Here is a 97,989-nt window from a genome sequence, read left to right as displayed (position 1 = left end):
TTTTCTTTATTACGTTTGGTTGTCATCGGATTGACAAGAGCCACATCAATTCTTTGATCCACCAACCAGTTGGCAATATTGAACCAGTAGTGACCTGTGCTCTCCAAACCTACAACGATGTTATTCATGCCGTGCATCTTCTGTAGTTTACGAATGCTATATTCTAAATGCTCATAGCCGGCAAGGTCATTCGAAAATAGAATAGGGCGCTTGGTGAGGACAATACCTCGAAAATTAATAGCTTGTGCAGCATGCTTCTCCTTGGCAATGTCGATGCCTATGACCAGAGTGGTAGTAGAGATTCGTTCTACACGTTGATTTTGAGAATTAATTGGATTAGACTTCATAATAACGCCTCCTAAGGTGAGTTCTGAGGGCTGCAACCCAGTACATACTCATCCTAGCGAGGCGTTCTTTTTTCTGCAAGTTCCATCTACTAACACCTACAGGAATGTTAACGGGTAACGTTCGTTGAATTCAAAAGATTTGAGGATAATACTAACGGGGGAAAATCAATTGAGCGATAATAAAGAGTTTTTTATTACTAGGCAGGCAATTGAAAGTCTGACTCATAAATTGAGTCTACCTGAGTTAGGAAAGTATTCACAAGATTGGGAATATGAAAGTGCAGATTCATCGAGAGTGAACGAATTTGTCTCATTTTATGAAAGTGCTGAACTAAACCCAAGTGAAAAATTCGCGTTAATGAGCTTGATCATATCTTCATTTGATGACGCAGTGACAGAAGGAAAGATCGAAGATGGAATTTGGGGAAAGATAAAGGGCCATTTAATTAGTGATATTGATTTGAATAGGAAAACTATCTTGTATTGGTCATTAGTTGATGAAGAGATTAATAACTGTTTTTCCTGTACACCATTTATGAGAGAGATTATCTTGGATTGATAAAATTCTGTCCCAAACTTTTTGATTAAAGTAACGGATAACGTTAGAACAAATAAACCTGGAGCAGATTGCCACGGCAGCTGCTCCCTTTGCTATTAAGCTATTAGGCAGGATAGTTCCAATATGTGGTAAAATAAAATTGTCAGTGCTGTAACGGGTAGAGGACGAACTAAAGAGGTAGGTGAACGCAGTGTTACTTCTGAACGGCATTACTGGATTTCATGTCGATACTTTGCCAGAGGTCGATCCTTTACAATTCAAAAGACTCTCTTACTCGTTGGCAAACTACTCTAACGGAAAGATTCTGTCCTTTGAAGAACCACATGCATCTCAAAATTTCTATAAAACAGAGCTTGGTTTACATAACGAAAACATTTTCATTTTGTTAAACAGTTCATATCCCTTCGTAGCGTTCGCTTCTTCAGTGCAATACTTAGAGATTGAATTTATTGATCATTCACTTTCTAATATTGTTTGTGTTTTTAATGACGAATTTAGGGTACTGTCTGCTATTGAAACAAATCAAAAATTAGAACTTGATGAACGAACGCTTACCTTATTTATCAAAAATAGACTAAACGAAGCGGAATTATGCCAGATTTTTCATTGGAAACCTAAAACCGTCGGAGATGTCATTTTTAATTTTTGGGACTAAAAGATAAGTAGGTATTCCGCTAACAGGAGCTATAGTTCAATTAAGACAAAACATCTGTCGGCGAATGTTCGGCTGCCGTTGCCTGTAAAGTGATGGAAGATTTGTTTAAAAGCTACGGTAATAAATATCAGGTGGTGGTTAAGTTGATAACGTATACTAAGAAGCATGAGGACATTGTAAATAAAGGTGCAGATGCAATCGGAGAAGTCTTAAATAGTGTAGATGTTGATGAGAAAAGAAGTATATTATTTTGCTTAGATAAATACCTGGATCCATATTTCGGATATAATTTACCTTTTTTCGATGAGATATTAATTCTCTTAGAAAAACATTTGTTTGAAGATCATGATATGGAAGTTAAAGAAGATATTTTGCAACTACTTTCTGGTTATTCGAAGGATTCATTGGATTATTTGGCAGAAAGAATTGAATTAATTGAATTCGAACTGCTCGGAAGTGCAATTTATGCTTTAGGTAATACCTTTAATGTAAAGTATGCACCCATTTTTATTAGTTACGAAAACCACGACTATCTTAATATACGAAATACAGCAAAAGAAGCATTATTAGATTTATCAAAAGCTAATCGTGACACAAAAAAATAAAAAGTCTCTTATGTTGGTTTAACGCCGAAGATGGCGATTGATTGAACTAACTGCGAACGATACTTAAGAGGCTGCCGAGAAGCAGCCTCTTAAGTATCGTTCACGGGCAGGATGGTTGAATTACTTCGTGAATAAATTAAGTCAAGACGAATTTATGAAGTTTACAAAAAAGACGTAGGTAAAATCAGTAAATAATGTAAAGGAACAAGAATAATATGAAAACCTTAAATTACTTAGAGGCTAGACCTGCAAGTCGATATGATGAGTTTGACCCGAATCAAGATGGGAATAAGAACACTAAATTTGCTGATTTAATTATCGATGGTAGATCGCTATACCAAATGCTTAGAAAGCATGATATGGTTCCATCTCTAGGGTGGGGGAGTGAAGAACATCAAAGAAACATGATAGATTATTTTCTATTAAATAAACAACATGACTATTTATACTTTCGATATCCCATACTTGTTTGTCCATGGTGCGGGGACGAGGAGTGTGGATTCATTTCTGTTTATATCCAGAGAGAAGACGATATTATCATATGGCAAGATTTTAAAGTGGAGCCCAGTGCTAAAAATATAAATATTGGCCCCTTTTATTTCAAGTGGGATAACTATAAGAGAGTGATAAATTATACTTTCGGAACAGCAGGAATTCAATGATTTCTTGATTACAGGGAGCATTCGCTCGCCGCAAGTAGCGATTTCGGGGTTAAGCTCTAACGGATACCAATAGCTGACCGACTACAGACTGCCGATATTAAACAATTAAACTCCGTGGGGCTGGCGAGAAATTATTAAAAAAATAATGTAAGGGAGATTTAAGAAATGTATTGCCCTTATTGCAAAGAAGAACTGAAATTTAATAATGAAGAGTTATATTGCAAAGCCGGAGATAGTTATTTCTCAAAGCATATGGAAAAAATTCTTAATGAAGCAATAGACAATTCTAAAGAAGTTAAAGTACGGATACCAAAAGTTGAAAGTAGTGAAGAAGGAAGATTTTTTTGTGTGAATTGTGGAAGCAAAATGATGAAAATAGAAGCTATGCATGAAGTTTGTAAATGTTGTGGATTCGAAATGAACAAACGTATGTTCTATGAGATTGTTGAAATTAACCCCCATTGTTCATTCAGGTCAAAGAATCATTGGGGAAAACGAAATAGTACTTATTGAAGTAACGGGAGACTATAGTTCAGGGACTGCATTGAAGCTGTTCTTTTTTTAGGGCAGCATTAGTGGAATATCGAACCATTGGGAGTGATGATTTTTGAAAAAGTTTGTTTTAGGTCTAATTTGCGGAATTGGTTTAAGCGCGACAACTGCTGTTTATGCCTCAGACACAATTCAAGCGTATTTGTTTCCTGCGAAATTCGAGGTGAATGGACAAAATAAAGAAATCGGCAGTGAATAAACGGTATTGAACTATAACGGTCATGCATACGTACCTGTACGTTTTGTAGCAGAAAGTTTGGGTCTTGGAATAAGATATGCAGACAAAGACAATGTGATTTCGATTATGAATGAGCCAACTAACGTTGATGAAGTAACAAAAAAGGTTTGGCTGGTTCAATACTGGATCACTAACGGAGTGGACAGAAATTATGTAAAAGGTCTTTTAGGCGAACCAAGCGTAGAACGAACGAATGATGATTCACAACAAGGGGTTTGGAGATATGATATATCGCCGATCCAAGGATATAAATACGAGGATTTAAACAAAATTGACGTTAAGGGTCTTGAACAAGGAGAAATTAAAGCTCAGATTTTCATTCATTGGTCTAATGAAGGCAAAGTTGAAAGAATTGCATTGTGGTACACAAAAGATAAATGGATTCACGTGAGCTATTTATACGAAGACGGCTCAACCACAGATGCTATCTACGAATAAAGCTGAAAAGCATCATTATAAAGATGGTGTTTTATCACTATGCTAACGATGAACAGTAGTGAAGGAGCTTACCTCGCGGTAGCTCCTCTTTTTGTTCAATCAAGTAACGGGCGGATTACAATAGCGAATCATGCGATAATGTGTAGGTGTGTGGATGGGGGTGATAACAGAACTAGTTGTTGTTCATCACCGATAAAGTAGTCAAGGGAGTGTAATCAAGTGGATCTTATTCAATGGTTAGAAGAGTGGTATTTATCCCAATGTGATGGCGATTGGGAACATTGTTATGGTTTAAAAATCAGTACGCTTGATAATCCTGGTTGGAGTGTCAAAATTAATTTGCGAGAAACTATGTTAGAAAACAAACCTTTTGAAAGTTTGGTCAAAGAAAGAACCGAGCATGATTGGATACATTGTAGGTTGAAAGAAGGTTATTTTGAAGGGTTTGGTGGTCCTAAAAACTTAGGGGAAATTCTTTTATTCTTCAAAGGTTGGGTAGAATTGAACTAAAGAGGAACGATAGCAAAAATTGACGAGGTTAACGAGATGGTCCGATAGCCGTTCTATGAATTTTTTGAGGGGGTGCTTAATGGAGGAACAGGAATTCCAGTATTATTTAGGACATCTCAAATGGAGTATGTCAGAAAACATTCAGGAAGAAGCAGTGAATTATTTGTCTAAAAAAATTGAAGATAAATATATATCACGCCTTATTCAAGATACCGATAAGGATACGTGGGGCAATTCAATGAAAATCATAAGTAGCTTGGGTAAAGATAGGGCTATTATAGCTATTCAATGGCTATTATTTTTGCTAAAAGATCTAAATTGGCCAGGGGCAAATGAATCGATAGAAGTCTTAAAGCAATTTGACATGGATGAACTAATACCTTTTATTGATATAGTATTAGATCAAGCAGACCTAGAAGAAGATAGTATGTGGATTTATGGTATAAAAGAACTTATCGGCAAACTAGGTATTGAGGAATCTGTATTATCAAATAAAGAAGTAGTAAATAAAGCAAAAGCTTAAAATATAATAAAAAGAAGCGATCTAGAAATATGAAGCCTTTGACCACTGAGCTAACGCAGAACGATAGCTCAACACAAGATGACGGCAGCCGGCCACACGATCGGCTGCCGTTATCATTTGAAGTAATGGGCAGGATAGTTCCAATATGTGGTATGATTAGAACAAAAAAGGGTGATTTCATGGAACTAATCAGGATTTCATTCGAAAAGAAAATGATACTACGTAATCTTATGGAATTATATCAGTACGATATGAGCGACTTTGAAGATGACGGAGAAGACGATGTAAATGAGTATGGCCTTTTTGACTACATGTTTTTAGATCACTATTGGACAGAAGAAGGACGTTTTCCCTTCTTTATTAAGCAGTTTGGTAAGTTGGCGGGATTTGTTTTAGTTCGAGAAATTGCAGATGGTACGAAGACGAAATTTTCAATTGCGGAATTTTTCATATTAAGAAAGTACCGACGGCATGGGATCGGTAAAGAAGTAGTCTATACCGTATTTGAGATGTTTAAGGGCAATTGGAGCGTGTCATGGCTGGAAAAGAACTTGCCAGCGAAGACCTTTTGGACGAAGGTAATTCAAGAATATTCGAATGGAAATTGTTCGGAATCTACACAGGCAGGAAAGCCGTCGTTAGAGTTTTCCTCGTGATTCATTCAACTATCAGATACCGTATATTCAATACACGCAATGGGAGGCTGCTGGCACGATCGGCAGGCTTCCGCTCACCTAACGGGCAGCATAGTTAAATAACTATGGATAATTATTATATTATGGTAAACGTCAAATAGCCCTCACATTATCATCAAGTTGAGTATTTGTTCCTGGCGGGAGCAAGTTTCCTTTCCACATCTGACATTTATCTAATAAATAGCTTCATCGTCTTAACATAAAACGGATTCACCATGTAGCCGGTCGGTTTTACTGAATACCTTTTGCCCGTGTTTAATTGATTGATTTTTTCCATTTCTTCCACGATTAATTCAAAGTCGAATATCTCGCTGTTTTCTTTTATCCTTTTGGGGTTTGAAGATTTAGGGATCACAATAATCCCCCGCTGCAGATGCCAGCGCAAAATGACTTGCGCCGTCGACTTTTTGTGATGATGGGCGATTTCGACTAACTCCGGACGCTCCAGTAGTGCTTTATTGCCTTGCCCCAACGGTCCCCAGGCCTCATGCGAAATTCGATGCTGGATAAGATAATCGTGCAAATCGTTTTGTGGAAATTCCGGATGGGTTTCGATTTGGTTAATCATTGGCGAAATGCTGGATTGCTTCATGAGAAATTCAAGATGATTGATCTCAAAATTCGCAACGCCAATAACTTTGATTTTCCCTTCGGAGTATAATTCCTCCATCGCCTTCCATGCTTCCACATAATGAGGACCGGCAAAATGAATCAGGTACATATCAAGATACACCACATTCAGTTTTTTGCAGGTTTGTTCAAATGCTATTTTCGTCGCTTTATAACCGAGATCCGTCGTCCACACTTTTGAGGTGATAAAAAATTGTTCCCTGGGGATCCCGCTTTTTTGAATCTCTAGGCCGAGTGCTTCTTCGTTCCCATAAATTTTAGCCGTATCAAAATGACGATAGCCGGCACGGATCGCCTCACGAATAGCCCTTTCAAATTGTTCCCCTTTTTTTATTTTATACACTCCAAAACCCAATTGGGGAATTTTGATACCGTTCACTGCTTCGATTACCATGTTCATTCTGGAGTTCGCCCTCCTCGCTTTATAAAAAGTAATCCTCATGTGTCATTCGCATTGTGAAAGCAGCATCTCGATTTCATCCACAAGATTTTTCAGCAGCTTGAGCTTGCTTGTGACGTTCAGACGATAATAATTCATTGTTCCTTCTTTACGAACACTAATAATTTGCGCATCCTTCAATATTCTTAAATGATGGGACACCGCCGGACGGGAAAGATGGGTTTTCTCCTTAATCTCTCCCACACGCATGCCAGGATCTTGTTGTCCTTGAATCAGGGTCATAAGAATGGCTTGTCTGGTTTCATCTCCGATTGCGGTCAGTACCTTTTGATTATTTTTAAATTCGTTTGCGAGATTAGCTGTGATTTCTTGGTTCACATCACCCCCACCTTTCGAGATTCAAATGTTTAATTCTTTGGACAGATAAAGGGTATCACACCTTACTTTTCCGACGCTATATCGGGAAAGAAAATCGAGACGCTTGATTCAACAAATTCAGTCTAATACTACAGTTCCTGTTTCAATGTCCAATTTGAATATGCAATACTCTTTAGAAAATAGAAATACAATTAATAGGGGAAAGCATAAAATGGCTGATAAAAAATTAGGTTTTGCTGAAGTAACGACAAATGCACGTAATGCTTAGGAGCAGTCCTTTTTTCATCCTCTTAACAGTTGGGCAATTGTGGAAATTGCCCATATCCTTTATGCTAGAAGCATGACGTATATTCAAATAGAGGAGAACATCTATGTTATTGTCAAAAGGACAAAAAGTTGACGTTACCAAAGGTAGGAATTTGTCTGTGCTCAGTCTTCGCTTTGGCTGGACATCCACTGTCCCGGCCATGCAGATCGATGCTGCTTGTTTTGTTTTATCAGACAGAAACAGGTGCGAGCAGGATGAGGACTTTGTATTCTACGGCAATCCCTCCATTCATCAGGGCGCCATCGCTCATCAGCAAGAAGCAAATGGTTCATTTCAAGAGTCGATTCACATTCATTTATCCAAACTGCCGCCGACAGCCGCCAAATTAGCCTTTACTGTTACGATCCATGAAGCTGAAAAACACGGTTTTATGATGAAAAATGTTGCTCAACTGTATGTTGCATTAATCGATCCTGCAAGCAACGAAGAACTATTCCGCTTTAACTATGGTTCAGATTTGGACAAGGAGACCGCTATCGTCGCCGCAGAATTGTACAGGCATAATGGCGAGTGGAAATTTAACGCGATTGGTAGCGGATTTTTTGGCGGACTTGCTGCTCTGTGCACGAGCTTCGGATTGGAAGTCGAAGAGGAATCTGCCGCTCCGCAACAACTTCCTCCTCCGGAGAATAAGAAAGTGCTCTCCCCTATCGATCTGCGCAAAAATCTGGTGCAGATCACCTTGGAGAAAAAACAGCTTAGCCATCTGTCAGCCAGAGTCGGACTCGTTCTTGATATTTCCGGCTCGATGAGACATCTATATGACGATGGCACCGTACAGGAAGTGGTCGAACGTATTTTGGCCGTTGCCTGCAAGTTTGACGATAACGGCAGCTTGGATGTGTGGGTGTATGATAATGAATTCAGCAGGCTAGCACCAGCGACGGAAGCTGATTTTGACAACTATGTCCAAAAAGAGATCCTCCGCAATCGCCACATTCATAAGTTCGGATACAACGATGAACCGCCTGTCATGAAGGATGTGATACGCAAATACACCAAAGAGGAAGTATCCTCTTTGCCTGTCTTCTTAGTGTTCATTAATGACGGAGGCGTCTCGAAAACAATTAAGAAGGTCATTTCGGAATCGGCCGTCCATCCGATCTTCTGGCAATTCGTCGGTATCGGCTATTCCGATTTCAGTGTGCTGAAGAAGTTGGATACGATGGAAGGCCGCATTGTCGACAATGCCAACTTTATTCATATTGAAGATATCGCATCCATCACGGATGAAACGTTGTATAATCTGCTTCTGAATGAATTCCCGCAATGGATTAAAGCGGCGACTGAACAACGGATACTTAGAGCATAATCAATATGCAGTAGCTTTTGCTATCTCAGTCAAATAATGAAATTTCTCCATTTGGTGTTGCCTTATTTGTGGGGCATCGATTAACTGCTGCATGTCCAATTACTACCTTAGTCGTGCTAAGGTATTATAGAACAATACTTTATTGTGATTTATAAGTGGCTGATTTAATAGAGTAAGAAAGTCAGATCAACACTTTATTGTAATCTATCAGTAAGTATTACTCATTTCAACAAAGTATTGTTTTATAAAAATAACTACTTGTCTAAACTAGCAGCTTTCATTGAAGTGACCCGATCAATTAGGTGTTCGGGTCACTTATTATTTTAATTGGATGTGAAACAATCCAAATGCAGTATTGATCAGCTATATAAAGTTGTGATCTCTTTGCTAGTCCCGGTGAGCTACTACAGTCATCGGGACTATTTTTTTAAAGAGTATTCTAGCCAAGTGTCATTAAGTTAACGGGCAGATTAACGCAACTTCCAAGTAATGGAATCGTATAAAGTATGACAACAGAGGAGGGAAATTCGTGAAATTAAAAACAAAACTAATTGCCATCACAGCTATATGTTTAGTTACGGCAAGTATATTTTCTATTTCCGCACTAGCTGCAAAAGATATTGCCTCTCTGAAAGCTCTAGCTAAGGTAGCTAAGGATAAGGAAACTATTGAGCACAATTTATTGGATGCGATGCCTGACCAAACAAGAGAGGATAAAGATGCAAAAAACCAACAAGGTATTAAAGTTAAGAGTCTCGGTTATGAAACAAGAAAGCTCGAACTTGAAGCTGATCCTGACGATACTGAAAATTTCGCCAAGCAGTTAGATTTAGCCATTGAAACCTGGTCAATGGGTGTCAATGAATTGAAAGAAGCTGCTGTAAGATATAACGACGATAAGTATCTCAAACGGGCAGAAGAATCACTGAAAATAATCGAAGAGTTTAAAAAAGGAAGAGATGAATACCAAAAAAATGAAAAGACCGTAAATCAACTTCGTAAAGAACTCGATATTCCTGTCAACTAAGCTAACGTTAGGAACGTTTGTTCAACACATATCGAATTAGTTATAGTAAGCATTCCACGTAAGAATTCTCATAATTAATCCAATTAAGCTTTATTTTAAAATTACTTAGAAATACAATTTAAACCACTGGAGAGTATAATGAAAAATGTGAATTTCCCTGCAATATTCTCCGTAATTTTACCGGGAACTGGTCAATTATATAATGGTCAAATTTTGAAATGGCTTAGGATTACAGGCCTTCAAATACTTCTCACTGTTCTTTTTCCTTTACTATTCAAATTAGTAGGAATGATATCAGGCTTTCTATTTGCGTTGGGCTTACTTACCATTATTTTTTTGCCATTTGCATTCATACCTTTATTAATATTAATATTCGGATTTGTTATTGCTCCTAGATATTCAGCATATAAAGATGCTATTGATGTAGCTAATCAAACAACAATATGGAGAAAATATTTTAATACTCAACAACAACTGATTATTGTTATCTTAGTGACAATAAACGAAATAATAATATCAATGTTCCTATATAAATATTTCTGGGGGATTTCAGAACATTTGATACAGTAAGATAGGACTAAGTAATGTTTCGCGAAGCCTTAGCAGCGTTGAACTAACTGGGAACTTTAGTTTAAAGAAATAAGAATACCTGGGTAACAGCTGGGCAAACGTGAGGAGAAGTATGGATTCAAGATTTCAGCAATTAGCCGATTATGTTTATGATGTACAACATCAAATAGGAGCAACAGCGGCAGCGTTATATATTCTGCAGAATAACGAAATTGTGCTCGAATCCTATTCGGGCAAGCATGATGTAAACGAGCGTTCACGCAGTGTTGACGCATTTACGCAATTTAATGTGGGCTCTGTACGCAAAACCTATCTTGCATTAGCCATCAGCCTGCTTATAGAACAGAGGAGGATCGGGAGCGTAGATGATCTGGTATCTCGGTATCTTGGCAAATTACCTGAGCACACGCATGATGTGACGCTCCGCCACCTTTTGACACATACACATGGACTTATGGAAGTGCAAGGAAAACTTATTCAAGAGTTTACTGCTGGCAGAGGTTGGGCTTATCGTAATGTCGGTATTGCAATGTTATTCGAAATCGTATTCCGACTTACCAGGATGACGTTGAGTGAATTCTTGACTGAAGCCGTTTTCGAGCCATATGGCTTGCGTGAAACAGGTTGGCGTAACACCCAGCACGAACAAATGATATACAATTATTACTCGCATAAGGATAACTGGGTCGGTCCAAACGACAGTACAGCTGGAGACCAAAGCAACCTTTTCGTCAGCGCACGTGACCTAGCAAAGTGGGGACAACTTCATCTTCGCCGGGGATCTGTCTGGGACGGCAGGCAAGTACTGCCACATAGCGTGATTGAGCGTGTAACCGCTCTTCAAACACCTGAGGGAGTTCCTTCTCAGCAGCCACGTAACGGTTATGTTTGGTGGTTGCAGCACAGCACGCCGCTAAACCAAATTGGTGATCTGGTGCCAGCTGGCTCGTATCAAGCGCTCGGCATTACCGGATGCGCCGTGTTGGTCATTCCCGCCTATGATGTGGTAGCAGTACGTATGTATAACCAGCTTATTAATCCTGTGGACTATGATTATCTTGATGACATCCGGACATTCGGCAACTTGGTATCAGATGCTACCAATCGATATTGAACTAACGGTGAACGATAGTTCAACACAACATGACGGCAGCCGGCACACGATCGGCGCCGTTGTCCGTTAAAGTAACGGGAGGATTGTGGGGTTAACTGTTGAATATTCAGTTGATGGTTTCATTCTTTTGAAAAGCAAGCTTGTTCAGCAAATATGTATGAGAACCAATCGTGGGAGTGATATTTATATTTCAAAAAATATTTGATGCTGTGAGAGCTAAATTGTTAAGTAATAAATTAGGTACTGAAGTTAGAATTGTTAAATACAACTACCGTGGTGAACCGATTGAAGGACAAGAATTGAAAGAGTTATTGGACAAGATAATTTCACCTAGAGTATCTAAGCTTGGTCTTAAGTGGCGTGGTGATTATCTGTGGATTAGTGAGAATATTAATGGAATTAGACATATTGTTGAATATGGAAGATTTACGAAAAGCGGCAATCGTGGATATATTTCATGGGGGATAGCCTTTGATTTTGTAATGGTACCAAAAGGGAAAAATCTAGTGTTCAATAGAACTGAAAAGACTGCAAATATTCATATTGGAGAATGGTCAAAAGGTTACGCAGATTCATTCCTCGGGGTAGAAATGGTAGATGGGAAAGGTGTAGCTTCTCATTATGAACAGATTGCAGAAAGGACAATTACGGAAGCAATTGATGGTGAAATAGGTAATATATCTTCGTTTTTTGAAAAAGCAAAGAACATTCAAGAAATTATACAGATTATAAATGAGCAGATTAATAATCCTAAATCCCCTATCTACAAAATGAAGTTTCCTTCACCTACATGCTCACCTAACGGGCAGATGAGCACAATGATTCCCAGTTGATAAGGGGTATGGTAAGGTTATCCTTGACGGAATAAAAGGACTTGGCAAGGAGAGGAATTTAAAATGCAAACGGTTTACATATTGTCGGGGCCAGCTGGAGTTGGAAAGTCAACAACTTCTAGAGCATTGGTTCATACCTTGAAAAATAGTGCTTACATTTCAGGGGACTACGTGAGTCATATGCATGTTAACGGTAGTCAGAAGCCTTGGGAAAGTAAGTTTGAGCTATCCCTTATTTGGAATAATATATTGAGTTTAACCCAAAATTTCGTTTCCAATGGAATTGATGTAGTAGTTGATTACGTCACTTTCCCAGATGAAGCTTATTGGCTGAGAGATAGACTGATGGAGTTATCCGTAAATGTTGTTTATACGGTATTGTGGGTTGAACCTAAGACCCTTTTAAGCAGAGACCAACTCAGAAAACCAGAGCATCAAATGGGGGAGCGGTGTCTTATTTTAATCGAGGAATTCAAGGAATCAGGATTAGATACCAAACATCTGCTTGATACAAGTCACAACAGCGTAGATGCCATCGACCTAGTTATTGAGGATATTATGAACAACAAACAGTACAGGTTAGTGGACTAAGCTAACGGAAACGAGAGTTTAATGAACTGTTGGCAAAAAAATAAGGACCTTAATAGGAGAGAAAAGACCTATGACTACTACACCCGGTAGATTAAAAGGTAGAATCGCAATAGTAACAGGTGCAAGTCGTAGCGCAGGAATTGGTGCTGCAGTATGCAAAGAGTTGGCCTATCTAGGTGCAGATGTATTTTTTACACATTGGGTTAATTATGATCAACAGATGCCCTGGGGGAGCAATAACGAGGAGCAAAAGCAACTATGTGACGAAATTCGATCCATGGGCGTTCGTTGCGAACACCTAAGGATTGATCTTTCTGTACCTGAAAGCTTTGTGGAGTTATTAAATAACGTTGAGCAGAAGCTAGGAGAACCATCGGTTCTTGTCAATAATGCTTGTTATTCAGTTAACGATGACTTAAACACGATTACCCCAGAGTCTCTGGATGCACATTACGCAATTAATGTTAGGGCGGTAACTATACTTAGTGTGGAATTCGCAAGACGGTTTACGCAATCGGCAGGTGGCCGAGTTATCAATATGACATCTGGCCAATCACTAGGCCCCATGGCTGGTGAAATCTCTTATGCCACGACGAAAGGGGCAATTGATGCTTTCACACGCACTTTTGCAGCAGAGGTGGGTTCAAAAGGAATCACAGTAAATGCGGTAAATCCTGGCCCCACAGATACCGGCTGGATGACTCCTGACCTACGACAGCAACTATCTAAGCAATTTGTAACAGGTAGAGTAGGATTACCTAAGGATGCAGCTCGTCTGGTTGGATTCTTAGCCACTGATGATGCGGAGTGGGTTACCGGTCAAGTATTACATTCCACGGGTGGGTTCAACTAACGGGACACGTTTGTTAAATACACTACACACGAGGCTGCCGCTAAAATGAAACGGCGGCCTCGATGTGTTCAAGGGCAGGATTCTTCAATAAAGAATGTTAGAATATGGATGAACTTTTATCAACTTTAGGAGGCTTGTCATGCTATATCGTAAACTAGGCAATACGGGCGTAAGCATTCCTGCTATTGGCCAAGGAACTTGGAAATTTGGCGAAGATAAGTACAAGGAAAAAGACGAAATAGAAGCATTGCGTTTCGGAATTACTAACGGGCTTACTCTGATTGATACTGCCGAAGAATATGGAAATGGAGGAGCAGAAAAAATTGTTGGTCAAGCAGTCCAAGATGTTAGAAACAATGTATTCCTTGTAACCAAAGTTTCTGCAAAAAATTGTTCGTACGAAGGTGTCCTAAGATCAGCAGAGGCAAGTTTAGAACGTTTAAAGACAAGTCACATTGATTTATATTTACAGCATTGGCCAAGTCAGCAATACGATGTTTCGGAAACTATGGAGGCCATGGTTGAATTAGTGAACAAGGGCTTAGTTAAATATGTAGGGGTAAGTAACTTTTCCACTGATTTAATGCAAGAAGCTCAATACCATTTAGGCAGTGTCCCATTGATTTGTAATCAAGTAGCATACCATTTGAACGATAGACACATAGAGACTGAGTTTTTGTCCTTTGCTAAGAAAAATGGGGTAACTATTATGGGGTACTCACCATTTGGATATGCTCCTCATGTATTTGGCATGAAAGGTTTTCCTGAGGTCGAATCACAAGAACGGCATGTATTGGAATCAATAGGGGCCAAATACGGTAAGACAGCGTATCAAGTGGCTTTAAACTGGGTGTTAAGGCAGGAAGGATTAGTTACTATCCCTAAAGCCGCGAACAAGGAACACATCGTTGATAATCTAAATGCCTTAGGCTGGGATTTACAAAAAGATGATCTTGACCAGATCGAGATTAATTTCCCAATCGACAAAAAGGATTAAGACAACGGCGAACGTTACTCAAATAGGGATCGTCAGCTGCCGGGCAGTTTGACGCTCTCTATTTTGCTGAAGCAACGGGCAGACTTGCGCAACATGGTTGTCTTCGAAGAAAATTCAGATTTTTACTTGCCCCTTACGTAACGTAATGATTTATAGTGAACAGTAAGAGCAGGACGAAACACAGGCCTACTGCCAAAAAATCGAACAACTAAATTTGAAATTGGAGGAGAAGCAAACATGAGAAAACTCGTATTGTTCATGCATGTGTCGCTGGACGGGTATGCGTCGGATTCGAACGGAGGACTAGATTGGATTCCGTACAACGAGGAATTAGAGAAATACGCCGAGGAGGTCGTAGCCGAAGTTGGCTCTCCCGTATACGGACGCACGACGTATCGGATGATGGAGAGCTACTGGCCCACGGTGCTGGACAATCCGAATGCGTCGAGGCACGGTATGGAGCATGCCAAATGGCTGCAGGATGTTAAGAAGATCGTCATTTCCGGCTCGATGGACACTGTGGAATGGAACAATACGATACTGATCAAGGACAATATCGGGGAGGAAATCAAGGCGCTCAAGGAGCAGCCTGGCAAAAATCTCGTTATCTTCGGCAGTCCGGGGGCGGCGAAGACGTTGCTTGAGCTCGGCCTAATCGACGAATTCCTGCTGACGATTTGTCCGGTCATCTTGGGCGGCGGGAAATCGGCATTCCACGGCGACGGTGAGAAAATCAGGCTCAAGCTGCTGTCCAGCCGGACGCTCAAGTCGGGCATTATCGCGGCCCGCTATGAGTTGGAGAAATAGGCGTGCCATACAAGGTCTCCACTAACGAGAAGACTTTCCAAGTATTTACATGGAAATTCATCCTATGTTAGCAATAGGAACACCGCGGCAGCCGATCAGAATGATCGGCTGCTTTTTCGTTGAACTAAAGAAGCAGTTATACGTGGTGGATGAATCATAGATTATACCCGCTTTTTATACACCCTCATTGCAAAGAAATAGGCTACGATCAAAATCCCGATGCACCACGCAAGAGCGATCCATATATCATTGCCCACTGGCTGACCAGACAGCAGCGCACGAATGGCTTCCACGATTGAGGTCACCGGCTGGTTTTCGGCAAAGGCTCTAACGACCGACGGCATCGACTCGGTCGGCACAAACGCCGAGCTAATAAAGGGTAGGAAGATAATCGGGTAGGAAAAGGCGCTCGCGCCATCCACCGATTTGGCGGACAGTCCGGCAATCGCCGCGACCCAAGTTAATGCCAACGTAAACAGAGCGAGGATGCCGGCTACTGCAAGCCATGACAGTATCCCTGCCGACGAACGAAAGCCCATAATCAACGCTATGAGAATGATGACGACAACCGATATGGCGTTGGATACCAGCGAGGTCAGCACATGCCCCCAGAGTAAGGTGGAACGTGAAATCGGCATGGAGTGAAACCGCTCGAATATGCCCCGCTGCACATCGGTAAACAGGCGGAAAGCCGTGTAGGATATACCGCTAGCAATAGCAATTAGCAGTATACCAGGCAACAAGTAATTCACATAGTTATCTGTTCCTGTTTGAATTGCACCGCCAAACACATAGACGAACAGCAGCATCATCGCGATAGGCATGATCGTAACCGTGATGATGGTGTCCATACTGCGGGAAATATGGCGCATGGAACGCCCAAGCATAACGCCTAGATCGCTGAAGAAATGTTTCTTTACCGTCTCCATTTACTTTCCCTCCTTTTTGCCGACGATTGCGAGGAATATTTCCTCTAATGTCGGCTGTTTTTCAACATACTCCACCTTGGCGGATGGGAACAGCTTTTTCAAATCTGAGAGTGTGCCGTTGGCGATAATTTTACCTTCATGCAGAATCGCAATTCGGTCGGCAAGCTGCTCAGCCTCCTCCAAATACTGCGTGGTTAGGAGTACCGTCGTGCCACCGCCCGCCAGCTCCTTGACAATCTTCCAAACCTCGATACGTGCCTCGGGGTCAAGCCCAGTGGTCGGCTCGTCGAGGAAAATGATCTGCGGTTTTCCCACAAGGCTCAAGGCGATGTCGAGCCTGCGGCGCATACCACCCGAATAAGTAGAAGCCCTGCGGTTGGCGGCGTCTGTCAAGCCGAAGCGTTTAAGCAAGTCGTCCGCAACCTGACTCGGATTTTTGAGGTATCGCAGTTTGGCAATCATAATCAGGTTTTCCCGTCCGGTCAAAATTTCGTCCACGGCGGCAAATTGCCCAGTCAGACTGATCGCCTGCCGCACATTCTCGGGGTTTGCCGCAACATCGAATCCGTTTACGGTAGCGGTTCCGCTGTCTTGTTTGAGCAGCGTGGTGAGGATTTTGACAACTGTGGTCTTGCCCGCCCCGTTGGAGCCGAGCAGGGCGAAAATACTGCCCTTTTCCACCTCGAAATCCACACCCTTTAAGACTTGATGCTGTTTGTAGGATTTTACCAGTCCTTTTACTTGAATGGGCTTGGTTTGCACGCTTTGCATCGGAATCCCTCCCTTAAATTAAATGACAGTAACCTTGGACAAATCGGCGCCCATGCCTTTAAGCGAAGCATAGGTCAACTTATCCATGACTGCGCCGTCAAAGCAGATAGTTTTGATGCCACGGTAGTACTTATTGGTCAACGAAAAGAACGCCTGAAAAGACACATTCTTCAGTGTAGCGCCTCTAAACGAAACTTCATTTAATGCCGACTTGTCAAACTTGACGCCGATAAAGGTTTGCCCGTCAAGACACAGCCCGCTCAGGTCAGAATATTCGAAGTTCACGCCGTGGAAGATACAACCTTCAAATATTACTTTTCTAAGGTCAATCTTAGTTAGTGTGACGTCAGTCAGTTTTACGCCTGTGAATTTGGCTCCATCCATCCCCGAAACACTGAAGTTGGTGCGTACAAGGATCGACTCATTGAAGCTTACATTCGTAAGGTCAGTTGCAGTTAGGGTACAGTCCGTCAGATTTGCGCCGTCAAAATTGGCTTCACGTAAATCACTGGTCTTAAACGAACTTCCGGTCAAGTCGGCACCTGCAAAGTCGGCACCGCGTAACGCGCTAGCATTAAATTGACCTTTATGGGCCTTAACGCCTGCAAAATCGCTTTTCGCCAAGTTGCTTGCGCTAAAGTTTGTCACTACTTGCCGTTCTAGGGAGCGGGAGAGGTTGGCGACTTCCAGAATCGTTTGCTCAATGTCGCCGATGCTCTCAATAGTCATCTTGAACGCCGTTTCATCATCTTTGCCCTCGGCTTTGAGTTCACGATATCGCTCCTGTAAATCGGAGTTCAGGTCGGCCTTTAATTCGGTGACGCTTTTTACCCCATCGTAGGGCGTAAACACGCCGTTCAAATAGTTCGTCAATTTCTGATTCATCCTATCAAATCTCCTTTATAATAAATTTTCTAGCACGCGCTTCGAATACTCCCAATTGCTTTTGTTGCGGGCGTAAACACTTTTGCCTTTATCGGTAATTCTAAAATACTTGCGCCGTCCGCCCTGTGATTCGTCACCCCAATACCACTCGATATCGCCATCTGTCTCAAGCCGACGGACGCTGGAGTACATCGTGGCTTCCTTTAATTCATACTCACCGCCCGAGCGCTCGGCAATCAGTTTGACAATCTCGTACCCGTAGCGATCAGCTTCGGATAAAAGCCGTAAAATCATCGTATCGGTATGTCCGCGAAGCAGGTCGGATGTAATTTTGTTCTCGCTCATGTCATCACCTCCGTGTTTTTATAATACGACATACTACTATGACTGTCAAGGTAGTATTTGTAATGAAATACCTTGTTTGATAAGTAATAATTATTTTCATGACGATATCTCACGGATTCATTCTCATTTTTGTGTTTTATCAGCCAGACCTTTTGTCATTCAACGATCTCATCGATGAATTTCGATACGTTTGCTCGCTTAAGTAAGGTATACTAATAGATATGGGAACATAAGTGTGCATAGGTCAAAATGAGAAATGGAGGCATCCATATCATGTCTGATTTTATGTGTTTTTCTGCCTTGGAGAACCAGACGACGATTCCCGGGAAGCTCGTATCAGGTCGCTATCGTCAACCCTTTGATTATCGGGTAAAACGTTCCAAAGGAACGAAAGATTTTTACCTGACCCTCACGTTAAAAGGAAGCGGTCTTTTCAACAACGGCAAAGAAACCTGCGAATGCTTGGAAAATGAGGTTACGCTGGTCACGCCGGGTACCCCCCATTTTTATGGGACGCCAGAGAACACCGTATGGGAATTTTATTGGTGTCATTTTGTTCCAAAGGAAGAATGGCTGCCGCTTTTACAGCTTCCGGAAGCGATAAAGGGCATACGAAAGGCACGTTTTGATAATGAAAAGGAATGGCTCCGATTGACCAGCGCGTTCAGCCGTTTGGTCGAATATAACGAAGAAACGAATTTGTTTTCGGAAAAATTAGCAGTCCATGCCCTGGAAGAAATCTTGCTTTTAATAGCCAAAAGCGTATTAGAGACTCAATTTCCAATGGATCCTCGCGTTGAGAAGACAATACAGCTGATATCAGAGCATTTCAGTCACCCGTATAGCGTTGCTGAATTGGCTGCGATGGTCAACCTTTCAGCCTCCAGGTTAGCCCATTTGTTCAAGATACAGACTGGCGAATCCGTTATGGAGATGCTGAACAAGATTCGACTTCGCCAAGCCAGAAAGCTGATCGAAACGACATCATTACCCGTTGCAGAAATTGCCGAGGAAGTCGGTTTTAATCATCCCTTCTATTTCTCACGACAGTTCGCTGCCTTCTATGGCACGTCCCCCGCTGTTTTCAGAAAACACATTCTACATACCAGTAATGAGTAAATAAATGTTGGAAGACAAAAAGGAAACGGCGCATAATATGCTCACCGTTTCCTTTTTTAGTTGTGCTAGGGTGTAACGTAAATATTCGGCTGTGTTGGTGCAGCCATACCTGTTCCGAGGAAGTAGCTTGTGTGAGGCGGCTGGTTGTAAGCCACATTTTGCCAAGCGACGTCCAAACGGTACAAGGGATCGTGCATTAATGTCCATAGACGCGTTGTCGTTTCGTAAGGTGTTGCATAGATGCGTAACGCCGTGCTGTCCGACTTCCGCCAAATAACTTCTTCACGCCAATCACCTAAGATATCCGCTTGCAAGCTTGGATTTCCTTTGGTGGAGTTGTTGGAGTACGTGCCTGTTGCCGTCAATAACGTTGTGGTATTCAGGCTCGTGTAATTCCACTTATCAATTCTGCCGACGCCATTCGTTCCATCCCAGTTATGATCAAGCAGCTCGCGAGACAGATCCCCGTCCCACCAAATACCAAAGTTAATCGAAGACGGGACTGTGGAGCTGATTTTGGTACCATTGATCTGGTATAAGCCAACGCCATTGCTGGCCCACACTTCTTCACCGGCATACCTCGGATCAATATCAGCGGACATGCCTCTTCCTGTATCAGCGCCTGTATTGACTCCCCAACGCACGGAGCCTGTTCCGGCATTCCAAACGGCAGCACCATATGTAGCGCCTGTGTTCTCCATGACCTTGAATACTTCCAGCCCTGCGTTGTTTGGATCCAAATCTCCTACGTGCATAGCGTCACCATGACCTAATGCAGTGTTATAGAGCTTGGCGCCGTTATCGTTAATAGTCATAGCACCATACACAATCTCATCTTTGCCATCTCCATCAACGTCAGCGGCCGTAATGTTGTGATTCCCTTGCCCGGCATAGGCTGAATTCCCAGAAGTGTTGCTGTCAAATGTCCACAGTTTGGAAAGAGTTCCTCCGCGCCAATTGTACGCGACTAGTACGCTACGTGTATAATATCCACGGGCCATGACGATACTCGGTTTTTCTCCATCCAAATAGGCAACTGTCGCCAAAAAGCGGTCTACACGGTTGCCGTACGTATCTCCCCAATCACCGACCGTACCGCGAGGCGGATCATAGCTTGTTGTAGCCAATGCTTTACCCGTCGATCCTTGGAAAATCGTCAAGAATTCCGGTCCAGTTAACACTCTGCCTACCGAGTTGCGGTAATCCGCAGTCGAGCTGCCGATCACGACACCAGTGCCGTCCTTCGTACCGTCTGCAGTTTTCATCACAATTTCGGCTTTCCCATCGCCATCCAAATCATAGACCAGGAATTGCGTATAATGGGCGCCGGCACGAATATTTTTCCCCATACTAATTCGCCACAGCCGTGTTCCGTCCAGCTTATAGGCATCGACAAACACTTCACCGGTGTAGCCGTCCTGCGAGTTGTCCTTGGAGTTGGAGGGGTCCCATTTCAAAATGATCTCATACTGACCATCGCCATCCACGTCGCCAACACTAGCGTCATTCGCGTTATACGTATAAGCCACGTTGTCAGGCGTAGTGCCGCCAGCCGGTTTTTGAATTGGTACGTCCAAATAATTGTTGGCCCATGGCGTAACTGCAGCTGATGCGGTCTGCTCTACGCCGCCTACGACGGCTCTAACTGTATAACTTGAGCTTGTTGTGCCTGAGTTATCTTGATAGTTGGTGCTGGTCGTAATCGGAGTAGCGTTGAGCTTCGTACCATTGCGATATAAATTGAAGGAAGTGCTCGAAGCTTCTGTGCCCAGAAGTCTCCAACTAACGAGGACACCAGTAGTAACCTTGACGGCAACCAGTCCGCGGTCCAATTTCTCCATTTGCCTGGGAACTGCTGCGTGTGCGGTAGGTGTCGGCAGACCGATGGAAGTAATAAGTAGCGCGCCGAGCGTAATGCAGCTTGCTGCTTTCATCAAATTCTTGACGGATTTTAACATTTCTACAACCTCCTTAGATTCTTAAAAGCGTCTTCAAACTCTTCGATCACTTTAAGTGTTTGCTCGCCTACCGGATGACCTCCTTAATAAAAATGAATTCGCTTACATTATTTTTACTACCTAATTATACCTTGTAAAATAGAGAGATTTAATGCAGACAATCGCTAACTTCCTACACAATTCTGCTACACTTTGGGCGACCTGGTCGCTTGTTGTTTCCAAGTACTGCTGAGCTAGAGAAAAATGATAGCACAATAATAAGTACAGGCTGCCGGCAATTCGGCAGCCCGTTCAAGAGTAGTTTAGCTGAATAACTTACACAAGTAGCACATTTTTCCTAAGCATAGTTATTCAATGGTGTTTTTCGTTGCCTTATACATATTTTCTGTGTATTCGTCAATTTCATCTCGCGACATGCGCAAGCGATTCACAGAAGTACCGTAGCCAATTTCCTGTTTCCCCTCTTCTAATTGTTTGAAAATTCCATCCGCGAAGGCATCTAATGGTTCTCCAAGCGTATGAATCCCCATTCCGCCTAAATCTGTATTCACTGCTGGGGGAGCAACTTCAATTACTTCTACAGACGTATCGGAAAGTTGGAGTCTTAGACTCATTGTAAAGGAATGAAGCGCCGCTTTCGTTGCTGAATATATCGGAGCAATCGCAAATGGTGTAAAAGCTAACCCAGATGTGACGTTAATAATAGCCGCCTCTTCTTTCGTTGCAAAAAGTGAAGCGAACAACATAGATAGATGGATAGGTGCTTCAAGGTTAGTTGTGATTTCTTTACTGAGATAGTTCCAATTGTTTTTCGCATCCGTTTTGAGCACATTAAAGCGTTGCTGGATCCCGGCATTGTTAACTAACACATTCACTTCTGGATAATTCGCTGTTACCCAATCAAACAAGGCTGCACGTTCGGATTCAATATCCAAATCACTGACATGAGTAATAAGGCTAGGGAATGCTTCTTTGGCATTTTGAAGTACATGTTCACGTCGTCCAGTTATAATGACCTTATTTCCGGCTTTTATAAAGCGTTCTGCAAAAGCCAATCCTATGCCAGAACCTCCGCCTGTAATCAATACTGTATTTCCTGAAAGTTTCATTTTAGTTCCTCTTCTCCATATTTTCTTTACTGAGAACGGTTGTATATCGCGTAATTTTTACATCAATTCCAATTAAAGCTTCTTTCATCAATGAGATTTCATCTAGCACAGCTTGTTTATGATTCCTCATCATGTCAAGTCGAAGTGCAATGGTGTTTTCTCCTTCTAAAATCCAATCCAAATATTGCTTAATGCTATTTATCGGCATATGCGTGTTTTTTAAACGAATAACGGTTTCTAGGAGCGCAATTTGATCTTCTGAAAATAACCGCCTCCCAGCTTCATCACGTTCGATTAGTGGAAGTAGTCCTTTTTTCTCATAATAACGTAACGTTGATTCTGGCACATTGAATTTGGCTGCAGCTTCACTAATGGAACAATATTTCATCTGGAGTCCTCCAAATTGTATCTTATCCTGTCGACAGGATTATAATACGACTTAAACCATGGTTTAAGTCAACAGAAATATCTCACGAGTTAAGGAAGAGGGGATTTGATCTTTGTTTTTATAAATCACGTCTGCCTACTCAGATACTTTTCTGGTATGGATGAACAAATGGAAAATAATAGGGATGCTCCTATAAAAAATGAATAGAGTAGGATCGCAAATTCTGAAAAGAAAAATTCCGGTCTTCCTAAATACCCAAAACCACCAAACATAAAAGGAACCATAGCAGCTGTAAACAGGCTAAACACTAATAACACAACTATCTTTATCAAAGTATTTACTATGATTGAACGAACCTTAAAAAGGCGAAGAAGTAGGATGATTACAAAATAAATCGGAAGAGAAAAAAAAAAAAAAAGATGGTTACCCAAGGATATAGGAGATCGATCTCGCTTTTTTCAGGTATTGCAAGTAGATACTTTGTTATTTTGTAAAATAGAACCCCGGAAAAGTAGCTTATGATGACAATTAATGCATAAATCAAAAATCGTTTCATTGCTAGTTAAACTCCTTCCGTGATACTAATTTTTAATTGTGTGATCTTATTTATTTCATGTTATAAATTCCATTTTATTGTATTAGAGTGAATTTTAACAAATAATTAACCATCAAAGAACCGAACCTTTTTCTGATACAGAGACAATATAGTGTGTAAGCTGCTTACTCAGGAGGGCCCTCTGAATGCAAAATGAATATATGTATCAATTACTTATAAAAATGAAAGATGGTGATCAACAGGCGTTTCATGCGATGTATGATGCCACCTATCAGGACATCTACCGGACTGTCTCCTTTGATCAAATGCTGTACTAAAAAAGTATATGAGATCTAAATAATAGTGCATGGACAGAAGATGAAGGTTTAAAGTATTGTTTAAGAATGATAATCATTATTAATTGCATGATTAACCAGACACAAGGGGGACGATTGACAATGCGTTTAGAAAGACAAGGGTTAGGCAGCAAATTATGGTTGTATGTGGTGATTGCTGTTATGTTGTTGGTACTCGCAGGTTGCGGCAGCACGCGGACAGAAACAACTTCCAATAGCAACGAACAGGCAAAAAAGACTGCTGCTACAACGGAGAAACGTACGATAAAGGACGCTTATGGAGAAGTTCAGATTCCAGCGCAGGCTAGCCGTGTTGTTGTTCTGGACATAGGTGCTCTGGATAATCTGCTGGAGCTGGGTATCAAGCCAATTGGCGCGCCTTCTATTCTGGCCGCGGGTGATCCCTTCCCGACCTATCTGAAGGGGACGGAGGGAATCAAGAACATCGGCTCCGTCAATGAGCCTAATCTGGAAGCGATTGATGCATTGAAACCCGATCTGATTATTGGGAACAAAGATACGCATGATGCCATATACAAACAGTTAAAACAAATTGCTCCGACCATCTTCGTAAATACGCTGGGTATAACGTGGAAAGAAAATCTGCTCCTTCATGCCGAGGCTGTAAACAAGCAAGAGGTTGGGAAGAAGTTGTTGGAAACCTATCAAAAGCGCATCGATGAACTGAAATCCAAGTATGCTGGCACGGCTCCCAAAGAAGTATCCTTATTCCGCCCACGGAAAGATAAACTTCAACTTTATTTGAAAAAGAACTTTTCCGGTATCATTATGGAGGATGCGGGAATCGTTCGCCCGGCAGCACAACGCGACGCAAACTTCTCCAAAGATATAACCGAGGAGCAAATCGCTGAGTTGGACGGTGACATCATCCTTTGGTTTAATCGCGAGCCGGATGCTTTCGCCAAGCTGGAGAAAGGTTCATTATGGGCAACGTTGAAAGGCGTGCAGAAGAAAGCTGTTCATCCTGTAGATTGGGAATACTGGCTTAGCGGTCTCGGCATTCAAGCTGCTAACAAAGTCGTTGAGGATCTGAACACATTTGCAGCCAAATAAGTAGTTGGAGTATAGGATCAACTGAGAAATCGGGTCGTCACTTGTGACGATCCCATTTTTCTGTATAAAAGCAATGGAGGTAAAACTTTTGAGCATAAGCAGTAATTTAAAATTTGCTGGACTTATTCTAATAGGCTTATTCGGCTTTGCTGCATTTGTAGGCAGCATTATGTTCGGCGTCGTACATATTTCATTTCAATCTGTCCTGGAAGCTTTCTATTTTTTTGACGGGTCCCGCGAACATATGATTATACGCAACATTCGGCTGCCCAGAGCGGTTATTGCAGCCGTGGTGGGGAGCTCGCTTGCTGTTGCAGGCTGCCTTATGCAGGCGCTGAGCCGCAATGCACTCGCAGGGCCTGAACTGTTCGGAATTAATTATGGCGCTGCACTTACGGCTGTGCTCGCTTCCTTTTGGCTTGGAACGACGTCACTGCAATTGTATGCATGGTCTTCTCTCATCGGAGCAGCGGTTGCGGGGATTTTCGTGTTTCTACTTAGTTCCACAGGTGGCCAACCTTTATCTTCAGTCAAGTTTGTGCTTGCCGGTTCTACTCTGAATCTGCTTTTTGCCTCCATGACTCAGGGAATTCTTATTGTCAACGAGCAATCGCTAGATACGATGCGTTTTTGGCTGGCCGGTTCCCTGACGGGCAGAGATCTGAATCTTTTCCTTCAAGTATTGCCTTATGTATTGATTGGATTGGTCGGTTCGCTAGCGCTCAGCGGTTATCTGAACATCTTTAGCTTGGGGGAAGATGTCGCACAAGGCTTGGGGCAGCGGATTCGAATGATTAAAATCCTATGCGTGATCGTCACAGTCCTGCTAGCGGGCAGCGCCGTGGCGCTTGCTGGTCCCATCGGTTTTGTAGGAATGGCTGTTCCCCACATTGCACGGCTGCTGATAGGCAGCAATTATCGCTGGATCGTTCCGTATTCCGCTTTGCTGGGGGCGTTATTGTTGCTGGCAGCAGATATCGGGGCACGATTTATACTTGTCCGTCAGGAAATTCCAGTGGGTGTTGTTACTGCTTTTTTTGGCGCACCGTTTCTTATTTATCTGGCCCAGAGAAAGGAGAGATAAACATCGCTTCTTTTATTAAATATAGACGATCGATCGGGATTATCGTGATCCTGATTATTCTGAATGCAGGTGTGCTTATCCTGAATGTCATGCTGGGAGAGCGGACGATTCCCTCAGCGGAGGTTTTTCGGAGCTTGGCGGGAATAGGCAGCGAGGAATATCGGTTTACGATTCATCAACTACGGCTGCCACGCGTATTAACAGGGTTCCTGGTGGGATGTAGTCTGGCGCTATCAGGAACGATTTTGCAAGTCATAACACGGAACCCGCTTGCTTCCCCTGGCGTAATTGGCCTGAATTCGGGGGCCGCCGCTGCTGTAGTTGCTGTTATGGTACTTGTTCCATCTTTTCCAATGAGTCAGTTCCCCTGGATTGCTTTCGCCGGAGCCTTCATCGCCACAGCTGTAATTTATACCTTGTCTTGGCGCAAAGGAGGGGGGAGTTCTACGGTGCGCATGCTGCTTATCGGAGCAGGTATATCAGCTATGGCGGGTGCGCTCATTACCTATTTCTTAACGGTTGGTGAAATATTCCGTGTATCGCAAGCAACTGTATGGATGGCGGGAAGTTTATATGGACGGACGTGGGAACATTTTTGGCCTTTGCTGCCCTGGCTGCTGATTCTGTTTACTTTTTTGATCGGGATGAGCCGATACTTGGATATGTTCCTGCTGGATATGGAATCGGCCGCGGGTCTTGGCCTTCGTGTGGAGACGATGCGAGTAATGTTTATTCTAATGAGTGTGGGGCTGGCCGGATCTGCTGTTTCTATGGCGGGAACGATTGCTTTTGTCGGTTTGATGGCACCGCACATCGCAAAGCATCTGGTTGGCAGCCGAAGTCTTGTCCGTTTGCCTGTGGCTGCATTGCTTGGTGGACTGATCGTGATGGGAGCAGATCTTGCAGGGAGGAATTTGTTCTCTCCTTTTGAGATTCCTGCCGGATTAATTACGGCTTTTATCGGTGCGCCTTATATGGTTCATTTGTTGTTGCGCCGCAGAGCTGTATAATGAAGGAAGACGTTCGTGTTTCGGGAAAGGCTGGTGTATCTTCTTATGCCGTCTAATGAAAACTTAACCTATCTTCTATCATCAGTCCGTAAGCGGACGTTTTCTAAACGCGGAGCCAGGCATATCTGTATCCCTGTTTATTTCCTCTGTTTTATTACAGAGGGGGAAGGGGGTATCGTGCTTGATGGCACATTGCATAGAGTGCGCCCCTTCCAGCTCTATCTGTTCGCGCCTGGAATGCACGTAGAGGTTCCAGAGCAATATGGCGAATTCAACTATTATGCCATTTTTTTCGAGCCAATCCGACTGAAAAAGGCAAGAGGGAAATATGAGGCAAATCCTTCCCCATCTGATTCGCTTTCAACAGGGCATATTCCACTTCATCATCCCCAGCAGTTGCTACAGCGAATCATCAGGTTGTACGATCACAGCAAACAACAGAATAGCAAGGGCTCCTTGGCGCTGCGAATTCAGTTCGAGGAGCTCATTCATGATATTTCTAGCAATGAATCACAACTGCCTTTTGTACTGGATGAACGTGTTGAGCGAAGCATCACCTACATTGAACAATACTATACCGAAAAAGTAAGCATTGAGAAACTGGCGGAAGTAGCCGGGGGAATGCCCTCGGTCGCTTTTTCACGTTTGTTCCGAAATGAAACGGGCATGCCGCCTTTGGAATATGTGGCTAATGTACGCATGAATCAGGCGAAATTGCAGCTGGATAGGAAGAACAGCCGGGTGAAGGAAGTTGCCGCTGCGGTTGGTTTTCGGAGCGAGTTTTATTTTAGCCGCATGTTTCAGCGATGGGTAGGCGTCTCTCCGACATTATACATGAAGCGGGGCACGTTAAAGGTGGCAGTGGCTTCTTCTCTTGGTTTTGAGGATCATCTAAAATCAGTAGGATTAGAGCCCGTCTGTGTGGTGGATTTATTCCATTATCCTGGACACAGCAAGGAACATTACAGAGAGCGTCTGCATAGTCAGCTTCTTGAACTGAAACGATCCAGCCCTGATCTGATTATAGCGGATGATTATCATTTGGAGTTTAGAGATCAATTCAAGGAGATCGCAGCGTCTGTATTTTTAGATTTCTCAGTATGGGACTGGAAACGCAATTATGAGAAGATTGCCGAATTGGTTAACCGGGAGCATGAGGCATCCGAAATGCTGACACGTCTTGAACTTCAGACCGAAACAACGGGACAGACGCTGCGCCGAGTACTGGGTCAGGAGCGGGTTGCCGTTATGCAGGTCAGCCACCGGGCGATTGGCATACAGGGGCTAGCCAACCATCCGCTGAATGAACTGCTTTACGGAGAGCTTGCCCTGAGGCCGTGCAAGCAGGCTCCGGAAGATCTGTGGCGAGTGGAGATGCAGCCGGAGTCGCTACCTGTGCTGGAGACAGAGCATCTGTTCATCCATCAGCACCATATTCAAGCAGGCAGTGAGCAGCTTTATCGCGAAATGACCAGTCAGGCCGTATGGCGGCAAATTCCTGCTGTAAGAGATGGAAGACACAGGTTTATTAACAACTGGTTTGTCATGAGCTGGACGCCATTGGGCCGACTGCTTATTATGAACGAATTGCTTGCTGCGGTTAGTGACTCCCATTCTGTTATACGTAGGCAGAAATAATGTTATGGAATAGGGAGGTTAACTAGATGGAGGGTAAGTTCATTGTATCAATCATTTCCGGAATGGGAGCGATGGGGTTATGAGGACATTAACAAGTAGATGATTCAACACTAAAGCTGGAAGATATCCCTACGCTAATGAGGAACGTTTGCTATATAAGAACATTAATGAGCAGGTGCCCGCGCGGCAGCCTGCTCATTTTAATTAAAGGCCAGAATGTATACAATCATTGACAAACGAATGCTAAGATTTTATATTAAACTAGTATGATATCGATTATCATTCTCAAATAGAAGATATTTAAACCCTACATAAGGAGAATTGAAGATATGACGAAGAAACTGTACCTCCCTTTTATGTTAATTCTGCTTGTCGTCTTGTCCGCTTGCAGCAATAACTCGGCGAACAATAGTACAGCAACGCCGGGGCAAGCCGCCAGCACACCATCCGCAAGCCAGGAGGTATCCAGTACGATTACCTATCAATCCGAGACCGGACCTGTTCAAGTTCCAGCAGCTCCTAAACGCATTATTGCACTGACGAATGCTCCTAATGTGATATCGTTAGGCGGAACGCTGGTCGGAGTAGACGAATGGACGAATAAGAATCCGCTTTTCACAGGGAAACTTGCAGGCGTTACCGTAGTTTCGGAAAGTGAAATGGAGAAAATCATTGAGCAAAAGCCAGATCTGATTGTCGCTGGATCAGAGATGAAAAATATCGATAAATTAAAGCAAATTGCACCTACAGTGGTCTTTACGTGGGGCAAGCTCGATTATCTGGAGCAGCAGCATGAAATTGGCAAACTCCTAAACAAGGAGAAAGATGCACAGAAATGGATTGACGATTTCAAACAGCGTGCGGCAGCAGCAGGCAAGGAGATAAAAGCCAAAATTGGTGAGAATGCAACCGTGTCGGTACTCGAAGCAGATTCCAAAAACTTCTATGTATTCGGCAACAAGTGGGCGCGCGGGACAGAGATCCTCTACCAAGCTATGGGCTTGAACATGCCGGACAAAGTCAAGAAGGATGCTCTTGGACCAGGCTATTACACGCTCTCGCAAGAGGTGATAGCCAACTATGCCGGAGATTACCTCGTGCTGAGCCGGAGCTCAGCTGGAGATAATTCTTTCATGAAAACCGAAGCATGGAGCAACATTCCGGCTGTGAAGAACAAACATGTCATCGAGATTGATACGGAAGCCTCCACTTACAGTGATCCGACAACGCTCGAATATTTGCTGAACATCTTCAAAGAAGGTTTCCTTGGAAAAAAATAATCAAAATCTGATATGCCTCTGAGTCGTAACCGTCATGTGAAAATCACGTGGCGGTTTTTTGAAATTTTGTAAAGTAATAGGTGTCCGATTCTTACTGGGCTTTGGCCTAGGAAAAAACTGGACTTGAGTTTGTTCTGATCAGGGTGGAGCAATTGCTATACTTCTAAATGGATATACATACTTTGGAAAAAGGGGTTACAATCATGAAAATAAACTTTGGCAGCACGCCTGCCACAGGTTCAGAAGTGGATAAAGAGCGTATTCAATTTGCTAGGAGAGGACTTCTCGTTTTCTTTGCAATGCTCATTCCTCTCTCTATTATTGGCTATGTGCTGGCATTGGAATATCCGATCTTTGTCCTGTTCCTGATGTGGACACCTGGCTTGTCCTCCATCTTCGCTCGCTTGCTGCTGCATGAAGGCACAGTGGATATTTCCCTGCGGGTCGGAGGACGGCGTACGTTAAAGGCTTTGCCTTTTATACTGCTGTTTCCAGTAGTCATTGGTCTGGTTGCCTATGGGATTGCCTGGATTACGGGACTAGTACAATACGTCACACCGGATACGTTCTTGAAGGCTCCAGCTATAGTTATATTCGTGGGACTTCTGCTTATGCAAATGGTTGTTGGTACAATAATTGGCCTCATCGGCAGTGTCGGAGAAGAACTTGGCTGGCGGGGCTATATGCTCACTCGGCTGATTGACGCCCGCGTTCCCTATCCGATGCTGATCAGCGGAATCATCTGGGGATTATGGCATCTTCCCTTAATGATTGTTGGGAATTATTATTCTGGTCCCTACCTTGCGCTCTCCATTTTTTTATTTATGATTTCGGTCACCTCCTTCGGTTACATTATTGGGCGTCTGCGGCTAACAACCGGCAGCATATGGCCTGCGTTCCTCCTTCATGCGTCATGGAATGCCGTGATTCAGGAAGTTTTCGATTCAGCTTCCAAAGGTGAGAATGTGCTGCTCTGGACGGGAGAGTCGGGGATATTAGTAGCTCTTGCCTTACTGGCAGCGGCATGGTTCATTTCGAGGAGACCGATGAACATGAGGCAGTTGTAATGCATCGCACGGGTTATACATTTATGGAGGTGAGAGGAATTGCTTAGAATTTTCTTGCAATTTCTCTTTTTGCATGATAATGTGTTTTTATCATAGGTTAATCGATTAACAAAACGTTCTACACACGAATTTAGAAGGGAGGCCGCGAATGACTACTTTAAAAGATATTGCAAAACATGCTAATGTAAGCGCATGTACTATTTCTAGATATTTAAATTCCAACATTGTGGTAAAAAAAGAAACAGAAGCCAAAATTCAACTTGCTATTAAAGAACTTGGATATGTACCAAATGTGGTTGCTAAATCACTAAAACATATGGAAACGTTCAATGTAGCTGTCATCGTACCAAAGATTAATAACCTGTATTATTCTGAGATGACTTCTGGCATTAGCCAAACGTTGGGCAAACATCATTATAATCTTTATATTTATGAAGTCGACAATCTCAATTTAAGTGAAGATGAAATTCTTCAACTGATGCGTGAAAATATGATAGCTGGAATTATTTTTATTGGATTATTTTCTGATGTATCTTTCAAAGAGAGTATCCACAGCGTTGTAGAATGGAATATTCCAGTTGTATATGCAAATAGATGTATTCAGTACGATGGTTTTCCATTGTTGTATCCAGATTTAACGAAAGCAAGTAAATTAGGTGTAGAGCATCTATTGTTAAAAGGTAAAAATAGAATTGCTTTTGTTCATAAGCATTTGCCTGACCATCTGCTAGCTTATTTTTTAGATGGTTTTAGTCAAGCTAGCAATGGTGAGGACCAGCCTTTGATTATGGAAATCAAAGAGGGGATGGACTTATCAGCAGATTGTATTCCAATTCTTCTTGAGAACAATATTGATGCTGTATTTGTGCTGAATGAAATGCTTGCAGTCAATTTGGCCAAGGCACTGGTTCAAGCTAATATTCGTATATTTGAGGATATTGCCGTGTTGAGTTTGGGGAATTCTCTGATATCAGAAATTTCTACACCTGAGCTTACCTCTATAGATTTGCAGAACCGAGAATTAGGAATCAGAAGTGCAGAGATTATTTTAAGTCAAATTCAAAAACAAGAGTTTGAGCCGATAACGGTTCTAGAGCCGTTCATTGTCGAACGTAAATCCGCCTGAGTGTAAGGGATGAATTATTAATTCTAGTTAATCGATTAACAAGCGCATATTAAACGGTTAATCGATTAACTAACTAACGAATGTCAAAAGGTTAATCGATTAACCGAAACAGAATAATTAGTTAATCGATTAACAAAAGATTTAATCTTAGCCTTGCAGAAGGAAGTACGCGAATTCCGTTAAGTTAAGAGCTTTAAGCTCTTCTTATAAAAAAACAAAAAAAGGGAGAAATGACGATGAAACAGACAGAAACAAATCACCTTGAGAAAGTCCATGCTATTTTTGATGTTTTAAATGGCAATAAAAAAGCAGATCTTCTTATGAAAAACTTGAACATTGTGGATGTACATGGGGAAACGGTCTATCAGGGGTCTTTATTAATCTACGATAAGCGTATTGTAGCACTCAATCCAGATGAATCTATACTCAAAGTGAAGGAAGTATTTGATGGGAAAGGGCTTTATGCCATTCCAGGCTTGATTGATGCTCACTTGCATTTTGAGTCACAATTGGCTCATCCGACAGCGCTAGCCGAGGCGATGGTTCCTTGCGGAACAACGACCATTTTTGCTGAGTGCTTAGACCTTCTAAGTGCGGCAGGTGAGGATGGTGTACAGGCTGCTAAAGACTTATTCAAAGATTATGATCAACTGCCTTATCGATTGTATGCGTTTGCACCTGGCAAAAAAACAGCGGCATCGGTCACAAAAGCTGTTTTGGACATGGAACCCGTAATAGGGCTAGGTGAGTTTGAACATTTTACATACAGCTCTGGGGATGAAGATGATTTCCATAAAGCAGCTTGGGTAAGAGAGAAAGGGGGATTTATCAATGGACATTGGGGAGTGACAGCTCTCTCCGATATGGTATTGAACTATTTGCCAGCTATCGGTGTATCCAACAATCACGATGTTTGGAATGTGAACGATATCGAAAAAAGTATTCGCTATGGTTTTGCCACACAAATTAAGTTTGGTGTAGGCAGTAGTGAAGTTATCAAAACATTGCTCCGCGCCATTGTGGACCGCAAGTTCCCGACAGATAACTTTATGCTTTGTACGGATAACATATCGATTGAGCGCTTGCTTAAGATGGGGCATATGGATTGGATTATCTCGCTATGTGCGGAGATGGGGATCAGTCCAATTAAAGCAATTAAAATGGCTTCCTACAATACAGCTAAATCTTTTCATATGGAAGATCAAATTGGCTCTTTGACACCGGGACGTTTTGCAGACATCGTATTAACCGACAGTTTATCTAATATCAATCCGCTTTATGTTTTTAAAGATGGTGAATTGATTGCCAAAGATAAAAAGTTGTTAAAGAATGCTAATATTGACTACTCCAATATGTGTACGAAGGCTGTAACCGGATTAGATGACTTAACACCAGATCAGTTGGATATTGTGCCTTTGGAAGTTTCAGAAGATGGGACACAAGCTAAAGTGTATGTCTTTGATGTTTATGGGCGTGGTCATGCTAAGTTTTACCAAGAAGTTTGGCTGCCTATGAAAGATGGCAAGGTTATGCCAGAATATGAGGGTGAGCAATTAAACCGTCTGTCTGTTGTTCAGCGCTATGCCAATGGCAAACGCCATGTCATTAATGGTTTATTTAAAGGAGTATACATTGAACGCGGTGCTGTCGCGACTTTCTGGCCTGCTCCAACCCCTTATTTTGTCGTAGTCGGCCAAGAGAGTGAAGAAATGTGCTATTGCCTAAAAGAAGTTGATAAGTATTCAGGCGCATGTATCGTCACCGAAAATAAAACGAATAAAAGCGTTATGCTGCTCGAAATTTACGGCGTGATGGCGAATATGACTGTGGATGAATTAACATCCAGTGTAGCTGCAATTGACGCTGCCCTTGAGGAAATGGGCAACCACAACGAAGGTGAACCGGTTGTTAATAAGCTGTTAAGTTTATTTATTTCTTTGCATCGTTTCCGCTTCATGGAATAATAGTATGATGTCTTATAAGTGAAGTCCAGCACATCCATCTATTTACTTTACGTTGATTGTGTAAACGCTTTCCCAAACGTTGGGATGAATTTTTGAAATGTAGGATAATTAAATTTTTCTTTAGAAAGAGGGATGGCATATGCCAAATAAACCTGCTTTATCCGAAATTCAAAGTAACGGTACTTTAACCAAGCGATGGATCATTTATTTGATTGGTATTTATGTATTGACGGTTGGCATTAGTTTGGCAATCAGGGCAGGCGTCGGCATATCACCTCAGAGTAGTCTGACCAGAACGATGACGGTGGTTTATTCTCCAATAACGCAAGGAACTTACTCTTTCATTTTCGAAATTGTCATGTTGTTTTTAGCCTATTTAGTACTGCCAAAAGACTTTAAATTCAAGAACTTTACTTCACTAATTCCAGCCTTTGTATCTGGTTTATTTTTGGACCTTAATTTATTGCTGACTAGTTTCATTAAACTGGATGTCTATGTTGAGAAAATTATGCTTCTTGCTTTAGGAGATGCCGTTTTGGCGTTTGGTCTATATCTCATGATTGCAGCTGATCTTGTGCTTATCCCTGTGGATTTGTTTGTTAATAATGTTGTGAAAAGAACGAATAGAAAATGGGGTAATATTAAAACGATCTTCGATTGTACCTTGCTTATTACAGCAGCAGGCATCGGTTTGATTTTCTTGCATAAAATCACGTTTATCCGCGAAGGTACCGTATTAAATGCCATATTTGTTGGGCAATATTTGATCTTGTATTCCTATCTATTTAGGAAAGCAAAGGCTAGAAAAGGGATAGCAAACAATGTGACGATAGACAAGCATTAGTGGACCTCAACATAGAAGCAAGCTGACTTATTGGTCGGCTTGCTTTTTATTTTTGAACTTATCGGATTTATATATGACATACTATATTAGGTTTATTTCGTTAATAATACATTTGTATGAGTAATAATTGAATTTAATATTATATATTGTGTTATATATATCTAGATGTTATATTTATGACATACTTAATGAAAGAATGGGGATGCAGATGAGAGTTGGAATAAGTGGGACGGGAAGAATCGGAAGGCTTTGTTTGAGAAAAGCATTGAACGATAGGCAGCAGGACTACGAGATCAAGGTGATCAATTCAACAAGCCCCATTCAAGTGTTGGCTCATCTATTGAAATATGATTCTGTGCATGGCAGATGGGATGCCAAAATTGAAGTATTGAATGACCATGTAATGATAATTAACGGCCAGCGGATTGCTGTCATCAGCGAGAGAGAACCTGATTTACTGCCATGGGAAGACAGCGGTGTTGAGTTGGTTGTAGATGCAACCGGTAAATTCAATCATCGGCATGGCGCGGAAAGACATTTATTTGCTGGAGCCAAGAAGGTTCTGATTACAGCACCGGGTACGAACATGGACCTTACTGTTGTTATGGGAGTGAATGAGCATCAGTACGATCCCAAGCGTCATCGTTTGCTGTCTGCAGCCTCGTGTACAACTAACTGTCTCGCGCCAATTCTACATATCTTGGATGAAGCTTTCCATGTCAAGCAAGGGTGGATGACGACGGTCCATGCATTCACGAATGATCAAAATCATATGGATAACCCGCATAAGGATCTACGCCGTGCGAGGGCATGCACGCATTCCATCATTCCAACTTCGACTGGAGTGGGGAAGGCACTCCTCGATGTACTCCCTCATCTCGCCTCTCGTATCCAAGGCGTTTCGGTTCGTGTGCCGACACAGGACGTTTCGTTGATGGATCTTCAAGTGGTAGTTGGCCGGAAAGTAAAAGTCGATGATGTGAAGCTCGCTATCCAACAGGCGATTGCCGGGCAGATAGGAGCATTTGTCGACTACAACGAGCTGCCGCTTGTCTCTGTAGATTATATCGGAAATAAGAAATCCGCTATCATTGACGGTCTTAGCATTATGACGCAGGAAGATCAAATTAAGCTGCTTGCCTGGTATGACAATGAGTGGGGGTACGCAAACCGGGTCATTGATTTAGTTGCCTATATGTCTCATATGGAAAGCACACAATCGAAGGGGGAAGCGACATGTCTCAAACAAACCATGTAAAATTGGCGGCCATTCATCGGTATGATCTTGGGGTTGTCATTTGTAAATTGTGCAATGAAGTGATTGCGACGTTGCCGACGGACGGTTACAAAAAATTTTATGGCTTGTGCAATGCCATGTCGTGTATTGAAAAGAATAAGGAGGAGAACAAAAAATGATGCAGAAACAAGTTGTGTCTTTTCAAGATGGAAATGCTTCAATGAAAGCTTTGCTTGGAGGAAAAGGAGCTAATCTAGCTGAGATGACACGTGCTGGCCTTCCTGTACCCCCAGGCTTTACGATTACGACCGAAGCTTGCTTAACTTTTTTTGAAATGGGCAATCGAATGTCAGATGAACTATTTGGACAAGTTGCAGCAGCGCTTAAGCAGCTAGAGAAGATGAAGGGCCAAGCGTTCGGGGATGCCGCTAATCCGCTTCTCGTTTCTGTACGTTCCGGTTCTGTGAGTTCTATGCCAGGGATGATGGATACGATTCTTAATCTAGGTCTCAATGATAGTACGGTACTTGGATTAGCATCGCTGACGAACAATGAGAAATTCGCTTACGATTGCTACCGTCGATTGATGCAGATGTTTGGAAGTGTGGTGATGGGGATTGATGCGCACCATTTTGAGCAGCTATTGCATCATAGGAAAGAGAAGGAAGGCGCCAAGCAAGACCAGGATGTTACTGCTGAAGGTTGGAAGAGTCTGATTGAAGATTACAAAAAATGCATATTGGAGCAAACAGGCAAATCTTTCCCGCAGCATGTAGATGAGCAGTTGCGAATGTCCGTGGAGGCGGTATTCAAATCTTGGAACAATCAAAGAGCCCAAATTTACCGCAAATTAAACCGGATTCCCGATGAACAAGGCACAGCCGTCAATATTCAGAGCATGGTATTTGGTAATAGGGGAGACAATTGCGGCACGGGGGTAGTCTTCACGAGAAATCCATCTACGGGTGAAAAGGCCTTTTTTGGAGAATATCTGATTAATGCGCAGGGAGAAGATGTCGTAGCGGGTATACGAACACCACTTCCGATTGCTGCTCTAAAGAACGAAATGCCTGAGATTTATGAGCAGTTGTTTGAAGCATCCAGGCAGCTTGAGAAGCATTACAAAGATATGCAGGACATTGAATTTACGGTAGAAAATAATAAGCTATACCTGCTGCAAACACGAAATGGCAAACGAAATGCCCAAGCGGCTTTGAAGATCGCCGTCGATATGGTTCATGAAGGTTTATTAACCAAGATGGAGGCTGTTGGGAGTATTGAAGTGTCACATCTTGATCAGCTTCTGCACAGAGGTATAGAGGAAGAGGCCGTTAAGGATGTCTTGGCTAAAGGGCTTCCTGCATCGCCGGGAGCAGCAGTTGGACAGCTTGTATTTGACGCAGACACAGCGGTGCAGTGGAACCGCGCGGGCAAGACCGTGATTCTAGCCAGAAATGAAACAACGCCTGAAGATATTCATGGGGTGATCGCTTCGGAAGGCGTACTTACGAGCCGCGGAGGGATGACGAGTCATGCAGCTGTTGTTGCCAGAGGGATGGGAAAACCATGTGTATGCGGCTGCGAGGAAGTTCGAATAGTACTTAATGAGAAGCGGATGTATGCTCCAAACAAGGTGATCGAAGAAGGCGATTGGATTACGCTCGACGGGGCAACCGGACGGATCATTAGCGGTATGATGCCATTAAAAGAAGCGAGCATGACGGATGAGCTCCTCCTTATGCTGGAATGGGCGGATGAAATTCGTACACTGAACGTCTACGCGAATGCTGACAATCCTGAAGATGCCCAGATCGCCAGACAATTGGGCGCCCAGGGGATCGGGTTATGCCGGACGGAGCATATGTTTTTCTCGCCAACCCGTCTGCCTGTCGTGCAGCGCATGATCTTGGCGGAAGACAAAGAGGATCGTTTGCGGGCACTTGCCCAGCTGCTCCCTATACAGCAGTCGGACTTTGAGGGCATGTTCGAAGCAATGGACGGTCTTCCGGTAACCATCCGACTGCTGGACCCGCCGCTTCATGAATTTTTGCCTAACCTTGAGGAGCTGCAAAGAAGGCATGCGGAGCTGACTTATGATAGAAGCGGGTCAGATTTGGAAAGAGATGAGGTCGCTCAGCTTCTCAGCAAAGTGCAGGCTCTTCACGAGGCTAACCCGATGTTAGGACAACGGGGGTGCAGACTGGGTATTGTATTTCCAGAGATTTATGATATGCAAATTGAGGCTGTCTTCCGTGCTGCTTCGGATTGTATCAACAGAGGCATTCGAGTCCTTCCAGAAATTATGATTCCGCTCGTTGGTCATGCCAATGAATTGAAAATTGTAAGAGAGCTTGTTGACTTGGTTGCCGAGCAGGTGCTAGGGAAAGATAGCCTTCGAGATTGTCCGTACAAGGTAGGGACTATGATCGAGGTACCACGCGCTGCGCTTACTGCACGTCAAATTGTGGCGTATGCTGACTTTTTCTCTTTTGGGACAAATGACTTGACGCAAATGACATTCGGCTACAGCCGAGACGATGCGGAAGGGAAATTTCTAACCCATTATGTGGATCAGAAGCTGCTTCAGCATAATCCGTTTCAGGTTCTTGACACGGAGGGCGTCGGCCAATTGATTGATTTAGCCGTGAATGCAGGGCGACTCGTTAAGCCATCGCTCAAAACGGGTATTTGCGGAGAGCATGGTGGAGATAAAGAGTCTATTTTCTTTTGCCATTTGACCGGATTGGATTATGTGAGTTGTTCCCCTTACCGGATTCCTTTAGCACGAATCGCAGCAGCTCAAGCGTTCATCCAGCATGGAGATCCCCGTGAAATAAAGGTTGCCCAAGCGATTTGATACAAGTAGAGAATCAGTTTTATAGGATAATGAGGCTGTCTCAAAAGTCGAAAATGACTTCGAGGCAGCCTCTTCTGTTTATGAGGCTCCAACTGGTACGCCTAACCTAACTGTAATACCAACTGCAACTGCAACTGCAACTGCCTATTCAACTACAACCCCAGCCTGTTGCCGAATTCCACCGGAATTACTCCAGTGTTATCCGAGTAAAACTGCAAAAGTGCAGGCTTTTTCAATAAAATCGCTTGAAAAATGAAAAAACCTGCAATAATACAGGAATTTACTGATTATTGTTCCTAAAACTTGAAAAAGTCCATCAAAAGATGCAGATTTGCAGGAATTCAGGTTCTAGAGGTAGATTCTGAGCAAAAAAGATGCAGATTTGCAGGAATTTGATCCTGCAGTTGCTTCGAAGTCATCAAAAGATGAGCAATCGCAGGAATTCAGGTTCTGTAGACTCCGACAAGGCTTGCTACTCCAAGCAGCACCAAAGGACAAGCCTCTGAAAAAGGCTGTATAGTTAAATTCATTCTCGGATACAGCGTGCATCAGCGGCCTACCGACACGCGTTGTCTCATCCCTCAGCTAGAAAAAGTAAAGTTTGCTCTGTGCCATCGTCAAAGATAACACTTGAAGTTAATATTCAGTTTATAAAGTGCGGTTATATTGTATTTGTTGAGGCAAATTATGCCTTGAGCGAACAGTGTTCTTTACGTACATAGTTCGTTATACTATTTTAGAAGGAAGAAGGAAGAAGGAAGAAGGAAGAAGGAAGAAGGAAGAAGGAAGAAGGAAGAAGGAAGAAGGAAGAAGGAAGAAGGAAGGAAGAAAGAGAGATGGTCGATATGACGGCAGAAACAAAAGGTTCACCACAGGCGTTCTCTTTAAAAGCAATTTTGCCAACCCTTTTGGCAATTGCAACAGGTATGTTTCTCGTTATTTTGGATGGTACGATTATGAATGTCGCTATTCCCAAGCTGGTGCATCAATTCAATACTGATTTAAAGCATATTCAGTGGGTTATTACAGGCTATACGTTGGCTTTATCTGCTGTCATTCCACTGGCTGGTTGGTTTTCGGATCGTTTTTCGGCAAAACGAGCGTTTCTATGGAGCATCGTCATGTTTGTATGCGGCTCGGTTTTATGTTCTTTTGCTCAAACATCGGATCAATTGATTCTATTTCGGATTATTCAAGGCTTAGGCGGAGGCATGGTTGCGCCAATTGGCATCGCCATGACCTTTCAACTGGCTCCTCCTGACAAACGCGGCTCTGTTATGGGGATTATGGGTCTTCCCATGCTTCTGGCTCCCATACTGGGCCCCGTGTTATCGGGCTGGATCATTGAATACGTCAATTGGCAGTGGATATTTCTAATTAATCTTCCCGTTGGTGTGCTTGCATTTTTCCTTAATAAAAAATTTCTTCCATCTGCTAGTCCGAGTAAAAAAATGAAGTTGGATATCAAAGGAGCCATATTAGCACCTATTGCATTCGGTTCGCTAGTATTTGCTGTTCATGAGGGCGGAACGAATGGCTGGTCCAGCTCTTTGACGGTAACTTTTCTTGCCATCGGCGTTGCTGCCTTGTTTGCATTCATTTTGGTCGAGCTTGGGCACAAGCAGCCTCTTTTGGAGCTTCGAGCCTTCCGCTCAAAGGATTTCACTTTAGGTATTATTCTAGCTTGGGTAAATATGATGGCTCTTTTCGGATCTATTCTTCTTTTCCCGCTCTTTTTGCAGCAAGTTAAAGGCTTATCTCCTCTGGATGCCGGCTTGTTGGTCATTCCTCAAGCTATCCTGTCATCGATTGGCATTAATGTTGGCGGCAGATTGTTTGATAAATTTGGGATTCGTCCGATTGCCTTCGTCGGGATTATTTCCACAGCATGCTCGCTCTTTGCAATGACTCACATATCGGTGGATACAAGCACGACTTTCATTGTAAGTTGTCTGGCCTTCCTTGGATTGGGTCAAGGTCTCACGATGATGCAGATCAACGCGCATGTATTGAAATCTGCTCCGAAGGAGCTAGTCAGCCGCGTCACGCCAATCACAACATCGGCTCAACAAATCGTGGTTTCTTTTGCAATTACCATCATTACAGCGTATTTATCGAGTCAACTGAGCATCCTTCCTCATACCCTAGATGGCATGGCCGATGCATTCAGTCAAACATTTTATATTCCGTTTGGATTGGCGCTTCTTGGACTAGTGCTTAGCTTCTTCATCCGTAAACCGCAAAATAGGTAGGTTCAACTGAATAGTTCACAAAAGCCCGGGAGCTAGTTCCTGGGCTCATTTTTAGTTGACCTTTGCTAATTTCAGGGTGTTGATTGACTAAAAGGAGGATGTCCTTTATAGTGATTTTATACCCATAGGGGTATGGGTAATTAGCCATTCAACTCTTAAATCGACATCGGCAATAATATACCTATACAGGTATTTAGGAGAGGTAGGCATAGGATGATGATCTACGATGATGATGTGAAAAAACGGCTAAAGCGTATGGAAGGGCAAATTCGCGGTGTCTTGAAAATGATGGAGGAAGAGCAGAATTGCAAGGATGTTGTCAGCCAAATCTCTGCTGTCCGAAGCGCCGCGGATAAAGCGATCGCCTATATTGTTGCGGTCAATCTGGAGCAATGTATTCTTGAGGAAAAGGAAGCGGGTAGAGATACGGGGAAAATGGTCAAGCAAGCCGTTGAATTGCTAGTCAAAAGCCGCTAAAGAAATAGAAAAGAGGTTGGTTTATGGATTATAAATCCCTTTTTAATATCGTCGCATTTGCTTTCCTGGTATGGTTTATTTATTCGCGATTCGCCCCTGTGAAAGGTCTTAAGCACCTATCCTCAGATCAATTCCAGGAGGAATTGAAGACAAACCGTCAGGCTGTTTTGATTGATGTAAGAGAACCTGGCGAAGTTAAGCAAGGATACATCCCGGGCGCGATCAATATTCCTGTGACTCAAATGAAAAAAAGAGCTGGAGAAATAAAGAGCAAGGATCAAGTTTATCTCTATTGCCGAAGCGGGATGAGGAGCAAGCAAGCTGCTAAGATCCTTCGCAGACAGGGATTTAATGAAATATCCCATTTGCAGGGGGGCATGATGTCCTGGAAAGGGAAGCTGACCCAATAGATCCCAAAAATCATTAGCCCCATGTGGTTAATGATTTTTGGGCTTTTGGCTGTCGCTAAATTAAATATCGCACATAAATGTAAATGCTGGCTAACAACACGGAGAGCAGCATGAGTGGAAAGCCGTATTTCATATACGTTACAAATTTAATCGGGTGCCCTGCTTTGCCGGACATGCCAGCTACGATTAAGTTCGCGCTTGCTCCGATTAGGGTGCCGTTGCCGCCAAGACAAGCGCCAAGTGCAAGACTCCACCATAACGGTTCGAGGTTTCCAACTCCCATCACACCCATTTCCTGAATCATAGGAATCATCGTTGCGACAAAAGGGATGTTGTCCAGGAAGGCAGACGCGATCGCGCTAAGCCATAGAATCAACATGGATGTCGCCAAGGGATCTCCGCCAGTCAGCTCAATGGCTTGTGCGGCGAGCTTGGAGATAATGCCGGTTTCCACCAAACCGGAGACTAAGACGAACAGCCCAACAAAGAAGAAGATAGTCGTCCATTCCACCTTTGTGAAGGCTTCTTCCATGGCATGCTCGCCAGTCAGGAGCAGCAGCAGAAACGCCCCTGCTAAAGCTACGGTCGCGGATTCCAGATGCAGCATTTGGTGGAGAAAGAAGCCGACGATCGTAAGTCCTAAGACAGAAAGACTTTTCACCAATAATTTGCGATCCGTGAGAACTTCTTTTTCATTGATTAGCATGATCTTCTGTTTGAGCTCAGGTGTCGTCTGAATTTGCTTGCGGAATAACAGCACGAAGATGGGAATCGTGACAGCCATAATGACAACGACAACGGGGGCAAGATTGTTGATGAAGGCTAGGAAGGTTAACTCCTTGACTGCGCTGCCGATCATGATGTTCGGGGGATCCCCGATTAACGTCGCGGTACCTCCGATATTAGAGGCAATGATTTGTGTGATCAAAAAGGGGACGGGATTCACACGCAATTGCCGTGTAATGCTGAATGTAACGGGCACCATCAGCAGCACAGTGGTCACATTATCAAGAAAGGCTGAGCCAATCGCTGTGATAAGCACGAGGGATACGAGGATGCGAACGGGATCCCCCTTGGCCTTCTTGGCAGCAATCAGTGCGATATAAGTAAATAAGCCGGTTTCGGCCGTAATATTCACGATGATCATCATGCCGATTAATAGTCCTAACGTATTGAAGTCGATATGATGCAGCGCTGAGTCCTGGTCGACAACACCAAGAACTACCATAAGCACACCGCCGATCATAGCCACGATGGTACGATGAACTTTCTCTGCGATAATCATGCCGTACGTAAGAAGAAAAATACCAATTGCCAAAATTGCTTGTTGTTCCATAGGCCCACCTCGATTCACATGATTTATTTGTACTATTCCCCAAAACAGCAAGTTAAACGGCATAAAAAAAGAGCCCAACCAAGGACTCCTTCTGTGAAAAAAGAACAAAAGGAGCCCTTGGTGACAGGCTCCTCCGCAAAACATCAATATTAAATTAGTCCTTGAACGATAATGCTGCCAATACCAACCGCCGTTTAAACTTGTAGCTTAAATTTACATGGCAATTCCCTTATTGTCAATACGTCATTCGGCCGTCTAAATGGCTTTACATTGTTTTTGAAAGAAAGTATAGTATAACTAATTGCATAGCGGAAATTTCGGAGGAGCCTGTCACCAAGGGCTCTTTTTGTTTTTTTTTCGAGCAGATGGTTAGTAAAAGAAGAAAACGGGAGGCATTATGGAGCAGCAAGCAATTTGGGCAATCGGCATCTTTTTAATTATTTATGGGCTCATCATTTCAGAGAAGATCCATCGTACGATCTTGGCGATGCTTGGTGCCGTACTTATGGTTGTATGCGGGATCGTTGATCAAGAAACGGCCTTACACCACATTGATTTCAATACGCTGGGGCTGCTCATTGGCATGATGATCATCGTGGGTGTAACGGCGGAAACCGGGCTATTCAAATATGTGGCTTTGAAAGCAGCCAAAATAGCCAAAGGGAAGCCCACTAGGATTATGATCGCATTAGTTGTTATTACGGCTGCAGCTTCAGCTTTACTGGATAATGTCACAACGGTTCTGCTCATGGCTCCAGTCACTTTCAGTCTTACAAGACAGCTTCGCGTAAACCCGATTCCCTTTCTCATCACGCAGATTATTGCGTCGAATGTTGGGGGAACGGCGACCTTAATTGGAGACCCTCCGAATATCATGATTGGCAGTGCCGTCAAAGAATTAACGTTTATGGCGTTTATCACGAATTTGACACCCATCGTTATTATTATTCTTTTGGTCTATTTGCCTTTGTTTGTTCTGATGTTTAGAAAGCAAATTCAGTCAACCCCAGAGCTGCAGAGGAGCATCATGGAGATGGACGAGAAGGTTATGATTACGAACTCTAAGCTTCTGAAGAAGTGTTTAGTTGTTCTCGGATTGACGATCGTGGGCTTCTTTCTCCATCAAACCTTGCACTTGGAATCTGCGACGGTTGCCCTCAGCGGCGCGTTCTTACTGCTTCTGCTAACCGGAGAGTCTATGATGGAGAAAGCCTTTCATAGCGTGGAATGGATCACCCTGTTCTTCTTTGTCGGGTTGTTCATTCTTGTTTCGGGATTGGTGGAAACGGGGGTAATCGCCGAGCTTGCCGCCAAAGCTATTGAGCTAACAGGCGGGAATATCCTTGCCACTTCCATGTTGATTCTATGGCTGAGTGCTATTGCATCGGCTTTTCTGGATAATATCCCGTTTGTGGCAACGATGATTCCTATGATTCAAGAGATGAGCATTAGAGGAGTCAGCAATCCCGAGCCTCTGTGGTGGAGTCTTGCTCTAGGAGCCTGCTTGGGGGGTAACGGGACACTGATCGGCGCTAGTGCCAATCTCATCGTTGCTGGCTTAGCGGGAAAAGAGGGTTATCCCATCTCCTTCGTTAAATACCTGAAGGTGGGCTTCCCCTTGATGATTCTTTCCATCGTGCTTTCGAGTGTTTATATTTATTGGCGATATCTGTTGTAAGCAAGAGGGGGAATTTAAATGGTGTTAATGGATAGAATATAAAATAAAACAAGGGAGTATAACAATGAATTCGGACCATATTCCATTGACATCAACAGAAATAGGAAACCTATGGATGACGTATCAAGAAAAAACTATGCTTGCGAGATTCTTGGAATATTTCCTTGAACACGTTGATAATCAAGATATCGAGAAGATCCTAAAGAAAACATATGATTTAACTGAACGGACGATAGAAACGCTAAAAAACATTTTTGAGCAAGAAGGGGCTGTCATTCCGCTTGGCTTTACGGAGAATGACGTCAATAAAGGGGTTCCTAAATTATTTGATTATTTGTATGAACCGATGTTCTTACAAATGATGGGCAAGATCGAAACCAGCCTGTTTGCCTTGTACTCCACAATGTCTTATCGTCAAGATATTAGGAAGCTGTATAAGAGCTTAACGGCCAATGCGCAAGACATGTTTGACCATTGTACCCAGTTTCTTTTGGATAAAGGGGTGCTGGTCCGCCCGCCTTTTATGACGATGCCCAAAGAGGTTACCTTTATTAAGGACAACGATTATTTATCCGGCTTTAACTTGCTAAAGGCAACAAGATCACTAAATGCAATTGAAGTTTCTCTGATTCATCATGCCATCGAGAATAACCTTGTTGGCTTGCAATTAATGATCGGATTCGCCCAAGTAGCCAATGACAAACATGTAAAGGAATATTTCGTGAAAGGGATGAAGCTGTCTATTGATGTCGAAACAACCTTAGGCGAATATTTGCGCAAGGATTACATCGAGCCACCGGCTACCTCTGCGGGGAAAGCGACCAATTCGACGATTGCTCCCTTTTCCGATAAGTTAATGATGTATATTACTAATTTACTGGGATCTTTCGGTCTGGGGAGCAATGCGCTTGGCGGGGCTTTTAGCTTGCGGAGTGATCTGCCGCTCACGATGGCTCGACTAGCCCAGAAAATATTGCCCTTTCTCAAAGAAGGGGGAGAACTTATGATCAAGCATGGCTGGATGGAAGAACCTCCGCAAATAGAAGACAGGAAACAACTCACAAAGGCATAAAATTAGCACCTCTCACCATGGAATGGCGGGAGGTGCTTTTATTTGTTGTTTATTTAGGGTAATAGGAGAAACCGGGGTATTTCACGACAGGCCACTTTGTTTTGCGGAGTACATCCAGTAATTCAGGCCCTACATGTAAGTTGCTTTCCAGCAAACTGGCAGGTGTCAGAGCCATCCATTGATTCAAAGATACGTCTTCGAAACGATTGCTTTTGAACATCTCTAAGAACCAAAGCGACTGGGTGCCGGTATTCTGGATATAGTGTCCAAAGGCAAAAGGCACATAGCCCACATCACCGGCTCTGTAATCGAAAGTGCGTGCTGCTCCGTTTCCGCCAAACACCGTCATGCGTCCTTGCCCTGTCAAGTAATATTGCCATTCATCTTTGTTCGGATGCCAGTGCAATTCCCGCATAGCGCCAGGCTCAATTTCGACCAGAGCGGCAGCGACAGTTTGAGAAATGGGGAAATTGGTGGAATCAACGATTCGCACACTTCCACCAGGTGTTTTGACAGGCGGCTGTGCTAATAAGGAATGGGTAAAGCTTTGTGGAACGGTGCCATTAGGGGAACTGACCGCTTGACTTTCGATGGATCCAGGGACCTCATCCTGATAAATATAAACCTGGTCGGATGGGATATGATCAAACGCGTTCATCGGTGTGCCGAAGTTAGCGGACAGCACGTCTTTGGGCGTGTGCGCAAACCAATCGGAGATGGATAAGGTATTCAAGTCTGAAAATTTGCCGTCGTCGAAGACAAGAAGAAATTCACAGCCTTCGGCCAGCCCTTGAATAGAGTGAGGAAGTCCTGGAGGGAAGTACCATAAATCGCCAGGGCCCACATCAGCTATGAAGTTTCGGCCACTGGCGTCAACCGAAGTAATCCGAGCGCTGCCAAGTATCATGTAAGCCCACTCGGCTTGCTGATGCCAATGCAATTCACGCACGCCGCCGGGAGTCAAACTCATGTTGACGCCAGCAAGTGTTGTGGCAATAGGAAGTTCACGAACCGTAACTTCACGTGACCATCCACCTTGATTGAGCTGCATATGCGCATCGGAGAAAGAGAATTTCAGGTTGGGAATGAGCCCGGCATCTGTGGAAGGCGGGACGAGCATATCAGGATTCTCTCGGTCTCTCAGGATATCGCGTGGGCCCTTGTCAACCCAACCGGCGCCATCATTTCTAATCGGTTGGGGGATGTTCGCGTTAGATTCATGTGTACGCTTGTTATTGTTCAATCCGTTCACCCTTTTCGGCCATAAAGGCTTTACTAGTACTCTTCAAAATATGAAGAACATTCATAAAGTATGCAAGGAGATGGGCGTATTCAGGCTGTGTAGAGCTTCTGACTAATGCTGGGAATCTCGGGAAAGCTAAAGAAAACAGAGTGAAGTATTCTGACTACGGCTTATTGGAACGAAAGTGAGGGATATTAACTACCTTGTTGCGTGATCCTTCCAAACGTAAATTGCTGCTAAGTGCGGGAATCAGCTGGTTGTTCGATTCGATGGATGTTGGAATTATTTCGTTTATCGTGGCTGCGCTGGCAGTGGAGTGGAACCTCGGAGCCCAGCAGGTCGGACTGCTGGTAGCTATTAACTCCATCGGCATGGCTGTTGGTGCCGTCGTAGCAGGAGCGCTTGCTGATCGTCATGGACGTAAGGCAGTATTAGTAGGGACGCTCCTTGTTTTCTCCGCAGCTAGCGGATTATCTGCTTTGGCTACAAGCTTTGTCATGCTGTGCGTGCTGCGTTTCATCACTGGATTCGGTCTTGGCGGGGAACTGCCCGTCGCCTCAACGCTCGTTTCGGAGTCATTTCCGGCGCATGAACGGGGGCGTGCTGTCGTTCTCTTGGAGAGCTTTTGGGCCTGCGGGTGGATATTGGCCGCGCTGATTGCTTACTTCGTGATTCCTGCTTACGGCTGGCGAGCGGCTTTCCTTCTAGGTGCCCTACCCGCTGTGTACGCGTTATATCTCAGAAGAGCCATTCAAGATTCACCACGGTATAGGGAACAAAAGAGTCCAAAGCTGTTATTCCGAGAACGCGCAGCCTCAGTCTGGTCCTCCGAGCATCGACGTGCAACCTTAACGCTATGGGTGTTATGGTTCACTGTCGTGTTTTCCTACTACGGCATGTTTCTATGGCTTCCAACGGTCATGGTCCTGAAGGGCTTTAGCCTTGTGAAAAGCTTTCAATATGTACTCATTATGACCTTGGCCCAGATACCAGGGTACTTTACGGCAGCATTCTTCATTGAGAAATTCGGCCGCAAATTTGTACTTGTGAGCTATTTGTTGTTTACGGCGGCAAGTGCCGTATGGTTCAGCCAAGCCGCAACGGAGGGGATGCTGATTGCCGCGGGGATCTGCTTATCTTTCTTTAATTTAGGCGCTTGGGGAGCTATGTACGCTTATACACCAGAGCTGTATCCGACGCCAATACGCTCCACAGGTGTGGGATTTGCAGCCTCAGTTGGCCGCGTGGGAGGCATTCTGGGGCCATATCTGGTAGGGGTGCTAGTGGCTCAAAAGCAATCGATCGGCGCTATTTTTTTAATATTTTTCGTCGCTATCGTGATTGGCGCCTGTGCGCTGTTATTTTTTGGAAAAGAAACGAAAGGGACAGATGCAGATCTGAGCCCAAAACAAGAGCTGCCCTCAAGTAGATGAATCTACATGGGGGACAGCTCTTTGATTTTGTGCTTGTTGAGTTACAAAGCTCAACGACACAAAGCGAGTAATCGACGCGGGCCTCTTTGTTATCCTTTTTTCTCTGGGCCAATGCACCCATTTTCTAATTTCGAGTAGAATATGTAGTGTTCACATGGATAATGAACAGGGGCTCGACTATACATGCTTTTGGTACATTACGAGTTCTCAAAGGTACCTTATCGACAAGAAAGTGACGCTCTCAGAAAAAGTACGACAATATTCGAGGAAAATGATAGAAATATAGAGAAATTTACTTTCTTCCACTTTGCATAAAAGCCAGAATCTGATAGTATATAAGAAAATACCGATGGATTTAGTAAGAATTAAAAGGAGGCACCTTTCCATGCAAAAACTGATGCTTGATTCCATACAAGAAATGACGCATCTGGATCAACTCGAGGCTGAAGCGATTTATATTATTCGAGAAGTAGCGGCAGAGTGTGAAAATCCCGTGATGCTGTATTCGATCGGGAAGGATAGTTCCGTGATGCTGCATTTGGCGCTGAAAGCTTTTTATCCTGAGAAGCCGCCGTTTCCTTTCATGCATATTGATACGACGTGGAAGTTCAAAGAGATGATTGAATTCCGCGATCGCAAAGCGAAAGAATTCGGCATCAACATGATCGTTCACTCCAATCAGGAGGGGATTGAGCAAGGGATTAACCCTTTTGATCATGGTTCCGCGTACACCGATATTATGAAAACGCAAGCCCTGAAACAGGGATTGGATCAATACGGCTTTACGGCTGCGTTCGGCGGCGGAAGACGTGACGAGGAGAAGTCGCGCGCGAAAGAGCGGATTTTCTCGTTCCGGAATAAGAATCATGCCTGGGATCCGAAAAACCAACGGCCGGAAATGTGGAAGCTTTTCAACACAAGAATTAATAAAGGTGAAAGCATCCGCGTCTTCCCTATCTCCAATTGGACGGAAAAAGATATCTGGCAATACATTCGCCGAGAAAATATTGATATTGTGCCTCTCTATTTTGCCCAAGAGAGACCTGTGATCGAACGTGACGGACATCTCATCTTGGTGGACGATGATCGCATGAAGCTGGAGCCTCATGAGACAATTGAAATGAAGAAGATGCGGTTTCGCACATTAGGCTGCTATCCGCTTACTGGCGGAGCCGAGTCGGAAGCGGACACGATAGATGCCATTATTGAAGAAACACTTGGTGCAGTTTCATCCGAACGGACCACTCGTGTAATTGACCAAGAAGCGGCAGGAAGTATGGAAAGACGTAAACGGGAGGGTTATTTCTAAGATGAAAAGTCTGCTTAAATTTATTACTTGCGGAAGTGTAGACGACGGAAAATCCACCTTAATCGGACATATGCTTTATGAGGCCAAGCTATTATTCGCCGACCAGGAGAAAGCATTAGAACTGGACAGCAGACTTGGCAGCCGCGGCGGCAAAATTGACTATTCCTTACTGCTTGACGGGCTGCTAGCCGAGCGTGAGCAAGGGATTACGATTGACGTAGCGTATCGGTATTTTACGACGGATCACCGTTCCTTCATTGTAGCGGACACGCCGGGGCATGAAGAATATACACGCAACATGGCAGTAGGCGCATCTTTTGCGGATCTGGCGATCATTCTTGTGGACGCAACGAAAGGGATAATTACCCAAACCAAACGCCATACCCGGATTTGCGCGCTCATGGGAATTAAACATCTAGTATTAGCTGTGAACAAAATGGATTTAGTTCATTTTGAACAAAAGATATTTGATGACATCAAAGCGGAATTCTCCCAAACGAGCGCTGAATTTCATTTTCAAAGCATAGAGGTGATCCCTGTTTCTGCAACTGAAGGGGATAACATTACCAAAAAATCACAAAATACCCCTTGGTATGAGGGTCTTGCTTTATTGTCCTATTTAGAAAATGTGGATGTTCTTGAGACCAACGACACGAAACATTTCATGATGCCAATTCAGCGTGTATGTCGACCGGACCATACGTTTCGCGGTTTCCAAGGCCAGATTGAGGCTGGAAGCATTGCGGTCGGCGATGAGTTGACGACGCTGCCGAGTCGTGAGAAAGCGAAAGTCAAACGCATCTTAGTGACAGACCAAGATAGGAATTCAGCCTATGCTGGGCAACCTGTAACCATTCAATTGGATCGTGAAGTCGACGTTTCGCGCGGCTGTGTATTCACGAAGGATAATCAGATCCAAGAGGCTGATCGTTTTACCGCCACGATTCTTTGGATGGATGATTCCGTACTGACTCCCGGTAAAAATTATTTGGTCAAAGTAGGAACGAAAGTCCTGCCCGGCACCGTGACGGCAATTACGCATAAAATCGATATTAATACGGGAAATACAGTTCCAGCCGATCATATTGTCAAAAATGAAGTGGCGAAATGTGAATTCTCTTTATCGGATGATATCGTTTATGATTCTTTTGAACAGTATAAAAGCATTGGCGGATTTATTCTGATCGATCGTGTCACCAATATGACCTCCGCTTGCGGAGTGATTGACCAAGCCCTTCAAAGCTCCGACAGCTTTGTACGGTTAGATACGGAAGTCACCAGAAGTGTTCGCGCTGAGCAAAAAGGACAGAATCCATTAACCCTCTGGTTCACCGGTTCGGTTGCGAATAACTTAACCCTTGCGAAAGAAGTCGAAAAACGGTTGGTATCGACAGGCTACCACACCATGTTACTCGAGAATGGCCAGGGCGAATCGACGCGGCGAACGGCGGAAGTTGCCAAATTGATGAACGATGCGGGACTTATTGCTTTGGTATCGAATGATTCTCCGGCCGATAGCGACCGTGAAACTGCACGCGAGATCATTGGCAAAGAATTTATGGAGATTGAAGTCGACACAAGCAAGAATTCGATCGAAGAAGCTGCGAGTGTAGTAGTGAAACGCGTTATGAAATATTTGATTAATTCGTAGAAACTTCGACGCAACGAAATAGTTTTGAATAAAATATCCCTACATCATTGATGTAGGGGTATTTTCTTGTTTCCGCGGCCTAGGGCTTTGTTTTATGGGGAACGCATTGTTAAATTTTGATAAAGGTAGAGGGTATTTGGTTCATGTAACGAAGTCATTAGAAGCTTGGTATAGCAGTCAAGCCTGCTTATCTGGGAAGGCATAGTACAGAATTTGATTTTGAGTTAAAGGGGAGATGCATTCTCGCAATTTCCAATATATAGGTTTGATAATTTGTAGTATATTATTGACAAAAATAATTTTAGATCAAAGTTGGGGGATCATTTTCCATGCATACCGGAACGTACAGGAATTTATTAAATAAAAGAATATCTATAGTCCTATTGGCTATCTTTATGATTCTCTCATCTGCCATATTGCCTGGGATAAATGCTAATAAAGCATTCGCAGGAACTGAAACATCTCCTTCGCTTACGCTTACTAATTCTATCAGGGAGTGGGTACTGGATGAAGCGAGAGGATATATTTATGCTGTCTCTAAGGAGGCTAATAGTCTACTATTTATTCGAAAGAGTGACCTTCAGATAGAGAAGCAAGTAACGCTTGGTACTGCACCTTCAGATTTAGTACAATCCGGTGGCAAGCTTTATGTCGCTTTGTCAGGAACAACGGCCATTGCCATTGTAGATATTGCGCAAAAGGAAGTAGTGGGCTCGATTACAACGTCCATAAAGCCGTACGAACTGGCTATCGACGGTAATAAGCTGTTCTATGCAGAAGAAGATCAGTGGAGTCGTGTAGCGGCATACAATTTAACAACGCAAACAGAGACATTGCTGAATGGGGGGACTCACAATACCTTTTTTAATCCTGATTTAGCTATTGATACAGCAAACCATATTTTGTTTGTTGGCGAGTCGGGATCGACCGGCTCTAATCTTTTCTCATTCAGCACTTCTACACTGCAGTCACTTTCAAGAACTACTTATGATAATAACTACGGATTCTTTGGTCCTGCCAGAAAAGTAATTGTTGATGGCAATCAGGTTTTCTATGCAGGCTACCGATTTAAGAATACAGATTTAACCTCTATTCAAGGTACCTATCAAGATGATGTGATGTACGTTCAAGGCAACACGGTGTTTACCAGCCATTCGAATAATTCGGGAAATGCCGCACCAGACCGCAGCTATGTGTATGATCGAGAAGGATTTACTCGAATTGCTCAACTTCCTGTGGCATCAAGAAAAATTTTAATGGATAGTCAGAATCATGTTTATTCCTATACAGGATCGGATAGTGGGAACCCTAATATTCCAAACGTTATACAGATCATTAATGTGAATCTAGCACCCTCCACTACTCCGATATCTTGGCGGAACGACGATCTAAAGCTGGTATTTGATAAGTCGGTGACCGATCTCGTATATAGCAGTGATGGTGCGAGCCTGTTCGCCATCTCCTCGGAAAGCAATCAGTTGATGAGGATTCGCACAAGCGATATGACCGTTCAAGAAACCCGAACCATAGGATCCAACCCTAATTCGATATTTATAGATCATGACAACCTATATATCAGCAATGCTTCAGCAACACAAATTATGAAAGTGAATACACTTTCTGGAACAAGTGTCAACGGAGCTGTCTATTCATGGGATGTCGGCAATTTTGTCAGCCAAGTCGTTTATGGTAAACAAAAGCTGATCTATACCGCATTAGATAAGAGTGTTTCAAGTGTTTCTGGTTATCCGGGGATATATGTCATTGATACTGCTACTGGAACTAAGGTGAATTACGCTACAAGCATTTATCCTGGTCGTATGGTCCTTAGTCTAGGAGATAATGCCTTATACTTCGGAGAAAAATCACCTTATTCCACAGGTACAAATACGGCTATTAAGTTCAACTTAACTAACTTCTCTCAGCAAGCAGTATCTCAAGCGTACAGCAACGTATTAGGTACGATCACGATGAACGGCAGCGATCTATACTACGCGAGCAATCTTTTGGATAAGAATACGCTTGTTCAGATTCCAGCATGGAAGGGCTATTTTGGAGCTGCAGTTATTGCGGCTAAAGGAGCTAATGTTTTTGCAAAAGACTCGGTCTGGGATCGGGACTCGTATACCATGCAATACCCTCTGCCATTCATCGCGAAAAATGTGCTGACACTGCCAGACGGTCAAATTGTTGTGGTTTCTGAAGATGGGAAAACCATACAGAAATTCACTTCTATGCAGGCTCTTCATGATCATGCACCAGAACTTAGCGCGCCGTCGTTGCAAGTTTCTAATGTTAATTTTAACGATAACGACGCTAATGCGGGAGAAATAAGTGGGAATCTCTATTGGTACACCACACCAGGTACTTCTTATATAAGTAGTTACACGGTTTATTTCTTAAATCAAAATATGATTAAAATTGGAAGTAAAATAGCCGAAGTTCCTTATGCAGGAAATAGCTCGTCCTATAACTACAGTATTCCAAAAACTAGCATACCTGCGGGAGCGATGTATTTAGGCGTTTATTCCAAGAATGCAATTGGAGAAAGCTCTTCCGCCGCTACTGTTATGATATCGGATTATGGCGGTGGCTGGTCATCCTCCTTTTTTGTGTACACATTAGAAGATCAGAACCCAATTCGTGGGAAGGTCCATCCATTAGTGAATTGGTATACTCCAATTGAAACTATTTATTCGGGCTACCAACTGATTTTTACCGATGCATCTGGAACAGCGCTTGGAAGTGCGTATAGCGTTCCAAAGAATCAATCATCTTTGATAAATTATCATATTGATATTGCTGAAAACTTGGTACCTGCAGGAGCAGTTTATCTCGATTTGCGACCAATGGACTTGTCCGGGAATATAAGTACAGAAATGTACCGCATGCAAATTTTTGACAATACTATGAGCAGTCCAGTTATTACAGGGACGAATCCGGCGATTCCAGTTCCCAACCTTTTGTTCCCTTATATCTACGATGAAGATACATCCCGTGGTAACATTGGCGGCTCGATCAGTTGGTATGACCTTACTTCAGGTGGAGCTGCAACAAGCTATGATCTCTATTTTGTAGATAAAAATAACGTAAAACTACAATCCATTGCTGAATTAACACAAAGTAGGCTCATTCGTCCAAGCCATGGGTTGAACTATCCAAGTTATGAAATTACTTTGCCTAATGGTACTGCGATTCCAGCGGGCGCCGAAAGAATCGGGATTTTTGGTAAAAATAATTTAGGTGAAAGTACTAACGGATATTATTTCGGATTATGGGATAACATTGAATTCGATCCCTTTAGTAATTATGTCGAAGATATTGATACTAGCGCGAAGAATTACAAGGGTGAATTGCACTGGGTTCCTTTCATTGATGAAACAAGTGTGAAAAATTATGTTGTCAAATTTATTGATTCTATAGGGGCGCAAATGGGGGGCACTTTTGCACAAGTCAGCAAGGGGCAGCAGCAGTATAATGTATCCATCTTAGATACGCAGATCCCAGCAGGTGCCTCGAAAGTGAGGCTATCGGCTATCAATTCGGCAAATGATGAGAAAGTATTGGGAGATTATTATTTGTTGGCAAACAACATAGCAAGTGAGCCTGTTTCTAACTTGCCGATAACTTATCAAAATCCAGTTGGGTACCTACAACAGAGGGATGATGATGGAAATAAAGGGGAAGTGGGTGGCTACTTATCCTTTTATACAAATAATAATTTCTATGGTACTATGCGTTACGAGATTTACTTTGTCGACGATCTACTGCAGAAGCTCAAACCTATTATTAGTTTGCCAGTAAATCAAACTGGAAGCTATGAGACCACTATTCCTATGAATACCCAGATTCCATTAGGGGCAACCAAGATTGCCGTTTATGCGGTTTCCTCGACTGGGATGAGCACTCCTACTACGACTGACTTATTTGATCGGACTTACGGATCATCGTTGACACCGGATCAAATTCAAATTACCAATAACAAATCAGGGACCCCCGACACGATTACCATCTCGGGATTAAATCCTAGAGACATTGTTCGAGTGTACAGTGATCCAAACTCAGCTAATTCATTGTTATTTCAAGTAGTTGGGGATGAATCGACTTCAGCGAAATTTACCATTCCGCAGCTGGGAACTGGGGCTGGAAGTCTTTATTTCTCGGTGCAACGTGGTGGGGGCATTCCAAGTTTGAAGATTGAAAAGGCGTATAATGCTGAGCCTTCCGCTCCGGCTCCACCTGGAGGCGGTGGTGGAGGTGGAGGTGGCGGAGGCGGCGGTGGTGGTGGCGTAAGCTTGCCGACGCGTGACGCTAACGGCAAAATGACTTATGCCTTCCAACCGGCTCGTATAGATATGCTGATCGATCTTGCCAAGGAAGCAAAGAATGAGCTTATCCTTGATGCTACGGTTAAACAGCATCTCGATATTACTACGGTTAGCATCGATGGAGATATCGCTCAAATTGCAGCGAATAAGGGCAAGCCTATTGTTATTAAAGCTAACGACGTGCAGTTCAAGTTCCCTGTTAACTCCTTAAGCGGGACATACAAATTTGAAACTGTGAAGCTTACAATTGCATCTGAAGATCATCAGACATTGGGCGATTTCGCTACGGCGTCTCCAATACTGGATTTTTCTTTAGCCGAAAAAGATAAGGTTATAACAACTTTTGATACGCCGATTGAGGCTACTTTCCGCTACGATCAGTCAAAAGTAATGGACGCTAAGAATCTGGGTGTGTATTGGTTGGATGAAACAACGAACACTTGGACTTACATAGGGGGCAAGATGAATGGTGACGGTACAATTACCGCGACATTGTCACATTTTTCGAAGTATGCTGTGTTGGAAAAGATAGCAGCTGCCGGAAAAACATTCACGGATACCCAAGGACACTGGGCGCAAAAAGACATCGAGCAACTTGTCGGCAAGAAGATTATCGACGGTATGGACGATCAATCCTTTCAACCGGACAGCAATATGACTAGAGGGCAGTTTGTTACAATTCTTAAGAAAGCACTAAACCTGTCCGCTCAAGCACCAACCAAAGCTTTTGAAGATGTAGCTGCAGATTCATGGTATGTGGATGCTGTGAACGCTGCCTATGCAGCGAATATCGTAGGAGGAACAAGCGATAGCACCTTCTCTCCTGAAGCTAATGTTACACGAGAGCAGTTGGCGGTCATGATGGTCAACGCGTATTTGAATGTTACTGGTAAAAAACTGGGTGATATTGTCTCAGATCAACCGAACGACTATGTAGACGCAAGCAGCATAAGCGAGTGGGCTAAACAATACGTTGCAGCGGCTATAAGGCTCGGATTGCTGAACGGCGTAGACGATACTCATTTTGCTCCGTCTCAAAATAGTACAAGGGCTCAAGTGGTCACAGTTGTCGTACGTATGCTGAAACAAATTAGCGATGTGAAATAAAAATAAGTTCTATACCAAATAACTCTACGTCAATGATGTAGAGTTATTTGGTGTTCCACTTTTTATTCGTGCTCCCTTTTCAATTAGGGAATGGATTTGGGTGGAATGGAAAACTTTATGCGTCGTCGTAATACTTCCGCCATGTTCGCTATTTCGAAAATAAGCGAAGATAGAACCTGTAAGGCAATCCTACATTGTTTCTTGTTCGGACGGTCGTAACGAGGCGGGGATATCGAGATATCCCGCAGTGCCGTGCATGGTCTGTTACGGTATCCTGTACGGTCGGATCGGCAAGAAACCACATTTGGGGTTCGATTCCCCAATCGCATAGTGAGCGATTCTGGTAGAATACTCGACTTCCCATCGAGCGATGAGCAAATTATTAGACCTGTTAGCGGGAATCTTCAGCCTGACTTCGAGTAGGCACTGAGAAAGCAGCTATGCAGCCTGTGGATACCGGTTCAGAGATAAAGTGCTTGGCCACATAATGGCAAGATGAGTGAGAGCGGGCTGAAATATTAGATCGCATCGTCATCAGAAAGTTAAGTGTGCAGGTACCGATTTTCCAACCTTAAGCTTGGCTCCGCTTCTTGATCAGGAGGGTTCCCTAATAAAGGTCACAACACACTACAAAGGTTCCATGAAATGAGGAGATAAATGATGTTGAAGAAAATTATCGTTAAAGCTGACGAGCGAGGATTGCTGTTTAAGAAAGGCAGTTATGTGAAGCACCTGCAGCCAGGTGTTTATCGACTCGCTCCATTTTCAGACGATGAAATCGTGTTGTTGAATGTTACGAAGCCATTTGCCATACAAGGAAAGGATCTGAACTTATTTCTTCAGGATGATCGGCTGCTTGAGGAGCTGACTGTTGTCAATATTCAAGATCACGAGTATGTGCTTCATTATGAGGATGGCAAGTTCGTATCGCTTATGACAGCTGGTAAATACGCTTTCTGGAATGTGCTGAAAAAGCACGACTTTACGCGAGTTGATATTCGCCAACCAGAAGTTGCTGCAGATATAGATAGAGCCATATTTGCGAAAGTTGCAGGTTATCTTTATGTTTCCGAAGTGACCAGCTACGAGACAGGGGTGCTATTTTATAACAATGTCATGCAGAGGGAGCTTGCCCCAGGAAAATATTATTTCTGGAAGGGACCTGTGGTGGCATCGATAAAAACTGTGGATTTACGGCAGCAACAACTGGATATGACCGGTCAGGAAATGATGACGGAGGACAAGGTAACGCTTCGCTTAAACTTCGTCTGCCAGTACAAGATTATCAATCCGCTGCGTGCACTGGAAATCAAAGGCTTCGAAGATCAGGTTTATATTCTATTGCAGCTTATTCTGCGTGAATACGTCGGGACATTGAAGCTAGATGACCTGTTGCGGATGAAGCAGGAGATTGCGGCATTTGTACTGTCCCGTCTGAACGAAAAGAGTGAGGATTACGGGGTCAAATTCTTTTCTGCTGGTGTAAAGGATATTATTTTGCCTGGGGATATAAAAGAGATACTTAATACAGTGTTGCTAGCAGAGAAGAAAGCCCAAGCAAACTTGATTACCCGCCGTGAGGAAACAGCTTCTACTCGCAGTCTGCTTAACACTGCTAAGTTGATGGACGAGAACCAGACTCTATTCCGCTTGAAGGAGCTTGAATTCCTCGAGAAAATTTGTGAGAAAATCGGGACGATTTCGCTCACCGGCAGAGACAATCTGTTGGAACAGTTGAATTCGCTTCTTGGGGGAGCTAAATGAAAACAATGCTTATTTTCTTCAATAAAGCGGTACGGCCTCTCTGGGAAGGCAGGCCCTCCATTTATTCATTTATGCTGGAGCAAGGCGAATCCGTAGGAGGATCCTTGCCAGATGACGAAGAATTCTGGTCCGGCAGCAAGTTGAGGTGGGTAGCAGGCGGCTTGGATGGTGCTTTCGGGCACCATGCGGGGCCAGGTCAAATGACAGACGAGACACGTGAGTTGGTCCACCTGCTGGCGAAGCAATCGAGAAAGCCGAAGATTTCAATTAGAAAGACACTGTATGCTAAGCTTGTGAAGACGGATATTGGCAGCAAGATGGACGCTATTTTAGACGAGGTGCGCAAACAGTCTGGCATACAGCCAGATGGCTTATTCCAAGAGGCAAAATGGTTAGCCGAAAATGGGGCACATCGCAATGCCGTTAAATTTGGAATTGCGCTGCTGGGCCTTTTTCAGAACGAGCAAGTGAAGGAACTGCTTCTGACACTGGGGAGGCACGATGAATTTACGCTATATGCCGCGGTTGCGATTCGGAATGGAATGGAAGACAGCAACCAGGTTCTGTTTGAACTAGTTAAGTACGTTCATGGGTGGGGGAAAATCCATCTCGTCGAGAGACTCGAGCCGGCCACCGAGGAGATCAAAGACTGGCTGCTGCGCCAAGGTTGCCAAAACAGCGTCATGAACGAATACTTAGCTTGCATTTGTGCAAGGAATGGTGGTTTGCGCGAGGCGCTCTCGGACGATCTTGTTGATAGCGCATTGTTTGATGGGGCGACGGATATTATGCAAGCGTTATTGAACGGCGGGCCGGCAGAGGACATCGACGATTACGAGTATAGTCCGCAGGTTGTGTCTGATTACGTGAGGCTAGCCTGGGTGATGGGCTCATCAGTTAAACATTTGTCGGTCCTATTCAGTATTCGCGACTTCTTGGCTCAGGATGAGGAGAATTGGTCCCGGCGGATGTTGGAGGGATGGAGCGAGCAGTTAAGAACCGATAATAGGGATGCATGTGAATCGTTGATTGCTGAAGCCAAGTGGGTAAGCATTGTCATTGATGCAATTAGCACCGGTGATTCCTCGGATCGCCACTATGGAGCAGTGTGTGCGGATAAGCTTGGCATGGATATTTGGGATGCGCTGTATGGTCAGCTTGCCGCAGATCCGCTGCAGGATTTTCATTACTTTCAGCTGATGAAATCGAACGACCCAAACCGTATCCGGCAATTGGTTCAATTCGCCACGGAACATCTTCCTCTTCAGCACATCGCGGCTGGTCCCGGTGATGAGATGGGGGTTGGCCAAGAATATGCGGCACATCATATTTTGGATACCATTTTGCAGAGTTTGGATCGGTATGAGGGGATTGGTGTAGAATTGATCCTGACTGGTCTGAACAGTCCTGTAATCCGAAATCGGAATCTCGCGATCAAGGCGTAAGGAAAACCTAACCTCCCGTTAGTTTGACCGGCTTTAGTAGGTTCTCACGAAATCGGTGCAAATAGAGGGAGTTTTTCCTGCTAAAAGGAACTGACAAGCTTCTGCAGTCAAATTAGAGGGAAATTTCCCTTTATTTTGACAACAGAAGCATAACGGCACAAAAGGCTGTCCCACAAGTCATAGAAATGACTGGGGATAGCCTCTCATTTTTTGTGAAAAACTCAACAGCGATATGCGAAACCACTTAGGCGTCTTTCATGTCTACGCTCTACTCCTTTTGTGGTATAATGGTAATAGAAAAATCACTGGCAATCCAAAGCTGTTTGGAGTTGAAACGATGACTGAACTGTTAAAGCCGTCTGTCGATTTTGTGTTCAAAAAAATATTTGGCAGCGAAGAAAACAAAGATGAAGTCCTACTCAATTTCCTAAATGAAGCGTTGCGGGAAACGGAGCCGAAGCCGTTTGTCAGTCTGATGATACTCAATCCGAATATCGATAAAAATGCCGTGACTGATAAACAGTCCATTCTGGATGTCCGAGCCAAAACCGAGGATGGCAAACAGGTGAATTTGGAGATCCAGGTGAGCAATAAGTACGATATGGCAAAGCGGAGTTTGTATTACTCGGCCAAAATGTACGAGGAGCAATTAGAGGAAGGTAAGCTGTACACGACCTTACAAAAAGTCATTTCGATCAATATCTTGACCTTCTGCTACATTCCAAATGATCGTTTTCATAACATATTTCACATGAGGGAAGACCATACAGGCGAACTGTTAATCGACGATATTGAAATTCACTTTATGGAGCTGTCGAAGCTGGGGATTAAAGTCCACGAAATGGACAGCCGACTCGTAAATTGGCTGATGTTCATTAACGGTGCGAATCAGGATCGATGGGAGGAATTAGCGATGGATACACCAGGCTTGAAAAAAGCGATGACGACATTGGAGTTTTTGAGCCAAGACAAAGAAGCGCGGATGCTGTATGAGATGCGGAAAAAAGCGCTGCTGGATGAGCAGTCTGCTTTGGACTATGTGGAGTCCAGGGGCAGAGAGGAAGGAAAGGTCGCTAGAGATAAAGAGATTGTAGCTAACATGCTGCAAAAAGGTTTAGCGGTCTCACTCATTGCCGAAGTAACGGGCTTGTCCGAAGCGGAAATTGAGTTGTTAGGCAAACAGATGCACTAAAAGCGTAGCACAGTGGTTTCAACGACGGGTTATTAGAGAAAACACCACACACCATACTGATACTCTCTGAAGAGGATCAGAGCCGCCGCTCTGGTCTTCTTTTTTTGCACTTATTTTTCGGATAGGGAGTGTGAGAGAAGATGGAGATGATGAGCCGTAAGTAGCAGTATTGTATTGCAGAAACGATGGTTTCCATTATGACTAGGATATGTTGTGCTTTTTAGTAAGTTCAGATATTTTAACGATTACCTTTTTTGTCATGGTCAGATCACCTTTCGAGTAATCAAGTTTAGTTGTTGACTATACGCAATAACGTACCAGATAATATTTTTTTATAATGGTACGCATATACGTAACGATGTGAGGTGGCAACCATGCAAGAAGTCCAAACTAAATACGAAGAAGCGCTAAAAGAAGAAACCATCCTAACCCAAAGAATCAGCCTCTGCAAAGAATTCATCGACATCATTTTAGAGTATATCTGCCATAACGCTGATTCTATTCACATTCTTACTGCAGAGAACATACTTACCGCGGTGCATACTATCGGGCAGGATCTGGATACGGAGCTGCTCCATTTAAAATTGGAGAAGGGGATACTTGAAAATAAGATGAGAAATTTAGATAAAGCTCAAAAAACCTCCATCGCCATCTAAGTGGCTTCGGAGGTTTAGTCCATTTATTCAGAACGAATCGCTAAACGGCGACCGCTTATGAGTACAATCGCAACAGAGGTCAGCAATAAGCCAGCGCATATGCCATACATATAAGAGTAGGACAAATGATCGGCAATCGTGCCCATCACGATGTTGCCAAGTACGGAACCCAGATCGGATACGGCAATGAACACGCCGATTAACGTATTGCGGGAGGACAGTGGCAGTACAATGGTCAAATACGTCACCAAATGGGGGTAGAGCAGTGCCATGCCTAACCCAATCAACATGGAACCCGCATACATGAATGATGCTCTGCCATATACGGCTAGTGCCAATAGCTGCAAGCCAACAGCCATACTTAGCAGTAAACCAACGAGAAAACGGGGATGCCATTGACCGTCTGAAGGAACTTTTTTGCGTAAGGCGAATCTGCAAAAAACCATCACGCCAGCTTGGAGCATTAAGTAAATGCCAGCATGACCGACACCGCTTTGTTTCGTATAGAGCGCAATAAAGGTTGTAACAGCGCCAAAGGAGACAGAAGCAATCAGCATGGCTGTACTGCATACGAGAAATGCACGATGAGTCCACAGCTGGCGCAGCTGAGAAGTCATGGAGCTTGCTTGCTGTTGCTCATTCTGAGTGACTTGCGATCCGGAGGGCAGAGCAGCCTTGAAGCCTAAGATGCCTGTGACAAGGGCAATAACGATCATAGATGTGGTGAATGCGTTCATTCCGCCCCAGTCCCACAAGGTTAATGCCAGAATAGGACCGATTACGGTAGGCAGCATGCCTGCTAACAAATAAAGTGATATGCCCTGAGAACGATCATGGTGAGCCAGCTTATCAACAATGCCTAGCTGCAGCGATAAGGAGAAAAACGCCGTCGTTACGCCCTGCATAGCACGAAGAGCGAAGTACCATTCCAGCCCAGATATCGTATACAGGATTAGGACAAGTCCATTTGCAAGTAATAAAGCGCGTAATACAGACAGCGGTCCGAAGCGATGAACGATACTTCCCGCCCATGGACGGAAGAGCATGCTCGTTATCATATAAGCACCCATCATGACGCCGATTTCTGCATTGCTTGCGCCTTGAGCTTCACTGCGCAGAGGCACAATGATATTCAAGATCGGATTCGCGCTGAAAAATAGAAAAGTAATGGCGTATAGCTTTATAAAAGGTAGAGATAAGGGGCCGTTTTTGTTCATAGCGACCGACATTCCGCTTTAACGGATTTGATTTTCCGGTCTCGGGGATGCTCAGCAAGGACGGATTGCAACAAAAGCTTCACAGCAGGATGTGACGATGTGAAAATCGATTCCTTATTTTCGAACTGCCCCACGAGTTCTCCCTGATCCATGACCGCTAGTCGATCCGAAAGGGCGTATGCAGCCTTGATGTCATGGGTGATGAACAGATAAGAAAGCCCAAATGATAGTTTCAAGTCATGCAATAACGCTAAAATTTGGCTTTGATTGACCATATCAAGGCTGCTAATTGGCTCATCTAGCACGATGAGCTTCGGGTTCAGCGCAATCGCCCTGGCAATGTTAATTCTTTGCAGTTGACCGCCACTGAATTGATGGGGGTATTTCACCATGTCCGCTGCTTGTAGACCGACCCTTTCCAGCAGCTCGCCGATCGATCGCTTTTGTTCAAGCGAGGACATGGACTTGTAGTTGCTGAGCGGCTCTCCAATGATCTGTTCGGCACACATGCGTGGATTAACGGCCGAATAACAATCTTGAAAAACCACTTGCAGATCTCGACGAATCTTTCTGCGGGCTGTTGCATTCATGCTGTACATATCGTGCCCCATAAAGATGATCTTACCTTGCTGTGGCTTCTCAAAGCCAAGAATGACTTTGCCAAGTGTGCTTTTTCCGGCTCCGCTGCTTCCCAATAAACCTAGACAAACGCCTTCATCAATGGAGAAGGAAATGTTGGAAAGGATTGGCGGTTGTTGGCGTGTTGAGCCAAATAATCTATTTTTCCTGTAAGTATGACTGACTTCCTGTACTTGCAACAAACTCATTGTTGTTACCCCATTTTTAAAAGTTTACAGCATATTCGACCGTCTGCTTGTTAGAAAGATCGGGCAGCTGCAACCTCGCGTTTAGCAACTTTTTGGTATAGGCATTTGCAGGGTGATCGAACAGCTCAAAGACATTGGCTTGTTCGACAATTTTCCCATGCTGCATAACCATAACTTCATCTGCCATCTCTGCAATGACGCTTAGGTCATGAGAAATCAGCAAAATGGTTGTGCCACATTCCGATCGCAGCCGTTCCAGCTGTGATAACACTTGCAATTGATTGACCATATCGAGTGCAGTCGTTGGTTCATCAGCGATAACGACGGCGGGTTTCAGGCACATGCACATAGCAATCATCACCCGCTGCAGCATACCTCCGCTCAGTTGAAAAGGGTACATCTTGAGAATCTCGTAAGGCTTGGGCAAATTCACATTTTCTAGAGAAATGGCTGCCAGCTCATAGGCTTCTTTTTTGCTCAGCTTGCTGTGCGCACGGATGGTCTCGATGAATTGATTGCCAATTGAATACACTGGCGTGAAGGCATTCATCGGATTTTGCCTAATAAAGCCTATTTCTTTGCCTCGAATGCGCCGCATCTCCTTCGGATCCAAGCCGTTAAGCTCCCGGCCACCCAGTTGAATGCTGCCTTCGACAATGGTATGGTGATCCATCAACTGCAAGAGTGAATGGCATGTCATGCTTTTGCCGCAGCCGCTTTCGCCGACTAGACCGAGAATTTGCCCCTCATTTAAATCAAAATGAATATCATGAAGAAGCTGAAGCTGGCCTTGATCTGTTGTGACTTTGACGTTCAGCCCACTTACCTGCAATACTTTGCGAGTTGTGTCCATCTAAGGGCCTCATTTCTTGTTTAAAATCGTTTTTTTACCCCAAATTTATGCGATAGCGCTTCACCGAGCAGATTGAAATTAATGACGACAAGTAAAATAAAAAATCCGGGGTACATCATCAGTTCAGGATGGCTCCGAATGTAGCTCTTGCCCTCATGAATCATGGCGCCCCACTCCGGGGTAGGCGGCTGAATACCTAAGCCAAGGAAAGACAGCGCTGATATATCCATAATCGCCCAGCCAATCTCAAGTGTCCCGATTACAACAATAGGGGGCAAAACATTGGGAATGATGTGAAGCCTCATAATGGTCCATGGTGAGGACCCGCTTATCATTGCAGCCGAAATAAACTGACGTTCTCTTAAACTAACAACGAGGCCGCGAAACATACGAGCATAGGTTACCCACTGAACAAGAAGCAGGGCAAACACGATCTGCATAATACCGGGACCTAGCATCGCTACAATTCCGAGGACAAGTACAATATTCGGAAAAGCCATAACGCCATCACAGAAGCGCATGAGGAAGGTATCGATCCATCCGCCTTTGTACCCCGCAACCGTTCCAACGATTAACCCTATGGTTAAGGATAAAATAAACACAAGGAAAACTAAGCCTAACGATATGCGAGCCCCATACAACAGTCGGGATAATAGATCACGCCCCAAATGATCCGTACCTAATAAATAGTCATACGTAGGAGGCTGCAGCTTCAAGGCTAGATTGACCTTGATAGGATCATGGGGTGCAAGCCAAGGTGCCAGAATCGTGATTAAGAAACAAAGCAGCAGGAAGCAAGAACACGCGATGATGGTCTTCCTACCTGAGAGAAGATTCTTCATAGGTTTAATCACGGATCGGTTCTTCCTTTCAAAGAAATTCGTGGGTCCATATACATTTGAACAAGATCAACGATCAGGTTGCAAAGAAGGAATGCGCATGCAGCGAGAAGCACATAGCATTGAACGACCGGAATATCTCGATTAAAGATGGCTTCAATGAAGTATCTGCCAATCCCTGGCCATGAAAACACTTGCTCAACAATAATCGTCCCCGTGAGCAGCTTGCCGAAATTCATACCTAAGCCAGTAATGACGGGGGAGATGGCAATTTTCATCACGTGTTTAAGCAAAATCACTTTTTCGGGTATGCCACGAGTTCTGGCATATAACACATAAACTTCTTGTAATTGCTCCAAAATGCTTGCCCGCAAAAGTCGACTATAGACAGCGATAAGTGCAAGTGACAGGGTTAGTGAAGGCAGGACTAGATGCTTCCAGCTTCCCATGCCATTAACGGGCAACCAATCCAGTTGAACAGCGAAGAAAAAGATCAATAAATAGCCGAGCCAGAATTGCGGAATGGATGCGCCAAAATAGGAAAGCGCTTTGCTGAAATAATCCACCCAGCTATTGGAGTAAACAGCTGACAAATACCCCAGTCCTATGCTGACAACAATCGTTAAGATGATGCTGCTGAAAGCAAGTTGCAAGGTGGCCGGCAATCGTAGCGTTACCTCGTCCCATACAGGTTTATTGGACAGATAGGATGTTCCGAAATCAAGCCGGGCGATTTGGGTTAACGAATGCAAGTACTGCACATAAAGCGGTTGATTCAGCCCCAATTCTTGTCTCTTCTCAGCAAGAAGTTCTTCCGTCGGTTGAATATGCGAAGCGGAGAAATAAGCTTCCGCTGGGTCTACCGGCGAAAGCTGAATCAAGATAAATGTAAGCAGTGTGGCGAAAATGACCAAAGGAATAATGGCGAGCAGTCGCTTCCCGATATAGCTACTTAATTCCATTGAAAGGGTGATCCCAACGGCTTGCAGGGAAGGTAACATTGGATAAGGATTTATTGTAAACAACAGTTTGTTTAATGTAAGAAATAGGTACGATGACGGACTGCTCATGCAAAGTTGTCAAAATTTCCGTATAAAGCTTCTTGCGTTCGACTTCATTCGTGGAGGCAAGTACGGTCTGTATCTTCTGGTCCAGCTCCTGCTTCATAGGAATGCGTGAATGGGCTTCTGCTACACCAAAGCTTGGTTCTTTCACAGCATTAATAAGCGTATGAGGATCATAAGGGACACCGGAATTAAACCAGAAACGGACGTCGAATTTTCCTTCTCGGAGCAGCTTCGTTGCGGTAGTTAATTCCACACCGGCGATGTTCAGCTTAATGCCAATCTCTCCCCATGCCGCCTGCACGGCTTCTCCCATTGTTTTTTGAATCGGATCGGTTTTATCGTACACTAATTCCAGCTCTAACTTTTTGCCGTCTTTCTCCCGAATGGTTTGCCCTGGGGCTAGTTTCCAACCGGCTTCATCTAGATACGCCATTGCTTTGGCTGTGCTGTATTCAATCGGGTTAACTTTCAAATCCACGTACGGATAGTTGTTAGATAAAAGAGAATCGGCTTTTTGTTCTACACCGCCTGTAATACCATCCACGATACTCTGTTTATTCACGCCATGTTGGAGCGCAAGACGGACCCGTTGATCCGCAAGCTTCTCGTTGGTGGAGTTCAACAATATATTTCTAGTACCTACCGGATCTGAGAGAGCTGTTCCGTATTTGCCTGTGCCTTGCAGTTGTTTATAGGCATCCAGGCTGAGCGCGCCTTCGCCAAATATCATATCCAGTTCGCCTTTTTCAAAAGCTAATACACGCGTTTCGCTGTCAGGAATGATTTTAACTGTTACCTTATCTACCTTTGGCTGCTCACCCCAATAATTAGGGTTTCTAGTGAAGACGGTGTATTGATCTTGTTTGTACTCTGTAATCATCCATGGTCCTGTACCTATTGGCGCTTTTAGATCTTTTAGGGTATCATCGCCTTCTGGGAAACCAGCCTCACCTAGGAAACGAAATGGTCGAACGGTGGCTAAATCCTGTAAGGTTGGATAATACGGCTCAGAGAGTGTTAATTTAATCGTCTGCTCGTCAACAATCTCGGTTTTAACCAGCACCTTTGCGATGCCAAGCCAAGTGTGCGTGCTTTTATTTTTCAGGATGGCATCGAAATTTCTTTTCACGATAGCAGCGTTAAATGACGAACCATCCGAGAACTTAACATTTTTGCGAAGTTTGAACGTGTACTCTTTGCCATCTGTGGAAATGTTCCATGACTCGGCCAGGTAAGGCTTAAGCTCTCCGCCTTCGTTATAGCTGACAAGCGGCTCGTAAATCATCGACTGTGAAAATAATTGATTAGGGTAGTAGGCATGAGGATTCGACGGGCCCAAATCCCTCATCCAGGAAACGGTGATCTCCTTTGGTTTCTGCGCCGGAGTCGTTTTATCGTTGGCTGCTGGCTTTGGATTGGCGCAACCTAATACAGTGATAAGCAATGCTAATAGCACAGCTATTTTTGGTATGAAACGAGTTGATTTTGTGCGGATCATCGGATTAATTCCCCTTTTAAGTGATAATGATTATCATACTCGATAATAGTATTTTTTTTTGCTACACTTAACAATGGAGAAATAACTGTTTTTTTATTGGACAAAAAAGAGCGCATAGATATCCCTAACCAACAGCAGGCATGGACGGAGAAGGAGGGGGACCCTGACATGTATATATACGATATATTAGAAGTTAAAATCATAGATTTGTTGTCCAACAAGCTGGTTGTTCCCACGGATAGGACGGGCCATCGGATCATTTGCTTTGCCCGAACGGGAGGCAATCTGCGTCTGGCCGGGCATATCCTGTATGCGGATCAAGGATCTTGTATGCTTCTGGCCCCAGGGGACAAGGCGGAAATAGAGATTAGCGGCGGAAGTGATCTGCTTGGAGCTGTGTATATGATTCGTTTCCATGCCTATGGCATGGGGGAAAAAGAACCGTCGATTGATATTGGGCCCTGTGTTCCATATGAGACGAAGATCGATGTGAGGCCATTGTCGCGGCTTGTCGATTTGCTAGAACAGGTTGCTCATAGAGCTAGCGATGCCTTGAGACATGAGTATGTAGAACGTTGTAAGCAGCAGATTCATCTACAAGAGCTTCTCGTACTGCTTATGGAAAATGTCCAAACCATGCATTCTTTCACCGATGCCACATCAGCTGTTCAACAAACGATCAACTATCTCAATCACAACTATCGGGAAGAAATTACGGTTGAGCTGCTATCGCGAATGTCAGGTGTTGGCCGTTGGAAATATAGTGATTTATTTCAGTCGTTGATTGGCAAAAAACCGCTTGAATATTTGACGGAGGTACGCATTAACAGGGCCAAAGAGCTTCTTCTCCAAACGGATGACCCTTTACGCGAAATTGCTCGCCGAGTCGGTTTTAAGGACGAATATTATTTCTCTCGCAAGTTTCGGCATGAGATGGGAATGACGCCCAAACAATATGTCCGCACAAAAAGCAACAAAGGGACAACCAATGAACGAAGCGCAAGCCCTTTCACAAGAGTTGTGGCAGTGGGTGCTGTACTTGGCGATTTATTGGTTCTAGGCATTAGGCCGATTGGGGCAGATATGACGGTAATTGGCAAAAAAGTCGTCTATCGCGAGGAATTGAACAACATAGCAGATGTCGGGCTTTTAGGTGAACCGGGTAAGGTGAAAGCGTTGAATCCCGATCTTATTGTATATAGTGGTTTCCGGCTCGATTGGATCGATAAGCTGTCCGATATTTCTCCAATCGTAGCTATTGACCGGTTTGAACATACGTATGATCGGCTTCTGAAAGTAGCTGATCTATTCGGTAGGACCAACCAAGCGCGAAATTGGGTGGAGAGCCATGAGCAAAGATCCAATGAGATATGGACGCGGCTGTTTGCCAATCCTATGGATAAACGGAAGCAAGCTACCATTTTCGTCGTGAACGATGGTGTCATCTATGTCATGGGAATGAGAGGTGTAGCATTTACACTATATCATCCTTTAGCATTCGAGCCTTCTGACAAAGTGAAAGATTTGATCGCTAGAAGCATTCCGTTTTTCGCTATTGAACCGGAGATGATCAAGGATTACGGGGCAGACCATCTGTTTCTTCTCGTGGATGAGAATGAACGTTCCAAGCGCAAGGCACAGAGCGTAACGAATCATCCCTATTGGAAATCGATGGGGGAAGATTGCGTTCATATATTAGAAGGAAAATGGAATTTCGATGATCCGATTACGATGGATCGACTTCTCCCTTTATTGCCGCGCATTATCAGGTCTATTTAGAATAGAGGGCCAAAGTCATGGCACAGCTCGTCAAAGATGAGAAAGAGACAGTATCGAATGACATAATCTAGATATTGTCATTTATTTTATTTCTAATAGTATGGTAAGATAAGATCAGGAGAAAGGGGGGAAGAGGAGGAGCAGACGCGAACAGGCAAGTCAGCTAGTTTAGTCAACTGCTCTTCTACGACCATGGCCAATGATCAACAACCATTAACGAAAGAAGCGATTTTGGATGCCGCGGAACAAGTGCTGCGTCGTTACGGACCAGAGAAAACCTCGGTTGTCGATGTCGCCAAGGTCCTTCAAGTCAGCCACGGTACGCTTTACCGTCATTTCCCCAGTAAATCCGCTTTGCGAGAGGCCGTTACGGAGCGATGGCTGTTAGGTTTAGCCAGTTCTTTGCAAGAGATTGCCAATCAGACCGAAGGTCAAGCCAAAGATCGTTTGCGTCTATGGCTCGATACCTTGGTAGTCTTCAAGCGGAATTATGTCTTAGAAGATCCTGAGATGTTCAGCATGTATAGATCGGTGACCCAAGAAGCGGTCAAACTGATTCAAGACCATGTTCATCAACTGATTCAGCAAATTGCTCAAATTGTCGACGCGGGGGTCAAAACACAAGAATTTCAAGTGGACGCTAGTGAGGATGCTGCAAGGGCTATTTTCTTAGCCACATCCCGTTTTCATCATCCTGCGCATGCTACTGAATGGCTCGACTCGACGAATGCTGCGGATTTCGAGAGGGTATGGCAGTTAGTGCTTAAAGGTATTTCTTAGTTTCAGACGAAAGCCCTTCTGATGATTTGAGAAGCAGAGGGGCTTTTTAATATAGATTAAATGACATAATTATAAAATTGTTACTTGTTATTTGTTATTGGATCAGCTATACTCAAATTATTCAAGTAAGGAAGTTGGGAATAAGAAACGCATTCAACGATTTTCAACATATACCTTAAGGAGGAATAACCATATGAATAGCAACTTAGCAGGAAAAGTAGCGCTAGTCACAGGAGCATCCAGAGGAATTGGCCGCGAAATTGCAGAGAAACTGGCAGCTCGGGGGGCTAGAGTTATCATCAACTTTGCCAGTAATCCGGCTGCTGCGGGAGAAGCGGTGACAAGCATTCAACAAAAGGGCGGTGAGGCATTGGCGATTCAAGCCGATATCAGTCAAGTCAGCGAGATCGAAAGGCTGTTTCAGGAAACCCTTCAAGCTTACGGACAACTCGATATCCTTGTAAATAATGCCGGCATTATGATTACCAAGCCTATTGCTGCTATGACAGAAGCCGATTTCGATAAACAATTTGCTATTAACGTCAAAGGGACTTATTTCGCCATCCAGCAAGCTCATAAGCACATGAACAAGAATGGTCGTATCATCAATTTCTCCACATCCGTAGCGGGTGCAATGTTCCCGACTTACAGCGTGTATGCGGGTACCAAAGGAGCCGTTGAACAATTCACACGCCAATTGGCCAAAGAGTTTGGCCCGTCAGGGATCACGATTAATGCGGTCGCACCCGGACCAATTCATACAGAGCTTTTCACAGTCGGAAAGTCGGAAGAGCAGATCAAAGGAATTGCTGGCATGAATGCATTCGGTCGTCTCGGTGAGCCTGAAGATGTTGCAGGTGTTGTGCTGTTTTTGGCTAGTGAAGAGTCTCAATGGGTAACGGGCCAAACGCTTCGGGTTAACGGCGGTTTTATATAAAACAGATAGAGATGCCTATTCCGATAGGTGTCTCTTTTCCTTTGTGGGTGCACGAGAGTACCAGCCATTATTTTTATCAATTAGGGTGAGTTTTATGTGCACGGCTGCGTGAGATGAGGTGGAGTCTTGAAGGCTGCGCAAATTTTCTGCTGAAGAGGAGTTGCAAATCAGAAGATGATGATTTATACTGAAATCAGTTAGTAATTGGTCAATCAATAAAGTTGATAGGAGATAGATCATGGTTAAAGGTACAACATCATTGGATCGACGCAACGATATTATTTCTGCAGCTATTGAAGTGTTCGCCGAGCTGGGTTATTACCGGGCAACAACCGCGCAGGTTGCGGAGAGGGCAGCGATTTCACAGCCCTATGTTTATCGTTTTTTTACGAAGGAGTCATTGCTTGTAGCGGCGTTAGATCTGTCCTGGCAGCGAATCCTGCATGCCTTTCAACTTGTTCGAGATACGAAAGTTCCCGAGTTTTTGGAAGAAGGCTTCATCCGTGCTTATGAGAAAATTATGGAGTCACACCGCTATGAGATTCTGCTGCAAATGCAAGCAATGACCATTCTGGAAACTCCTGTCCGTGAGACGATGACCAAAGGGATGAACGACGTGCAGCAGCTCGTTTTCAATGCTTTTCTGCAGGCAGGTATTGAAGAACCGCAAGAGCGCACTACTATATTTTTGGCACGTGGCATGCTTTGTAACGTGTCGATGGCGCTGGATATGCCCAATTTAATGATAAAGAGATAGGATTAAATTTTTTTCGTTATTTGTGATTGTTTGATCAATAACTTAATGAGAAGAAAAGAGTGCGAGAAGACTAGGGCAAGGGAGCAAGCAAAAGAGCGAGGCAGCAAACGGGCGAGAGAGTAAGGGAGTAAAAGAACAAGAGAACAAGAGAACAAGAGAACAAGAGAACAAGAGAACAAGAGAATGTTATAACAAGGAGCAGAGGGGAGCAATAATAATGAATCATTTAATCGTGTATGCGCATCCATCCGAGGGAAGTTTTAATCATGCTATTTTGGAAACCGCCGTAACTGGGCTTCAGAAGAAAGGTCATGATGTCGTCGTAAGAGACTTGTATGCCATTGGTTTTCAACCTGTTGTCAGCAGCAGTGAGATTATTGGAGGACTGGGTGAAGATATTGTTCAAGAGCAGGAACATTTGAAGTGGGCCGACGTTATCACTTTCATCTACCCGATATGGTGGACGGGAATGCCAGCAATTATGAAAGGCTATATTGATCGCGTATTCTCTTATGGCTTTGCTTACAAATATGTGAACGGTGTGCAGATGGGGCTGCTGAAAGGGAAAAAAGCCGTCATTCTCAATACCCAAGGAAAGTCCCATGCAGACTATGCGAAAAGCGGGATGGATCAGGCGCTTCGGTTGACTTCGGACAAAGGAATCTTCGAATATTGCGGATTCGAGATCTTGTACCACATCTTCTTCGAATCAGTTCCAGAGTCGGATGAAGCTACACGTAAACAATGGTTGGAGCAGATTGCGGATATGGCAAGCAAAGCGTAATGAAGGTAATAAAGCATAATGAAGCGTAAAAAAGCGTATGAGGATGGGGAGAGGGCTGCATGTATGCGGCCTTCTTTTTTTATTATTTATGGAAATTTGCCTTGAGCCAGCCAAAAAGGCAGTCTCGACCCGCGAAGCAGGCTGGATCGAGGCAAAGGCAAGCTGAGCCAGCCGAAAAAGCAGTCTCAGCAGGAGAAAAGCATCCAGCCGGCGCTGAGCCTGCCAAAAAGGCAGTCTCGACCCGCGAAGCAGGCTGGATCGAGGTAAAGGCAAGCTGAGCCAGCCGAAAAAGCAGTCTCAGCAGGAGAAAAGCATCCAACCGGCGCTGAGCCAGCCGAAAAGGCAGTCTCGACCGGCGAAGCAGGCTGGATCGAGGCAAAGGCAAGCTGAGCCAGCCGAAAAAGCAGTCTCAGCAGGAGAAAAGCATCCAACCGGCGCTGAGCCAGCCAAAAAGGCAGTCTCGACCCGAGAAGCAGGCTGAATCGCGGTAAAAGCAAGCCGAGCCAGCCGAAAAAGCAGTCTCAGCAGGAGAAAAGCATCCAGCCGGCGCTGAGCCTGCCAAAAAGGCAGTCTCGACCCGCGAAGCAGGCTGAATCGCGGTTAAAAGCAAGCCCGAGCCTGCACAGACGGCCGCTCTAACACGCAGTGTATCTGCCAGCCTCATATGGAGGGGGCCGGAGCTCCACTGAAGGTTTTTCTGATTGCCCGCCTATCGGAAAAGTCCAACATGTTTTCTGCTTTGGGCAAATGCGCTTGCGGTTATTTTTGATACAATGCATGTGAAAGCAGTTATTTTACAGTGTACAGGAGGGAATTGCGTGAAGCCGCACGAGCATCCGCTTATTCAGGAAATAAACAATACCAATGTCCCTTATGGCACCCTGGGGATCTGGTTTCTAGGCCAAGAGAGCGTCATTGTCAAAGGAGCGGGCATCACTGTCTACCTCGACCCGTTCGTCTCCGACGATTTGGAGAAGCAAGGGACCCGCAGATTGTATCAACCTCCAATAACGCCGGAAGCAATTACGAATGCGGATCTATGTCTGATCACACATGAACATGCGGATCATCTGGACCCCGGCACGCTGCGCGTCCTCATGCAGCAAAATGAAAAGGCACTCGTAATAGCGCCTGCTGTGTGTCGAGGGCATTTAGTACAAATTGGAGGTGAGGCTTCCAACGTTATGGATGCGGATACGGAGCGCTCCCAAGCACTGTTTGAGGGCAAATTGAAAATTCAGGCCATCCCCGCTGCTCATGAAGAGCTGGAAACGAACGAACAAGGGCAGCACCGCTACGTCGGCTATATTCTGGAGCTGAATGGGGTGACTCTGTATCATGCTGGCGATACCCTTGTTTATCCGGGACTTCCCGATGTCCTAAGCCGCTATCGTATTGATTTGGCGATGCTGCCCATCAATGGTCGGGATTATTTCCGCACTAAGCAAGGAATTATCGGCAATATGAATTACCGGGAGGCCGCTAAGCTGGCGGCAGATCTGGATGTCGATACGGTGATTCCGCTCCATTATGAGACATTCGCAGGGAATGCGGAGCGTCCCGGATATTTTGTGGATGAGTTGAATGAGAAGTACCCTCAAGTCAAGTGTCAAATACTGGCGCGGGGAGAACGTTATGTGTATGTGACTCCGAGAGCTTTTTTGGCATAGAAAGGAATGGCGTGGACATGTATCGGATTGGTGTAGATCTGGGTGGGACCCGAATCAAAGCGGCTGTTTTTAATGCAGAATTCGCAGTGATACAGGAAAGAAGTGATCCGACTGAAGCTGAGTTAGGACCTGATGAGGTGATCAGCAAGATCAAGAAGATCGTTCATGACATGCTGCAGCAGGCCGGGATTGCGCAAGAGGCAATTCTCAGTATGGGGGTTGGCATTCCAGGGCTTCTTGATCCTGAGCTAGGGCTGTCAATCTTTTCGCCGAATTTCCCAGAGTGGGATCATGTTCCCGTGGTGGAGATGTTGAAGACTGATTTCCACTTTCCGATTTACATCGACAATGATGTGCGTGTGAATCTGTATGGCGAGTGGCTGTTTGGTGCTGGAAGAGGCTACAAGCATGTTGTGCTCATTACGCTGGGCACCGGTTTAGGATCAGGCATTATCCAGGATGGCAAAATGGTGTATGGCACAACGTCCAGTGCTGGGGAAATAGGCCATATGAATATGTTTAGGGAAGGTCGTCCGTGTCGCTGCGGCAGTTCAGGCTGTCTAGGCAGATATGCCTCTGCCATCGGGATGGTTCGGACCTTCACGGATCAGCTGGCGCAAGGCTTCACCAGTATCATTCAAGATTGGACGGGCGGGGATCTGGCGCGCATAACGGCGGCTATGATTTCAGATGCGTATGATCACGGAGACGTTTTAGCGAAAAGGGTCATGCAGGAGACGGGCCAGATTCTAGGATTTGGCTTAAGCAGCGTGATTAATTTGTTGAATCCACAAGTGGTTATCGTAGGCGGTGGGATGTCTGCGGCGGGGGATCGGTTATTGAATCCGGTGAGAGAAACGGTAGGTGCTCATGCTTTGAGGCTGTCATCGAGTGCATGCCAGATCATTCAGGCGGAGCTAGGCGTGAGGGCCGGGATGATAGGCGCAGCAGCTTATGCCAAGCTGAGAAGTGAAGCTAATGGATGAGACACAGGCTCAAGATGAGTAGTTTGAATCTAAAATGAATGAAGGGCAGGCAACAACATGATCATTTCAAATGTAGAGACGTTCATTGTAGGGAATTCATGGAAGAATTGGCTGTTCGTTAAATTGCATACGAAGGAAGGGATCTGCGGAATTGGCGAAGGGACGTTGAATGGCTTCGCCAAAACGGTGGAAGCGGCGATTCATGAGTTGAAGCATTTGTACATCGGGATGGATGTGCATGACGTGGAGACAATCTCCTTGAAGATGACGCGGGATGTGTACTCGGATGGCGGCCAAATTCAAGGCTCAGCCTTGGCGGCTATTGAAACCGCTTGCTGGGATATCATCGGCAAATTGGCGGAGCAGCCTCTCTATAAGCTGCTTGGCGGCAAATGTCACGAGAAGCTGCGCTGCTACGCTAATGGCTGGTACCGTGGGCCTCGTGAGCCGCAAAGCTTTCACGATAAAGCGAAGGAGGTCGTGGCCAGAGGCTACACGGCGTTGAAGTTCGATCCCTTCGGCAACGCTTGGCGCACCGTGGAAAGAAACGAATTTCAGGCTAGCCTAGAAATTATTGCTGCCGTTCGTGAAGCCGTTGGTCCCGATGTCGATATCCTCATCGAAGGACATAACCGCTTCAGCGTGCATACGGCTTTGCAATTCGCGGATGCGATGCTGCCTTACAAGCCGACCTGGTTCGAGGCGCCAGTGCCGCCGCAGCGAATCTCCTCCATGGTAGAGGTGGCGAAGCGCAGTCCTGTCCCGATCGCCTGCGGGGAAGATTACTACAACCGCGAGCAGTTCGCGGAGCTGCTGAAGCATGATGCGGTTCATATCATACAGCTGGAACCGCAGTATCTCGGCATCTCGGCATCGAAGCAGATTTGCGGCATGGTGCATGCGCATAATGGGGTAACAGCCCCGCATAGTGCGCAGGGGCCGATATGTTCGGTCGTCTGCGCGCATCTGAACATGGCGACACCGAATTTCTTCATCCATGAAATTTTCGATGAATTTAATGAGCCGTGGGAAGAGCAGCTGCTGATGCCGCCGCTGAAGGTGGAACAGGGTTATCTTCGTCCGCCGGAGGGGCATGGTCTGGGCATTGAATTGAACTTGGAAGAGATGGCGAAACATCCGTACGATCCGGGTCACTGGATTCCATTATTCAAGCAAGGCTGGGAAAAGCGATTGAAGAACGAGTAGGCCTGCCGCATTCCCGATTTTGCGTGTGACCTTGCCATGATTCGCAAGACAATATAGGGAGGTGTTCATCCATGAAAGCCTTAGTTTATGAAGGACCTAGCAGCATGAACCTGCGCGAGGTAGATCTTCCGTCTCTGGGGCCAGATGAGGTGCTTATTCGTGTTGAGCGGGTGGGCATCTGCGGCTCCGAGCTGAGCGGGTATTTGGGCCATAATTCCCTGCGCAAGCCGCCGCTCATTATGGGGCATGAATTCGCTGGGATCGTCGAGCAAGCAGGAAGCACCCGGTTCCGCCGAGGGGACCGCGTGACGGCGAACCCGCTGCTGTCCTGCGGGCGCTGCCGCGCCTGCCGGACGGGAGCCGCTCAGCTGTGCGCAGAGCGCCAATTGCTCGGAGCGCATCGACCGGGCGCCTTCGCCGAATATGTGGCTGTCGCGGAGCGGAATGTCTATGCGCTCGAGGATCATGTGAGCTTCGAAGAGGGCGCTTTTACGGAGCCGTTCGCCTGCGCGGTGCATATTTGCAAGCTTTTGAAAACGCTGCCAACGGATCGTCTTTTGATCATGGGCGGGGGACCCATTGGGCTTTTGGCACTCCAAGCAGCCAAGGTCTACGGCTTGCAGCACATCGTGCTTATCGACATCAACGAGCAGCGGCTGGAGATTGCCAAGGAACTGGGCGCGGTAACGTCCACTCGTCTGGATACTCTCCGTTCAGAGGAGAAGAGTATGTTCGATGCTGCAATTGATGCTGTCGGTATGGAGATAACCCGCCAATTATGCGTAGAGTCGGTGCGTCCCGGCGGGCGCGTTGTATTGACAGGGTTGCACGAAGAGAAAAGCAGCCTCCCGATTAATATGATCATTCGCAGCGAGATTCAGCTGATGGGCGCATTCGCGTATCATTCCGACGACTTTGAGACGGCGCTGCAGTGGATTAGCGAAGGACGTGTCAGCCTGTCGCCTTGGACACTTCTGGCTCCACTAGAAACAGGGGGTGCTTGTTTCGAACGGCTCATCCAGAACCCCGGGAATATAGCCAAAATTCTTTTAACGCTTGATCACGAGAAGGGGGAAGCTGCGCCATGAGTCTGGAGCTGTTTCGATTGGATGGCCGTGTCGCTTTAATTACGGGCGGAACACGGGGACTGGGGCTTGTGATGGCGCAAGCTTTGGCCGAAGCGGGGGCTGATGTGATCGTAACTAGCCGCGAGAAGGAGAAGGCCGAAGCCTCGGCTCAGGCCATCGCACAGTCAACGGGGCGGCGCGCGCTTGGCTTGGCCGTTGACGTTACGATCGCCGAGCAGGTTGATGCGATGGTGGCTTCGGCTGTGGAGGCGTTCGGGCGAATTGATATTTTGATCAATAATGCGGGTGTGAATGTCCGCAAGCCGATTGAGGATTTCGATGAAGCCAGCTGGGACCTGGTGCAGAATACAAATTTGAAAGCGCCTTTTCTTTGCGCCCGTGCGGTCGCCAAAACGATGAAGAACCAGCGATATGGCAGAGTGATCAATATGTCCTCCATGCTGGGCAGCATTGCGCTGCCGGAAAGAGGCGCATATTGTTCCAGCAAAGGCGGTTTGATTCAGCTCACCAAGGTTCTCGCTTTGGAATGGGCCTCTTATAACATTACGGTGAACGCGTTATGCCCGGGACCGATTGCAACGGAGCTGAATACGGTCGTGATGAACAATCCCGAGGCGAACCGGTTTTTCGTGGACAATATCGCGCTCGGCCGGTGGGGGAAGCCGGAGGAGATTATCGGCGCGGTGATCTATTTGGCGTCGGAGGCCTCGAGCTTCATGACAGGGGCTTCGATGGTTGTGGATGGCGGCTGGACAGCGAAGTAGAGCAAGGGTTTTATCCAAACGGAAGACTAATGAGGAAAAGGTGAGCGATCATGAAACTCGGTCTTGCTGTCTATGGCACTACGTTTATGATGGGCATTCATCCACAATCTACCCGCAGGCGCATTACGGCGTCGCAGCTTTTGGAGCAGGCCGCTGAACTTGGCCTTCAAGGGATTGAGCTGCCGATTTCGCTGCTGGAAGGCGAGAATATCGGATCGTTGGCTCTCCGAGCACGGGAAAGCGGCCAATATCTGGTCGTGGCTTCCGGCGGTTATGATCCGAAGCCGCTCTCTCAAGCTTTCGAAGCTGCGCTGCAGCTGGGAGCTCCGATCGTCCGCACGGTTGTAGGCGGGGCTGACTTTGGCGGTGATCGGCGCAAGCTGGCTGGACGCTGGACATCTTTCTTGGACGAGGTCTTGTCCGGACTTGGTGAAGCGGCGCAGGCCGCAGAGAAAGCTGGGGTTACGCTAGCGGTAGAAAATCATCAGGATTTGGCATCTGAGGAGCTGTTATGGCTCTGCGAAGAGATTAATTCTCCGAGCTTCGGGATTACGCTCGACACAGGCAACCCACTGGCAACGGCGGAGGAGCCGGTTTCGTTCGCAAGAAGGATCGCGCCTCACCTGAAGCATGTGCATCTCAAGGATTATTGGACCCACCTGAGCGACGAAGGATACCGGCTCGTGCGCTGCCCGCTGGGGCAGGGTGTGGTTGATTTTCCGGCACTGTTTCACATCTTTGAGTCTTACTGTCCAGAAGTGAATATGTCGATGGAGCTTGGAGCTTTGGAAGCTAGGCACACGAGAGTGCTCTGCGAGGACTACTGGCCGGAATATCCGCTTCGCTCGGCGGCTCAGTTAGCTGGGGTTCTGCGTTTTGTGAATGCCAATGCTAGACCAGTCGGGGATTGGCGGACTCCTTATGAAAAGGGTGCACCGGAAGATGACATCATCGCATACGAGCAGCGGCAATTACTAACGAGTGTGGCCTATATGCGAGGTGTAGTGGAGGCGCGCGCGAGCGCTCAGAAACGAGTCGGAAGCTGAGAGGAGAGGGACGGCGTGAACATTGATCTATCGGGGAAAGTGGCTATTGTAACTGGAGCGGGAAGAGGAATTGGCAGGGAAATTGCTCTAACGCTGGCGCAAGAAGGCGTTATTACGGTGATAACGGATATTCAGGAGGATTTGCTGGCAGCTGTAGGCAGCGAATTTGCGTTGAACGGCTATCGAGGCAGCCAGTATCTTTGTGATGTGCGCAGCGCAGTGCAAATTCAGCAAGTGATCGATCAGATTGTAGAAAAGTATGGACGAATCGATATTCTCGTCAACAACGCCGGTGTTGCGGGCGGAGCCCCGATTGATGTGCTGGCGGAAGAGGTGTGGGACTTGAATTTCGATATTAATCTGAAAGGCACCTTCCTGATGTGCAAAGCGGTCGCTCCCGTGATGAAACGGCAAAAATCGGGACGCATCATCAATGCAGCCTCCTTCGCCGCTATCGTTCCGAGCTATGGGAGCGCAGCCTATGCTTCGTCAAAGGCCGGTGTGGAGCAGTTCACACGCGTGCTCGCCGGAGAACTCGGACCGTGGAACATTGCGGTCAACTGCTATGCGCCCGGCATGATTCCAACGGATATGAACCATTTCGCCGATTTGCAGGAACCTCAGCAGCAGCGGCTCTTGGATACGTTGACGTTCCGCCATTGGGGCAAGAAGGACGATGTTGCCCATTTGATCTGCTTCCTGGCTTCTGACTTTGCGGGGTACATTACCGGTACGATGATCGATATCAGCGGCGGGAAGCTGGCTACGCAAATACCGCGAATTGCCTATGAGAAAGCAGCAAGCGAAGGAGCTTATGAGTTCTAGTGTCAAGCGATGAGGAGGCTGCACGATGAGGGAGAAGGCTAGCTTTAACTTTGCCGGCAAAACGGTGCTCGTGACGGGCGCGGCGAAGGGCATCGGTGCCGCTATTGCGGAGCAATTTGGCAGTTATGGCGCGAATGTGGTTCTCGCCGATGTGGATGAACAGGGCGAAGCGGCAGCTGCGGGGTGGCGTCAATCGGGTCGCTTGGCGCGGTTCATCCGATGTGATGTGTCGAGGGGGAGCGAGGTCGCGAAGACGGTGGCCTACGCAGAGCAGGAATTCGGCGGGCTGGACATTTTGGTTAATAATGCCGGCATTTTCCCGCGCGCCCGTTTGGCCGAGACAGATGAGGCGTTCTGGGACCGTGTGATGGACATTAACCTGAAGGGTGCTTATTTAATGTGCCAAGCAGCGGTTCCCGGTATGATCCGCAGAGGCGGTGGGAGTATCGTCAATATTGGCTCGCTGCATGCAGCTTCGGGTGCTCCGGATACATTAGCTTATGCGATATCGAAGGGCGGAATCGTCACACTGACGCGGAATTTGGCCAGTACGCTTGCTAGGCAGGGTGTAAGAGTGAATTGTATTCACCCAGGTTGGGTGGCCTCGGATGGGGAGATGGCTCGTTTGGCGGCAACAGGAGAAGGCGGAGATTCGCTGGAGAAGGCCATTTCACGGATGCCGATGGGCAGAATGCAAACCGGAGATGACATCGCCTCAGCGGTAATCTTCATGACGTCGGATTTCGCAGATCAAATTACGGGGCAGCAATTAACGGTGGATGGCGGCATCAGCTTGCGGTAACGATTATGGTATGAGGAGTGAGACCCTATGAAGAAGATTGCGTTTATTGGTGCAGGCAGCCTGGTCTTTACCAAAAATTTGGTTCGCGATTTGCTCACATTTCCAGCCTTTGAAGACTGCACGATTGCGTTAATGGATATAAATCCGGAGCGACTGGCTTTTGCCAAGACCGCTGTGGATAACCTTATTGCTGCTGGAGCTTACCAAGCCCAAGTAGAAGCAACGACTGATCGGGCGGAAGCGCTGACAGGTGCTCACGGAGTCGTCTGCACGATTCTGGTTGGCGATCTGGCGATTTGGCGCACGGATATTGAGATTCCGAAGAAATATGGTGTCGATATCAATATCGGCGACACCCGAGGTCCAGCCGGCATATTTCGCTTTCTGCGCACCGTACCTGTGATGCTAGATATTTGCCGGGATATTGAGCGCTATTGCCCTGAAGCGATCTTCCTGAATTATTCGAATCCGATGGCCATGCTCGTCCGTGCGATGCAAAGTGAAAGCAAAGTTCAGGTAACGGGCTTGTGCCATAGCGTTCAAGGAACGGCGGCTATGCTCGCCGGCTGGATTGGCGCTCCCATGGAAGAGATCACCTATCGATGCGCAGGGATTAATCATCAAGCCTTCTATTTGGACTACAAATGGAAGGGGAAAGACGCCTACCCTCTAATCAGAGAGGCGGTTGCGAAACGACCTGAGATCTACAATGAGGAACAGGTCCGCAATGAAATGTTCTTACATCTGGACTATTATGTGACAGAATCCAGCGGTCATAATTCGGAGTATAATGCCTGGTTCCGGAAGCGTCCGGATTTGATTGAGAAATATTGTACTCATGGTACCGGTTGGAATCCCGGCCGTTATGGGGAAATCATTACGTATGCCGAGAAGCTGCACGGGAACTGGCATCAGCAGATGGAGGCATGGCGGGATAGCCCAATCGACCTCCAGCGGGGCGAGGAATATGCTTCCTATATTTTCAACGCAACGATTGGCGATGGCGCTTTATTTGAATTCAACGGCAATGTGCGGAACTTCGGCCTAATTGATAATGTACCGGAAGGCTGCTGTGTGGAGGTACCGGTGCTTGCTTCTAGGGGAGGTCTAAGTCCGATTCACGTCGGCGCACTCCCTGACCAATTGGCTGTGCTTGTGAATACAAGCGCACGCTGTGAGGAACTGGCGGTTCAAGGGGCGCTTACGGGAGACCCGCGTTCCGTATTTCACGCGATTTGCTTTGACCCTCTAACTTCCGCAGTGCTCAGTCTAGCCGAAATCAAGGCAATGGTCGATGAGATGTTCGCAGCTAATCAAGCATGGCTCCCCCAATTCAAGCAGCTCTCCTAAGCATAAGCAGGTCGTTGTCAGCGCGAATGTGCTCGCATAAAAAATAGCGCTTCCAGCGGAGATTTACTACACTTGTAAGCGCAACCAAACCTGATATGATTAGAATGTGATACAAAATGTATACTTTAATACAGTCAGTATCATCACGTCGATTCATGAAAAGGGAGGATTCGTGCACATGAAAAAAACATTTTTAAGTGTTATGGCCGTAATCTTGACGATCTCTATTGTCCTTATGGGTTGTTCCAGCAGACCAAGTTCAGGGACGACGACGACAGACAACAAAGGCAATACGAGCACGGCGGCACCAACAACAGCAGCGACAACGACGACACCTGATGCCAAACCGAGTGGGGATAAATTAAAGCTAACCGTCTACAGCACCATTACAGAGCTGCCGAATCAAGAAATGATGAAAGGCATCGCTGCTGATTTTACGAAAGAAAATCCGAACATTGCTGTTGAATTTCAATTCCCAGGTGCGGAATACGAGAATATTCTGAAGGTTAAAATGGCGGCAAATGATTTGCCGGACGTCTTCGATACGCATGGCTGGGCCATTATCCGTTATGGCAAATATTTGGCCGACCTGCGCGATGAGCCTTGGGCCAAAGATATGACGGACACGATTAAGCCGGTCGTTACGGATAAAGACGGCAAAGTCGAAGCGCTCGTTATGAGTGAAGCGAAGGACGGCATTTCCTATAATGCGGAAATTCTTGAAAAGTACAGCATTCAACCGCCCAAAACATTCGATGAACTGATGGCGGCTGCCGAGAAGATCAAAACCTCCAGCAACAACGCCGTGACACCGTTCTTCATGTCTGGCGTGGATAATGGGATGATCGGCGGCTTCTCCGATCTCTATGCGACCTCTATGTACATCAGCCCGGCAACGAATGATGCCAAAACACTGCTCGACGGTACGTTCGACTGGAACAAATGGACACCGCTTGCGCAAAAGCTGCAGGATATGAACAAAAAAGGCTACATCAACAAGGATGTGCTGACGGCCAAATACAGCGATATGCCTCAGCTGTTCGCGCAAGGCAAGGTAGCCTTCGTCTTCGGTGCGCCTTCCTTCGCAGATGAAGTCTACAAATATAATAAAAATGCCAAAATCGGCATTGCGCCTTTAACGTCTATGGTGGATGGCGACAGCCAATCCTTCTCCGGCGGCGAGCGCTACACGATGGGCGCTTGGAAAGACGGCAAGCATTTGGCGGAATCCAAGAAACTGATCGCCTTCTTTGCGAAGCCGGACAATATGTCCAAGATCGCCAATGCGACGAAGCTGCCTTCCGGGCTGAAAAATATTGCGTCGAAACATGAATTTTCGGAGTACTACAAACAATTTGAGAATGTTCGCGTATTCCCTTATTTTGACCGGGTGTACCTGCCGAACGGGATGTGGGATGTCATGTGCAAAACGGGTGTGGCTCTGTTAGCCGGAACCGTTTCTCCACAGCAATTCTCCGATAAAATGAAATCCGAATATTTACGTCTGCGCAATCAGTAATAGCAAGATGAGGGAGGGTGACAGCCACCCTCCTTTTCTTCCTATTCGACGAAGGAGGATGGTGTTCACATGGCGGAACCAAGGACTGTGCTGGCACAGGCTAAGCTGGAACGGAAGTCATCGACGGTAATGGGGCGTATGATTCGCAATGGGGCTTTATTGAATTTACTCTATATTCCGGCGCTGCTCTTATTTTTCATTTTTATCTTTTATCCGTTTTTCAAAGGGATTAAAATTTCGTTTACCAATTGGGATGGGTACAATCAAGGCTATAAGTGGATCGGCTTCGAAAACTATAAACGGATGTTTCAGGATCCAGAAATCCTCAAGGTCATCCGAAATACGGCTATCTATGGCATAGGCAGCGCCGTTTTTCAAAATATTATTGGGTTGCTCTACGCCTTATTCTTAAATATGAACATTCGAACCCGAGGACTCGTCCGTACGGTCATCTATTTGCCAGTCATTATCAGTTCGTTAATTATGGGGTATATTTGGTACTTTTTCTTCCAATATCAAGGCGGGGCGATCAATGACATTATTCTCTTGTTCAACGATCAGCCGTCCAATTTATTGGGAGATCCGAACCTCAATGTTTGGATTATTACCTTCGTCAATACGTATCAGTATTTGGGGATTGCCATGGTGTTATATTTGGCGGGGCTGCAGTCGATTCCCAAGGATTATTATGAAGCCGCAACGATTGATGGAGCGGGAGCTGTCAAGCGGTTCCTCCATGTGACATGGCCGCTCATCGCGCCTGCTTTTACCGTCAGCATGGTTCTCAATCTGATTGGCGGCCTGAAACTATTCGACGTGATTGTCGCTTTGACCAACAGTGGTCCGGGATATGCCTCGGCTTCGTTATCTTCGATTATGTACTTGCTTTATTTCGGTCGCGAGGATGCCGGATATGCCGCAACGATCGGTATTCTAATGTTTATTATGATCTCCATCGTAAGTATCTCAGCCCTCTTATTCCTGAGAAAAAGGGAGGTCAATGCCTGATGACTAAGAAGACGTGGCTCACCATCTTTTCCCTGCTTATCTGCTTGATCCACATCCTGCCTTTCTATATTCTCATCACGACGTCGCTCAAAGCGTTCGATGATGTCAGCTCCAAATGGATGATGCCTGGCTACTTCTATATCGACAATTTCAGAGATGCTTGGCGGGAAGCTCATCTGGGAGATGCGTTTCGCAGCAATTTTATCGTGACGGTGATCTCGGTTATCTTGATTGTCGTCATCGGCTCTATTGCGGCCTATCCGCTTGCTCGGCGCCAGACGACGTGGAACAAATTCATCTATGCTGTTTTCGTATCTGCTTTGATCGTTCCCCCATTGACTATTTTGGTGCCATTGTATAAGTTTATGGTAGATATTGGCGGGATGAATCAATATTGGGGCATCATTCTGCTGTTCATTACTTTTAATCTGCCGATGACGATTTTCTTGTATACCGGCTTCATTAGTACGATTCCTCGGGATTTGGATGAAGCTGCAATGATTGATGGGGCGGGGCGGTTTCAATTGTTTTTCACGGTCATTTTGCCCTTGCTCAAGCCGGTAACGGCGACGGTTATTATTTTGTCGGGTGTCGCCGTATGGAACGATTACCAGTTCTCGATCTTCTTCCTGCAAAAGCCGGAAATGCGGACGATTACGGTAGCGCTTTCTACCTTCTTCGGTCAATACACGAGCAATGTCGGTTGGGTCGCAGCCGGCTCCTTCATGGGAGCCATTCCGATGACGATTGTGTACTTATTTTTGCAGCGGTACTTCGTTTCCGGGCTTGCTTCTGGGGCCATTAAAGGTTAGCTGTGGATAACTTTGGGAGGGGATACCATCAGGCAATCCATTCGACTGCGCTTATCGCTGCTTTTTTTCATCACGATTGTGATCCCGATTGTCGGTATTGTGACGCAGCTGCCCTCCTATTATCTTCATCTGATCAAAGAACAGGAGTCCTCTCTGCTGGAGGGGACTTTGACGGCTCTAACGTTTGATATTCAAACGTATTTGGACGATTTGGAGCGCATGACGGTTACGCCGTATTTGAACAACGAGGTTATGCGCGCTTTGAAGCTGAAATCCACGTCCCAGTGGAATCAGTTAACGCCTTTCGAGCAGTATGAAGCGGAAGAAATGCTCAACAAGACGCTGCCGAATTATTTGAAGAATATGCGCAAAGACATACTGGGAACCATTCTGCTGCCGATGGATGGTTCTGTTTATATTACACCGCCCAACAGCTACTCGGATCAAGTGGTCAAAGGCTTTCCGTTTGCGGAGCAGGATTGGTATCAGAAGGCGGTCAAGGCAGATGGGAACGTAGCTTTCACAGGTGTCCATCAACAGAACTATTTAAATCTTGCAGGCACCGAGGTGTTCTCTGTCGCTCGTCTCATTAAGGACCCTGATTCCAGCCGTCCGCTGGGCATCATTATGGCGGATGCCGATTCGGTGCTTCTGGATCAAATGATGAAAGGCATCCGTCTCAGTGACGGGGCTATTGTGGTTATTCTTGACGACAATCAGCAGTTAATCTACGCGAATCATCCAATTTCCCCGGAGCTGCAGCAGCAGGTCGCCTTGGGCAGTCATACCGTGACAGCGGTGGATGCATCCTACTCGGTCGTCCGCGAAACGATCAGCCGCTCCAAATGGTCGATTGCCATCCTCTCGCCGGAGGCGTTCCTCCAAGCCCATTTGCAGCGCGTGTATTGGCTGGGGTTTGCTTTCGCAGCGAGTGGTCTGCTGATCGCGCTCTTCCTGTATTTCACGGTATCCCATTGGATCGTGACTCCTTTTAAGCAGATGATTCAAGTGATGAAAAGGGTGCAGCGCGGAGACTTAACGACCAGCTATCACGTCAAAGGCAACGATGAAATTTCGCAGTTAGGCATGAATCTGAATACGATGATTTCGAAGCTCGGAGAGCTGATTGATCGGGAATATAAGGCTGTACTAGGCAAGCGAAATGCCGAATATCGGGCGCTGCAATCGCAGATCCAGCCTCATTTTCTATATAATACGCTGAATGGCTTTATCGGGCTGAATCGTACGGGACAAAGCATGCAGCTGGAACGCGCTATTCTCTCTTTGAGCGGCATGCTGCGATACACGCTAGAGCATAATGACTGGGCACAGCTGCAGGAGGAAGTTGAATTCATCAATAAGTATTGCAGTCTGCAAAGGGTACGTTTCGCGGAGAGAATGCAAGTGCATATCAGCTGTGATCCCAACGCGCTTTCAATCCGGATTCCCAAGCTACTGCTGCAGCCGATCGTGGAGAATGCCATTATTCATGGAATTGAGCCGTGTGATCATGTATGTGAGCTGCGCATGGATATTCAGTTTCAGCCGATGATGGATAACGGTCAGGAGGAAGGAATTGTCCTTATCGAAATCAGTGATAACGGCGTAGGTTATGACTCCGCAGCAGCGCAAGAGGGTTTGGGGATCCGCAATGTTAGAGAACGCTTACAGTTATCTTTCGAGGGTGCTTCTATGGTGCTTAGCAGTAAGCAGAATGAGGGAACGACTGTCCTGATCCTGATTCCTCTAAAGGATGTGAAACGAGCATGAAATTTATCATTGCAGATGATGAGCATCTGATTAGGGCCAGTATCCGAATTATGATTCAGGAAGTAGAGACCTCCTGGGATCTCGTGGGGGAAGCATCGAATGGAGAGGAACTGCTGGAACTGGTCCAAGAACATAAACCAAGTGTAGCGATTATTGATATTCGAATGCCAAGGATGAGTGGACTTGAGGCCATGCGGCTGGGGAAAATTATTTCTCCATGTACGAAGTGGATTATTCTGAGCGGCTACTCAGACTTCAGCTACGCGCAGGAGGCTGTGAAACTGGGGGCATCCGAATATTTGCTGAAGCCCATCAATCCGGTTGAACTAGAACGTGCCTTGACGAATACGGCAAAGGACAACAAAGAGTTCATCCGCATGCTGAATCAGCAATTTGAGAATAGCTTGTTTGCGCTTTGTAATGGGCTCACGTCTCTGAAATTCGAGGAGCTGGACAGCGTCTTCGTACAAGGCTGGTTTGTTGGCGCCATTTGTTTGTTTGACACCACGATGACGGGAAGAACACTGTCGGACCTGATGTGCGTCTTCTATGATGAGCTGCGCTTGCGAATGAACCGCCAGCTTGTATATGGCATGAATTTCGCAGTCGTTTCGCTGCCGAGTGGCGATATGGCCGCAATCGGTTCTTGGGACCCATCGAAAGGCGTAGACTGTAGGGATCAGATGCGGCACTTCTTCGGCGCGTTGGATGATCTTGCTCAGAGCTACCGACGGGAGGGAACGGCCGTTACGATCTTGCAGACCGGAGATTGCCACGGCTTTGAGTCGTTAAATATGCAGCTTGTTCAGCTTGGGCAATGGAGCCATCTTCGTGTCGTCTGCGGAATTGGGCGGCGTGTGGGGTATGAGGAATTGGAAGCAGAAGCGAGCGTACCGGCGAAAGTTAAAGTCAGCCAACTGTTCTGCTCGATCAAGCACCATCTGCATTTTAGAGCGTACTTGAATTACCAGACTGCTGTTGGTGAAATGGAAATTTTGTTTCAACAGGATCAGCGGCTGACTGTGGATCAAACCAAACAAGCCGTTCAGCTGTTTATGCAGCATGCTCTTGGCATTCGGCTGGCAGGCTCCTCCTCTGAGGAGGAGGTTATCCGTGAGCTGCGGAGCTTGGGAGAGCTTCGGCTGCTTGAAATTAAGCCAAGAGAGCCAGTCACGGCAGATTTCATTGAACATGTCGTCCAATATATCGAACAGCATTATATGGATGATGTCGGTATTGGCCAAATTGCCCATCAACTGAACGTATCCGCCAACTATTTAAGCACGCAGTTTCATAAAAAAACAGGCACACCGTTTGTGAAATATTTGACGAATATCCGCATGCTGAAAGCGAAGGAGCTGCTGCTCAACACGAATTTGCAGGTGAAGCAAATCGCGGAGAAGGTGGGCTATTACAGCACGCGGCATTTCACCAAGCTGTTCGTGGAGAACTGCTCCAGCTACCCGTCCGACTTTCGCAAAAGTCAGGTCTAATTAAATCATTTGCGAGAATTTGCGGTATTGCTGTGCGGAAATGCCTTCCCACTTTTTGAACATCCGGCTGAAATAGTGAAAGTCCTCATAGCCGATTTCCATCGCGATGGCTTCGATTTTATCATCGGTTTCGCGAAGGAGCCGCTTGGCTTGCTGGTGGCGAATGGATTGCAGATATTTATTGGGACTCATGCCCATACTATCTTTAAACAGCTTACTCATATAGTCTTCATGAACATTGATGAAAGCGGCCATCTCGACATTGGTCCACTTTCTTCGATAATGCGCTTTCAGTTCATGAGCTAAATGATGTAAGCTTTCTTGATATTTGGGGTGATGGACCCGGTTGGTTTCATCATGATGGCGGATAAGCAGCGTGAGCATTTGCAGCATAAGCCCATTGCAGATCATTTCGTAGCCTTGCTTCTGCTCATTCGTTTCCTGAATCATGGCCTCCATTAGCGAAACGATAGCCGGGGGCAGATGAATCGCATATCGGAAAGGCAGAATCGGGTTGCCTTCTATATAAGGCATAGCACAGAAGGATTCTTCATAGGGATTGTTCTCATCTACGACGAGTTCTTCCTGCTTCATGTGCAAATCATTGAAGAAATCGAAATGGATGCCTAGTAGCTGCACACAGGGCTCTGTCAGAATTTCAATTCGATGATGCACGCTGGCTGGCAGAAACAACAGATGCTCCGCGGGAACGAGGAAAGACTCGCCAAGCAAGGTCACTCGAATATCCCCCTGCATGACATAGAGGAACTCATAATCATACATGCGTCGTGACCATTTGAACTGAGGCGTTCTCTGATGCATCTGTGCCCAATGCACGCTCGGAGACAGCTCCCGATAAGTGGCATGCCGAATTGCGGGAAATCGATCCGTCACTGTATTCACCATCCAACAGGTAGACTGATGTATCAAGTTGCATTTCCCATTTTATCACACATCCGATTGGTGTAAGGGGATAATTCTAAGGTCATTAATTTTTGGTTCCTTTTCTCATAATTGGGGTATTATTAAGGTGATCTTATTAAGGATGGCGGTGTTGTTATGTGGTATGCACTAAAGAGGTTTTTAATCGGTCAGCCTTTAAAATCTAACGAATTAGGGGAGCAAAAGCTGAATAAAACGAAGGCTTTAGCCATCCTGTCGTCAGACGCTTTATCTTCAGTTGCCTATGGACCCGAACAAATACTCATTGTTTTGATTACCGTGAGCGCAGTAGCCTTCTGGTATACGATTCCGATTGCTGTTGGCGTGCTTATTCTTCTGCTGGCGCTTATCCTGTCCTATCGTCAAATTATTTTCGCCTATCCGCATGGCGGCGGGGCGTATGTCGTATCGAAGGAAAATCTCGGTGTGAACGCAGGATTGATTGCCGGAGGCTCCTTATTAGTCGATTATATTTTAACCGTTGCGGTCAGTATTTCCGCGGGGACGGATGCCATAACCTCAGCCTTCCCGCACTTGCATCCTTACAATGTGGAGATTGCGGTTATCCTCGTCATATTCATAACGATCTTGAATTTGCGGGGGATTACAGAATCAGCTTCCATACTGGCTTATCCGGTATACTTGTTTATTCTGGCTTTGATCATCTTAATTATCGTAGGCTTATACCACATCTTAACGGGAACTGTGTCACCGGAACTACATGCCTCTTTGGGTACTCCTGTTGCCGGTATTTCCTTATTTTTGCTGCTAAAAGCGTTTGCCTCAGGGAGTTCCGCCTTAACCGGTGTCGAAGCGATTTCCAATGCAATTCCCAACTTTAAGGATCCTGGTCCGAATAATGCCTCCAAAACGCTAATAGCGATGGGGCTCTTGCTGGCGATTTTATTCTCGGGAATCGTCTATCTGGCTTATTATTACGGCATTGCCCCAAAAGCGCAGGAAACGGTTGTCTCTCAGATAGCTTCTCAGACGTTTGGACGTAATGTGATGTATTATTTCATCCAGGGGACCACAGCCATGATCCTCGTGCTCGCCGCGAATACGGGCTATTCGGCATTTCCGCTGCTGGCTGTTAATTTGGCCAAAGATAAATTCATCGCAAGAATGTTTACGATTCGAGGAGACCGCTTAGGTTATTCCAATGGGATCATTTTTCTGGCGGTAGCGTCCATCCTGCTCATCATCGCCTTCAAAGGGAAAACAGAACATTTGATCCCGCTGTACGCTGTTGGGGTATTCATTCCCTTTACGCTGGCTCAAACGGGGATGCTGGTCAAGTGGATACGTGAGAAACCCAAAGGCTGGGTGCTGAAATTAACGATTAATTTGGTCGGAGCCTTGATCAGCTTTACGGTTATGATGATTTTCTTTTTAACTAAATTCGGTCAAGTGTGGACGGTTTTAATCTTCCTGCCCTTGATTGTGTTCATCTTTCATCAAATCAAAAAACACTATGAGGCTGTCGGCGAACAACTCCGTATCACTACCTGTGAACCGACGATTCCGATCGAAGGCAATATCATGATCGTGCCTGTTGCGGGGATTACGCATGTTGTGGAGAATTCCCTGAATTATGCAAAGTCGCTCTCACCGGATCAGATTATTGCCGTCTATGTTGCTTTTGATCGGGATGCGGAGAAGCAATTCGAAGAGAAATGGCAGACTTGGCAGCCGGATGTCCGATTAGTCACGCTGCATTCCCATTATCGCAGCATTATTCATCCCTTGACGAAATTCATAGACACCGTTGAACATAAAGCGAATGAGTCGAATTTCCGGGTAACCGTCTTGATTCCGCAGTTTATTCCCAAGAAAAGCTGGCACAATATCCTCCATAACCAGTCCAGCTTGCTGATTCGCGCTTTCCTGCTGTATCGACGGAATCTAGTCGTAACGACCGTTCCTTACCATTTGAAAAAATAGCTGGAACGGACATCGACCAATTCCTTCCATAAGTTAACTTCCGCTTAGGCATTCGTTCATGCAAAGCAGCCTTGATTTGAATACAGTAACACAGTGAATCAAGGAGGCGAATGTACAATGCCAGTGAAAAACGGAGGTCAGTATATTGAACGAATAAATAAGAATATGCCTGAAATCTGGTTAGCGGGTGAGCAGGTGAAGGGGGAGATATCGGAGCATAAAGCGTTCAAGGGGCTTATGGCGACTCAGTCAGCCATGTATGATATGCAGCTGGAAGATAAATTGAAAGCCAAAATGACATATGCTTCGCCGCTGACAGGAGATCCAGTGGGGCTATCCTTCTTGCAGCCCAAGACGAAGAAGGATCTTGCTGCAAGGAGAGAGATGATGCAGATATGGGCGAATGCGCATCACGGCTTCCTGGGCCGCGCCCCCGATTATATGAATACATCCCTAATGGCGTTCGCTTCCGCGGCAGGTTATCTTGAAGAGGAAAACCCGCAATATGCTTCGAATTTGAGACAGTACTATACCTATTGTCGTGAAAATGACATCACACTTTCGCATGTGTTTATCCAACCTAAGGCAAGCAGATGGCCGAGCTTTATGAAGTTTTTTGAAGAGTCGTCTGCCGCTCGTGTCATGGAAAAGAATAAGGATGGCATCGTGATCCGCGGAGCTTTTCTATTAGATACGCAAGGGGCTACCTCGGACGAAATTCTTGTGTATCCAACACCACTTCCCTGTGAGGGCGATGAGGAGAATCCGCTTGTATTTGCATTTGCTGTGCCGAGCAACCTGCCTAAGGTCCGGTTCATCTGCCGGGAAAGCTTCGTAGGCGGAGAATCTACGTTTAATTATCCGCTAAGCTCCCGCTTTGAGGAGATGGATACGCTTGTCATCTTCGATGATGCGCTTGTCCCGTGGGATCGGGTCTTTATATGCGGAAATGAGGAAATGGCGTACCGATTCTTCGACGAAAGCCGCTTCTTTACTCATGCCAGCACACAGATTATGTGCAAAAACATTGCCAAAACGGAGTTTCTGCTCGGAACCATTGAATCCTTGGTCGAAGCCGCCGGACTGCAGAGATATGAGCATGTGATCGAAAAGGTGACGGAGGTTATCATCGCCTTGGAAACGCTCAAGGCTCTGCAGCTTGCCGCCGAGAAGGGCGCGGCTCTTGACCGGTGGGGCAGTATGCTTCCCAATCGGAAGCCGCTACTGGCCGCTAATGCTTATTTTCCGAAAATATATCCCCGTATGATTGAAATCATTCAGTTAATTGGCTCAAGTGGGCTTATCATGATCCCGGATGAGAAAGATTTTGAAAGCGAAATCCAGGGTCAATTGGATCGGTACTTGAAAGGCATTGGCCTGGATGCCAAAGAGAATGTGCAATTATCCAGGCTGGCGTGGGAGCTGAGCGTCAGCGCATTTGGCGGCAGACAGACGGTTTACGAGCGATTCTTCTTTGGGAATTCGCTCATCGTGAACAGCCGCTTGTATCATGGCTACCAAGGCAGAGAAACGTATAAGCAGCGGGTGCAAGATTTTCTGTCGTAAGCCAACACGGAGAGCTGGCGTTGATGGTCTAAGTGCCGAGAGAATAGCCCCCTAAGGGGGAATAGCCCGGGTAGCCGGGGTAGCCTAAGTAGCCCGAGTAGCCCAAGTAGCCCAAGTAGTTCAAGTAGCTCAAGTAGCCTAAGTAGCCCGAGTAGCCCAAGTAGCCCAAGTAGTTCAAGTAGCTCAAGTAGCCTAAGTAGCCCAAGTAGTTCAAGTAGCTCAAGTAGCCTAAGTAGCCCAAGTAGCTCAAGAAGCCCAAGTAACCCAAGTAGCCCAAATAACTCAAATGACCCAAATAACCTGGATAGCCCCCACTTTACTTGGCCCTGGGTTCTTCATTGAAGTGAGGTACTTTGTCGCTGATTCTGAAAGCCTGCGAAAGTGCAGGTTTTTTCATCGAAAACGGGTGGGACATGGAGAAAGCCTGCGAAAATGCAGGCTTTTTAAGCTTTTTTATCCGGAAATGAAGAAAAGGCCTTAAAAAGATGCATAATCGCAGGCATTTCAAGATTTAGGTTATTTCAAGAACAAAAGGATGCATAATCGCAGGAATTTCACGATTTGAGAAATTCCAATTGCCAAAAATGCCAGACAGAGGTCCGGCAGGCGAAAAGTCCCCTGCAAACTCGAACGCAGGCCTCATTATACCTAGGCTATAATGAGACGGATTCCGCCTACAGCCTTTCTGTAAGGCGTATGGTTGAACCTGAAAGTGCGTTTGGCGAAATGCAAAACAACCGAGGATTTCGGCGATTTCTGCTGAGAGGATTCGCTAAAGTGAGCCTTGAGGTAGGTTGGCGTTCCCTTGCTCATGTCCTCAAGTAGATTTATCTGCTTTTTTGAGAAAGCCTCTTTTTCGTGCCATATCTTGGTGCTCTGCATGTACTCGTCCCATGAAAGCACGTAGCTCCTCTTCCGTTTCACATACAGCCGCGTGTTCCAGCCATACAAAGAACTTCTTTTTCAGCACAGCTGAAGCATGAAGGGGATAGGTATCCCGGGATTTTATGATATATAGCCCTGGGGAGGCTTCTTTCCAAGGTGATTTGAACATCGTTCGGATCGATAGGCGGCTGCGATGGTTCCAATCCTCGTCGCTTTGTTTCTTGCGGATGGATTGATACATATTCATGAGGATATAGTGATCACATACTTCGATCCAGTGGCTGCAGCCGGACAGTTTCGCATTCTCTAAGATTTCGGTCCTTTCGTTAGCGAACCAATAGCCGATAATCACAGGGAATTGATGCTCCTCTTCCAGCCATACAACGCCAAACCATTCGTAAGCCAAATGGATCGGATTCAACAGGTGGGGAACGATTCCTAAATAACATTGGCGAGAGGAAGCCATGGCAAATCTCCTTCTGACTGGTTTATGGGTATTGCCGTCACATGCATGAAATCATCGTAAAGGAGAACGGCATAAAAAGGGGGTAAAGAAACGAGAGCAACTTATAAAAATAAAATAAAAATGCTGAAAATGGGAGTAAACGGAAGCAGCAAGGAGTAAAATCAATGCAACTTTTATTTGGGTACGCTTCCATTCGTTCAAATGCCGCAAAAAATAAAAAATAGGATACTTCACTCTGTTTTACAACAATGGCTGAAAGGCGTAACATTCGTCTCAACAACATCACAGTTTGTTTCAAGGCGCTGCAAAGAAGCCTGAGGGTAGAGATTCTCTGCAATTAGGCTTTTTTTTATCGTTCAAAAATTAGAGGAGAGTGAATCGATTATGTATCCCGAACCCCTGTCTGTCCTCGATAAAGAGGAATGTACCGCCAAACTTACTCAGGCGTGCAAGATCACCCGTATTGAATGTTTCCGATTTGACTGCGAACTATCGGATAAGCTGCAGCCCGGTCATGGCAATGACTGCCATTGCGGTTTGCTGACGATTTCAACGAATCTCGGAACGAATGGCTTAGGGGAATTCGTCATTCCTTGTGAGAGCCTGAAAGGGGATTTCGTGCAATGGGCTGTTGTGTTCCAAAAGCTCAAGGGACTTACGCCTGAGGATGGTTTGGCTTACATTCATCAGAAAGAAGAGGCATGGGGAACGGTTCGAACACAGCTCATGGAATCCGCTTTGATGGATCTATCCGAGAAGCTCGAACACTCGGCAGCAGGCAAAAAAGAACGAAGCTTTCCAGGGAACCGCACTTATTTATTCGACCATTCACAAACGTATATTTCTTTCTAGGGTTCCCCAAAAGAGCACTTCCTCTGCGTATTTAGCGAGGAGGTGCTTTTTTTCATGCGCTGCTGCTGGGAATCAAGCTGATTTTTATGCTTTTTTTATACGCTGGCTATCGATTCTTTACCTCATTTTTATACGGTTCGGCGTTACAATGATTCAGGAAAGGGGGCGGTGATCGTCATGCAAAGTGATTTTTTGCTGATAGCTGCGCCAACCAAGGCAGGCGAGGACTTTATGAAGCTGGTGAAGCTGGCTGGCCTTCCTTTTATTGCATTATCCAACAACAAGATGGAAAGACTCAAGCTAGAAGGGCAGGGAGTGAAGCAAATTATGCAAGTGGATACGTCGAGACCGGAGACCTTCCTCATTCCCGACTATCCGATCGGAACCGTCATTCTGTTCGAGGAGAGCTTGCCGCTGTGCTGCAGGTATATCCAATTATGTCGAAGCCTGACATCCAGACCTATCTATGTGATTACGCAAAGCGTAAATCCCAGATTGATCTACAAAGGGCTAGGCGCGGACTATGTGATCTACTCTAAAAATGGTGATGTCAAATTTCTAATATCATCTCTAACTTGAAGGAGGTGCTCTATGTACAACGATGTGACAATACTCCTATTGATGGCAATACCGTTTTTAGCATTTTGGGGATTTATGAAATTTTGTGAGAAAGCATAGGAGGCATTCATATGATTGTGATTGGATTACTTGCCAGTGCCCTCGTGGTGTATCTGGGTTTTGTCTTAGTGAAACCGGAGAAATTTTAATAATCAAATATGAACTTATGTAAGCAAGGGGAGAACCTACTATGGGTATGGGATTGTTGCAAGTAGTCGTCACACTGGGGATTATCATGCTTTTGGTGAAGCCAGTGGGGAGTTACTTGGTGAAAGTTTTTGGATATGAAAAAAGTGGCCTTGATCGCATATTTGGTCCCATTGAGCGTGTAACCTATCGCCTAATGGGTGTGAAAGAAGAAGAAGCGATGGGATGGAAAAAGTATGCAGGAGCTGTGCTTCTAGTCAATTTTGTCATGATGCTGCTCATGTATGCCGTGTTCCGGCTGCAGAAGTATTTGCCGCTTAATCCCGATGGGCTCGGCAA

Annotated in this window: 93 protein-coding genes and 2 pseudogenes (1 of these 95 cut by a window edge); 74 read left to right on the top strand and 21 right to left on the bottom strand. The window is 45.2% G+C overall.

The features are described from left to right. The coding region (locus HQN90_RS21185; protein WP_173222342.1) for an IS110 family transposase at positions 1–347 on the bottom strand (347 nt) is incomplete at its 3' end. Between the two features lie 169 nt (positions 348–516). On the opposite strand from HQN90_RS21185, the gene HQN90_RS21180 reads away from it, so the two are divergent. The 10 genes from HQN90_RS21180 (at position 517) to HQN90_RS21140 (ending at position 5,745) form a co-directional block, all read left to right on the top strand. After that, positions 517–906 (top strand): hypothetical protein, encoded by a 390-nt coding sequence (locus tag HQN90_RS21180; RefSeq protein ID WP_173222340.1) that lies wholly within the window; start codon positions 517–519, stop codon positions 904–906. A 181-nt stretch (positions 907–1,087) separates the two neighbouring features. Further along, complete coding sequence (locus HQN90_RS21175; protein WP_173222338.1) at positions 1,088–1,561, top strand: hypothetical protein; 474 nt, start codon at positions 1,088–1,090, stop codon at positions 1,559–1,561. Between the two features lie 143 nt (positions 1,562–1,704). Beyond that, positions 1,705–2,166: a hypothetical protein gene (locus tag HQN90_RS21170; protein ID WP_173222336.1), complete on the top strand. Its 462-nt coding sequence runs from the start codon at positions 1,705–1,707 to the stop codon at positions 2,164–2,166. Positions 2,167–2,381: 215 nt separating this feature from the next. Next, positions 2,382–2,828, top strand: coding sequence for an oxidoreductase (locus HQN90_RS21165; RefSeq protein ID WP_173222334.1), 447 nt, complete (start codon positions 2,382–2,384; stop codon positions 2,826–2,828). A 165-nt stretch (positions 2,829–2,993) separates the two neighbouring features. Beyond that, on the top strand, positions 2,994–3,341 hold the full coding sequence (locus HQN90_RS21160; RefSeq protein ID WP_173222332.1) for a hypothetical protein: 348 nt from the start codon (positions 2,994–2,996) through the stop codon (positions 3,339–3,341). A gap of 94 nt (positions 3,342–3,435) precedes the next feature. Further along, positions 3,436–3,579, top strand: a complete 144-nt coding sequence (locus HQN90_RS38880; protein WP_246362692.1) for a hypothetical protein — start codon at positions 3,436–3,438, stop codon at positions 3,577–3,579. A 6-nt stretch (positions 3,580–3,585) separates the two neighbouring features. After that, positions 3,586–4,056 carry a copper amine oxidase N-terminal domain-containing protein gene (locus tag HQN90_RS21155; protein ID WP_246362690.1) on the top strand — a complete coding sequence of 157 codons (471 nt, stop codon included), beginning with the start codon at positions 3,586–3,588 and terminating at the stop codon, positions 4,054–4,056. A gap of 219 nt (positions 4,057–4,275) precedes the next feature. Next, positions 4,276–4,566, top strand: coding sequence for an Imm53 family immunity protein (locus HQN90_RS21150; RefSeq protein ID WP_173222330.1), 291 nt, complete (start codon positions 4,276–4,278; stop codon positions 4,564–4,566). Positions 4,567–4,645: 79 nt separating this feature from the next. Further along, positions 4,646–5,089, top strand: a complete 444-nt coding sequence (locus HQN90_RS21145) for a DUF5071 domain-containing protein (RefSeq protein ID WP_173222327.1) — start codon at positions 4,646–4,648, stop codon at positions 5,087–5,089. 29 nt (positions 5,090–5,118) lie between these two features. Further along, complete coding sequence (locus tag HQN90_RS21140; RefSeq protein WP_246362688.1) at positions 5,119–5,745, top strand: GNAT family N-acetyltransferase; 627 nt, start codon at positions 5,119–5,121, stop codon at positions 5,743–5,745. A gap of 208 nt (positions 5,746–5,953) precedes the next feature. On the opposite strand, the gene HQN90_RS21135 is transcribed toward HQN90_RS21140, so the two are convergent. Both HQN90_RS21135 and HQN90_RS21130 read right to left on the bottom strand, forming a co-directional pair. Continuing rightward, the gene (locus HQN90_RS21135; RefSeq protein ID WP_173222325.1) at positions 5,954–6,814 is read right to left on the bottom strand and encodes an aldo/keto reductase; all 861 of its coding nucleotides are present in this window, start codon (positions 6,812–6,814) and stop codon (positions 5,954–5,956) included. Positions 6,815–6,859: 45 nt separating this feature from the next. Then, positions 6,860–7,192: an ArsR/SmtB family transcription factor gene (locus tag HQN90_RS21130; protein ID WP_326070602.1), complete on the bottom strand. Its 333-nt coding sequence runs from the start codon at positions 7,190–7,192 to the stop codon at positions 6,860–6,862. 371 nt (positions 7,193–7,563) lie between these two features. Here HQN90_RS21130 and HQN90_RS38875 point away from each other — a divergent pair. The 10 genes and pseudogenes from HQN90_RS38875 to HQN90_RS21085 form a co-directional block, all read left to right on the top strand. Beyond that, a pseudogene (locus tag HQN90_RS38875) lies at positions 7,564–8,082 on the top strand (TerD family protein); the annotation flags it as partial. 75 nt (positions 8,083–8,157) lie between these two features. Further along, entirely contained in the window at positions 8,158–8,832 is a 675-nt protein-coding gene (locus HQN90_RS38870; RefSeq protein ID WP_338042361.1) for a vWA domain-containing protein, read from the top strand. Between the two features lie 529 nt (positions 8,833–9,361). Beyond that, positions 9,362–9,859 (top strand): hypothetical protein, encoded by a 498-nt coding sequence (locus tag HQN90_RS21120; protein WP_173222321.1) that lies wholly within the window; start codon positions 9,362–9,364, stop codon positions 9,857–9,859. A gap of 138 nt (positions 9,860–9,997) precedes the next feature. Beyond that, the gene (locus tag HQN90_RS21115; RefSeq protein WP_173222319.1) at positions 9,998–10,429 is read left to right on the top strand and encodes a hypothetical protein; all 432 of its coding nucleotides are present in this window, start codon (positions 9,998–10,000) and stop codon (positions 10,427–10,429) included. 112 nt (positions 10,430–10,541) lie between these two features. Beyond that, positions 10,542–11,543, top strand: a complete 1,002-nt coding sequence (locus tag HQN90_RS21110) for a serine hydrolase domain-containing protein (protein WP_216855398.1) — start codon at positions 10,542–10,544, stop codon at positions 11,541–11,543. 170 nt (positions 11,544–11,713) lie between these two features. Beyond that, complete coding sequence (locus tag HQN90_RS21105) at positions 11,714–12,376, top strand: hypothetical protein (protein ID WP_173222315.1); 663 nt, start codon at positions 11,714–11,716, stop codon at positions 12,374–12,376. A gap of 63 nt (positions 12,377–12,439) precedes the next feature. Then, positions 12,440–12,967 (top strand): P-loop nucleotide/nucleoside kinase family protein, encoded by a 528-nt coding sequence (locus HQN90_RS21100; protein ID WP_173222313.1) that lies wholly within the window; start codon positions 12,440–12,442, stop codon positions 12,965–12,967. Positions 12,968–13,037: 70 nt separating this feature from the next. After that, the gene (locus HQN90_RS21095; protein WP_173222311.1) at positions 13,038–13,820 is read left to right on the top strand and encodes an SDR family oxidoreductase; all 783 of its coding nucleotides are present in this window, start codon (positions 13,038–13,040) and stop codon (positions 13,818–13,820) included. A gap of 139 nt (positions 13,821–13,959) precedes the next feature. Next, positions 13,960–14,817 carry an aldo/keto reductase gene (locus HQN90_RS21090; protein ID WP_173222309.1) on the top strand — a complete coding sequence of 286 codons (858 nt, stop codon included), beginning with the start codon at positions 13,960–13,962 and terminating at the stop codon, positions 14,815–14,817. A gap of 237 nt (positions 14,818–15,054) precedes the next feature. After that, positions 15,055–15,624, top strand: a complete 570-nt coding sequence (locus HQN90_RS21085) for a dihydrofolate reductase family protein (RefSeq protein ID WP_173222307.1) — start codon at positions 15,055–15,057, stop codon at positions 15,622–15,624. A 161-nt stretch (positions 15,625–15,785) separates the two neighbouring features. Here the strand turns inward: HQN90_RS21085 and HQN90_RS21080 are convergent, their stop codons facing one another. The 4 genes from HQN90_RS21080 to HQN90_RS21065 are packed head-to-tail and all read right to left on the bottom strand — an operon-like array spanning position 15,786 to position 18,554. Next, positions 15,786–16,553 (bottom strand): ABC transporter permease, encoded by a 768-nt coding sequence (locus HQN90_RS21080; protein WP_173222305.1) that lies wholly within the window; start codon positions 16,551–16,553, stop codon positions 15,786–15,788. Then, positions 16,554–17,324, bottom strand: coding sequence for an ABC transporter ATP-binding protein (locus HQN90_RS21075; protein WP_173222304.1), 771 nt, complete (start codon positions 17,322–17,324; stop codon positions 16,554–16,556). An 18-nt stretch (positions 17,325–17,342) separates the two neighbouring features. Continuing rightward, positions 17,343–18,209, bottom strand: coding sequence for a pentapeptide repeat-containing protein (locus tag HQN90_RS21070; RefSeq protein ID WP_173222302.1), 867 nt, complete (start codon positions 18,207–18,209; stop codon positions 17,343–17,345). Between the two features lie 15 nt (positions 18,210–18,224). Continuing rightward, a complete protein-coding gene (locus tag HQN90_RS21065) occupies positions 18,225–18,554 on the bottom strand; it encodes a PadR family transcriptional regulator (protein ID WP_173222299.1) in 330 nt (109 codons plus the stop codon). A gap of 273 nt (positions 18,555–18,827) precedes the next feature. Here HQN90_RS21065 and HQN90_RS21060 point away from each other — a divergent pair, with 273 nt between their 5' ends. Further along, positions 18,828–19,673, top strand: coding sequence for a helix-turn-helix domain-containing protein (locus HQN90_RS21060; protein ID WP_173222297.1), 846 nt, complete (start codon positions 18,828–18,830; stop codon positions 19,671–19,673). A gap of 65 nt (positions 19,674–19,738) precedes the next feature. Here HQN90_RS21060 and HQN90_RS21055 read toward each other — a convergent pair whose 3' ends face one another. The 3 genes from HQN90_RS21055 to HQN90_RS21045 all read right to left on the bottom strand — a co-directional run bounded on the left by HQN90_RS21055 (position 19,739) and on the right by HQN90_RS21045 (position 23,128). Further along, complete coding sequence (locus HQN90_RS21055) at positions 19,739–21,631, bottom strand: rhamnogalacturonan lyase (protein WP_173222295.1); 1,893 nt, start codon at positions 21,629–21,631, stop codon at positions 19,739–19,741. 347 nt (positions 21,632–21,978) lie between these two features. Next, positions 21,979–22,740, bottom strand: a complete 762-nt coding sequence (locus HQN90_RS21050; RefSeq protein ID WP_173222293.1) for an SDR family oxidoreductase — start codon at positions 22,738–22,740, stop codon at positions 21,979–21,981. A 1-nt stretch (position 22,741) separates the two neighbouring features. Beyond that, positions 22,742–23,128 (bottom strand): MerR family transcriptional regulator, encoded by a 387-nt coding sequence (locus HQN90_RS21045; protein ID WP_173222291.1) that lies wholly within the window; start codon positions 23,126–23,128, stop codon positions 22,742–22,744. Between the two features lie 741 nt (positions 23,129–23,869). Here HQN90_RS21045 and HQN90_RS21040 point away from each other — a divergent pair. The 16 genes and pseudogenes from HQN90_RS21040 to HQN90_RS20965 all read left to right on the top strand — a co-directional run. Next, a pseudogene (locus HQN90_RS21040) lies at positions 23,870–23,983 on the top strand (sigma-70 family RNA polymerase sigma factor); the annotation flags it as partial. Positions 23,984–24,121: 138 nt separating this feature from the next. Then, complete coding sequence (locus HQN90_RS21035; RefSeq protein WP_173222289.1) at positions 24,122–25,093, top strand: ABC transporter substrate-binding protein; 972 nt, start codon at positions 24,122–24,124, stop codon at positions 25,091–25,093. 73 nt (positions 25,094–25,166) lie between these two features. Then, positions 25,167–26,177, top strand: a complete 1,011-nt coding sequence (locus HQN90_RS21030) for a FecCD family ABC transporter permease (RefSeq protein WP_173222287.1) — start codon at positions 25,167–25,169, stop codon at positions 26,175–26,177. A gap of 44 nt (positions 26,178–26,221) precedes the next feature. Further along, positions 26,222–27,187: an iron chelate uptake ABC transporter family permease subunit gene (locus HQN90_RS21025; protein WP_173222285.1), complete on the top strand. Its 966-nt coding sequence runs from the start codon at positions 26,222–26,224 to the stop codon at positions 27,185–27,187. 177 nt (positions 27,188–27,364) lie between these two features. After that, positions 27,365–28,825 (top strand): helix-turn-helix domain-containing protein, encoded by a 1,461-nt coding sequence (locus tag HQN90_RS21020; RefSeq protein ID WP_173222283.1) that lies wholly within the window; start codon positions 27,365–27,367, stop codon positions 28,823–28,825. Positions 28,826–29,154: 329 nt separating this feature from the next. Further along, positions 29,155–30,105: an iron-hydroxamate ABC transporter substrate-binding protein gene (locus HQN90_RS21015; RefSeq protein WP_173222281.1), complete on the top strand. Its 951-nt coding sequence runs from the start codon at positions 29,155–29,157 to the stop codon at positions 30,103–30,105. 203 nt (positions 30,106–30,308) lie between these two features. Continuing rightward, positions 30,309–31,172, top strand: a complete 864-nt coding sequence (locus HQN90_RS21010) for a type II CAAX endopeptidase family protein (protein WP_173222279.1) — start codon at positions 30,309–30,311, stop codon at positions 31,170–31,172. A gap of 148 nt (positions 31,173–31,320) precedes the next feature. Beyond that, positions 31,321–32,298: a LacI family DNA-binding transcriptional regulator gene (locus tag HQN90_RS21005; protein ID WP_173222277.1), complete on the top strand. Its 978-nt coding sequence runs from the start codon at positions 31,321–31,323 to the stop codon at positions 32,296–32,298. Positions 32,299–32,534: 236 nt separating this feature from the next. After that, a complete protein-coding gene (locus tag HQN90_RS21000) occupies positions 32,535–34,262 on the top strand; it encodes an amidohydrolase family protein (protein WP_173222275.1) in 1,728 nt (575 codons plus the stop codon). Between the two features lie 139 nt (positions 34,263–34,401). Next, positions 34,402–35,106: a YczE/YyaS/YitT family protein gene (locus HQN90_RS20995; protein ID WP_173222273.1), complete on the top strand. Its 705-nt coding sequence runs from the start codon at positions 34,402–34,404 to the stop codon at positions 35,104–35,106. Between the two features lie 202 nt (positions 35,107–35,308). After that, on the top strand, positions 35,309–36,364 hold the full coding sequence (gap, locus tag HQN90_RS20990) for a type I glyceraldehyde-3-phosphate dehydrogenase (protein ID WP_173222271.1): 1,056 nt from the start codon (positions 35,309–35,311) through the stop codon (positions 36,362–36,364). Continuing rightward, on the top strand, positions 36,343–36,522 hold the full coding sequence (locus HQN90_RS20985) for a GapA-binding peptide SR1P (RefSeq protein ID WP_173222269.1): 180 nt from the start codon (positions 36,343–36,345) through the stop codon (positions 36,520–36,522). Before gap ends, HQN90_RS20985 begins: the two co-directional genes overlap by 22 nt. Then, on the top strand, positions 36,519–39,200 hold the full coding sequence (gene ppdK / locus HQN90_RS20980; protein ID WP_173222267.1) for a pyruvate, phosphate dikinase: 2,682 nt from the start codon (positions 36,519–36,521) through the stop codon (positions 39,198–39,200). Before HQN90_RS20985 ends, ppdK begins: the two co-directional genes overlap by 4 nt. An 836-nt stretch (positions 39,201–40,036) precedes the next feature. Further along, positions 40,037–41,452: an MDR family MFS transporter gene (locus HQN90_RS20975; protein ID WP_246362684.1), complete on the top strand. Its 1,416-nt coding sequence runs from the start codon at positions 40,037–40,039 to the stop codon at positions 41,450–41,452. Positions 41,453–41,665: 213 nt separating this feature from the next. After that, positions 41,666–41,929 (top strand): metal-sensitive transcriptional regulator, encoded by a 264-nt coding sequence (locus HQN90_RS20970; RefSeq protein WP_079414840.1) that lies wholly within the window; start codon positions 41,666–41,668, stop codon positions 41,927–41,929. 23 nt (positions 41,930–41,952) lie between these two features. Continuing rightward, on the top strand, positions 41,953–42,339 hold the full coding sequence (locus tag HQN90_RS20965) for a rhodanese-like domain-containing protein (RefSeq protein ID WP_173222265.1): 387 nt from the start codon (positions 41,953–41,955) through the stop codon (positions 42,337–42,339). Positions 42,340–42,394: 55 nt separating this feature from the next. Here the strand turns inward: HQN90_RS20965 and HQN90_RS20960 are convergent, their stop codons facing one another. Then, on the bottom strand, positions 42,395–43,675 hold the full coding sequence (locus HQN90_RS20960) for an ArsB/NhaD family transporter (protein WP_173222263.1): 1,281 nt from the start codon (positions 43,673–43,675) through the stop codon (positions 42,395–42,397). Between the two features lie 397 nt (positions 43,676–44,072). On the opposite strand from HQN90_RS20960, the gene HQN90_RS20955 reads away from it, so the two are divergent. Together HQN90_RS20955 and HQN90_RS20950 are read left to right on the top strand one after the other, a co-directional pair. After that, positions 44,073–45,353: an ArsB/NhaD family transporter gene (locus HQN90_RS20955; RefSeq protein WP_173222261.1), complete on the top strand. Its 1,281-nt coding sequence runs from the start codon at positions 44,073–44,075 to the stop codon at positions 45,351–45,353. 64 nt (positions 45,354–45,417) lie between these two features. Further along, positions 45,418–46,425, top strand: a complete 1,008-nt coding sequence (locus HQN90_RS20950) for a DUF3231 family protein (protein ID WP_173222259.1) — start codon at positions 45,418–45,420, stop codon at positions 46,423–46,425. 49 nt (positions 46,426–46,474) lie between these two features. On the opposite strand, the gene HQN90_RS20945 is transcribed toward HQN90_RS20950, so the two are convergent. After that, positions 46,475–47,668, bottom strand: a complete 1,194-nt coding sequence (locus HQN90_RS20945) for an oxalate decarboxylase family bicupin (RefSeq protein WP_173222257.1) — start codon at positions 47,666–47,668, stop codon at positions 46,475–46,477. Positions 47,669–47,871: 203 nt separating this feature from the next. Between HQN90_RS20945 and HQN90_RS20940 the strand changes: the two genes are divergently transcribed. The 8 genes from HQN90_RS20940 (at position 47,872) to HQN90_RS20905 (ending at position 62,553) form a co-directional block, all read left to right on the top strand. Beyond that, complete coding sequence (locus tag HQN90_RS20940) at positions 47,872–49,101, top strand: MFS transporter (RefSeq protein ID WP_246362682.1); 1,230 nt, start codon at positions 47,872–47,874, stop codon at positions 49,099–49,101. 385 nt (positions 49,102–49,486) lie between these two features. Further along, a complete protein-coding gene (cysD, locus tag HQN90_RS20935; protein ID WP_173222254.1) occupies positions 49,487–50,410 on the top strand; it encodes a sulfate adenylyltransferase subunit CysD in 924 nt (307 codons plus the stop codon). A gap of 1 nt (position 50,411) precedes the next feature. Beyond that, positions 50,412–52,061 (top strand): GTP-binding protein, encoded by a 1,650-nt coding sequence (locus HQN90_RS20930; protein ID WP_173222252.1) that lies wholly within the window; start codon positions 50,412–50,414, stop codon positions 52,059–52,061. A gap of 329 nt (positions 52,062–52,390) precedes the next feature. Continuing rightward, on the top strand, positions 52,391–57,496 hold the full coding sequence (locus HQN90_RS20925) for an S-layer homology domain-containing protein (RefSeq protein WP_173222250.1): 5,106 nt from the start codon (positions 52,391–52,393) through the stop codon (positions 57,494–57,496). Between the two features lie 660 nt (positions 57,497–58,156). After that, positions 58,157–59,260: a slipin family protein gene (locus tag HQN90_RS20920; protein WP_173222359.1), complete on the top strand. Its 1,104-nt coding sequence runs from the start codon at positions 58,157–58,159 to the stop codon at positions 59,258–59,260. Further along, on the top strand, positions 59,257–60,705 hold the full coding sequence (locus HQN90_RS20915; protein ID WP_173222248.1) for a limonene hydroxylase: 1,449 nt from the start codon (positions 59,257–59,259) through the stop codon (positions 60,703–60,705). The genes HQN90_RS20920 and HQN90_RS20915 overlap by 4 nt, the downstream gene beginning before the upstream one ends. Positions 60,706–61,042: 337 nt before the next feature. Beyond that, entirely contained in the window at positions 61,043–61,897 is an 855-nt protein-coding gene (locus HQN90_RS20910) for an Rpn family recombination-promoting nuclease/putative transposase (RefSeq protein ID WP_173222246.1), read from the top strand. A gap of 374 nt (positions 61,898–62,271) precedes the next feature. Further along, a complete protein-coding gene (locus tag HQN90_RS20905; RefSeq protein ID WP_173222244.1) occupies positions 62,272–62,553 on the top strand; it encodes a hypothetical protein in 282 nt (93 codons plus the stop codon). 23 nt (positions 62,554–62,576) lie between these two features. Here HQN90_RS20905 and cntE read toward each other — a convergent pair whose 3' ends face one another. The 6 genes from cntE to nikA are packed head-to-tail and all read right to left on the bottom strand — an operon-like array spanning position 62,577 to position 68,854. Continuing rightward, complete coding sequence (cntE, locus tag HQN90_RS20900) at positions 62,577–63,770, bottom strand: staphylopine family metallophore export MFS transporter CntE (protein WP_173222242.1); 1,194 nt, start codon at positions 63,768–63,770, stop codon at positions 62,577–62,579. After that, on the bottom strand, positions 63,767–64,597 hold the full coding sequence (nikE, locus tag HQN90_RS20895; RefSeq protein WP_173222240.1) for a nickel import ATP-binding protein NikE: 831 nt from the start codon (positions 64,595–64,597) through the stop codon (positions 63,767–63,769). Before nikE ends, cntE begins: the two co-directional genes overlap by 4 nt. A 16-nt stretch (positions 64,598–64,613) precedes the next feature. Continuing rightward, positions 64,614–65,450, bottom strand: coding sequence for an ABC transporter ATP-binding protein (locus HQN90_RS20890; protein WP_173222238.1), 837 nt, complete (start codon positions 65,448–65,450; stop codon positions 64,614–64,616). Positions 65,451–65,470: 20 nt separating this feature from the next. Next, positions 65,471–66,292, bottom strand: coding sequence for a nickel ABC transporter permease subunit NikC (nikC, locus tag HQN90_RS20885; protein ID WP_173222357.1), 822 nt, complete (start codon positions 66,290–66,292; stop codon positions 65,471–65,473). An 8-nt stretch (positions 66,293–66,300) separates the two neighbouring features. Continuing rightward, entirely contained in the window at positions 66,301–67,251 is a 951-nt protein-coding gene (gene nikB / locus HQN90_RS20880) for a nickel ABC transporter permease subunit NikB (protein WP_173222236.1), read from the bottom strand. Continuing rightward, positions 67,238–68,854: a nickel ABC transporter substrate-binding protein gene (nikA, locus tag HQN90_RS20875; RefSeq protein ID WP_173222234.1), complete on the bottom strand. Its 1,617-nt coding sequence runs from the start codon at positions 68,852–68,854 to the stop codon at positions 67,238–67,240. Before nikA ends, nikB begins: the two co-directional genes overlap by 14 nt. Before the next feature lie 168 nt (positions 68,855–69,022). Here nikA and HQN90_RS20870 point away from each other — a divergent pair, with 168 nt between their 5' ends. From HQN90_RS20870 to HQN90_RS20775, 20 genes are all read left to right on the top strand, one after another. Beyond that, a complete protein-coding gene (locus tag HQN90_RS20870; RefSeq protein ID WP_173222232.1) occupies positions 69,023–70,633 on the top strand; it encodes an AraC family transcriptional regulator in 1,611 nt (536 codons plus the stop codon). Between the two features lie 192 nt (positions 70,634–70,825). Further along, the gene (locus HQN90_RS20865) at positions 70,826–71,413 is read left to right on the top strand and encodes a TetR/AcrR family transcriptional regulator (protein WP_173222231.1); all 588 of its coding nucleotides are present in this window, start codon (positions 70,826–70,828) and stop codon (positions 71,411–71,413) included. 193 nt (positions 71,414–71,606) lie between these two features. Further along, positions 71,607–72,350 (top strand): SDR family oxidoreductase, encoded by a 744-nt coding sequence (locus tag HQN90_RS20860; RefSeq protein ID WP_173222229.1) that lies wholly within the window; start codon positions 71,607–71,609, stop codon positions 72,348–72,350. Between the two features lie 238 nt (positions 72,351–72,588). Beyond that, positions 72,589–73,107: a TetR/AcrR family transcriptional regulator gene (locus tag HQN90_RS20855; RefSeq protein WP_173222227.1), complete on the top strand. Its 519-nt coding sequence runs from the start codon at positions 72,589–72,591 to the stop codon at positions 73,105–73,107. A 217-nt stretch (positions 73,108–73,324) separates the two neighbouring features. Next, positions 73,325–73,891, top strand: a complete 567-nt coding sequence (locus HQN90_RS20850) for an NAD(P)H-dependent oxidoreductase (protein WP_173222225.1) — start codon at positions 73,325–73,327, stop codon at positions 73,889–73,891. A gap of 59 nt (positions 73,892–73,950) precedes the next feature. Beyond that, positions 73,951–74,169, top strand: a complete 219-nt coding sequence (locus HQN90_RS20845; protein WP_173222223.1) for a hypothetical protein — start codon at positions 73,951–73,953, stop codon at positions 74,167–74,169. A 540-nt stretch (positions 74,170–74,709) separates the two neighbouring features. Further along, on the top strand, positions 74,710–75,561 hold the full coding sequence (locus tag HQN90_RS20840; RefSeq protein ID WP_338042360.1) for an MBL fold metallo-hydrolase: 852 nt from the start codon (positions 74,710–74,712) through the stop codon (positions 75,559–75,561). Between the two features lie 17 nt (positions 75,562–75,578). Further along, complete coding sequence (locus HQN90_RS20835; protein WP_216855397.1) at positions 75,579–76,547, top strand: ROK family protein; 969 nt, start codon at positions 75,579–75,581, stop codon at positions 76,545–76,547. Between the two features lie 57 nt (positions 76,548–76,604). Next, entirely contained in the window at positions 76,605–77,753 is a 1,149-nt protein-coding gene (locus tag HQN90_RS20830) for a mandelate racemase/muconate lactonizing enzyme family protein (RefSeq protein ID WP_173222219.1), read from the top strand. Positions 77,754–77,824: 71 nt separating this feature from the next. Further along, on the top strand, positions 77,825–78,841 hold the full coding sequence (locus HQN90_RS20825) for a zinc-dependent alcohol dehydrogenase (RefSeq protein WP_173222217.1): 1,017 nt from the start codon (positions 77,825–77,827) through the stop codon (positions 78,839–78,841). Continuing rightward, on the top strand, positions 78,838–79,605 hold the full coding sequence (locus tag HQN90_RS20820) for an SDR family NAD(P)-dependent oxidoreductase (protein ID WP_173222215.1): 768 nt from the start codon (positions 78,838–78,840) through the stop codon (positions 79,603–79,605). The genes HQN90_RS20825 and HQN90_RS20820 overlap by 4 nt, the downstream gene beginning before the upstream one ends. A 50-nt stretch (positions 79,606–79,655) precedes the next feature. Next, positions 79,656–80,651, top strand: a complete 996-nt coding sequence (locus tag HQN90_RS20815; protein ID WP_173222213.1) for a sugar phosphate isomerase/epimerase family protein — start codon at positions 79,656–79,658, stop codon at positions 80,649–80,651. A 15-nt stretch (positions 80,652–80,666) separates the two neighbouring features. Next, entirely contained in the window at positions 80,667–81,476 is an 810-nt protein-coding gene (locus HQN90_RS20810; protein ID WP_173222211.1) for an SDR family NAD(P)-dependent oxidoreductase, read from the top strand. Between the two features lie 25 nt (positions 81,477–81,501). Beyond that, entirely contained in the window at positions 81,502–82,278 is a 777-nt protein-coding gene (locus HQN90_RS20805; RefSeq protein ID WP_173222209.1) for an SDR family NAD(P)-dependent oxidoreductase, read from the top strand. 27 nt (positions 82,279–82,305) lie between these two features. Then, entirely contained in the window at positions 82,306–83,628 is a 1,323-nt protein-coding gene (gene melA / locus HQN90_RS20800; RefSeq protein WP_173222207.1) for an alpha-galactosidase, read from the top strand. 178 nt (positions 83,629–83,806) lie between these two features. Then, positions 83,807–85,147: an ABC transporter substrate-binding protein gene (locus HQN90_RS20795; RefSeq protein ID WP_079414792.1), complete on the top strand. Its 1,341-nt coding sequence runs from the start codon at positions 83,807–83,809 to the stop codon at positions 85,145–85,147. Positions 85,148–85,216: 69 nt separating this feature from the next. Further along, on the top strand, positions 85,217–86,155 hold the full coding sequence (locus HQN90_RS20790; protein WP_173222205.1) for a carbohydrate ABC transporter permease: 939 nt from the start codon (positions 85,217–85,219) through the stop codon (positions 86,153–86,155). Further along, positions 86,155–86,967 carry a carbohydrate ABC transporter permease gene (locus tag HQN90_RS20785; RefSeq protein WP_173222203.1) on the top strand — a complete coding sequence of 271 codons (813 nt, stop codon included), beginning with the start codon at positions 86,155–86,157 and terminating at the stop codon, positions 86,965–86,967. Before HQN90_RS20790 ends, HQN90_RS20785 begins: the two co-directional genes overlap by 1 nt. Before the next feature lie 12 nt (positions 86,968–86,979). Then, positions 86,980–88,737 carry a cache domain-containing sensor histidine kinase gene (locus HQN90_RS20780; RefSeq protein WP_173222201.1) on the top strand — a complete coding sequence of 586 codons (1,758 nt, stop codon included), beginning with the start codon at positions 86,980–86,982 and terminating at the stop codon, positions 88,735–88,737. Then, positions 88,734–90,230 (top strand): response regulator, encoded by a 1,497-nt coding sequence (locus HQN90_RS20775; RefSeq protein WP_173222199.1) that lies wholly within the window; start codon positions 88,734–88,736, stop codon positions 90,228–90,230. Before HQN90_RS20780 ends, HQN90_RS20775 begins: the two co-directional genes overlap by 4 nt. Here HQN90_RS20775 and HQN90_RS39675 read toward each other — a convergent pair whose 3' ends face one another. Next, a complete protein-coding gene (locus HQN90_RS39675; protein ID WP_173222197.1) occupies positions 90,231–91,124 on the bottom strand; it encodes a helix-turn-helix transcriptional regulator in 894 nt (297 codons plus the stop codon). It lies immediately after the preceding gene. A gap of 165 nt (positions 91,125–91,289) precedes the next feature. Between HQN90_RS39675 and HQN90_RS20765 the strand changes: the two genes are divergently transcribed. After that, on the top strand, positions 91,290–93,116 hold the full coding sequence (locus tag HQN90_RS20765) for an APC family permease (protein WP_173222195.1): 1,827 nt from the start codon (positions 91,290–91,292) through the stop codon (positions 93,114–93,116). A gap of 117 nt (positions 93,117–93,233) precedes the next feature. Then, entirely contained in the window at positions 93,234–94,682 is a 1,449-nt protein-coding gene (hpaB, locus tag HQN90_RS20760; protein ID WP_173222193.1) for a 4-hydroxyphenylacetate 3-monooxygenase, oxygenase component, read from the top strand. A gap of 28 nt (positions 94,683–94,710) precedes the next feature. Here the strand turns inward: hpaB and HQN90_RS20755 are convergent, their stop codons facing one another. Further along, the gene (locus tag HQN90_RS20755) at positions 94,711–94,977 is read right to left on the bottom strand and encodes a spore coat protein (RefSeq protein WP_173222191.1); all 267 of its coding nucleotides are present in this window, start codon (positions 94,975–94,977) and stop codon (positions 94,711–94,713) included. Between the two features lie 266 nt (positions 94,978–95,243). On the opposite strand from HQN90_RS20755, the gene HQN90_RS20750 reads away from it, so the two are divergent. Continuing rightward, entirely contained in the window at positions 95,244–95,507 is a 264-nt protein-coding gene (locus HQN90_RS20750) for a transposase (protein ID WP_246362680.1), read from the top strand. On the opposite strand, the gene HQN90_RS20745 is transcribed toward HQN90_RS20750, so the two are convergent. Further along, positions 95,500–96,033, bottom strand: coding sequence for a hypothetical protein (locus tag HQN90_RS20745; RefSeq protein ID WP_173222189.1), 534 nt, complete (start codon positions 96,031–96,033; stop codon positions 95,500–95,502). The genes HQN90_RS20750 and HQN90_RS20745 overlap by 8 nt on opposite strands. A gap of 384 nt (positions 96,034–96,417) precedes the next feature. Here HQN90_RS20745 and HQN90_RS20740 point away from each other — a divergent pair, with 384 nt between their 5' ends. The 4 genes from HQN90_RS20740 to kdpA all read left to right on the top strand — a co-directional run. Next, positions 96,418–96,885, top strand: a complete 468-nt coding sequence (locus tag HQN90_RS20740; RefSeq protein ID WP_173222187.1) for a hypothetical protein — start codon at positions 96,418–96,420, stop codon at positions 96,883–96,885. Positions 96,886–97,062: 177 nt separating this feature from the next. Next, a complete protein-coding gene (locus HQN90_RS20735; RefSeq protein ID WP_216855396.1) occupies positions 97,063–97,464 on the top strand; it encodes a hypothetical protein in 402 nt (133 codons plus the stop codon). Positions 97,465–97,574: 110 nt separating this feature from the next. Then, the gene (locus HQN90_RS39990; protein WP_079414868.1) at positions 97,575–97,652 is read left to right on the top strand and encodes a potassium-transporting ATPase subunit F; all 78 of its coding nucleotides are present in this window, start codon (positions 97,575–97,577) and stop codon (positions 97,650–97,652) included. 47 nt (positions 97,653–97,699) lie between these two features. After that, positions 97,700–97,989 carry the start of a potassium-transporting ATPase subunit KdpA gene (kdpA, locus tag HQN90_RS20725; protein ID WP_173222349.1) on the top strand. 1,381 nt of this gene lie beyond the right edge of the window, so the window shows 290 of its 1,671 coding nt (coding positions 1–290); the start codon lies at positions 97,700–97,702; its stop codon lies off the right edge, out of view.

Origin of the sequence: Paenibacillus alba (assembly GCF_013204855.1) — a bacterium.
In the GTDB taxonomy this organism is placed as follows: domain Bacteria; phylum Bacillota; class Bacilli; order Paenibacillales; family NBRC-103111; genus Paenibacillus_E; species Paenibacillus_E alba.
The sequence above is the reverse complement of the archived record's forward strand: the minus strand, read 5'-3'. Positions and strand labels throughout refer to the sequence as shown.

What these genes read in the sequence shown, in the direction of transcription:
- HQN90_RS21165 (WP_173222334.1), top strand. Translation starts at nt 2,382, where the DNA reads ATGAAAACCTTAAATTACTTAGAGGCTAGACCTGCAAGTCGATATGAT.
- HQN90_RS21160 (WP_173222332.1), top strand. Translation starts at nt 2,994, where the DNA reads ATGTATTGCCCTTATTGCAAAGAAGAACTGAAATTTAATAATGAAGAG.
- HQN90_RS21145 (WP_173222327.1), top strand. Translation starts at nt 4,646, where the DNA reads ATGGAGGAACAGGAATTCCAGTATTATTTAGGACATCTCAAATGGAGT.
- HQN90_RS21140 (WP_246362688.1), top strand. Translation starts at nt 5,119, where the DNA reads ATGAAGCCTTTGACCACTGAGCTAACGCAGAACGATAGCTCAACACAA.
- HQN90_RS21135 (WP_173222325.1), bottom strand. Translation starts at nt 6,814, where the DNA reads ATGAACATGGTAATCGAAGCAGTGAACGGTATCAAAATTCCCCAATTG.
- HQN90_RS21115 (WP_173222319.1), top strand. Translation starts at nt 9,998, where the DNA reads ATGAAAAATGTGAATTTCCCTGCAATATTCTCCGTAATTTTACCGGGA.
- HQN90_RS21110 (WP_216855398.1), top strand. Translation starts at nt 10,542, where the DNA reads ATGGATTCAAGATTTCAGCAATTAGCCGATTATGTTTATGATGTACAA.
- HQN90_RS21100 (WP_173222313.1), top strand. Translation starts at nt 12,440, where the DNA reads ATGCAAACGGTTTACATATTGTCGGGGCCAGCTGGAGTTGGAAAGTCA.
- HQN90_RS21095 (WP_173222311.1), top strand. Translation starts at nt 13,038, where the DNA reads ATGACTACTACACCCGGTAGATTAAAAGGTAGAATCGCAATAGTAACA.
- HQN90_RS21090 (WP_173222309.1), top strand. Translation starts at nt 13,960, where the DNA reads ATGCTATATCGTAAACTAGGCAATACGGGCGTAAGCATTCCTGCTATT.
- HQN90_RS21085 (WP_173222307.1), top strand. Translation starts at nt 15,055, where the DNA reads ATGAGAAAACTCGTATTGTTCATGCATGTGTCGCTGGACGGGTATGCG.
- HQN90_RS21080 (WP_173222305.1), bottom strand. Translation starts at nt 16,553, where the DNA reads ATGGAGACGGTAAAGAAACATTTCTTCAGCGATCTAGGCGTTATGCTT.
- HQN90_RS21075 (WP_173222304.1), bottom strand. Translation starts at nt 17,324, where the DNA reads ATGCAAAGCGTGCAAACCAAGCCCATTCAAGTAAAAGGACTGGTAAAA.
- HQN90_RS21070 (WP_173222302.1), bottom strand. Translation starts at nt 18,209, where the DNA reads ATGAATCAGAAATTGACGAACTATTTGAACGGCGTGTTTACGCCCTAC.
- HQN90_RS21065 (WP_173222299.1), bottom strand. Translation starts at nt 18,554, where the DNA reads ATGAGCGAGAACAAAATTACATCCGACCTGCTTCGCGGACATACCGAT.
- HQN90_RS21060 (WP_173222297.1), top strand. Translation starts at nt 18,828, where the DNA reads ATGTCTGATTTTATGTGTTTTTCTGCCTTGGAGAACCAGACGACGATT.
- HQN90_RS21055 (WP_173222295.1), bottom strand. Translation starts at nt 21,631, where the DNA reads ATGTTAAAATCCGTCAAGAATTTGATGAAAGCAGCAAGCTGCATTACG.
- HQN90_RS21050 (WP_173222293.1), bottom strand. Translation starts at nt 22,740, where the DNA reads ATGAAACTTTCAGGAAATACAGTATTGATTACAGGCGGAGGTTCTGGC.
- HQN90_RS21045 (WP_173222291.1), bottom strand. Translation starts at nt 23,128, where the DNA reads ATGAAATATTGTTCCATTAGTGAAGCTGCAGCCAAATTCAATGTGCCA.
- HQN90_RS21035 (WP_173222289.1), top strand. Translation starts at nt 24,122, where the DNA reads ATGCGTTTAGAAAGACAAGGGTTAGGCAGCAAATTATGGTTGTATGTG.
- HQN90_RS21030 (WP_173222287.1), top strand. Translation starts at nt 25,167, where the DNA reads ATGGAGGTAAAACTTTTGAGCATAAGCAGTAATTTAAAATTTGCTGGA.
- HQN90_RS21015 (WP_173222281.1), top strand. Translation starts at nt 29,155, where the DNA reads ATGACGAAGAAACTGTACCTCCCTTTTATGTTAATTCTGCTTGTCGTC.
- HQN90_RS21010 (WP_173222279.1), top strand. Translation starts at nt 30,309, where the DNA reads ATGAAAATAAACTTTGGCAGCACGCCTGCCACAGGTTCAGAAGTGGAT.
- HQN90_RS21005 (WP_173222277.1), top strand. Translation starts at nt 31,321, where the DNA reads ATGACTACTTTAAAAGATATTGCAAAACATGCTAATGTAAGCGCATGT.
- HQN90_RS21000 (WP_173222275.1), top strand. Translation starts at nt 32,535, where the DNA reads ATGAAACAGACAGAAACAAATCACCTTGAGAAAGTCCATGCTATTTTT.
- HQN90_RS20995 (WP_173222273.1), top strand. Translation starts at nt 34,402, where the DNA reads ATGCCAAATAAACCTGCTTTATCCGAAATTCAAAGTAACGGTACTTTA.
- gap (WP_173222271.1), top strand. Translation starts at nt 35,309, where the DNA reads ATGCAGATGAGAGTTGGAATAAGTGGGACGGGAAGAATCGGAAGGCTT.
- HQN90_RS20985 (WP_173222269.1), top strand. Translation starts at nt 36,343, where the DNA reads ATGTCTCAAACAAACCATGTAAAATTGGCGGCCATTCATCGGTATGAT.
- ppdK (WP_173222267.1), top strand. Translation starts at nt 36,519, where the DNA reads ATGATGCAGAAACAAGTTGTGTCTTTTCAAGATGGAAATGCTTCAATG.
- HQN90_RS20975 (WP_246362684.1), top strand. Translation starts at nt 40,037, where the DNA reads ATGGTCGATATGACGGCAGAAACAAAAGGTTCACCACAGGCGTTCTCT.
- HQN90_RS20970 (WP_079414840.1), top strand. Translation starts at nt 41,666, where the DNA reads ATGATGATCTACGATGATGATGTGAAAAAACGGCTAAAGCGTATGGAA.
- HQN90_RS20965 (WP_173222265.1), top strand. Translation starts at nt 41,953, where the DNA reads ATGGATTATAAATCCCTTTTTAATATCGTCGCATTTGCTTTCCTGGTA.
- HQN90_RS20960 (WP_173222263.1), bottom strand. Translation starts at nt 43,675, where the DNA reads ATGGAACAACAAGCAATTTTGGCAATTGGTATTTTTCTTCTTACGTAC.
- HQN90_RS20955 (WP_173222261.1), top strand. Translation starts at nt 44,073, where the DNA reads ATGGAGCAGCAAGCAATTTGGGCAATCGGCATCTTTTTAATTATTTAT.
- HQN90_RS20950 (WP_173222259.1), top strand. Translation starts at nt 45,418, where the DNA reads ATGAATTCGGACCATATTCCATTGACATCAACAGAAATAGGAAACCTA.
- cysD (WP_173222254.1), top strand. Translation starts at nt 49,487, where the DNA reads ATGCAAAAACTGATGCTTGATTCCATACAAGAAATGACGCATCTGGAT.
- HQN90_RS20930 (WP_173222252.1), top strand. Translation starts at nt 50,412, where the DNA reads ATGAAAAGTCTGCTTAAATTTATTACTTGCGGAAGTGTAGACGACGGA.
- HQN90_RS20925 (WP_173222250.1), top strand. Translation starts at nt 52,391, where the DNA reads ATGCATACCGGAACGTACAGGAATTTATTAAATAAAAGAATATCTATA.
- HQN90_RS20920 (WP_173222359.1), top strand. Translation starts at nt 58,157, where the DNA reads ATGTTGAAGAAAATTATCGTTAAAGCTGACGAGCGAGGATTGCTGTTT.
- HQN90_RS20915 (WP_173222248.1), top strand. Translation starts at nt 59,257, where the DNA reads ATGAAAACAATGCTTATTTTCTTCAATAAAGCGGTACGGCCTCTCTGG.
- HQN90_RS20910 (WP_173222246.1), top strand. Translation starts at nt 61,043, where the DNA reads ATGACTGAACTGTTAAAGCCGTCTGTCGATTTTGTGTTCAAAAAAATA.
- HQN90_RS20905 (WP_173222244.1), top strand. Translation starts at nt 62,272, where the DNA reads ATGCAAGAAGTCCAAACTAAATACGAAGAAGCGCTAAAAGAAGAAACC.
- cntE (WP_173222242.1), bottom strand. Translation starts at nt 63,770, where the DNA reads ATGAACAAAAACGGCCCCTTATCTCTACCTTTTATAAAGCTATACGCC.
- nikE (WP_173222240.1), bottom strand. Translation starts at nt 64,597, where the DNA reads ATGAGTTTGTTGCAAGTACAGGAAGTCAGTCATACTTACAGGAAAAAT.
- HQN90_RS20890 (WP_173222238.1), bottom strand. Translation starts at nt 65,450, where the DNA reads ATGGACACAACTCGCAAAGTATTGCAGGTAAGTGGGCTGAACGTCAAA.
- nikC (WP_173222357.1), bottom strand. Translation starts at nt 66,292, where the DNA reads ATGAAGAATCTTCTCTCAGGTAGGAAGACCATCATCGCGTGTTCTTGC.
- nikB (WP_173222236.1), bottom strand. Translation starts at nt 67,251, where the DNA reads ATGGAATTAAGTAGCTATATCGGGAAGCGACTGCTCGCCATTATTCCT.
- nikA (WP_173222234.1), bottom strand. Translation starts at nt 68,854, where the DNA reads ATGATCCGCACAAAATCAACTCGTTTCATACCAAAAATAGCTGTGCTA.
- HQN90_RS20870 (WP_173222232.1), top strand. Translation starts at nt 69,023, where the DNA reads ATGTATATATACGATATATTAGAAGTTAAAATCATAGATTTGTTGTCC.
- HQN90_RS20865 (WP_173222231.1), top strand. Translation starts at nt 70,826, where the DNA reads ATGGCCAATGATCAACAACCATTAACGAAAGAAGCGATTTTGGATGCC.
- HQN90_RS20860 (WP_173222229.1), top strand. Translation starts at nt 71,607, where the DNA reads ATGAATAGCAACTTAGCAGGAAAAGTAGCGCTAGTCACAGGAGCATCC.
- HQN90_RS20855 (WP_173222227.1), top strand. Translation starts at nt 72,589, where the DNA reads ATGGTTAAAGGTACAACATCATTGGATCGACGCAACGATATTATTTCT.
- HQN90_RS20850 (WP_173222225.1), top strand. Translation starts at nt 73,325, where the DNA reads ATGAATCATTTAATCGTGTATGCGCATCCATCCGAGGGAAGTTTTAAT.
- HQN90_RS20845 (WP_173222223.1), top strand. Translation starts at nt 73,951, where the DNA reads ATGTATGCGGCCTTCTTTTTTTATTATTTATGGAAATTTGCCTTGAGC.
- HQN90_RS20835 (WP_216855397.1), top strand. Translation starts at nt 75,579, where the DNA reads ATGTATCGGATTGGTGTAGATCTGGGTGGGACCCGAATCAAAGCGGCT.
- HQN90_RS20830 (WP_173222219.1), top strand. Translation starts at nt 76,605, where the DNA reads ATGATCATTTCAAATGTAGAGACGTTCATTGTAGGGAATTCATGGAAG.
- HQN90_RS20825 (WP_173222217.1), top strand. Translation starts at nt 77,825, where the DNA reads ATGAAAGCCTTAGTTTATGAAGGACCTAGCAGCATGAACCTGCGCGAG.
- HQN90_RS20820 (WP_173222215.1), top strand. Translation starts at nt 78,838, where the DNA reads ATGAGTCTGGAGCTGTTTCGATTGGATGGCCGTGTCGCTTTAATTACG.
- HQN90_RS20815 (WP_173222213.1), top strand. Translation starts at nt 79,656, where the DNA reads ATGAAACTCGGTCTTGCTGTCTATGGCACTACGTTTATGATGGGCATT.
- HQN90_RS20805 (WP_173222209.1), top strand. Translation starts at nt 81,502, where the DNA reads ATGAGGGAGAAGGCTAGCTTTAACTTTGCCGGCAAAACGGTGCTCGTG.
- melA (WP_173222207.1), top strand. Translation starts at nt 82,306, where the DNA reads ATGAAGAAGATTGCGTTTATTGGTGCAGGCAGCCTGGTCTTTACCAAA.
- HQN90_RS20795 (WP_079414792.1), top strand. Translation starts at nt 83,807, where the DNA reads ATGAAAAAAACATTTTTAAGTGTTATGGCCGTAATCTTGACGATCTCT.
- HQN90_RS20790 (WP_173222205.1), top strand. Translation starts at nt 85,217, where the DNA reads ATGGCGGAACCAAGGACTGTGCTGGCACAGGCTAAGCTGGAACGGAAG.
- HQN90_RS20785 (WP_173222203.1), top strand. Translation starts at nt 86,155, where the DNA reads ATGACTAAGAAGACGTGGCTCACCATCTTTTCCCTGCTTATCTGCTTG.
- HQN90_RS20775 (WP_173222199.1), top strand. Translation starts at nt 88,734, where the DNA reads ATGAAATTTATCATTGCAGATGATGAGCATCTGATTAGGGCCAGTATC.
- HQN90_RS20765 (WP_173222195.1), top strand. Translation starts at nt 91,290, where the DNA reads ATGTGGTATGCACTAAAGAGGTTTTTAATCGGTCAGCCTTTAAAATCT.
- hpaB (WP_173222193.1), top strand. Translation starts at nt 93,234, where the DNA reads ATGCCAGTGAAAAACGGAGGTCAGTATATTGAACGAATAAATAAGAAT.
- HQN90_RS20745 (WP_173222189.1), bottom strand. Translation starts at nt 96,033, where the DNA reads ATGGCTTCCTCTCGCCAATGTTATTTAGGAATCGTTCCCCACCTGTTG.
- HQN90_RS20740 (WP_173222187.1), top strand. Translation starts at nt 96,418, where the DNA reads ATGTATCCCGAACCCCTGTCTGTCCTCGATAAAGAGGAATGTACCGCC.
- HQN90_RS20735 (WP_216855396.1), top strand. Translation starts at nt 97,063, where the DNA reads ATGCAAAGTGATTTTTTGCTGATAGCTGCGCCAACCAAGGCAGGCGAG.
- HQN90_RS39990 (WP_079414868.1), top strand. Translation starts at nt 97,575, where the DNA reads ATGATTGTGATTGGATTACTTGCCAGTGCCCTCGTGGTGTATCTGGGT.